The organism is Streptomyces flavotricini, assembly GCF_020639365.1.
In the GTDB taxonomy this organism is placed as follows: Bacteria; Actinomycetota; Actinomycetes; order Streptomycetales; family Streptomycetaceae; genus Streptomyces; species Streptomyces flavotricini.
In genome coordinates, this window is sequence record NZ_JAINUL010000001.1 from 5,749,215 (window position 1) to 5,832,303 (window position 83,089).

At 71.6% G+C, this 83,089-nt stretch carries 68 protein-coding genes, 2 tRNA genes and 1 pseudogene; 45 read left to right on the top strand and 26 right to left on the bottom strand.

All coding sequences use genetic code 11. From position 1 onward, the window contains the following. Positions 1-141 precede the first annotated feature (141 nt). The 8 genes from K7B10_RS26170 to K7B10_RS26205 all read right to left on the bottom strand — a co-directional run bounded on the left by K7B10_RS26170 (position 142) and on the right by K7B10_RS26205 (position 9,907). A complete protein-coding gene (locus K7B10_RS26170) occupies positions 142-1,551 on the bottom strand; it encodes a GlnX family signal transduction membrane protein (protein WP_372481464.1) in 1,410 nt (469 codons plus the stop codon). A gap of 179 nt (positions 1,552-1,730) precedes the next feature. After that, positions 1,731-2,750: an N-acetylglucosamine kinase gene (locus K7B10_RS26175; RefSeq protein WP_229339639.1), complete on the bottom strand. Its 1,020-nt coding sequence runs from the start codon at positions 2,748-2,750 to the stop codon at positions 1,731-1,733. Continuing rightward, the gene (locus K7B10_RS26180; RefSeq protein WP_229339641.1) at positions 2,741-4,015 is read right to left on the bottom strand and encodes a 6-phospho-beta-glucosidase; all 1,275 of its coding nucleotides are present in this window, start codon (positions 4,013-4,015) and stop codon (positions 2,741-2,743) included. The genes K7B10_RS26175 and K7B10_RS26180 overlap by 10 nt, the downstream gene beginning before the upstream one ends. Positions 4,016-4,020: 5 nt before the next feature. Next, positions 4,021-4,941 (bottom strand): carbohydrate ABC transporter permease, encoded by a 921-nt coding sequence (locus tag K7B10_RS26185; RefSeq protein ID WP_229339644.1) that lies wholly within the window; start codon positions 4,939-4,941, stop codon positions 4,021-4,023. A gap of 1 nt (position 4,942) precedes the next feature. Continuing rightward, positions 4,943-5,824 carry a carbohydrate ABC transporter permease gene (locus K7B10_RS26190; protein WP_229345426.1) on the bottom strand — a complete coding sequence of 294 codons (882 nt, stop codon included), beginning with the start codon at positions 5,822-5,824 and terminating at the stop codon, positions 4,943-4,945. Positions 5,825-5,947: 123 nt separating this feature from the next. After that, positions 5,948-7,282 carry an ABC transporter substrate-binding protein gene (locus K7B10_RS26195; protein WP_229339646.1) on the bottom strand — a complete coding sequence of 445 codons (1,335 nt, stop codon included), beginning with the start codon at positions 7,280-7,282 and terminating at the stop codon, positions 5,948-5,950. Positions 7,283-7,425: 143 nt separating this feature from the next. Further along, positions 7,426-8,643 carry an ROK family transcriptional regulator gene (locus K7B10_RS26200; protein WP_229339649.1) on the bottom strand — a complete coding sequence of 406 codons (1,218 nt, stop codon included), beginning with the start codon at positions 8,641-8,643 and terminating at the stop codon, positions 7,426-7,428. Between the two features lie 178 nt (positions 8,644-8,821). Then, positions 8,822-9,907, bottom strand: a complete 1,086-nt coding sequence (locus K7B10_RS26205) for a mechanosensitive ion channel family protein (RefSeq protein WP_229339651.1) — start codon at positions 9,905-9,907, stop codon at positions 8,822-8,824. Positions 9,908-10,169: 262 nt separating this feature from the next. On the opposite strand from K7B10_RS26205, the gene K7B10_RS26210 reads away from it, so the two are divergent. From K7B10_RS26210 to K7B10_RS26225, 4 genes are all read left to right on the top strand, one after another. Beyond that, positions 10,170-10,706 (top strand): HNH endonuclease, encoded by a 537-nt coding sequence (locus K7B10_RS26210; protein ID WP_229339652.1) that lies wholly within the window; start codon positions 10,170-10,172, stop codon positions 10,704-10,706. Positions 10,707-11,204: 498 nt separating this feature from the next. Then, positions 11,205-11,411 carry a hypothetical protein gene (locus K7B10_RS26215; RefSeq protein WP_037836863.1) on the top strand — a complete coding sequence of 69 codons (207 nt, stop codon included), beginning with the start codon at positions 11,205-11,207 and terminating at the stop codon, positions 11,409-11,411. A 22-nt stretch (positions 11,412-11,433) separates the two neighbouring features. Further along, positions 11,434-13,416, top strand: coding sequence for a 4-alpha-glucanotransferase (locus K7B10_RS26220; protein ID WP_229339654.1), 1,983 nt, complete (start codon positions 11,434-11,436; stop codon positions 13,414-13,416). A 20-nt stretch (positions 13,417-13,436) separates the two neighbouring features. Beyond that, positions 13,437-13,676 carry a hypothetical protein gene (locus tag K7B10_RS26225; RefSeq protein WP_229339657.1) on the top strand — a complete coding sequence of 80 codons (240 nt, stop codon included), beginning with the start codon at positions 13,437-13,439 and terminating at the stop codon, positions 13,674-13,676. Between the two features lie 139 nt (positions 13,677-13,815). On the opposite strand, the gene K7B10_RS26230 is transcribed toward K7B10_RS26225, so the two are convergent. Beyond that, a complete protein-coding gene (locus tag K7B10_RS26230) occupies positions 13,816-14,340 on the bottom strand; it encodes a MarR family winged helix-turn-helix transcriptional regulator (RefSeq protein ID WP_229339658.1) in 525 nt (174 codons plus the stop codon). A gap of 111 nt (positions 14,341-14,451) precedes the next feature. On the opposite strand from K7B10_RS26230, the gene K7B10_RS26235 reads away from it, so the two are divergent. The 3 genes from K7B10_RS26235 to K7B10_RS26245 all read left to right on the top strand — a co-directional run bounded on the left by K7B10_RS26235 (position 14,452) and on the right by K7B10_RS26245 (position 17,312). Next, positions 14,452-15,414, top strand: a complete 963-nt coding sequence (locus tag K7B10_RS26235; protein WP_229339660.1) for an EamA family transporter — start codon at positions 14,452-14,454, stop codon at positions 15,412-15,414. Between the two features lie 61 nt (positions 15,415-15,475). Continuing rightward, on the top strand, positions 15,476-16,396 hold the full coding sequence (locus K7B10_RS26240) for a DMT family transporter (protein ID WP_229339662.1): 921 nt from the start codon (positions 15,476-15,478) through the stop codon (positions 16,394-16,396). A gap of 10 nt (positions 16,397-16,406) precedes the next feature. Then, positions 16,407-17,312, top strand: a complete 906-nt coding sequence (locus K7B10_RS26245; RefSeq protein ID WP_229339664.1) for a LysR family transcriptional regulator — start codon at positions 16,407-16,409, stop codon at positions 17,310-17,312. Between the two features lie 92 nt (positions 17,313-17,404). Here the strand turns inward: K7B10_RS26245 and pepN (K7B10_RS26250) are convergent, their stop codons facing one another. Next, the gene (pepN, locus tag K7B10_RS26250) at positions 17,405-19,987 is read right to left on the bottom strand and encodes an aminopeptidase N (protein ID WP_229339666.1); all 2,583 of its coding nucleotides are present in this window, start codon (positions 19,985-19,987) and stop codon (positions 17,405-17,407) included. 141 nt (positions 19,988-20,128) lie between these two features. Here pepN (K7B10_RS26250) and K7B10_RS26255 point away from each other — a divergent pair, with 141 nt between their 5' ends. Beyond that, on the top strand, positions 20,129-20,650 hold the full coding sequence (locus K7B10_RS26255) for a DUF1203 domain-containing protein (protein WP_229339668.1): 522 nt from the start codon (positions 20,129-20,131) through the stop codon (positions 20,648-20,650). A gap of 62 nt (positions 20,651-20,712) precedes the next feature. On the opposite strand, the gene K7B10_RS26260 is transcribed toward K7B10_RS26255, so the two are convergent. Beyond that, positions 20,713-21,741 (bottom strand): aspartate-semialdehyde dehydrogenase, encoded by a 1,029-nt coding sequence (locus tag K7B10_RS26260; protein ID WP_229339670.1) that lies wholly within the window; start codon positions 21,739-21,741, stop codon positions 20,713-20,715. Positions 21,742-21,906: 165 nt separating this feature from the next. On the opposite strand from K7B10_RS26260, the pseudogene K7B10_RS26265 reads away from it, so the two are divergent. After that, positions 21,907-22,875: pseudogene (locus K7B10_RS26265) on the top strand (M28 family metallopeptidase); the annotation flags it as partial. A 90-nt stretch (positions 22,876-22,965) separates the two neighbouring features. Here the strand turns inward: K7B10_RS26265 and K7B10_RS26270 are convergent. The 4 genes from K7B10_RS26270 to pepN (K7B10_RS26285) form a co-directional block, all read right to left on the bottom strand. Next, a complete protein-coding gene (locus tag K7B10_RS26270) occupies positions 22,966-26,292 on the bottom strand; it encodes a S8 family serine peptidase (RefSeq protein ID WP_229339672.1) in 3,327 nt (1,108 codons plus the stop codon). A gap of 274 nt (positions 26,293-26,566) precedes the next feature. Further along, positions 26,567-27,133: a CGNR zinc finger domain-containing protein gene (locus K7B10_RS26275; RefSeq protein WP_229339674.1), complete on the bottom strand. Its 567-nt coding sequence runs from the start codon at positions 27,131-27,133 to the stop codon at positions 26,567-26,569. Positions 27,134-27,336: 203 nt separating this feature from the next. Further along, positions 27,337-28,296, bottom strand: a complete 960-nt coding sequence (locus tag K7B10_RS26280; RefSeq protein WP_229339676.1) for a putative endonuclease domain-containing protein — start codon at positions 28,294-28,296, stop codon at positions 27,337-27,339. A 167-nt stretch (positions 28,297-28,463) separates the two neighbouring features. Continuing rightward, positions 28,464-31,034, bottom strand: coding sequence for an aminopeptidase N (gene pepN / locus K7B10_RS26285; protein WP_229339678.1), 2,571 nt, complete (start codon positions 31,032-31,034; stop codon positions 28,464-28,466). A 124-nt stretch (positions 31,035-31,158) separates the two neighbouring features. Here pepN (K7B10_RS26285) and K7B10_RS26290 point away from each other — a divergent pair, with 124 nt between their 5' ends. Further along, on the top strand, positions 31,159-31,806 hold the full coding sequence (locus K7B10_RS26290) for a mycothiol-dependent nitroreductase Rv2466c family protein (RefSeq protein ID WP_229339680.1): 648 nt from the start codon (positions 31,159-31,161) through the stop codon (positions 31,804-31,806). Positions 31,807-31,963: 157 nt separating this feature from the next. Here the strand turns inward: K7B10_RS26290 and K7B10_RS26295 are convergent, their stop codons facing one another. Beyond that, positions 31,964-32,620, bottom strand: coding sequence for a superoxide dismutase (locus K7B10_RS26295; protein WP_229339683.1), 657 nt, complete (start codon positions 32,618-32,620; stop codon positions 31,964-31,966). A 160-nt stretch (positions 32,621-32,780) separates the two neighbouring features. Further along, positions 32,781-34,190 (bottom strand): amino acid permease, encoded by a 1,410-nt coding sequence (locus tag K7B10_RS26300; protein WP_229339685.1) that lies wholly within the window; start codon positions 34,188-34,190, stop codon positions 32,781-32,783. 166 nt (positions 34,191-34,356) lie between these two features. On the opposite strand from K7B10_RS26300, the gene K7B10_RS26305 reads away from it, so the two are divergent. Then, complete coding sequence (locus tag K7B10_RS26305) at positions 34,357-35,139, top strand: SDR family NAD(P)-dependent oxidoreductase (protein ID WP_229339687.1); 783 nt, start codon at positions 34,357-34,359, stop codon at positions 35,137-35,139. Between the two features lie 72 nt (positions 35,140-35,211). Here the strand turns inward: K7B10_RS26305 and K7B10_RS26310 are convergent, their stop codons facing one another. After that, positions 35,212-36,636, bottom strand: a complete 1,425-nt coding sequence (locus K7B10_RS26310) for an amino acid permease (RefSeq protein WP_229339689.1) — start codon at positions 36,634-36,636, stop codon at positions 35,212-35,214. Positions 36,637-36,922: 286 nt separating this feature from the next. Between K7B10_RS26310 and K7B10_RS26315 the strand changes: the two genes are divergently transcribed. After that, positions 36,923-37,504, top strand: coding sequence for a biotin transporter BioY (locus tag K7B10_RS26315; protein WP_229339691.1), 582 nt, complete (start codon positions 36,923-36,925; stop codon positions 37,502-37,504). Between the two features lie 78 nt (positions 37,505-37,582). Here the strand turns inward: K7B10_RS26315 and K7B10_RS26320 are convergent, their stop codons facing one another. After that, complete coding sequence (locus tag K7B10_RS26320) at positions 37,583-39,016, bottom strand: amino acid permease (protein WP_229339693.1); 1,434 nt, start codon at positions 39,014-39,016, stop codon at positions 37,583-37,585. Between the two features lie 221 nt (positions 39,017-39,237). Between K7B10_RS26320 and K7B10_RS26325 the strand changes: the two genes are divergently transcribed. Beyond that, positions 39,238-39,723 carry a ribose-5-phosphate isomerase gene (locus K7B10_RS26325; protein ID WP_054226804.1) on the top strand — a complete coding sequence of 162 codons (486 nt, stop codon included), beginning with the start codon at positions 39,238-39,240 and terminating at the stop codon, positions 39,721-39,723. A 107-nt stretch (positions 39,724-39,830) separates the two neighbouring features. Next, entirely contained in the window at positions 39,831-40,637 is an 807-nt protein-coding gene (locus K7B10_RS26330) for an Fpg/Nei family DNA glycosylase (RefSeq protein ID WP_229339695.1), read from the top strand. 22 nt (positions 40,638-40,659) lie between these two features. Here the strand turns inward: K7B10_RS26330 and K7B10_RS26335 are convergent, their stop codons facing one another. Further along, on the bottom strand, positions 40,660-41,892 hold the full coding sequence (locus K7B10_RS26335; protein ID WP_229339697.1) for a GNAT family N-acetyltransferase: 1,233 nt from the start codon (positions 41,890-41,892) through the stop codon (positions 40,660-40,662). A 144-nt stretch (positions 41,893-42,036) separates the two neighbouring features. Here K7B10_RS26335 and K7B10_RS26340 point away from each other — a divergent pair, with 144 nt between their 5' ends. From K7B10_RS26340 to K7B10_RS26350, 3 genes are all read left to right on the top strand, one after another. Beyond that, positions 42,037-43,152, top strand: a complete 1,116-nt coding sequence (locus tag K7B10_RS26340) for a PP2C family protein-serine/threonine phosphatase (RefSeq protein ID WP_372481465.1) — start codon at positions 42,037-42,039, stop codon at positions 43,150-43,152. 117 nt (positions 43,153-43,269) lie between these two features. Beyond that, positions 43,270-44,154, top strand: coding sequence for an ABC transporter ATP-binding protein (locus K7B10_RS26345; RefSeq protein WP_267502375.1), 885 nt, complete (start codon positions 43,270-43,272; stop codon positions 44,152-44,154). Further along, a complete protein-coding gene (locus tag K7B10_RS26350; RefSeq protein ID WP_229339703.1) occupies positions 44,154-46,538 on the top strand; it encodes an FtsX-like permease family protein in 2,385 nt (794 codons plus the stop codon). Before K7B10_RS26345 ends, K7B10_RS26350 begins: the two co-directional genes overlap by 1 nt. A 43-nt stretch (positions 46,539-46,581) precedes the next feature. Here the strand turns inward: K7B10_RS26350 and K7B10_RS26355 are convergent, their stop codons facing one another. Both K7B10_RS26355 and K7B10_RS26360 read right to left on the bottom strand, forming a co-directional pair. After that, positions 46,582-47,202: an AAA family ATPase gene (locus K7B10_RS26355; protein WP_229339705.1), complete on the bottom strand. Its 621-nt coding sequence runs from the start codon at positions 47,200-47,202 to the stop codon at positions 46,582-46,584. Further along, positions 47,199-47,717, bottom strand: a complete 519-nt coding sequence (locus K7B10_RS26360; RefSeq protein WP_229339707.1) for a DUF4232 domain-containing protein — start codon at positions 47,715-47,717, stop codon at positions 47,199-47,201. Before K7B10_RS26360 ends, K7B10_RS26355 begins: the two co-directional genes overlap by 4 nt. A gap of 282 nt (positions 47,718-47,999) precedes the next feature. On the opposite strand from K7B10_RS26360, the gene K7B10_RS26365 reads away from it, so the two are divergent. The 3 genes from K7B10_RS26365 to K7B10_RS26375 all read left to right on the top strand — a co-directional run bounded on the left by K7B10_RS26365 (position 48,000) and on the right by K7B10_RS26375 (position 50,220). Further along, complete coding sequence (locus K7B10_RS26365) at positions 48,000-49,388, top strand: pyridoxal phosphate-dependent decarboxylase family protein (protein WP_229339708.1); 1,389 nt, start codon at positions 48,000-48,002, stop codon at positions 49,386-49,388. Continuing rightward, positions 49,385-49,849 carry an HD domain-containing protein gene (locus K7B10_RS26370; RefSeq protein WP_229339711.1) on the top strand — a complete coding sequence of 155 codons (465 nt, stop codon included), beginning with the start codon at positions 49,385-49,387 and terminating at the stop codon, positions 49,847-49,849. Before K7B10_RS26365 ends, K7B10_RS26370 begins: the two co-directional genes overlap by 4 nt. A gap of 176 nt (positions 49,850-50,025) precedes the next feature. Further along, positions 50,026-50,220 (top strand): hypothetical protein, encoded by a 195-nt coding sequence (locus tag K7B10_RS26375; RefSeq protein WP_030159386.1) that lies wholly within the window; start codon positions 50,026-50,028, stop codon positions 50,218-50,220. Between the two features lie 25 nt (positions 50,221-50,245). Here K7B10_RS26375 and K7B10_RS26380 read toward each other — a convergent pair whose 3' ends face one another. Next, on the bottom strand, positions 50,246-50,725 hold the full coding sequence (locus tag K7B10_RS26380) for a DUF4231 domain-containing protein (protein ID WP_229339713.1): 480 nt from the start codon (positions 50,723-50,725) through the stop codon (positions 50,246-50,248). A 180-nt stretch (positions 50,726-50,905) separates the two neighbouring features. Between K7B10_RS26380 and K7B10_RS26385 the strand changes: the two genes are divergently transcribed. After that, positions 50,906-51,196, top strand: coding sequence for a hypothetical protein (locus tag K7B10_RS26385; RefSeq protein WP_229339715.1), 291 nt, complete (start codon positions 50,906-50,908; stop codon positions 51,194-51,196). Positions 51,197-51,270: 74 nt separating this feature from the next. Here the strand turns inward: K7B10_RS26385 and K7B10_RS26390 are convergent. Beyond that, positions 51,271-51,341, bottom strand: a tRNA-Gly gene (locus tag K7B10_RS26390). A 169-nt stretch (positions 51,342-51,510) separates the two neighbouring features. Here K7B10_RS26390 and K7B10_RS26395 point away from each other — a divergent pair. The 5 genes from K7B10_RS26395 to clpX all read left to right on the top strand — a co-directional run bounded on the left by K7B10_RS26395 (position 51,511) and on the right by clpX (position 56,250). Then, positions 51,511-51,587: transfer RNA gene (locus K7B10_RS26395), tRNA-Pro, on the top strand. 163 nt (positions 51,588-51,750) lie between these two features. Continuing rightward, the gene (gene tig, locus K7B10_RS26400; RefSeq protein WP_229339717.1) at positions 51,751-53,148 is read left to right on the top strand and encodes a trigger factor; all 1,398 of its coding nucleotides are present in this window, start codon (positions 51,751-51,753) and stop codon (positions 53,146-53,148) included. Between the two features lie 286 nt (positions 53,149-53,434). After that, positions 53,435-54,052 (top strand): ATP-dependent Clp protease proteolytic subunit, encoded by a 618-nt coding sequence (locus tag K7B10_RS26405; protein WP_030862323.1) that lies wholly within the window; start codon positions 53,435-53,437, stop codon positions 54,050-54,052. An 86-nt stretch (positions 54,053-54,138) separates the two neighbouring features. Further along, on the top strand, positions 54,139-54,810 hold the full coding sequence (locus tag K7B10_RS26410) for an ATP-dependent Clp protease proteolytic subunit (RefSeq protein ID WP_030862325.1): 672 nt from the start codon (positions 54,139-54,141) through the stop codon (positions 54,808-54,810). A 153-nt stretch (positions 54,811-54,963) separates the two neighbouring features. Continuing rightward, positions 54,964-56,250, top strand: a complete 1,287-nt coding sequence (gene clpX / locus K7B10_RS26415) for an ATP-dependent Clp protease ATP-binding subunit ClpX (RefSeq protein WP_030159377.1) — start codon at positions 54,964-54,966, stop codon at positions 56,248-56,250. A 238-nt stretch (positions 56,251-56,488) separates the two neighbouring features. On the opposite strand, the gene K7B10_RS26420 is transcribed toward clpX, so the two are convergent. Beyond that, on the bottom strand, positions 56,489-57,430 hold the full coding sequence (locus K7B10_RS26420; RefSeq protein ID WP_229339719.1) for a hypothetical protein: 942 nt from the start codon (positions 57,428-57,430) through the stop codon (positions 56,489-56,491). A gap of 128 nt (positions 57,431-57,558) precedes the next feature. Between K7B10_RS26420 and K7B10_RS26425 the strand changes: the two genes are divergently transcribed. The 6 genes from K7B10_RS26425 to K7B10_RS26450 all read left to right on the top strand — a co-directional run bounded on the left by K7B10_RS26425 (position 57,559) and on the right by K7B10_RS26450 (position 66,662). Further along, on the top strand, positions 57,559-60,207 hold the full coding sequence (locus K7B10_RS26425) for a valine--tRNA ligase (protein WP_229339721.1): 2,649 nt from the start codon (positions 57,559-57,561) through the stop codon (positions 60,205-60,207). A 218-nt stretch (positions 60,208-60,425) separates the two neighbouring features. Next, positions 60,426-61,817 carry a glycosyl hydrolase gene (locus tag K7B10_RS26430; RefSeq protein WP_229339722.1) on the top strand — a complete coding sequence of 464 codons (1,392 nt, stop codon included), beginning with the start codon at positions 60,426-60,428 and terminating at the stop codon, positions 61,815-61,817. A 2-nt stretch (positions 61,818-61,819) separates the two neighbouring features. Beyond that, positions 61,820-62,596 (top strand): hypothetical protein, encoded by a 777-nt coding sequence (locus K7B10_RS26435; RefSeq protein WP_229339724.1) that lies wholly within the window; start codon positions 61,820-61,822, stop codon positions 62,594-62,596. Positions 62,597-62,608: 12 nt separating this feature from the next. Beyond that, positions 62,609-64,069 carry a glycosyltransferase family 2 protein gene (locus tag K7B10_RS26440; RefSeq protein WP_229339726.1) on the top strand — a complete coding sequence of 487 codons (1,461 nt, stop codon included), beginning with the start codon at positions 62,609-62,611 and terminating at the stop codon, positions 64,067-64,069. Positions 64,070-64,097: 28 nt separating this feature from the next. Next, positions 64,098-65,417, top strand: coding sequence for a glycoside hydrolase family 113 (locus K7B10_RS26445; protein WP_229339728.1), 1,320 nt, complete (start codon positions 64,098-64,100; stop codon positions 65,415-65,417). Positions 65,418-65,513: 96 nt separating this feature from the next. Continuing rightward, on the top strand, positions 65,514-66,662 hold the full coding sequence (locus K7B10_RS26450; protein WP_229339730.1) for a sensor histidine kinase: 1,149 nt from the start codon (positions 65,514-65,516) through the stop codon (positions 66,660-66,662). A gap of 63 nt (positions 66,663-66,725) precedes the next feature. Here the strand turns inward: K7B10_RS26450 and K7B10_RS26455 are convergent, their stop codons facing one another. Continuing rightward, the gene (locus K7B10_RS26455; RefSeq protein WP_229339731.1) at positions 66,726-67,775 is read right to left on the bottom strand and encodes a rod shape-determining protein; all 1,050 of its coding nucleotides are present in this window, start codon (positions 67,773-67,775) and stop codon (positions 66,726-66,728) included. A gap of 117 nt (positions 67,776-67,892) precedes the next feature. Here K7B10_RS26455 and folC point away from each other — a divergent pair, with 117 nt between their 5' ends. The 13 genes from folC to K7B10_RS26520 form a co-directional block, all read left to right on the top strand. Next, a complete protein-coding gene (gene folC / locus K7B10_RS26460) occupies positions 67,893-69,422 on the top strand; it encodes a bifunctional tetrahydrofolate synthase/dihydrofolate synthase (RefSeq protein ID WP_229339733.1) in 1,530 nt (509 codons plus the stop codon). Positions 69,423-69,425: 3 nt separating this feature from the next. Beyond that, positions 69,426-69,782 carry a DUF4233 domain-containing protein gene (locus K7B10_RS26465; protein ID WP_229339735.1) on the top strand — a complete coding sequence of 119 codons (357 nt, stop codon included), beginning with the start codon at positions 69,426-69,428 and terminating at the stop codon, positions 69,780-69,782. A 123-nt stretch (positions 69,783-69,905) separates the two neighbouring features. Continuing rightward, positions 69,906-70,316, top strand: a complete 411-nt coding sequence (ndk, locus tag K7B10_RS26470) for a nucleoside-diphosphate kinase (protein ID WP_229339737.1) — start codon at positions 69,906-69,908, stop codon at positions 70,314-70,316. 296 nt (positions 70,317-70,612) lie between these two features. Continuing rightward, positions 70,613-71,632 (top strand): rod shape-determining protein, encoded by a 1,020-nt coding sequence (locus K7B10_RS26475; RefSeq protein ID WP_008738981.1) that lies wholly within the window; start codon positions 70,613-70,615, stop codon positions 71,630-71,632. Between the two features lie 127 nt (positions 71,633-71,759). After that, positions 71,760-72,704 (top strand): rod shape-determining protein MreC, encoded by a 945-nt coding sequence (gene mreC, locus K7B10_RS26480; protein ID WP_229339739.1) that lies wholly within the window; start codon positions 71,760-71,762, stop codon positions 72,702-72,704. Positions 72,705-72,716: 12 nt separating this feature from the next. Then, positions 72,717-73,421: a rod shape-determining protein MreD gene (mreD, locus tag K7B10_RS26485; protein WP_229339741.1), complete on the top strand. Its 705-nt coding sequence runs from the start codon at positions 72,717-72,719 to the stop codon at positions 73,419-73,421. A 13-nt stretch (positions 73,422-73,434) separates the two neighbouring features. Next, positions 73,435-75,609, top strand: coding sequence for a penicillin-binding protein 2 (mrdA, locus tag K7B10_RS26490; protein WP_229339743.1), 2,175 nt, complete (start codon positions 73,435-73,437; stop codon positions 75,607-75,609). Positions 75,610-75,616: 7 nt separating this feature from the next. After that, on the top strand, positions 75,617-76,816 hold the full coding sequence (gene rodA, locus K7B10_RS26495) for a rod shape-determining protein RodA (protein ID WP_229339745.1): 1,200 nt from the start codon (positions 75,617-75,619) through the stop codon (positions 76,814-76,816). An 81-nt stretch (positions 76,817-76,897) separates the two neighbouring features. Further along, positions 76,898-78,421 (top strand): CYTH and CHAD domain-containing protein, encoded by a 1,524-nt coding sequence (locus K7B10_RS26500; protein ID WP_229339747.1) that lies wholly within the window; start codon positions 76,898-76,900, stop codon positions 78,419-78,421. Positions 78,422-78,501: 80 nt separating this feature from the next. Continuing rightward, positions 78,502-80,427: a TIGR03960 family B12-binding radical SAM protein gene (locus K7B10_RS26505; protein WP_229339749.1), complete on the top strand. Its 1,926-nt coding sequence runs from the start codon at positions 78,502-78,504 to the stop codon at positions 80,425-80,427. 72 nt (positions 80,428-80,499) lie between these two features. Next, positions 80,500-81,585 carry a hypothetical protein gene (locus tag K7B10_RS26510; RefSeq protein ID WP_229339751.1) on the top strand — a complete coding sequence of 362 codons (1,086 nt, stop codon included), beginning with the start codon at positions 80,500-80,502 and terminating at the stop codon, positions 81,583-81,585. 115 nt (positions 81,586-81,700) lie between these two features. Then, positions 81,701-82,480 carry a TIGR03936 family radical SAM-associated protein gene (locus tag K7B10_RS26515; protein ID WP_229345429.1) on the top strand — a complete coding sequence of 260 codons (780 nt, stop codon included), beginning with the start codon at positions 81,701-81,703 and terminating at the stop codon, positions 82,478-82,480. Positions 82,481-82,715: 235 nt separating this feature from the next. Continuing rightward, a partial coding sequence (locus K7B10_RS26520) for a hypothetical protein (RefSeq protein WP_229339753.1) occupies positions 82,716-83,089 on the top strand: 374 nt, incomplete at its 3' end.

Sequence of the window (83,089 nt, forward strand, 5' to 3'; positions counted from 1 at the left end):
AGCCGCGCAGCCGCGCCGCGACGCGCCGCGGCCCGGAGGAACGCGGCACCGGGCCGGGCACCCCGGCCGCACCGGCTGCTCCGCCGCCGTGGCCCTCGGAGCGGCCCTCGTCGCCGGACTTCACACGTATCCGCATCGCTGTCACCTGTACTCCGAAAGCCGGCGCCCGATGCCGAGCAGTGCCGCCGCCGCGCCGACGACCGCCAGTGCCGCCGAACCCGTCACCAAACCGCCCAGCGCGCCGAGCCCGCCCCGGGCCGCCCGGGTGAACTCCTTCTGCTCGTGGGCCACGGCCTGCTCCAGGGACGCGTCCACCGTGTCGAACGAGGCCCCACTGCTGTCCTTGTGGTCCTTGTCCCCGATGACCTGGGGCAGAGCGGCCTGGTAGTCCCCGCGCAAGTCGGTCTCCCGGGCCGCCGCGTGCCGCTGCTTCCACTCCTTGACGCCGTCCGCGGCGCGGACCACCGGATCCCGCCCACTGCTGTCGTCGGCCAGCTTCCGCGCCGTCGCCAGACCCGCGTCCAGCTCCTTCATCTCGGCCGTGAAGTCCACGTCGTACTTGTCGGACTTGTTGTCGGCGGCCAGTACGGCGCCCCGCGCGATCAGCGTCAGATTCTCGCTGGCGCGCGCCTGGAGGGAGGCGATCCGCGCGTCGTTGAGCACCTTCAGGGACTCCTGCCCGTCCGCTCGCGCCTCCTCCAGCCCCGACCGGGCGACCGTGTGCCCCACGGCCAGCCACAGCAGCACCACCAGCGAGGCGGCCGTCGCCGCCACGAGCCCGTGGTTGAAGACCCGGTTCGTGCGGCGGTAGTTGCGGCGCTGGGCCCACGCCAGGGCGGCCAGCGCGAGCAGGCCCGTGCCGAGCGAGGCCAGCGGCAGCGCGCGGGCGTCGTCGTAGTCCGTGTAGAGCCGGTCCGTCTCCGCCTCGTACAGCCGCTGCGCGGCGGGCAGCAGCTGGGTGCTCATCCGCTCGTTGGCGTACCGCAGATAGGCGCCGCCCAGCGGCAGGCCCTGCTTGTTCGTGGCCCGGGCCTGCTCGATCAGTCCCGTGTAGCGCGGCAGCTGTTCGCTCAGCAGCGCGATCTGCTTGCGCGAGTCCTCGTCCGCGCCGGTGTTCGCGGCCGCGTTCACCAGCAGCTTCGAAGCGTTGGAGATGTCCTTCTCGTACCGCTCGCGGACCTCGCGCGGCTCGTCGCCGCCGGCCAGGAACCCGCTGGAGGAGGCCGTGTCGGCATCCGCGAGGGAGCGGTAGATGCTCGCCGCGTCCGCGCTCAGCGGCTGGCTGCGGCCCACCACGTCGTCCGCGGCGCCCACCCGGGCGGAGATCTCCCAGACGGTCACCAGGCCGAACAGCAGCACCAGCGCGGCCAGGACGGCCCCGATGATCCGCAGCCGGCCGGGCTCGGTGGTGGCGGCGGCGCGCAGCCGCTCCACGCCCTCGGCCCAGGCCGTACCCGGCCGGGCGGGACCCTGCGGCGGCCCCCCGGGCGGACCCGGGGGCGGCACGGCGACGGCGCCCCCCGGCGCGGGCGCGCGTGATGTGATGGCCACCGTGACCTCCCCCTTGGTCCTCTGTTCCGCAGCAGTATGGCCGTAGTGACGGCCAACCACAGCACCCGGTGCCGGATCACGGCGATCCACCCCCCTGGTGCGTGCCGCCCCCACTCCTTCACCGTGAATACGTCTCCACGGCCGCCACGGTTCCAGACGAGGGGCCTCCCGGGGCGGGTTCACCCGAAATGGGCACGGAGTTTTCCATGGGCCTCGGGCAGGGCCCCGAGCGCGTCCAGCCCCAGCAGTCCCGCACCCAGTACGGGCGGTGCCGAGACCACCGACACCCGGGCCCGCGGTGCCCGCCGGGCCAGTCCCGCCGCGATCCGCTCGTCCAACTGCGCGTGACCGGCGGTCAGGACGCCGCCGCCGAGCAGCACCGGAGCCTCCTCCTCCAGCAGGTCCAGCCGGGTCAGGGCCACCGAAGCCAGCGCCACCACCTCGTCCGCCTGCCGCTCCACGAGCGCAGATGCCACCGCATCGCCCGCCGCGGCCACCGAGAACAGCACCGGCACCAGCTCGTGGGTCCGCCCCTGCGGCAGGCTCCCCAGGTGCAGGGCCTCGATGAGCTCGGCCATCGAGGTGAGCCCGAAATGCCCCGGCAGCGCCGCCGCCAGTTCCGTCGGGCCGCCGCGGCCGTCCTCCGCCCGCGCCGCCCACCACAGGGCCTCCGCGGCCAGGCCGCCCCCGCCGCCCCAGTCCCCGGAGATCTGCCCGAGGGCCGGGAAGCGGGCCGTGCGCCCGTCGGGCAGCATCCCCACGCAGTTGATCCCGGCCCCGCACACCACCGCGACCCCCCGCGGCGGCTCGCCCGCGGCCAGCCCGGCGCGCAGGATCGCGAAGGTGTCGTTGAACACCCGGGTGGCCGAGCCCCAGCCGCGGGCGCCGATCGCCTCCGCGAGCTGCCGCTCCTCCACCGGGAGGTCGGCATTGGCCAGGCACGCCGAGACCTGCTCGGCGTACGGCGCCCCGGGCGCGGACAGGGGCGGCGCGGCCGCCTCGACGGCCTCCGCGACCGCCCGCCCCAGGACGTCGACCGCCTCCTCGACGCCGGTGCGCGGCGGCTGGAAGCCGCCGGAGCGCCCGGTACCCAGGACCGTGCCGTCCGCGGCGATCAGCGCCACGTCCGTCTTGCTGTTGCCCGCGTCGATGGCCAGGACGGCCGGCCGGGCGGGAGGGGCGGGAGGGGTCACGCCCATGGCAGGTGCTCCTTGTTGTGCGCGAGGAGACGGTCGGTCAGCCCCTCCGCGAGGTCGAACTGGCCGACCAGCGGGTGCGCCAGCAGCGCCTTGAAGACCCGCTCGCGACCGCCCCGTACGGCCGCGTCCAGCGCGAGGTCCTCGTACGCCGTGACGTGCGCGACCAGTCCGGCGTACAGCGGGTCGAGCCGGGGCACGGCCAGCGGCACCGGACCGGACCGGTCCACCCGGGCCTGCACCTCGATCACCGCGTCGTCCGGGAGGAACGGCAGGGTGCCGTTGTTGAGCGCGTTGACCACCTGCACGGCGGCCGGGCCCGGACCGCCGTCGCCCAGCAGAGCCGCCGCCAGGTCCACGGCAGCCTCCGAGTAGAAGGCCCCGCCCCGCTTCGCCAGCAGCTCCGGCTTCTCGTCCAGCGCCGGATCGGCGTACAGGGCGAGCAGCTCCCGCTCCATCGCGGCGACCTCGGCGGCCCGCGAGGGCTTGCCGCCCAGCTCGCGCACCACCGCGTCGTGCGCGTAGAAGTACCGCAGGTAGTACGAGGGCACGACGCCCAGGCGGTCGAGCACCGCGCGCGGCAGCCGCAGGTCCTCGGCGACGGCCGCGCCGTGCTCGGCGAGCAGTCCGGGGAGCAGGTCCTCGCCGTCGGGGCCGCCCTTGCGCACCCCCAGTTCCCAGCTGAGGTGGTTGAGGCCCACGTGGTCCAGGTGGATGTCGGACGGGGACAGGTCCAGCAGCGCGGCGAACTTCCGCTGGAAGCCGATGGCCACGTTGCACAGCCCGACGGCCTTGTGCCCGGCCCGCAGCAGGGCGCGGGTGACGATCCCGACCGGGTTGGTGAAGTCGATGATCCAGGCGTCCGGGTTGGCCCGTCGGACCCGCTCGGCGATGTCCAGCACCACCGGAACCGTCCGCAGCGCCTTGGCGAGACCCCCGGCGCCCGTGGTCTCCTGTCCCACGCAGCCGCACTCCAGAGGCCAGGTCTCGTCCTGGAGCCGGGCCGCCTGCCCGCCGATGCGCAGCTGGAGCAGGACTGCGTCGGCCCCCTCGACGCCCGCGTCGAGATCGGCGGTGGTGGTGACCCGCCCGGGGTGCCCCTGCTTGGCGAAGATCCGCCGGGCCAGCGCGCCGATCAGCTCCAGCCGATCGGTGGCGGGGTCGATCAGCACCAGCTCGCCGATCGGCAGGGTGTCGCGCAGCCGGGCGAAGCCGTCGATCAACTCGGGCGTGTAGGTGGAACCGCCGCCCACCACTGCGAGTTTCATGGTCACTAGCCTTTCACTCCCGTCAGGGTGACGCCCTCGACGAACGCCTTCTGGGCGAAGAAGAAGAGGACGATCACCGGTGCCATGACCAGCACGGTCGCGGCCATGGTGAGGTTCCAGTTGGTGTGGTGCGCGCCCTTGAAGGACTCCAGTCCGTAACTGAGGGTCCAGGCGGCGGGGTTGTCCGAGGCGTAGATCTGCGGGCCGAAGTAGTCGTTCCAGGCGCAGAAGAACTGGAACAGCGCGACGGCGGCGATCCCCGGCTTGGCCATCGGCAGGACGACGCGCAGCAGGGTGCGGACCTCGCCGCAGCCGTCGACCTTGGCCGCGTCCAGGTACTCGTCGGGGATGGTCAGCAGGAACTGGCGGAGCAGGAAGATCGAGAACGCGTCGCCGAACGCCATCGGGATGATCAGCGGCCACAGCGTGCCGGACAGGTCCAGCTGCTTGGCCCAGAACAGGTACATCGGGATGACCACCACCTGCGGCGGCAGCATCATCATGGCGATCACCAGCAGCAGCGACAGCCGCCGCCCGCGGAAGCGGAACTTGGCGAGCGCGTACGCCACGGGCACCGAGGAGACCACGGTCAGCAGTGTGCCCAGCCCCGCGTACAGCAGGGTGTTGCGCCACCAGGTCAGGAATCCCGGGGTGTTCCACACCTTGGCGTAGTTGCCCCACTCCCAGGTGTCGGGCACCAGGTCGCGGGTCAGCGCCTGCTGGTCGCTCATCAGGGAGGTCAGGAAGAGGAAGACGAACGGGAGGACGAAGAACAGGGCGGCGGCGACGCCGAGGGCGTGCACGCCGATCCAGTGCAGGAGGGCCCTGCGGTCGGCGCCGCCGGCCCGGTCCGGTCCGGCCGTTCCCGCGGCCGCCCCGGGGTCCCGCGGGGCCGCGGCGGCCTTCGTGTGGGTCAGTTGGGCCATCTCAGTCACCTGCTCCGATCAGCCCGCCACGGCGCCGCATCAGCAGTGCGGTGCAGGCCATGGAGAGGGCGAAGAGGACCAGCGCGACGACGCAGGCGGTGCCGTAGTCGAAGCGCTGGAAGCCGACGTTGTAGACGACCTGGGGGAGGGTCAGCGTGGACTTGTCGGGGTAGCCCGGCTCGAACTGCTGGCCCGAGCCGCCGATGACGCCCGCGGCGACCTTCCCCGCCACCAGGGGCTGCGTGTAGTACTGCATGGCCTGGATGACCCCGGTGACCACCGCGAAGAGGATGATCGGCGAGATGTTCGGCAGGGTGATGTGCCGGAACCGCGCCCAGGCGCCCGCCCCGTCCAGCTCGGCCGCCTCGTACTGCTCCTTCGGTACGTCGAGCAGCGCGGCCATGAAGATGACCATCAGGTCGCCGACCCCCCACACCGCGAGGACGGTGAGGGCGGGCTTGGACCAGTCGGCGTCGGTGAACCAGCCCGGGGCGGGCAGGCCGACCGCCTCCAGCAGGGTGTTGACCGGGCCGGTGCCGGGGTTGAGCAGGAAGACGAAGGCCAGGGTCGCGGCGACCGGCGGGGCGAGGTAAGGCAGGTAGAAGAGGGTCCGGAAGACCCCCGCCGCCGTCTTGATCTTGGTGATGAGGAGGCCGACGCCGAGGCCGAAGACGACCCGGCAGGCGACCATCACCACGACCAGCCACAGGGTGTTGCGCATGGCCGGCCAGAAGAGCGGATAGTCCGTGAAGACGTAGGTCCAGTTGTCGAGGCCGTTGAAGACGGGCGGGCGGAAGCCGTCGTACTTCGTGAAGGAGAAGTACACGGTGGACAGGAGCGGGTACGCGAAGAAGACGGCGAACCCGATCAGCCAGGGCGACATGAAGGCCGCGGTGCGCAGGGCGGCCCGCCGGCGCTTCGCCCGCAGCGGGGGCGCGACGGGGCCGGGGCCGGTGGTGATGCCGGTTGCGATGCCGGAGCTGGTGCCGGTGCTGGTCATCGGGGGCTACTTCGCCTTCGCGATGTCCGTGTCGATCTGCCGGCCGGTCTTGGCGAGGCCGGCCGGGATGTCGGCGACGTCGCCCTTCTCGACCGCGTACGCGAGGTCCTGGAAGGTCAGCTGGTAGGTGCCGCCGTCGGCCTGGGCCGGGGTGGTGCTCGACTTCGGGTGCCGGGCGATGTCGAGGAAGGTCTTGAACTCCGGGGTGACCTGTAGGTCCGGGGACTCCAGGGCCGCCAGGGTGGAGGGCACGTTGTGGATGGCGTTGGCGAAGGCCACGACCGCCTCCGTGTCGGTGGTCATGTACTTCACCAGCTCCCAGGCCGCGTTCTGCTTCTTGCTGCCCGAGGCGATGCCCATGATCGTGCCGGAGAGGTAGCCCTTGCCGTAGTCGGCGGCCTGGTCGTCCGGCACCGGCAGCGGCGCGGTGCCGATCTCGAAGGTGACCCCGGCCTCCTTGGCCATCGAGGCCCGCCACTCGCCGTCGATCTGCATGACGACCTGGCCCTTGTGGAAGGGGTGTTCGGCGCTCCACTCGTCGCCGAAGGTGTTGCGGAACTTCTCCAGCTTCTCGTAGCCGCCGAGCTTGGCCACCAGGTCCTTCTGCGCCGTCAGCATGCTCGCGAACGCCGGGTCCTTGGCCAGGTTCGACTTGCCGTCGGCGTCGAAGTACTTCGGGCTCCACTGCGCGGCCAGGCGCGCGGGGGTGGTCTCGTAGCCGTGGTAGGTCGGCATGATGCCGACCTGGGTGTACGAGTCCCCGTCGGGCTTGGTGAGCTTCTGCGCGACCTCGACGAACTGGCTCCACGTCCGCGGCGGTTCGGTGATGCCCGCGGCCTTGAAGGCGTCCTTGTTGTAGACGAGGCCGTAGGCGTCGTTCAGCAGTGGCAGGGTGCACTGGTTGCCGTTGAACTGGGTGTAGTCCAGCAGGGTCTTGGGGAAGACCTTCGTCTTGTCTATGCCGGCCTTCCGGAGGAAGGGGTTCAGGTCGCTGAAGGCACCGGAGTTGCAGAACTTGCCGACGCTGTCGGTGGTGAACGAGGAGACCACGTCGGGGGCCTTGTCCCCGCCGGCGCGGAGCGCCTGGTTGATCTTGTCGTCGGTCATGTTGCCCGTGACCTTGACCTTGATGTTCGGGTGCGCCTTCTCGAACCGGGCGATGTTCTCCTCGATCGCCTTGGCCTCGCTCGGCGCGGACCAGCCGTGCCAGAAGTTGAGCGTGACCTCCTGGTTCGGGTCGTCGGAGGCCGCGGTGCCGCTCTGGCCCGTACACGCGGTGGCGAGGACGGACAGCGCGGCGACGGCGGTGGCCGCGGCGGTCAGACGGCGGGTTCTGGGCATGGCGGGGCTCGCTCTCTGCGGGAGGAACTTCCGGGACGGGTGCCAGGGGGTGCGACGAGGGGTGCGGCGGGGGTGGTGACGGGGTGCTGGTGGTGCCGGTGGTCCGGTGGTCCGGTGGTGCCGGTTCTGCGGGGGTGGGGCGGTCAGCGGCGCGAGGTGTCGAAGACCTCGTCGCGGGTGGCGGCGAGGGCGCTCTCCAGCGCGCCGCGCAGTACGGGCCGGTCGCACACGGTGCCGGAGACCAGGCGCGGGCGGGAGGGGGCGAGATCGGCGAGCTCGGCCTCGACGAGCTCGCGCAGCACGTCCCCGCCGGCGGCGGTCACCGCGCCGGACAGGACCACGATCTCCGGGTCCAGTACGGCGACCAGCGAGGCGATCCCGGTGGCCAGGGCGGTGGCGTACCGCTGGAGGAGCAGCAGGTTCGCCCCCTCGGGATGCTCGGCGGCCTCCGCCAGCAGCGCGACCGCCGCGGCGACGGGCGTGGCCGCCGGCCCGGAGGAGGGGCCGGGTGGTGCCCCGATGCCCAGCGCGGCGGCCATCCCGGGCACCACCTGGACGCCGGCCAGTTCCTGGTAGCCGCCCGAGTTGACCCGGGTGACCTGCCGGACCAGGGGGTGGCCCGGTACGGGCAGGAAGCCGACCTCCCCCGCGCCGCCGGTCCAGCCGCGGTGCAGCCGGCCGCCGAGCACCAGGGCGGCGCCGAGCCCCTCCTCGTTCCACAGCAGGACGAAGTCCCCGTGGCCGCGGGCCGCGCCGAGCCGCTGCTCGGCGACCGCGGCCAGGTTCACGTCGTTCTCGTACCCGACCGGCATCGGCAGGGCCGCCGCCAGCTCCTCCAGGAGGGTGGGGGAGTGCCAGCCGGGCAGGTGGTCGGCGTAGCGCAGGGCCCCGGTGCGCGGGTCGAAGGAGCCCGGGGTGGCGATGACGACGCGGTGGATGTCGCAGCGCCGCAGCCCGGCCCGCTCGACGGCCCCGCCGAGGGCCCGGGTGACCCGGTCGACGGCCCCGGTGCCCTCGGCGTACGGGAGCTCGTGGCTGCCGATCACCTCGCCGGTGAGGTCGGCGACGGCCGCGACGATCCCGCTCGGGGTGACGTCCAGTCCGGCGACGTGGGCGGCGCGCGGGTTGACCCCGTACAGCTGGGCGTTGGGACCGGGGCGGCCGCCCGCGGTGCCGGAGGCCACGACCAGCCCGGCGGCTTCGAGGCGGGCCAGCAGCTGGGAGGCGGTGGGCTTGGAGAGCCCGGTGAGCCGGCCGATCCGGGTCCGGGACAGGGGCCCGTGCTCCAGCAGCAGGTCCAGCGCGGCGCGGTCGTTCATGACGCGCAGCAGGCTGGGGGTACCCGGGGTGGTGCCGGTCATGGGCGCTCTCCGTCATCGGCTCAGTCGACGGCTCCGTCATCGGAGCACGTGGCCGTCAGGAACTGTTAGGTAAGTTTCCTATCGGCGTTTGAGCTGTGTCAATGCCGCTGCCCCCGCAGATGTGAACCTGCGGGGGCAGCGGAGTGGTGCGGGAGCGTCCGAGGGGAAGCAGAGGCGGTTACTTGGTGATCCGGGGGGCGCCGGCGGCCGGCGGCGGGATCGGGGCGGTGGCCAGCGACTGGGGGGAGGCCGGGTTCGCGAGCGCCGACGGCGCGGCGACGGCGGCCGAGGGGTCGGCCGCCTCCTCCTCGTCCTCCGCGGCCGGCAGACCGCCGATGATCCGGATACCGGCCTCGTCGAAGGCCTCCTTGATCCGCCAGCGCAGCTCGCGCTCCACGGCGAACTGCTGGCCCGGCATCGTCTTCGCCGAGACCTTCACCGTCATCGAGGCCAGCAGCACCTCGTCCAGGCCCAGCACCTCCACCGGACCCCACAGGCGCTCGTCCCACGGGGACTCCTTGGCCAGGCCGTCGGCGACGTTCTTGATCACCTCGCGGATGCGGCCGAGGTTCTCCGAGGGCTTGACGTGGACGTCCACGCCCGCCGTCGCCCAGCCCTGGCTGAGGTTGCCGATCCGCTTGATCTCGCCGTTGCGGACGTACCAGATCTCGCCGCCGTCACCGCGCAGCTTGGTGACGCGCAGGCCGACCTCGACGACCTCGCCGGAGGCCACCCCCGCGTCGATCTTGTCGCCGACGCCGTACTGGTCCTCAAGGATCATGAACACGCCGGACAGGAAGTCCGTCACCAGGTTCCGCGCGCCGAAACCGATCGCCACACCGGCCACACCGGCGCTCGCGAGCAGCGGGCCCAGGTTGATGCCCAGCGCGCCGAGCACCATCAGCCCGGCCGTGCCGAGGATCAGGAACGAGGCCACCGAACGCAGGACCGAGCCGATCGCCTCGGAGCGCTGCCGCCGGCGCTCGGCGTTGACGAGCAACCCGCCGAGCGCCATGCCCTCGACGGCCTCGGCGCCCCGGTTCATCCGCACTATGAGCTTGGTCAGCGACTTGCGGACCAGCGAGCGGAGCGCGGCCGCGATCACCAGGATCAGCAGGATCTTCAGGCCGAGGTACAGCCATCCGGCCCAGTTCTCCTCGATGAAACTGGCGGCGTTCGTGACGCTCTCGTGGGCCTCCTTGACCGAAGCGGCCGGGTCCGGGGTGTCGGCTGCCAGGGGCAGCAGGGCGGCAGGCCAGGGCACGACGGGAACCTCCAGGTATAGCGGTCCGCCCGCGGAAAGGGGTGTGCGGGGCAGGCCATCCACACTAACGGGGCATTCGGGTGACCCCGTTGCCGTGTTCGAGGGAGAGACCGGGCTCACCTGGGGATGAACCGGGTGTGGTTGAAAACACCTCGGACCCGTTACGGGCGCGTGGTGGCGCTTCGACCAGCCGTAAGGGGAGACTGGAGAGCAGATCGTCCCGGCGCGAGCCACGCGCCGCCGACGTACAAGGAGGCAGTCCGTGCCGCACGTCCTGGTCCTCAATGCGTCGTACGAGCCGCTCGGCGTCGTACCGCTCCGCCGCGCGCTCGTCCTCGTCCTGGAGAACAAAGCCGTCTCCCTGGAAGAATCCGGCGCCTTTCTGCACAGCGCGACGAAAGCCGTCCCCGCGCCCAGCGTGGTCCGGCTCAAGCGCTTCGTGCGGGTCCCCTACCGGGGGCCCGTTCCACTCACCCGCCGCGCACTGTTCGCCCGCGACGGAGGGCGCTGCATGTACTGCGGCGGGGTCGCGACCAGTGTCGACCACGTGATCCCGCGCAGCCGGGGCGGGCAGCACGTGTGGGACAACGTGGTCGCCGCGTGCCGGCGGTGCAACCACGTCAAGGCGGACCGGCACCTGCTGGAGCTGGGCTGGCGCCTGCGTCACCAGCCGGCTCCGCCGTCGGGTCTGGCCTGGCGCATCATCGGCACGGGCCACCGCGACCCGCGCTGGATGCCGTACCTGGAGCCGTACGGTGCGGAGGCGGCCCTGGACCGCATCGGCGCGGCGGCGTCTTAGGGGGCGGGGACCCCGGGCCCGGGCCCGCCCCGGGGCCCCGCCCGTCCGCCCGTCCGTTCCGCCCCGGTCCAGGGACCCGGGGCCGCCCTCTGACGCCCCGGGGCCCCGCGGCGGGTCGAGCTCCCGGGGGGTCGCAGTACGGACGCCTGGACCCGGTTCCCGGCCCGGGAGCCGCCGGGCCCCGACGCGGGTCCCGGGTCCTGACCCGGCCGCCGCTGCGCGGACCGCGGTCCCCGGCCGCCGGGTCATGGCCTGAGCCCCGGCATCGTGGGCTGCCCTCCCGTCCTACCGCCCCGCCCTTCGCCCGTTCCCCGGACCCCGCGCCCCGAACGCCGCGGGCGGTTCGAGGCGCGGCGTCCTGAGGCGTCCGTGGGGGTTCTGACCTGGATACGCCAGGAATGCGGCGCTGCCCACGGGGTATGGCTGCGATGTTCCCGTGCGGTGTTCCATGGTCCCTGACCCACCCTCACACCCCGTACGGACAAAGGAGCAACGCCCGTGAACACCGCACCCGGTACCCGTCACACCCCCCTGCTCGCCCACCTGCCCGCGCAGGCCGGGCCCGCCGAGGGGCCCCTCACCAGCGAGCCCCCGCTCGCCGGTTCCGCGCACGCGCCGCTGACCAGCGAGCCCCCGCTCGCCGACGAGGCCCCGCTGACGAGCGAACCGACCACGCCCGCCGCGGCCGCTGCCGCAGGCGACTAGACACAGGGACACAGGTATTCACATGGACGACCTCGCCCGGCTCGCGGCCCTGCACGGCGTCGCCACCACCTACCAGCCCGCCGAGGACGTCACCGTCCGGGTCCCGGAGGCCACCGTCGTCGCCGTGCTGCGGCAGCTGGGCGTCGACTGCGACACCCCGGAAGCCGTACGGGGGCACCTGGCCGCGGCCGAGCGCGAGGCCGCCCACCGGCTGCTGCCGCCCGTGCTGGTGTGGTGGGCCGGGTCGGAGCCGCCCCGGGAGCTGGCCGCGCTCCCTCCCGGAACGCGGCTCCGCCTGGAGGGCGACGAGGCCGGGGGCTGGGAGCCCGGCGGGCGGGGGGCGCCGCCCCTCGGGGTGCACCGGGTGGGCGTCGAGACCCCCGACGGGCGCATCGGGGACGCCACGCTGATCGTGGCCCCGGAACGGGCACCCGGTGGGGACGGGCGGGTGCACGGGGTGCTCGTACAGCTGTACTCCCTGCTCTCCGAGCAGTCCTGGGGCATGGGGGACCTCGGTGATCTCGCCGCGCTCGCACGCTGGGCCGGGCGGACCCACGGGGTCGGGTTCATCCAGGTCAACCCGTTGCACGCCGCCGTGCCCGGGGCGCCGACCGACCCCTCCCCGTACCGGCCCTCCTCGCGCCGTTTCCCCGACCCTGTGCACCTGCGGATCGAGGACGTCCCCGAGTTCGCCGGCTGTCCGGACCGCGAGGCCCTCGCCGAACTCGCGGAGCAGGGGGCCGAGCTGCGGCGCGAGGTGCTAGACAAGGGGGCGCTGATCGACCGCGACGCGGTGTGGGAGCTGAAGCGCCGGGCACTGGAGCTGCTGTACGCCGTCCCCCGGACCCGCGCACGCGAGGCCGGGTACCGCCGGTTCCGCGCCGAGCAGGGCGAAGCCCTCGACCGGCACGCCGACTGGTGCGCCAGGGACGGCCGGCCGGCCGACTTCCACCGCTGGCTGGTCTGGCTGACCGACGCCCAGCTCGGCGCCGCCCAGCAGGCCGCCCGCGAGGCCGGGATGGCGGTCGGCATCGTGCACGACCTCGCCGTCGGAGTGCACCCCCAGGGCTCGGACACCCTCGGCCCGCCCCTCTACGCGAAGGACGTCTGCGTCGGCGCCCCGCCGGACGCCTTCAACGCGCGCGGCCAGGACTGGGGCCTGCCGCCGTGGCGGCCCGACCGGCTGGCGGCCACCGGCTACGCGCCCTTCCGGGCCCTGCTGCGCGGGGTGTTCCGCTACGCGGGCGCCCTGCGCATCGACCACGTCATGGGCCTGTTCCGGCTCTGGTGGATCCCGGAGGGCGCCCCGCCCGCCGACGGCACGTACGTCGCGTACGACGGCGAGGCGATGCTCGCGGTCCTGGTGCTGGAGGCCCACCTGGCCGGGGCCCCGGTCATCGGCGAGGACCTCGGGACGGTGGAGCCGCGCGTCCGCGCGGCGCTGGCCCGGCGCGGGGTGCTCGGCACTTCGGTCCTCTGGTTCGAACGCGACTGGGCGGGCGACGGGCAGCCGCTCGCCCCCGGTGCCTGGCGCGCCGACTGCCTGGCCACCGCCACCACCCACGACCTCCCGCCCACCGCCGCCAAGCTGGCCGGCGCCCATGTGGAACTGCGCGACCGGCTCGGCCTGCTGACCCGCCCGGTGGAGGAGGAGCGCGCCCGGGACGCCGCCGACACCGCCCAGTGGCTGGAGGTACTGGAGGGGCTCGGACTGGACGCCAAGGGCGAGGAGGCCGCCGTGCGGGCCCTGTACGGGTTCCTGCTGCGCACCCCCGCCCGGATGGTCGGCGTATGGCTGCCCGACGCGGTGGGGGACCGGCGGCCGCAGAACCTGCCCGGGACCTGGGACCAGTACCCCAATTGGCGGCTGCCGCTCGCGGACTCGGCGGGACGGCCGCTGACCCTGGAGGCACTGGCCGCCTCGCCCCGGGCGAACGCCCTGCTGAGCGCGGTGCGGGAGGGGGCGGGTGCCCGTACGGCACCCCCGGGCGCGCGCCGCGTTTAGGTGTTCGCTACGTTTGCACCGTGGACAAGAAGAACGCTCTGCGCGCCGGCGCCGTCACGGCCGGATCGACGCTGATGATGCTGCTGATGACGTCTCCCGCCCTCGCGGTCACCCGCGACGACGGCGACGACCCGGGCCCGGGTCTGAGCATCGCCCAGACCCTCGGCCTGTACGTGGCCACGCCGATCGTGCTGTTCCTGGTCATCGCCGGCCTGGTGATGGTCTTCGACAAGTCGGACAAGCCGCAGCCCACCAACTGAACAGGCTGAACGGCTGACCCGACCGGGTCGGTCCCCACATGGCTTCCGGGGCGCCGGGGGTCCGCAGGCCGAAGCCTCCTCGGCTCCGGCGCGGACCCCCGGCGCCCCGTCGTGCTTTCCCGGGCCTCCGGGGCCCGCGCTACAACCCGGCCATCAGCTTGCGGAGCAGGCCCGCCAGGAGGGCGGCCTCCTCCTCTCCGAGCCCCTTGAGCGCGGCGCGCTGCACCTCCAGCCCGGCGGCGACGGCCTCGTCGATGAGGGCCAGCCCGCGGTCGGTGATCGTCACCTGGAGTCCGCGCCGGTCGTGCGGATCGGGCCTGCGGCCGAGCAGCCCGGCCTTCTCCAGCTTGTCCAGGCGCCCCGTCATACCGCCCGTCGTGAGCATGAGCGTGGCCGACAGCTGGCGCGGCGAGAGCGTGTACGGGGCGCCGGAGCGGCGCAGCGTCGCGACGACGTCGAACTCGCCGCGCGAGATCCCGTACGGGGCGTAGGCCCGCTCCACGGCGTCCCCCATGGCCCGGGCGATCCGGTAGATGCGGCCGAAGACGGCCATGGGCGCGACGTCCAGGTCCGGTCGCACGGCGTGCCACTGGTCGATGATCGCGTCGACGGCGTCGGCGGGGACAGCTCGGCTGTCGGCGGCGTCCTTGTGGGCCTCGGTCATGAACCGCAGTATCCGGCCTTCCTCCGATCGTTCGCAAGAAAGTAGCTTGCCAGAAAGTAGCTTAGAGGTAAGCTACTTTCTTGTAAGCAGCCTACTGGGGGAGTCACTGCCGTGAAGCGTTTCGCCACCGTCGCCCTGACCGCTCTCGCCCCGATCTCCTGGGGCTCCACCTACGCCGTCGCCACCGAACTGCTCCCGCCCGACCGGCCCCTGTTCACCGGGGTGATGCGGGCCCTGCCCGCCGGGCTGCTGCTCACCGCGCTGGCCCGCAGGATCCCGAGCGGCGCGTGGTGGTGGAAGTCCGCCGTCCTCGGCACGCTCAACATCGGCGCCTTCTTCCCCCTGCTGTTCCTCTCCGCGTACCGGCTGCCCGGCGGGGTGGCGGCCGTCCTCGGCTCCGCCGGGCCGTTGTTCGTCGTCGGACTCGCCGCCCTGGTCCTCGGGGAGCGGGCGCGGCTGCGGACCGTACTCGCCGCCGTCGCGGGGGCGTTCGGCGTGAGCATGGTCGTCCTGACCGCCGAGGCCCGGCTGGACCTCGTAGGCGTCGTCGCCGGCGTGGTCTCCTCCGCCTCCATGGCCGCGGGCACGGTCATGACCAAGCGCTGGGGGCGCCCGGAGGGCGTCGGCCCACTGGCCCTGACCGGCTGGCAGCTCACCGCGGGCGGGCTGGTCATCATCCCCGTCGCGGCGCTGGTCGAGGGGGCGCCGCCCGCGCTCGACGGCAAGGCCCTGCTCGGCTACGGCTACATGATGCTGATCAACACCGGTATCGCGTACTGGCTCTGGTTCCGCGGGATCGGCCGGCTCACCGCCACCTCGGTCACCCTGCTCGGCCCGCTCTCGCCGCTCACCGCGGCCGTCATCGGCTGGGCGGCGCTCGGCCAGGCCCTGTCGCCCGTACAGCTGCTGGGCATGGCGCTCGCCTTCGGGGCCACGGTCGCGGGCCAGCTGTTCGCCGCCGGGACGAAGTCCGAACCGTCCGAACCCTCCGAACCGGCCGGACCGTTCAGTTCTTCTGAAGAGAATGATCGAAACATTTCGATGGACCTGACGGATGGGCCGGTGCGACGGTAGAGCCACATCAGACGAGAGCAGATCAGACCAGCACCCCAGGGGGAGACACACCGTGGCCGTCATGGACAGGGTCCGTACCGTTGCGCAGCACACGCCGGACACCCGGACGAAGCAGGGGTCCGCCGGCCTCGGCCTCCTCCTCGCCCTGGTCGCGACGGTCGTCTGGTCCGGCAGCTTCGTCGCCACCCGGGGGATGGCCGACGCCGTCCCGCCCGTCCAGGCCGTGTTCTGGCGCTGGATCATCGCCGCCCTCGCCGTCGCCCCCTTCGCGGCCCGCCAGGCCTGGCGGCAGCGGGAGCTGATCCGCCGCCACCTCGGGTTCACCGCCCTCGCCTCGCTGTTCGGCGTCGCCCTCTACAACACGCTCGTGCACCAGGCCGGCCTGACCACCTCCGCCTCCAACATGGGCATGATCATGGCCGCCTCGCCGGTCGTCATGGCCGTGTACGCCCGCCTCGGCGGCGAACGGCTCGGCGTCCGGCGGACCTTCGGGCTGCTGCTCGCCGCGTTCGGGGTGCTGCTGCTCGTCGGGGACGGCTCGCTGGGCTTCGACTTCGGCGCCGGCGACCTGTGGATGCTCGCCGCCGCCCTGTCCTTCGCCACGTACAGCGCGCTGCTCAAGCGCAAGCCCGCCGAGCTCGGCGGACCGGCCTTCCTGATCACCACCTTCGTGCTCGGCGCGCTGATGCTGGCCCCCGCGTACGCCGTGTCCGTCACCGTCCAGGGCGGCTTCGAGGTCACCGCGGGCACCGGCGGCATGCTCCTGTACGTCGGCGTCATGTCCTCCGCGGTCGCCTTCTTCGCCTGGAACAAGGCCGTCTCGCTCATCGGCGCCGCCCGGGCCGGGGTCGTCTACTACCTCCAGCCGGTGTGCGTCGCGGGCCTCGGCCTCCTGCTCCTGGGCGAGCGGACGAGCCCGGCGGAGCTGCTCTGCATGGCCCTGATCCTCGGCGGCGTCGGCCTGGGGAGTGCCCGCCGGTAGGTTCGGTCCCATGACCGAGTGGGACATCAAGAAGCTGCGGATCCTGCGGACCCTGGCCGACCGGGGGACCGTGACCGCGACGGCCGAGGCGCTGCACATGACGCCCTCGGCCGTTTCGCAGCAGCTGACCAATCTCGCCCGGCAGCTGGGGGTACCGCTGCTGGAGGCCCAGGGGCGCCGGGTCCGGCTCACGGACGCGGCGCACCTCGTACTGCGGCACGCGGAAGCGGTCTTCGCGCAGCTGGAGCGGGCGGACGCCGAACTGGCCGGGTACCTGGCCGGGGAGGCGGGCGAGGTCCGCATCGGGGCGTTCTCCACGGCCGTGCCGGTGCTGGTGGTCCCGGCGGTGGCGGCGCTGCGGCACAGCCACCCGGGCGTGGAGGTGCGCGTACGGGAGACCGAGGCGGCGCAGGTGTACGAGCTGCTGGCGGCCGGGGCCGTGGACCTGGCCCTCTCGCTGGCGGCGCACGCCCCGACGGCCCGTGACCCGCGGTTCACCCGCATCACGCTGATGGAGGACCCCCTCGACGTGGCCCTTCCGCCGGGCCACCCCCTCGCCGCGGCCCCGGCCCTGCGGCTGGCGGACCTGTCCGGCGATCCGTGGATCTACGGGGGCAGCGGCCCCTGGCAGGAGATCGCCCGCAACGCCTGCGAGGCGGCCGGCTTCGTCCCGGAACAGGCACACTCGGCCTCCGGCTGGACCGCGATCCTCGCCATGGTCGAGGCCGGGATGGGCGTGGCCCTGGTCCCCCGCATGGTGTCGAGCCGCGCCTCGGGGGTGGCGGTGCGGGTCCTGGCCCACGACCGGCCCACCCGCCACGTCCTGGCGGCCACCCGCAGCGGCGGCGAAGCCGCCCCGGCGGTGTCCCGGGTCCTGGCCGCCCTGCGCGAGGTGGCCGCGCGGCGCACCCCGTGAGCGCGCACCGCGCCCGCTGACCGAAAAAGCCGGTGCCCCGGCCCCGCGCGAGCGGGAGCCGGGGCACCGGACGGATCAGGCCGCGGGCCGGGTCAGGAAGCCGACGCCGCGTCCGCGGACTGGGCCTTCAGGGCGCGCTCCACGCCCGAGCGGGACTCCGAGATCAGGCGGCGCAGGGCTGCGTTCGGCTCCGCCGAGGCCAGCCAGGCGTCCGTCGCGGCCAGGGTCTCCGGGGAGACCTGGAGCGAGGGGTACAGGCCCACCGCGATCTGCTGGGCGATCTCGTGGCTGCGGTTCTCCCAGATCCCCTTGACCACCGCGAAGAACTTCTCGGTGTACGGGGCCAGCAGCTCGCGCTGGTCGGTCTGGACGAAGCCGCCGATCACCGCGTCCTGCACCGCGTTGGGCAGGTCCGCGGACTCCACCAGCGAGGCCCACGCCTCGGCCTTGGCCTCGGCCGTCGGACGCGCGGCCCGCGCCGTGGCCGCGTGGCGCTCGCCCGCCGCCGTACGGTCGCGCTCCAGCTCCGCGTCGATGGCCGCGTCGCCCAGGACGCCCGTCGCGACGAGGCGCTCCAGGAACGCCCACCGCAGCTCGGTGTCCACGACCAGGCCCTCGATCTCCGCCGCACCGTCCAGCAGCGCGGACAGGTACGTCAGCTGGCCCTCGGTGCGGGCGGTCGCCGCGAACGCGCGGGCCCACGCCAGCTGGTGGTCGCTGCCCGGCTCGGCGCCCCGCAGGTGCTCCAGGGAGGCCTCGGTCCAGGTCGCCAGGCCCTGCTCCCGCCACGCCGGGTCGGCGTACAGGTCGACGGCCAGCTTCACCTGCCGGTGCAGCGACTGGACGACGCCGATGTCCGACTCCTTGCCGATGCCCGACAGGACCAGGGCGAGGTAGTCGCGCGTCGCCAGCTCGCCGTCGCGGGTCATGTCCCACGCCGAGGCCCAGCACAGCGCCCGCGGCAGCGACTCGGTGAAGTCGCCCAGGTGCGCGGTGACGTTCTCCAGCGAGACCTCGTCCAGGCGGACCTTGGCGTACGACAGGTCGTCGTCGTTCAGCAGCACGACGGCGGGACGGGTCCGGCCGAGGAGCTCCGGCACCTCGGTCAGCTCACCGTCGATGTCCAGCTCGATCCGGTCCGTACGGACGAGCTTGCCGCCGTCCAGGTCGTACAGGCCGATCGCGATCCGGTGCGGCCGCAGCGTCGGCTCGCCCTTCGCTCCCGCGGGCAGCGCCGGGGCCTCCTGGCTGACCGTGAACGCGGTGATCGTGCCGTCCGCGGCCGTCTCGATGCGGGGGCGCAGCACGTTGATGCCGGCGGTCTCCAGCCACGCCTTCGACCAGGTGGTCAGGTCGCGGCCCGAGGTCTCCTCCAGGGCGCCCAGCAGGTCCGACAGGCGGGTGTTCCCGAACGCGTGCGCCTTGAAGTACGCCTGCACGCCCTTGAAGAAGGCGTCCGTGCCCACGTAGGCGACGAGCTGCTTGAGCACCGAGGCGCCCTTGGCGTACGTGATGCCGTCGAAGTTGACCAGGACGTCGTCCAGGTCACGGATGTCGGCCATGATCGGGTGCGTGGACGGCAGCTGGTCCTGCCGGTACGCCCAGGTCTTCATCGAGTTGGCGAAGGTCGTCCACGCCTGCGGCCACTTCGTGCCCTCGGCCGAGGCCTGGCAGGCGACCGAGGTGTAGGTCGCGAACGACTCGTTCAGCCACAGGTCGTTCCACCACTCCATGGTGACCAGGTCGCCGAACCACATGTGCGCGAGCTCGTGCAGGATCGTCTCGGCGCGGCCCTCGTACGCCGCGTCCGTCACCTTCGAGCGGAAGACGTACTGGTCACGGATGGTGACCGCGCCCGCGTTCTCCATCGCGCCCGCGTTGAACTCGGGGACGAAGAGCTGGTCGTACTTGGCGAACGGGTAGTCGTACGCGAACTTCTCCTGGAACCAGTCGAAGCCCTGGCGCGTGACGTCGAAGATCGCGTCGGCGTCCAGGAACTCGGCCAGCGACGGGCGGCAGTAGATGCCGAGCGGCACCGACTGGCCGTTCGCGCCCTCGTAGGAACTGTGCACCGAGTGGTACGGGCCGGCGATCAGGGCCGTGATGTACGTGGAGATGCGCGGCGTCGGCTCGAAGCGCCAGACGTTGTCCTTGACGTCCGCGGCCTCCGGCGTCGGGGAGTTCGAGATGACCGTCCAGCCCTCGGGAGCCGTCACGGTGAACTGGAACGTCGCCTTCAGGTCGGGCTGCTCGAAGCTGGCGAACACGCGGCGCGCGTCCGGAACCTCGAACTGGGTGTACAGGTAGGCCTGCTCGTCGACCGGGTCGACGAAGCGGTGCAGGCCCTCGCCCGTGTTGGTGTAGGCGCAGTCCGCGACGACGCGGAGCTCGTTGGCGCCGGCCGCGAGGTGGTTCAGCGCGATGCGGGAGTCCCGGAAGACCTCGGCCACGTCCAGCGACTTGCCGTTCAGGACGACCTCGTGCACGGCCGGCGCGACCAGGTCGATGAAGGTCCCGGCGCCGGCTTCGGCCGACTGGAACCGCACGGTGGTCACGGACGGGTACGTGCCGCCCTCCTGCGCACCGCTGAGATCGAGTTCGATCTCGTACGAGTCGACGGTGAGCAGCTTCGCCCGCTGCTGAGCCTCTTCACGGGTGAGATTCGTGCCAGGCACGCGGTCATCTCCTTTGATGGTGACGTTGCCCCGCCATCCTTCCATGCGGGGCCGACCGGGCGCCCTTGAGTAATCCACGGGCGAAACGCGACGTCCGATTTCCGCCAGCTTCACCGGATCCGGACGCGCACGCTGGACGCCATGACCCCACGTTCCGCGCCCCGACCGGCGCTCCACGCCGCACGTCCCGTCGCCCCCGCGACCCTCGCCGGGCTGCGCGCCCGTGACGACGCAGGCCGGCCCTGCCGGCCGTACGAGGACCCCGAGGGCGGCGCCCCGCTCCGCTGCTGCCTGCGCCGAAGCCGCCCCGGGGAGCGGATCGCCCTCGTCACGTACGCGCCGCTGCGCCGCTGGGCGGCCGAGCGGGGCGTCGACCCGGGTGCGTACGACGAGCAGGGCCCGGTGTTCATCCACGCCGCCGACTGCGGCGGCCCGGCCGGAGGCTCCGGCCACCCCTTCGCCCACCCCGGGGCACTGCGCACGGCCCGCCGCTACGACGCGCGGGGCCACATCCTTGGCGGTCGCGCCCTGTCCCTCGGCGAGGACCCGGACACGGTGCTGGAGCAGGCGCTGGCGGAGGCCTTCGCCGACCCGGAGGTCGCCCTCGTGCACGTCCGCGCGACCGAGTTCGGCTGCTTCCTCTTCGAGGTCCGCAGGCCCTGACGGCCGGGGGAACGCGAAGAGGGGCGGCACCTACCGGGTGCCGCCCCTCTTCGTGTGCGGGATCAGCCGCGGAGCTCTTCGGCGACCAGCTCGGCGATCTGGACCGCGTTCAGGGCGGCGCCCTTGCGGAGGTTGTCGTTCGAGAGGAACAGCGCGAGGCCGTTCTCGGCCGTCTCGTCGACGCGGATGCGGCCCACGTACGAGGCGTCCTTGCCCGCGGCCTGCAGCGGGGTCGGGATCTCCGAGAGCTCGACGCCCGGGGCGTCCGCCAAGAGCTCGTACGCGCGCTCCACGCTGATCGGGTTCGCGAAGCGGGCGTTGACCTGGAGGGAGTGGCCGGAGAAGACCGGCACGCGCACGCAGGTGCCGGAGACCTTGAGCTCCGGGATCTCCAGGATCTTGCGGGACTCGTTGCGGAGCTTCTGCTCCTCGTCGGTCTCGAAGGAGCCGTCGTCGACGATCGAGCCCGCGAGCGGGAGCACGTTGAAGGCGATCGGGCGCTTGTAGACGCCGGGCTCGGGGAAGGCGACGGCCTCGCCGTCGTGCACGAGCGCGGTCGCCTCGCCGGCGACGGCCTTGACCTGGCCGTCGAGCTCGGCGACGCCCGCCACGCCGGAGCCGGAGACGGCCTGGTAGGTGGTGGCGATCAGCGCGGTCAGGCCGGCCTCGTCGTGCAGCGGACGCAGTACCGGCATCGCGGCCATGGTGGTGCAGTTCGGGTTCGCGATGATGCCCTTGGGGCGGTTCTTGACCGCGTGCGGGTTGACCTCGGAGACGACGAGCGGCACGTCGGGGTCGCGGCGCCAGGCGGAGGAGTTGTCGATCACGACGGCGCCCTGGGAGGCGACCTTCTCGGCGAGGGCCTTGGAGGTCGCGCCGCCCGCGGAGAACAGGACGATGTCCAGGCCGGAGTAGTCGGCCGTGGAGGCGTCCTCGACGGTGATCTCCTTGCCCTCCCACTCGAGGATCGAGCCCGCGGAACGGGCCGAGGCGAACAGCCGCAGCTCGTCCACCGGGAACTTGCGCTCGGCGAGGATGCCGCGCATGACTCCGCCGACCTGTCCGGTGGCTCCGACGATTCCGACCCTCACGGTGACTCCTAATTGGTGCGTACGACGCGGGCGCGTGTAGCCATCATGCGTTCGACCCCACGAGGCTTGTCCAATCCATTGTCCGAGGAACGGACGGTGTCCCGAATGTGAACCCCCGTGACACGTTCGTGGCGGCTGTGTTGCACCCCCGCCGAGCACCCGTTTTGCCTGGTCAAGCGCGGCTCCTGCACCTTCGCGGAGAAGCAGAAGGCGGCGGCGGCCGGCGCCCTCGGCGTGATCGTCTACAACCACAGCGGCACCACCCCGGTCCGGGGCGGGTTCTCCTCGCCCGCCGAGGGGATCATCCCTAGCGCCGGGCTCAGCCTCGCCGACGGTGAGGCGCTGGCCGCGGCCGCCGCCGAGGGCGAGGTGAAGGTGCGCCTGGACCTGGACCTGGAGCACGTGAAGAAGACCACCCGCAACGTGGTCGCCGAGACCAGGGGCGGCCGCTCCGACCGCGTCGTCACGGTCGGCGCCCACCTGGACTCGGTGCCCGAGGGCCCGGGCGTCAACGACAACGGCTCCGGCTCGGCCGGCCTGCTGGAGGTCGCCCTCAAGCTCGCCGACGAGGGCGCCAACAAGAAGGGCAAGGGCCCCGCGAACAAGGTCCGCCTCGCCTGGTGGTCGGCCGAGGAGCTCAGCCTGCTGGGCTCCGAGCACTACGTGGCGCAGCTGTCCGACCGGCAGAAGAAGGACATCGCGCTCTACCTGAACTTCGACATGATCGCCTCGCCCAACCCGGTCCAGTTCGTCTACGACGGCGATGACTCGGACGAGGTGGGCGAGGGCGCAGGACCGGCCGGCTCGGCGCAGATCGAGGCGCTCATCAACGGCTTCCTCGACAAGAAGGGCAAGCCGCACGAGGGCAGTGACTTCGACGGCCGCTCGGACTACGGCCCGTTCATCGCGAACGGCATCCCGGCCGGCGGTACGTTCACCGGCGCCGAGGGCGTCAAGACCGACGAGCAGGCCAAGCGCTACGGCGGCACGGCCGGCGCCCCGTACGACCCGAACTACCACGGGGCGGGCGACACCCTGAGGAACCTGGACCTGAAGGCCTTCGACACCAACCTGGACGTCATCGCCCACGCGGTGGGCACGTACGCCCAGGACCTGAGCTCGCTGGGCAAGTAGCCGGCGGGCGGCCGGGAGGGGGGAACGGCGAAGGGGCGGGCGCCCGATCCGGGCGCCCGCCCCTCCGTCATGCGATCAGCCGGTCATCCGTTACGGGATGACCTTCTCGATCTGGACGCTGCCGGTGCCGGCGGCGGTGCCGCGGGCGTTGAGCAGCTTGACCTCGCCGAAGAACTGACGGCCCTCGGGGGCCGGAGCGGCGGCGAGCACGTTCGCCGTGACGGACGCCGAGGCGCCGTTGGCGAGGTTCACCGCGGCGCCCTCGTCGACCTGGACGGAGCCCAGGGCGGACGAGAAGTACACGTCGCGGTAGTTGAAGGTGGTGGAGCCGGACGGAACGGCGTAACCGTCCACCTGGATGGTGTAGGTGCCGGCGGCCGGGTTGAGCAGGGTCACGGCCTCCTCGGAGTCGCCGTCGGCGGAGGAGCCGACCTTCACGCCGTCCTTGAGGACGGTGAGGTCGAGGTCGGCACCGGTGTCGGAGACACCGCCGATGGCCACGTCCAGGCGGGAGACGCCCTCACCGATGGTGACGGTGCTGGTCTGGGTCTCGCCGTTCGCGATGGTCGGCTTGGCGACCTTCGCGGAGCCGAGCGGGCCGCCCTGGAGCTTGCCGCCGGAGATGGCCGCGGCCTCGTTCTTGATGGTCCACTGGACCGGGGCGGGGGTGCCCTGCTTCACCTCGGGCAGGACCTTGACCGCCGGGTCGAAGGCCGCGCCGAGGACGGAGACGTCCAGCTTGAACGGGTTGTCGAGCAGCGGCGACGTACGGCGCGACTCGACCTCGATCTCCCAGACGCCCGGCTGCGGGTTCGCGTACGAACGCAGGTCGGGGCGGCACTGGTTGGCCGGGTTGTCGTAGTTCGGGTAGCACTGCGTCGTCGCGCTGTCCTCGACGCCCACGCCGTACGGGTGGATCGAGATGAAGCGCGTCTGGCTGCCCGCCTTGAGACCGCCGAGGGCGACCTCGAGGGACTTCGCGCCCTGCGGAACGGTCACGAAGTACGACTTGTGGCTGTTGCGCTGGACCGAGGAGGTGTTCGACATCGTGAACGACGGCTTCGCCAGCGGCGTGGAGGCGACGACCGTGGTCAGGATCTGCTTGTCGATGCCCTCGGTGGTCTCGTCGTCCAGCTGCAGGATGCCGCTGTGGACGCCGGCCGACTTCGGGTTGGCCTCGACCTTGATGGTGACCGGCTTGTTCAGCGGCAGCGTGACGTAGCCGTAGCCGCCGACGACCTTGAACGTGCCGTCGTTGTTGCGCCAGGTCAGGTCGTGCCGGGTGCCGTACTTGACGCCCGTGGTGCGGGTGACGACGACGTCGTAGACCTTCTTCTGGCCGACCTTGAGGCCGCCCTCGCGGTCGTAGAGGCCGGTGCCGAAGCCCGGGGTCTTCAGGAACTGGTCGATCGCGGTGTCGACCGGGGCCTTGACGGTGAACTCGTTCGCCTTGGCGCCGCGCTGGAGGGACTCCCACGCGTCGACGATGTTGATCAGGCCCGCGCCCTGGGCGTGCGCCGGGACGTCGGCGATCTTCTTCGCGGTGCTGGTGAGCGCCACGCGCAGGCTCGCCGGGGTGACCGTCACGTGCTGCTGCTTGGCGGCCGAGAGCAGCAGGGCGCTGGCGCCCGTCGCCTGCGGCGAGGACATCGAGGTGCCCTGCAGCATCGAGTAGCCGGCCGGGAGATTGTAGCCGGCCTCCTTCACCGGGGAGCCGGGCAGCCAGGTCTGCGTGGTGTTGATGGCCGCGCCGGGGGCGGTGATGGTCGGCGTGAAGCCGCCGTCCTCACGCGGACCGCGCGAGGAGAACGGGAACATGTCGTACTTCTTGGTCACGCCGGAGCCGTAGTTCGCGGCCCAGGTCTCCTTGGAGACCGCGGCACCCACGGAGATGACCTTGTCCGCGAGACCGGGGTCGCCGATGGTGTTGACACCGGGGCCCTCGTTGCCCGCCGAGATGACGAGCTGGACACCGTAGGTGTCGATGAGGTTCTTGTAGAGCTCGGCGCGGGCGTTGTTGCCGTCGTTCAGCGCCGGCAGACCGCCGATGGACATGTTGACGATGTCCACACCGCGGTTGACGACGAGGTCGATCATGCCCTCGGTCAGCGCGACGTTGGTGCAGCCGCCGGACCAGGAGCAGGCGCGCGAGGAGACGATCTTCGCGCCGGGCGCCTCGCCGTTCATCTTGCCGCCGAAGAGGCTGTTGGCGGCGGTGATGCCGGCGACGTGCGTGCCGTGCTCGGACTCGATGATGCCGATGTTGACGAAGTCGGCCTTCTTGCCGACCCAGTCCCCGCCGAGCGGGTCCATCGGGACGTCCTTGCGGATCTGGATCACGAACGGGATCCGCTCGGCGACGTCGGTCGCCGGGTTGTCCGTGCCGAAGTAGCCGATCTGGAAACCGTCCTTGTACGGCTTCATCGGCTCGTTGTTCGTGAAGTCGCCGTCCTGGTCGGTGTCGACGCGGACGGTGCCGGCGGCGGCGTCGTAGAGCATGCCGAACCGGTCGGTGGTGTCCCCGTCCCGGTTGACGTCGCCCTTCGCGTCACCGGTGGCGGTGATCGACTCGCTGAACCGGCTCCACTGGTAGGAGCCCTCGGGCGCCTTCCAGCTCTGGCCGCCGGCGCTGAAGGTGCCGCCCGCGGCCGTGACCGGGGTGATCTGCGCGCGCCAGGTGGCGTCGTTGTCCGTGATCGGGTCGGTCGCGGTGACCCAGTCGACGATCTTGCGCTCGCCGGTGGTGGTCTTCTGGAGCGCCGGGTGGCCGAGGTCGACGCCCGAGTCCAGGATGCCGATGGTCACGCCGCGGCCGTCGGCCTGCGGGTTCTTGGCGACGAAGTCCACCGCGCCCGTCTCGAAGGACGGGTTGTACGGGTTCTTCGCGGGGGTGTTCTTGTCCGGCCCCGGGTAGGTCTCGGAGGCGGTCTTCCCCACCGACCCCGAGTCCTTGCCCGCGTCGGGACGCGGGTCCGAGAGCTGGATTTCGTGCTTGAGGTCCAGGGCGTGCACCGAGGACAGCTTCGCGGCCGCCTTCAGCGCGGCTTCGGCCTTGGCGGTCGGCAGCGTGGCGCGCACGTAGCCGAGCTTGTCGTTCGTCTGACCGACCGAGGCGCCCTGGACCGCGCCGAGCTGGTCGGCAACCTGCTTGGTCTGGCCGGGGGCGGTGGCCACCATGACGGTGACGGTCGCGTCACCCTTGGCCTTGGCCTGCTGCAGCAGTTCGGCGTCCGCCGAGCCGATCTTCTCGTCGGCGGACTTGACGGCCGGGCTCGTGCCCGGGGTCCCGGCGGGGCCGGTCGCCGCGAACACGGGCATCGCGCCGGCGGTCGCCAGCGCGGCGACCAGGCCGGCCGCGGCCGCGACGCGCGCGACGCGTCTGGCCCCGGGTATGGAGCTGGGGGATTCGAGGGTCATCAGCATCCCTGGATAAGTGACAGATACGGTCCGGATTTCGGTGCCGGATGACCGGTCAGCTTTGCGCAACCGACCGCTCTTTGGGGAGGCTTGTCATTGACCGAGACCTGACATGGCGGACTCTCGCCAGGTGGGATCATGCGCCATCGAGGCCGTACCGGGGCGTACTCGTGCGAATCGCAGGGGTTGAAGTGTTGCTTTATCGACTTCCCGACCTCATTGCGAGGATGGTCCGAAGCCCGGTCTCAGATCGGGTGTGACAACTTCCGGGCCGTCAGCGCACGCGCGTGCGCGCGTAGTGCCGCGAGGCCTTCGCCCGGTTTCCGCACGCGGACATGGAGCACCATCGCCGGGTGCCGTTGCGCGAGGTGTCGTGGAAGTGCAGCCCGCACGACTCGGAGGCGCACGTGCGGATCCGCTCGGGTGCCGTGCCCAGCAGCTCCAGGTAGTCACGGGCGGCCGTCCAGGCCGGACCCCAGGTCGGGTCCTCGAACTCGGTGCGCTCGCCCGGTCCTTCAGGGGTCAGGGTCGCCCGGATCCGGCCGTGCTCCAGGACGGCGTCGACCAGGGCGCGCGCGCTCTCGTCGGCCGGGTCCGCGACCGCGCGGGCGAGTGCCTCGCGGGCGGTCAGCAGGTGGACGAGGGTGGCGGCGTCGGCGCGGAAGCGGTCGGCCAGCCCGGTGCTGCCCAGCCAGACCGCGAGCCCCTCGACCCGGGTCAGTCCGAAGGCGCCCGCGAAGAGGTCGGCGACCTCGCCGTCCTGCGTCCAGCGCGTGTTCAGCAGGTCCAGCGGGACCGGCTCGCCCGTCAGAGGGCGGGGATCCGCCGCCGCTGCCGCCATCTCGCCGCTCCTCCACAGGTGCCCACTAACCCCTCAAGGGTACGTGACCGGTTGAGGCTCGGCGGCGGTGCCCGGACCGAGTACGGGCCCGGCGGCAGTCGCGGCAACCGCTTCCGGGTCGACCCGGTGGTGGAGGGCCTGCACCCCGGGCGGCTGAGCCGGAGCGCCCCGGAGCGCTCGCCGGCCAACCCGGCGCTGCCGCCTCACCGGGGGAGTACGACCAGGTAGGCGGCGGGCTCGCGGTCGGCGGACGCCGTCAGGGCGGTGCGGACCACCGCGGCCTGCTGCTCGGGCCAGTCGCGCAGCTTGCGCGGGGTGATGTGCAGGACGGTCACGCCGAGCCGCTCCAGGGTTTCCCGCTTGTGGACGGCCTCCGAGAACTGCTCGTCCTCGCCCTGCCGGGGCGCGCGGGTGTCGATCTCGACGGCGACCGCCTGCTCGGGCCAGTACGCGTCGACCCCGCCCAGGTGCGGGCCGCCGGGCAGGCGCAGGTCCACGTTCCAGACCGGCTCGGGGAGCTCGTGGCCCCGTACGAGCCGGTACAGCCGGTCCTCGGCGATGGCCCGGCCCTCCGCGAGCAGGGACTCGACGGCGTCCACGACGTGGGGGCGGTTCAGCAGGCGGGCCACCGTCAACTCCCGTACGACGGCGGAGGGTTCGCAGTGGCCGCCGCGGACCGCCTCGCTGAGCAGGCGGCGTACGGTACCGGCGTCGGAGAGCTGGGCGACCGCGTCGGCCAGCGCCCGCGCCACGGGGGCGACGGGCAGCCCGGTCACCTGCTGCGGGCGCGGCGCGGTGTGCGCCCGTACGATCCGCACGGCGTCGACGGAGCGGAGCCGGCGGGTGTGGGGCACCAGTACGTCGATCTGCGGGAGCGCGAGCAGCGCGGGTGCGGAGGAGAACCGGTACAGCGCGAGGGCCGCGAGTCCGGTGATCATGGCCTCGCCGCCGCGGCGGCCCGCGTACAGCAGGGCGGCGTGCAGGCGCTCCTCGCTGGTCGCGGTGCCGGGGTGCAGGAGGAACACCCCGGGGAGGACCTCCTGCCAGGGCCGCTCGGCGGCTTCGGAGGCGCTGATGCCGTGCTCGCGGAGCTGGGCGAGGCTCATGACGCGGGGGCGGCTGCCGGTGAGGTGGGCCAGGGGGAGGGGCGCGTTGTGGTTCATGCGGCGGAGATTCCCGCCCGGGCGGGCCCCCCTAACCCCTGTTACACGCCCGTCGGCAAATCGGGACAAGCCCGCACTAAAGTACGGCCGTTCGAAAGCCGATACCGCCGTTCCCATCCGTCGGTGGGGCCGGCCGCCCAGGACGGCCGGCCCCACCGCGGATCCCGCTAGACCGCGGCCGGACCGGCCGCGGCGGCCGCGTCGCAGGCCTGCGCGCGCAGCGCCCGGGCCAGGTCGTCACGGGCCTCCAGGACCAGGCGGCGCAGCGCCGGAGCGGCATCGGCGTGCGCGGCGAGCCACGCGTCCGTGGCGGCCAGCGTCGTCTCCGAGTCCTCCAGCGAGGGGTACATCCCCTTCACCACGTGCATGCCGATCTGGATCGACCGGTCCGCCCAGATCCGCTCGATCACCTCGAAGTAGCGCCCCGCGTAGGGCGCCAGCAGCGCCCGCTGCGAAGGCTGGTGCATGCCCGAGATCGTCGCCTCCACCAGCGCGTTCGACAGCGCGTCCGACTCGACGACCGCCGCCCACGCCTGGTCCTTGACCGCCTCGGACGGCCGCGCGGCGAGGCAGCGCACCTGGTGCCGCTTGCCCGACGCCGTGTCGTCGCGCGCCAGTTCCGCCGCCAGCACGGCCTCGTCCACCGCGCCGTGGGCCGCCAGCGGCAGCAGGAAGTCCCACCGCAGCTCCTGGTCCACGTCCAGCCCGTCGATCCGCGCCGAACCGTCCAACAGCCCCAGCAGCAGCTGGAAGTCGCCCTCGGTCGCCGCGCCCGCCGCGAAGAAGCGCGCCCAGGTCAGCTGGTGCTCCGAGCCCGGCTCCGACATCCGCAGCTCCTGCAGCGCGACCGCCGACAGCGCCCGGCCGCCCTGCTCGCGCCAGTCGGCCGCCGCGTAGTGCGTGACCGCGGCCAGCGCCTGCGAGTGCAGCATCTGCAGCACGCCTACGTCGCTCTCGCGGCCGGCGTGGGCCAGCACCATCGAGATGAAGTCGCGCGCGGGCATCAGCCCGTCGCGCGTCAGGTTCCACAGCGCGGACCAGCACAGCGCCCGCGCCAGCGGGTCCGCCACGCTCCCGAGCCGCTCGCGCAGCGTCGCCAGCGAGCCCTCGTCGAAGCGCATCTTGCAGTACGTCAGGTCGTCGTCGTTGACCAGCACCAGGTCGGGACGCTCCTGCCCGGCCAGCTTCGCCACGACCGTCGAGGCGCCGGCGACGTCCGCCTCGGCCTGCGCGTAGCGCACCAGCGAGCCGTCCTCCAGCCGGTACAGGCCGACCGCGACGCGGTGCGGGCGCAGCTCCTCGCCCTCCTGGACCACGGCCAGCTCGGTCACCCGGCCGCCCACGTCGTACGTCAGCACCGGCGTCAGCACGTTCACGCCGGCCGTCTGGAGCCACGCCCGCGACCACTCGGCCATGTCCCGCCCGGAGACCTCCGCGAGGACCGACAGCAGGTCGTCCAGGGTGGTGTTCCCGTACGCGTTGGCCTTGAAGTAGCGCCGCGCGCCCTCCAGGAAGGCGTCCCGCCCCACGTACGCGACGAGCTGCTTGAGCACCGCGGCGCCCTTGGCGTACGTGATGCCGTCGAAGTTGAGCTTCGCGTCCTCCAGGTCACGGATGTCGGCCGTGATCGGGTGCGTGGAGGGCAGCTGGTCGGCCCGGTACGCCCACGCCTTGCGGTTGTTGGCGAAGGTCACCCACGCCTGGTCGAAGCGGGTCGCCTCCACCTGGGAGAAGGAGCCCATGAAGTCCGCGAAGGACTCCTTCAGCCACAGGTCGTCCCACCACTTCATGGTGACGAGGTCGCCGAACCACATGTGGGCCATCTCGTGAAGGATCGTGTTGCAGCGCCGCTCGTAGGCGGCCCGCGTCACCTTGCCGCGGAAGATGTACTCCTCGCGGAAGGTCACCATCCCCGGGTTCTCCATCGCGCCCAGGTTGTACTCGGGCACGAAGGCCTGGTCGTACTTCCCGAAGGGGTACGGGTGGTCGAAGTGCTCGTGGAAGAAGTCGAAGCCCTGCTTGGTGACCAGGAAGACGTCGTCCGCGTCGAAGTGCTTCGCCAGCCCCTTGCGGCACATCGCGCCCAGCGGGATCGTCAGGTCCCCGCGCGTGTAGGTGTCCGTCACGTAGTGGTACGGGCCCGCCACCACGCAGGTGATGTACGTGGAGATCGGCGCGGTCTCGGCGAAGCGCCGGGTCAGGCCCTCGCGGGACTCCTCGGCGCCGTTGCTCCAGACGTGCCAGCCCTCGGGCGCGGTCACCTCGAAGCGGTACGGGGCCTTCAGGTCGGGCTGCTCGAAGTTCGCGTACACGCGGCGGGCGTCGGCCGGCTCGTACTGCGTGTAGAGGTAGACCTCGCCGTCCTCCGGGTCGACGAAGCGGTGCATGCCCTCGCCCGTCCGGCTGTACGCGCAGTTCGCGTCCACCACCAGGACGTTCTCGGCGGCCAGATCGGCCAGCGCGATCCGCGCCCCGTCGAAGACGGCGGCCGGGTCCAGCTCCCGCCCGTTGAGGGTGACGGAGTTCACCGACGGGGCGATGAGGTCCGCGAAGGTGGCCGAGCCGGGGGCCGCGGCCCGGAAACGGATGGTGGTCACCGAGCGGAAGGTCCGCGGACCCTCGGCCGGTTCGGCCCCGTCCACCGCCGACCTCAGGTCGAGGACCACCTCGTACCCGTCGACGGACAGCAGCTCGGCCCGCTCGCGGGCCTCGTCACGGGACAGATTCTCTCCGGGCACGTGCACTCCTTCGTGCGTGATCGCGATACCTGACGGAATCCTCGCACGGGGGAATGTGCGAGGTGCCGGCCTGGTTGCCGAGGGGGAACACGACCAGTGATGACACAGCGATACGAGGAGAGACATGGCCGACACCCAGGTGCGCGAGAAGACTCCGGTCGACTTCTGGTTCGACCCGCTCTGCCCCTGGGCCTGGATGACCTCCCGCTGGATGCTGGAGGTCGAGAAGGTCCGTGACGTCGAGGTGCGCTGGCACGTGATGAGCCTCGCCGTCCTGAACGAGAACAAGCTCGACGAGCTGCCCGAGCGCTACCGCGAGCTGCTCGGCCCCAAGGGCTGGGCTCCGGTCCGCGTCGTCATCGCGGCCCAGCAGAAGCACGGTGAGGAGATCACCGGCAAGCTCTACACCGCGCTGGGCACCCGGATCCACAACGAGGACAAGGGCGCGACCCGCGAGGTCATCGCCGAGGCGCTGGAGGAGGTCGGCCTGCCGGCCGAGCTGCTCGCCTACGCCGACTCCGACGAGTACGACCAGGTGCTGCGCGACTCCCACAACGACGGCATCGAGCGCGTCGGCCAGGAGGTCGGCACCCCGGTGATCTCCGTGCCCGGCGCCGAGGGCGACGAGGTGGCCTTCTTCGGCCCGGTCGTCACCCCGACCCCGCGCGGCGAGGCCGCGGCCCGGCTGTGGGACGGCACCCTGCTGGTCGCCGCCACCCCCGGCTTCTACGAGATCAAGCGCACCCGCACCAAGGGCCCGTCCTTCGAGTAGGCCCGCAGGTCCGCCGCCGCACACAGAAGACCCCCGCAAGTCACGTCCTTGCGGGGGTCTTCCGTTGGACGCCCCCTACGCGAAGGTTGAGAAGACGATCACGAGGCTGGGGGCACCTCCCGGCCGGAGGCTGGGGGAGGGCTCGGTGGGGCTGCGATCAGCCCTTGGCGGGGATCAGCAGCGGGGTGTTCGCCTTGGCGTCGGTGTAGCGCTTGGCCACGTCCTGCCAGTTGACGACGTTCCACATGGCCTCGATGAAGTCCACCTTCTGGTTCTTGTACTGCAGGTAGAAGGCGTGCTCCCAGGCGTCGAAGACCAGGATCGGGGTGCTGGCCACGCCCACGTTGCCCTGGTGGTCGTAGACCTGCTCGACGACCAGACGGCCGCTGACGGGCTCGTACGCGAGCACGCCCCAGCCGGAGCCCTGCGTCGCGGAGGACGCGAAGGTCAGCTGCTTCTTGAACTTCGCGAAGGAGCCGAAGGACTCGGTGATCGCGTCGGCCAGGTCGCCCAGGCCGTCGGCCGCGGTGGGCTCGCCGCCGCCTTCGCCGGTCTTCGGGCTGGCCATGTTGTGCCAGTAGATGCTGTGCAGGATGTGGCCGGAGAGGTGGAACGCGAGGTTCTTCTCCAGGCCGTTGAGCGCGCCCCAGTTCTCCTTGTCGCGCGCCTCCGCCAGCTGCTCCAGCGTGGTGTTGGCGCCGGTGACGTAAGCCGCGTGGTGCTTGTCGTGGTGCAGCTCGATGATCTGCGGGTTGATCACCGGCTCCAGCGCCGCGTAGTCGTACGGAAGCTCAGGAAGCGTGTAGATGGCCATGCGTGTTATCCGGTCCCCTCAGCGTGCCAACTGCTTATTGCAATCAATGCGCAACTGCACGCTAGCAGTATCTATTCCGGTGATCACGTAAGGGTGGCCTCTGTGAAACGCGGGTGGGCCCCGTGCGGACGCACGGGGCCCACCTGGGTCCGGGGGTGTGTCAGCGGGCGGCCGCGGCCCGGCGCTGCATCACGTAGCCGGTCGCCGCGAGGGCGGCGGTGAGGCCGCCGGTGAAGACCACCTGGACCCGGGTGTCCTGGTCGAGGACCATCAGGGCCAGGACCCCGGCCACCCCGGCCAGCGCCACCCAGGTCAGGTACGGGAAGCCCCACATCTTCACCACCAGCTTCTGCGGATCCTCCCGCTCCAGCCGGCGCCGCAGCACGAACTGCGAGACGGCGATGAAGCCCCAGACGACGAGGATGACCCCGCCGACCATGTTCAGCAGCCAGGCGAACAGGGTGTCCGGGTACCAGTACGACAGCAGCACGGTGACGAAGCCGAACCCGCAGGAGGCCAGCACCGCTCGACGCGGGACCCGGCCGCTGACCTTGCCCAGCGCCTTCGGGCCCTGGCCCCGGGAGACGAGCGAGTAGGCCATGCGCGAGGAGCCGTAGATGTTGGCGTTCATCGCCGACAGCAGGGCGATCAGGATGACCACGTTCATGATCTCGCCGGCGGCCGGGATGCCCAGGTGGTCCAGGGCCGCCGCGTACGGGCCGTCCTCGCTCACCGCCGGGTCGTTCCACGGCAGCAGCGTGACGATGACCAGCATGGAGCCGACGTAGACGATCGCGATCCGCCACATGGTGGTCTTCACCGCCCGGGCCACGCCCTTGACCGGGTTCTCCGACTCGGCGGCCGCGATGGTCACCGTCTCCAGGCCGCCGTACGCGACCACCGAGGCGAGCAGTCCGACCAGCAGGCCGTCCATGCCGTTGGGCAGGAACCCGCCGTCGTGCAGCAGGTTGGCGGTGCCGGGGGCGGTGCTGCCGGGCAGCAGCCCCAGGACGGCCAGCACGCCCAGGCCCAGGAAGAGCGCGATCGCGCCGATCTTGAGGGCCGCGAACCAGAACTCGAACTCGCCGAAGTTGGAGACGGCGGCCAGGTTCGTGCCGCAGAACAGCGCCATGAAGACCAGCACCCACATCCAGGACGGGGTGCCGGGGAACCAGCCGGTCATGATGTGCGCCGCGCCGATCGCCTCGATGGCCACGCCCACGCAGAGCAGGGTCCAGAACATCCAGCCGGCCGTGAAGCCGGCCCAGGGGCCGATCGCCCGGTCCGCGTGCACGGAGAAGGAGCCGGAGGCCGGATTCGCGGCGGACATCTCGCCGAGCATCCGCATCACGAACATCACGAGCAGACCGGATACGGCGTACGCGATCACGATCGAGGGACCCGCGGCGGCGATGCCGGCGCCGGAGCCCACGAAGAGGCCGGCGCCGATGACCCCGCCGAGGGCGATCATCGAAAGGTGGCGCTGCTTGAGGCCGTTGCCGAGGGGGGATCCGGCGCCGCCCGAGGAGGGTGCCTCCTGGGTGCGGGGTGCGGTGGATGTCTGGCTCATGAAGGTGTTGCCTGTCCGGTGTGCGGGTGGACGGGAGGAAGTGCCCCAGTCTCACCTTTGTCCGATCATCGGACGCCTGGCGTCCGTTATTCGGACAATGGGATGACCATCGGTGATCACCCCCGTACGCTCGCGACAAGACACCGGAGACGCGGCAGGGGGCCGAATGGACCACGGCATACGGGAATTGGCGGCGACGGGCCGGGGCGTACTGGTCACCGGAGCCTCCCGCGGCATCGGGCGGGCCGTCGCCACCGCCTTCGCCCGTCAGGGCGACCGGGTCGCCGTGCACTGCACCGCACGCCGGGCCGACGCCGAGCGGACCCTCGCCGAGCTGCCCGGGGAGGGTCACGTCCTGCTCACCGGCGACCTCGCCGACCCCGCGCAGGTGGCGGACCTGGCCGCCGCGGCCGAAGATGCGCTCGACGGCGTGGACGTGCTGGTCAACAACGCCGCCGTCATGGTCGCGCACCCGCTGCCCACCACCTCGTACGCCGACTGGCAGGCGGCCTGGCAGCACACCGTCGCGGTCAACCTCTTCGGCGCCGCCAACCTCGTGCACTGCGTCGCCCGCCGCATGATCGACGGCGGCCGCGCGGGCCGCGTCGTCAACATCGGCTCGCGCGGAGCCTTCCGCGGCGAGCCCGACCACCCGGCGTACGGCGCCACCAAGGCGGCCCTGCACGCCCTCGGCCAGTCCCTCGCCGTCTCCCTGGCCCCGCACGGCATCGCGGTCGCGGCCGTCGCACCCGGCTTCGTGGCCACCGAACGGGTCGCCGGCCGGCTCGACGGGGAGGAGGGGATGCGCATCCGCGCCCAGAGCCCCTTCGGCCGGGTCGGCACCCCCGAGGAGGTCGCCGCCGCGGTCCTCCACCTCGCCTCGCCCGCGGCGGCCTGGAGCTCGGGCACCGTCCTCGACGTCAACGGCGCCTCCTACCTGCGGACCTGACGGCCCCGAACGCCGAGCGGGCCCCCGCCGCCTTCCGGCGCGGGGGCCCGCTCCTTCACCACCGCCGCGGGATCAGACCCGGCGGGCCCGGACCTCGCGCACCCACGCCACCACCAGTACGGCCGCCGCCGCACCCGTGGACCACAGCAGCTGCGGCCGCGCCGAGTCGTCGAACAGCATCAGCACCAGCACCGCCGCCATGCCGAGCAGCGCCACCCACGTCAGGTACGGGAAGCACCACATCCGCAGCGTCAGGCGCTCCGGCATGTCCCGCTCCAGCATGCGGCGCAGCTTCAGCTCCGAGACCGCGATCAGTGCCCACACGAACAGCAGCACCGCGCCGACCGCGTTGAGCATGTAGAGGAAGACCGTGTCCGGCCACAGCAGGTTCAGCACCACGGACACGAAGCCGAAGGCCACCGAGGCGAAGACGGCCCGGCGCGGCACCCCGCCGCCCGACACCTTCAGCAGCGCTTTGGGCGCCTCGCCGCGCTCGGCCAGCGAGAACACCATGCGCGAGGAGCCGTACAGATTGGCGTTGAGGGCGGAGAGCAGCGCCACGAACACCACGATGTTCATGATCTGGCCGGCCCCCGGGATCCCGATGGAGTCCAGGACGGCGACGTACGGGCTCTGCCCCGGCTCCAGCGAGTGCCACGGCAGCAAGGCCACGATGACGACCATCGAGCCGACGTAGAAGAAGAGGATGCGCCACACGGCGCTGCGCACCGCGCGGGCCACGGACTTGGCCGGGTTGTCGGACTCGGCGGCCGCGATGGTGACGACCTCCAGGCCGCCGAACGCGAAGATGACCGCGAGCATGCCCGCGACCACCCCGCCGAAGCCCTCGGGGAAGAACCCTCCCTGGCCGGTCAGGTTGGCCATGCCGATGGGGTCCGTGTCGGGCAGCAGGCCGAAGATCGCGAGCGTCCCGAGGAGCAGGAAGAGGACGATCGCCCCGACCTTGAGGGCCGCGAACCAGAACTCGAACTCACCGAAGTTCTTCACGGCGGCCAGATTGCTCACGGTGAAGACCACCATGAAGACCAGCACCCAGACCCACTGGTCGACCGAGGGCAGCCAGCCGTTCGCGATCTTCGCCGCGCCGGTGGCCTCCACCGCCAGCACCACGACCAGCAGGAACCAGTAGAGCCAGCCCGCCGAGAAACCGGCCCACCGCCCCAGCGCCCGCTCCGCGTACACGGAGAACGAGCCGGAGGCGGGCATCGCCGCCGACATCTCGCCGAGCGCCCGCATCACCAGCATGGCGAGGGCGCCCGCGAGCAGGTACGAGCAGATGATCGCGGGGCCCGCGATGCCGATGCCGGCGCCGGAGCCGACGAACAGCCCGGCGCCGATCACGCCGCCGAGGCCCAGCATGGTCAGGTGGCGCTGCTTGAGGCTGTGGCTGAGGGGCTCCACCGGGAGCTCGGGCCCGGTGGGAGGGTTGGATCCGGGCCGGCCTGCTGGGGGGCTGGTGGGCAAGCGGTCGCGCATGAGTGGATGCTCGTACTCTCGTGCTCGGCAGCGGCGGTGGGGGCTCCGCATTCGGATTGGCGGGACCCTACAGTCTCACCGGACGGCGCCCATCCGCGCAAAACGGACGTGTTGTCTAAATCTGGCTCGTGACGCGGATCACTCCACCTGGGGCGTGATCCGGCCTCTTTGTGCACTCCCCACCAAAGCGGTGAGCAGGGCTTTGTCCCGGCCGGAGGTGGGGCGGTGCCCGGCCGCGCACTAGCGTCGGTGATCGTCCCGTCACCCTCACTCCGCGGAGCCTTTGATGAGCACTGCTTCCGTCTCCTTCCGCCCCGGCGCCGTCCTCGCCGACCTGCTGCCCGCGAGCCGCGTCCGCGACATCGCGCTCGTCGCCGGCGGAGCCGCGCTCACCGGCCTCGCCGCGCAGATCGCCGTGCCCGTCCCCGGCTCGCCGGTCCCGGTCACCGGCCAGACCTTCGCGGCCCTGCTGGTCGGCACCGCGTTCGGTGCCCGGCGCGGCTTCCTGTCCCTCGCCCTGTACGCACTCGTCGGCATGGCGGGCGTGCCGTGGTTCGCGGGCGGCACCTCCGGCGCGGGCGGCGCGTCCTTCGGCTACGTGCTCGGCATGCTCCTCGCCGCGACCGTCGCGGGTGCGCTGGCCCGCCGCGGCGCCGACCGCTCGGTCCTCCGTACGGCGGGCACGATGGTGCTGGGTTCCGCCCTCATCTACGCCGTGGGCGTGCCGTACCTGGCGCTGTCCACCGGGATGTCCTTCGGCGCGGCCGTCGCGGCGGGGCTGACCCCGTTCCTGCTCGGCGACGCGCTCAAGGCGGCGCTGGCGATGGGCCTGCTGCCCGCCACCTGGAAGCTGGTCGGCGGCAAGTAGCCGGCCGGCCGCGACGCAAGCACGACAGCCCCGGACCACACCTGGTGGTCCGGGGCTGTCGTGTCACCGCATGCGTGCCTAGGCGCGCTCGGCGGCCTTGCGGCGCATGTCGCGCACCACGCCGATGACCAGCACGACGGCGGCGACCAGCAGCGACAGCATGACCGTCTCGCGGTTGTCCTTGTCGTAGACCATGTAGCCCAGGACGAAGGTGATCATCGCGGCGGTGGCCCACGTCAGGTACGGGAAGAGCCACATCTTGACCGTGAGCTTCTCCGGCGCCTCGCGCACCAGGATCTTGCGCATCCGCAGCTGGGTCAGGCAGATGACCAGCCACACGAAGAGCGCGATCGCACCCGAGGAGTTCAGCAGGAAGCTGAAGACCGTGTCCGGGGAGCTGTAGTTGAAGTAGACGGCGGCGAAGCCGAAGACCACGGAGCCCAGGATCGCGGCCATGGGCACGCCCCGCTTGTTGACCTTGGCGAAGACCTTGGGCGCGTCACCGCGCTCGCCCAGCGAGAACGCCATGCGGGAGGCCGTGTACATGCCCGAGTTCAGGCAGGACAGCACGGCGGTCAGGACGATCACGTTCATGATCTGGCCGGCGTGCGCGATGCCGATGGAGTCCAGGGCGGCGACGTACGAGCCCTTGTCGACGATCGACTTGTCGTTCCACGGCAGCAGGGTGAGGACGATGAAGATCGAGCCCAGGTAGAAGACGCCGATGCGCCAGATCACCGAGTTGGTGGCCTTGGTGACCGCGCGGCGCGGGTCCTCGGACTCGCCGGCCGCCAGGGTGACGATCTCGCTGCCCATGAAGGAGAAGACGACCATCAGCACGCCGGTGAGGATGGAGCCCCAGCCGTTGGGCATGAAGCCGCCCGCGTCGGTGAGGTGCGCGAAGCCCGCACCCGGGTTGTCCGAACCGGGCAGTACGCCGAAGACGGCGAGCATGCCGACGATCACGAAGGCGCCGATGGCGACGACCTTGATGCCGGCGAACCAGAACTCGAACTCGCCGTAGGAGGCGACCGAGCCGAGGTTGGTGACCGTCAGGACCACCATCACGATCAGGGCCCAGCCCCACTGCGGGACGGCCGGGACCCAGCCCTCGAGGATCTTGGCGCCGGCGGTCGCCTCCACGGCGAGCACGACGACCCAGAAGAACCAGTACAGCCAGCCGATGGAGAAGCCGGCCCAGCGGCCGAGCGCGCGGTCGGCGTACGCGGAGAAGGAGCCCGAGTTCGGGCTGGCGGCGGCCATCTCGCCGAGCATCCGCATCACGAAGACGACCATCGCTCCGACGAGCAGGTACGAGATCAGGATGGCGGGACCGGCCTTGGCGATACCGCCACCAGAGCCGACGAAGAGACCGGCGCCGATGACGCCGCCAATGGCGATCATGGAAAGGTGGCGGTTCTTGAGACCGGCCTTCAGACCGTCGGAGGGCTGGCCTTCACCGGAGTTACCGGTGGGGTCGCCTGCCTTCTGAAGGGTCGTCGTGGAGCTCATGGACGGATCCTTAGGTTCTCGGGTTTCGAGGCCCCGGCATTCAAACCTGAGATGAACGCAGGACGGAAGACCTCAATCCGGATCGTTGCGTTGGGGCGAACGTCCAAGACCTGGGTCCCCCCGTGTCTCATCTGCGTTCTTTGGCTTTATTTGAGCTTTAGAAGTGACTTACGCGACACCCCTGCGAAGATCGCGTAGCCCGCTCGTGCCACACTCGTCCCATGCGCGTGTACCTCGGATCCGACCATGCCGGCTTTGAGCTCAAGAACCACCTGGTGGACTGGCTCAAGAACAACGGCCACGAGCCCGTCGACTGCGGGCCCCACATCTACGACGCGGTGGACGACTACCCGCCGTTCTGCCTGCGCGCCGCGGAGAAGACCGCCGCCGACGCCGACAGCCTCGGCATCGTCATCGGCGGCTCCGGCAACGGCGAGCAGATCGCCGCGAACAAGGTCAAGGGCGTCCGCGCCATCCTGGCCTGGAGCGTCGAGACCGCGAAGCTCGGCCGTGAGCACAACAACGCCAACGTGATCTCCGTCGGTGGCCGCATGCACACGCAGGACGAGGCCGTCTCCTTCATCGAGGCCTTCCTGGCGACCCCGTACTCCGGCGAGGAGCGCCACACCCGCCGCATCGAGATGCTCTCCGCGTACGAGCAGACCGGCGAGCTCCCCCCGATCCCGGCCCACCACCCGCAGGGCTGATCTTCCGCTTCACCGTGCCGCCGTGGCTCCCGGCCCGGCGGCACGGCCATTTCCGGATCCGGATCCGGAACCAAGCCAGAGCCAGAGCCAGAGGCAGGAGCAGAGCAGTGCCCGAGGGGCATACGATCCACCGCCTCGCCCAGGACCACACCCGGCGCTTCGCCGGGCGCCCGGTCAGGGTGAGCAGCCCGCAGGGCCGCTTCGCCGAGAGCGCCGCCCTGCTCGACGGGCGGGAGCTGGAGAGCGCCGAGGCGCACGGCAAGCACCTGTTCCTCGAACTCGGCGACGCCTGGATCCACATCCACCTCGGCCTGTTCGGCAAGCTCGGCTTCGGCCCCGCCCCGGCGCCCCCGGCCACCGACACGGTCCGGCTGCGGCTGCGGAACGCCGAGCACTGGGCCGACCTGCGCGGCCCCACCGCCTGCGCACTGATCGGCGAGGCCGAGAAGAAGGCGATACACGAGCGGCTCGGCCCCGACCCGCTGCGCCCGGCCGACGATCCGGACCGCGCCTGGCAGCGGATCTCCCGCTCCCGCACCACCGTCGCCGCCCTCCTCATGGACCAGAAGGTGATCGCGGGCGTCGGCAACGTCTACCGCGCCGAGGTCCTCTTCCGGCACGGCATCGACCCGTACCGGCTGGGCAAGGACCTCACGCGCGGTGAGTGGGACGCCATGTGGGCGGATCTGGCGGGGCTGATGCGCGAGGGCGTACGGAACAACCGGATCGACACCGTCCGCGACGAGCACCTGCCCGAGGCCATGGGCCGCCCGCCGCGCGTGGACGACCACGGCGGCGAGGTGTACGTCTACCGCCGGGCGAACATGCCCTGCCACATCTGCGGGGCCGAGGTCCGCACCGCCGATCTGGCGGCGCGCAACCTCTTCTGGTGCCCGTCCTGCCAGACCAGGTGAGTCCGACGGGCCCGACGGCTCCCTAGAAGCCGTGCGGGAGCCAGGGCGCCACATCGGCGGTGAAGGCCCGCGAGGCCTCCGCCAAGGCGCCCGGGCGCAGCTCGCGCACCCGGCCGGCCGCCGCCAGCGAGGTCAGGGTGATCCCGCCGAGGTACGCCGAGCCCAGCTCCCGTACCGACAGCTCCAGGTCCGCCGGGTCCGCGGTCCGCGCACAGGACACGGCGCCCTCCGCATCGCGGACCAGCCGCCACCGCCCCTCGTTCCACGGGCAGAACGCGTCCTCGACCTCCATCACCACGTCCAGCGGAGCCGCGTACGCCCGCGCCTCCAGGGCCGCCGGCAGGTCCACCAGCCGCAGGTGCAGCGAATCGCGGACGACCGGGCGCGCGCGCCGGACGTCACTGACCAGGTGGAGCAGCGGATCGTCCGCCGGCCGCCGGCCCGCCCGTACGGTCGCGGTCAGGTCGATCTCGAACAGGTAGCGCCAGAGCGCCGCCGTCGCCGCCGGGTCCAGCGCGTCGAGGTCGGCCACCTCGACCCTGCCCTCCCAGCCGTGGTCGTACACGGGCTTGACCCGGTAGCGGGCGTACCCGGCGATCTCGCCGTCCGCCCGCTCCGCCACCACGCACGTGAGCGGCGAGGCGCCCTCGCGCATCGACTCCGGGTCCAGCAGGGACAACCGCTCCCAGCCCGGCTGCCGCGCGGGCATGCCGGGCCGCCGGGAGACCAGCTCCGCGTACACCTGCTCGCACTCCGGCAGGGCCTTCTCCGGATCGACGAGCCGCAGCCGCACCTCGTCCGTTCCCGGCGGCACCGTGAGCCGCACGCGGGTGGTGTCGACGGTCAGGGAAAGGGCGTACGTCGCGATGCCGTAGCCGAAACGCCCGTAGATCGCCGACTCCGAGGCCGTCAGCACGGCGATCGGCTCGCCACCCGCCCGGACGTCGTCGAGCTGGCGGCGCATCATCGAGGTGAGCACCCCGCGGCGGCGGTGCGTGGGCGCCACGCCCACCATCGTGACCCCGGCCGCCGGCACCAGCACCCCGCCCGGCACCGACAGGCGGAAGGAGAAGGCGCCGGCCGAGCCGACGCAGGTCCCGCCGTCCCAGACCCCCAGCGAGCGCCCGAGCTCCGTCAGGGACTTGTAGAGTTCCCGCTCCTGGGGCGACTCCGGCACTCCGCCGAACGCCAGTTCCAGGTGGTCGTACCAGACATCCCACTCATCAGCCTGCAATACGCGCATCTCAAGAGCCATGCGCCCATCCTTACCAGGGCATTCCGTCACAGTCGAAGGGTTTTCGACCGGCCGGAGCCCCCGGGTCCGGGGGTCCCCCTGCGCACGCACAGCCAGGATGGATAGGGTCCCCAAGCAATGGCCGGAGCACGCGTGGAGACGCTCATGGCCCGGACGCGCATGCTGTCGCACCGGGCCCGCACCGCCCTGCGCAAATCCGCCGTCGACTACTTCCGCGGCGACGCCTCCGACTGGGTCGCCTTCGCCGGTCTGCTCCTGACCGTTCCCGCGATCGCCTGCGGCACGCTCATGCTGCCCGTCTGGTTCTCGCCCTCCGCCCTCGTCCTGCCGATCGTCGCGGGCGGCCTGCTGCTGCGCCCCGCGAGCCTGCTCGCGCTGTACGCGGCCTCCGCGGCCGCGCTCATCGTCGAGGCCCTGGTCCTCGGTCCGTACACCCTGGGCCCGGCCCGGGTCACCCCCGGCACGGTCCTGGTCGTGGCCGCCTGCGGATTCTTCGGACTGGTCATCGCGCAGTTCCGCAGCCGCGTCGGCGTGCCCTGGCGGCGCGGCGGCACCATGCTCTTCGACCTGCGCGAACGCATCCGGGTCCAGAGCAAGCTGCCGGCCCTGCCGCGCGGCTGGCACCGCGAGATGGCCCTGCGCCCGGCCGGCGGCCAGTCCTTCTCCGGCGACTTCGTCGTCGCCGCCCGTACGAACGGCGGCCGGACCCTGGAGATCGTCCTGACCGACGTCTCCGGCAAGGGCATGGAGGCGGGCTCGCGCGCCCTGCTGCTGTCCGGCGCGTTCGGAGGCCTGCTCGGCGCCCTGCCCCCGCACGGCTTCCTGCCCGCCGCCAACGGCTACCTGCTGCGCCAGGACTGGGACGAGGGCTTCGCCACCTCCATCCACCTCGTCCTGGACCTGGAGACCGGCGACTACGAGCTCCTCTCCGCCGGCCACCTGCCCGCCCTCCAGCTCTCCGCGGGCACCGGGCGCTGGCAGGAGAAGTCCGGCGAGGGCCCGCTGCTCGGCGTGTACGACGGCGCGGAGTTCGAGCCCGCCCGCGGCAACCTCCGCCGCGGCGACGTCCTCATGCTCTTCACGGACGGGCTGGTCGAGACCGCCGACCGCGACATCAGCGAGGGCATCGACCGCCTCACCGGCGAGGCCGACCGGTACGTCGCCGCCGGGTGGGAGGGCGCGGCCTGGCACCTGATCGAGAAGGTGGCCAAGGACGTCAACGACGACCGCGCGCTGCTGCTCATCCGCCGCTCGCCCTGACCTCCGTACGGGGGTTTTCCCCACCACCGATCCGCCTGGCTCCGCCATGTCCCCACCCCCGCCCCCGTCCGTAGCGTCGTGACCACGATCACCGACGGGTACGGAAGGCGGCACACCATGGGGCTCCGGCGGAGCAGGCGGCGGCGCGAGAGCGCGCAGGCGGCGTACGAGGGCGCCGGGCGGGCGGCGTACGACGACACGGGGCGGACCGCGTACGACGACACGGGCCGGACCGCGTACGAGGGCACGGCCGCCGTCGAGCTGCGCGGCGTACGGCGCGAGTACGGCCGGGGCGCCGCCACCGTGCACGCGCTGCGCGGGATCGACCTCAGCCTGCCGCGCGGCAGCTTCACCGCCGTCATGGGCCCCTCCGGCTCCGGCAAGTCCACCTTCCTCCAGTGCGCGGCCGGACTGGACGTCCCCACCGCGGGCTCCGTCCGCCTCGGCGGCACCGAGATCACCGGCATGAACGAGAACGCGCTCACCGAGCTGCGCCGCAGCCGCCTCGGCTTCGTCTTCCAGGCCTTCAACCTGCTGCCCTCGCTCACCGTGGAGCAGAACGTGCTGCTCCCGATGCGGCTCGCCGGCGGCGGATCCGCGCGGCAGGGCCGGGACCGGGCCGCCGACCTTCTCGCCCGCGTCGGACTCGAAGGCAAGGGCCGGCGCCGACCCGCCGAACTCTCCGGCGGCCAGCAGCAGCGCGTCGCCATCGCACGGGCCCTGGTCACCCGGCCCGATGTCGTCTTCGCCGACGAACCGACCGGCGCCCTCGACACCACCACCGCCGCGGAGGTCCTCGGACTGCTGCGGTCCGCCGTGGACACCCTCGGCGCCACCATCGTCATGGTCACCCACGACCCGGCCGCCGCGGCCTCCGCCGACCAGGTGCTCTTCCTCGCCGACGGGCTGATCGCAGACCGGCTGCCGCGGAGCTCCGCCGCGACCGTCGCCGCCCGGATGACCGCCCTCACCGCCCCCGCGTACGCAGGAGCGGCCGCCTGATGCCGTTCCACCCCAACGGCCTGGCCCGGGCGGCGCTGCGACTGCGCCCCGCCGCCTTCGCCGGCACCTTCGTCGCCCTGCTCATGACCGTCGCCATCGTCTCCGCCTGCGGGATCCTGCTGGAGAGCGGAGCCCGGGCGAGCCTCCCGCCGACCCGGTACGCCAAGGCGCCCGTGGTCGTCGCCGCCGACCAGCGGATCCACTGGCAGGCGGGCAGCGGCGAAGGCGCCTACGAGGAAGCGGTACGGGTCCCGGAGCGGGCCAGGGTCGACGCCGCCCTGCTGGAGCGCCTCGCCCCGCTCGGCCGGGCCGTCCCCGACGTGGTGTTCCCCGTACGGGGCGACGCGGGCTCCGTGGAGGCCTCGGGCTGGGGCGCTTCGGCCTTCACGGGTGAGACGCTCACGGCCGGCCGGGCCCCGGAGGCTCCGGGGGAGGTCGTCCTGGGCACGGGTACGGGCACGGGTACGGGTACGGGGTTCGCGGGGGACCGCGTCCCGCTCGACACCCCGGTCGGGAAGCGGGAATTCCGGGTCGTGGGACACACCGACGGCACCGGGGTCCGGTTCTCCGACGCCGAGGCACGCGCCCTGTCCGGCCACCCCGGCGCGCTCGACGCCGTCGTCCTGTTCGACGCCGGCCCGCAGGCGGTGCGCGCCGCCGTCGACGGCCGCGCCCAGGTGCTGACCGGCGCCGACCGCGCCGTGGACCCGGGACTCGCGGGCGCCAAGGAGCTGCTGATGGGCATCGGCGGCTCCTTCGGGGGCACCGCCACCCTCGTCGCCGTCTTCACCGCCGCCGGTACGGTCGCGCTCTCCGTCGGGCAGCGCTCCCGCGAGTTCGCCCTGCTGCGCGCCGTCGGAGCCACCCCGCGGCAGATCCGCCGCACCATCGCCACCGAAGCCCTGCTCGTCGCGCCCGCCGCGGGTGTGCTGGGCTGCGTACCCGGCATCGGCCTCGCCGCCTGGTGGTTCGGGCAGCTCCAGGCCAAGGGCGCGATCCCGGGCGGCATCGAGCTCACCGTCTCCTGGATCCCGCTCGTCTCGGCCGCCGGCACCGGGCTCGTCACCGCGCTGCTCGCGGGCTGGGCCGCCGCCCGCCGGCCCGCCCGGATCCGGCCCGGCCAGGCGCTGGCGGCGGCCGCCGTGGAACGCCTCGGGCCGGGGTGGATCCGTACGCCCCTGGGCCTCGCCGCCCTGGCGGGCGGGGCCGCCTGCGCGGGCCTGGCCGCCACCTCCGGCGGGGAGGACGCCGCCAACGCCGCGCTCGGCGTGGTCATGCTCTTCATGCTGGCCGTGGCCCTGCTCGGACCACTGATCGCCCGCGCCTGCGCCGCCGTACTCGGCTTCCCGCTGCGCGCCGGCGGGGCGTCCGGCTCGCTCGCCGCCGCCAACTCCCGGGCCCACGCCCGCCGGCTCGCCTCCGCGATCACCCCGATCGTGCTCGCCATGGCCTTCTCCTCGACCCTGGTCTTCCTGCACACCAGCGAGGAACAGGCCACCCGGCAGCAGCAGGAGGCCGGGCTGCTCGCCGACCACGTGATCACCGACCCGCCGAGCGACGCGCGCGGGGGAGTCGCGCTCACCCGCACCTCCGTCCTCGCGCTGCTCGGCAAGGGCGCCGAGCAGCGGCTCCAGTCCGTCTCGGCGCAGGGCGTCGCGGGCGACGTCACCACCGTCCAGGACCTGGGCGTACGCGAGGGAAGCCTGGCGGCGCTGCGCCCGGGCACGGCCGCCGTGGACCGCGGCCTCGCCGAGAACGCCCGCCTCGGGGTCGGCGACCGCGTCGAACTGCGCCTCCCCGACGGGACCCCCGCGAACCCCGAGATCGTGGCCGTCTACACCCGGGGCCTCGGCTTCGGTGAGGTCACCCTCCCGGCCGCCGACCTCACCGGCCACACCACGGCGGGGCGGGCCACCGAGCTGCTGGTCCGCGGACCGGTCCCGGCGGGCCTGGGCGCCGCGGTGTCCGCCTCGGAGTGGACCACCGGCCGGGACACGGAACGCGAGGTCAACGCCTGGGCCAACACCGTCATGGCGGCCGTCCTCGGCGGCTTCGCGGCCGTGGCCGCCGCCAACACCCTGGTGATGACCGTCCTCGACCGGCGCGGCGAGCTGCGGATGCTGCGGCTGGTCGGCTCGACCCGGCGCCAGGTGCTGCGGATGCTCCGCTGGGAGGCGCTCCTGATCGCCGGCGCGGGCGTCGCGCTGGGCAGCGCGATCGCCCTGGCCACGCTGTTCCCGCTGGCCAAGGCCCTGACCGGCGAGCCCCCGCACATCCCGCCGGTGCTGTACGCCTCCTTCGCGGCGGCGGCCCTGGCCCTGGGACTGGCGGCCACGACCCTCCCGGCCCGCTGGACCCTGCGCCGGGGGACGGACACCCCATAGGGGGGTGTCCGCAAAGTCCGCCTGCCCCTGCGGGCGGCCGGCGCTACTTTGCGGACACCCCCTGGTCGAACCGGATGTGCCGGACTCCGACGAGCGTGCGCCGCAGCCTCGCGCGGAGCGGGCCGTCGGTGTCCGGGGCGGCCCGCAGCCCGGTCATGGCCGCGATCCGGCTCGCCACCTGGGACACCGTGAGGTGGTCGGTGACCAGGTGGTCGGCGAACTCCGGCCCGCGCAGCGCCTCCAGACATCCGTCGAGCCGGGCCACCGCGAAGCTCTCCCGCTTCAGCCCGCGCCCGAGCCCGCGCTCACGGAGCCTGCGCAGTACGGTCGCCCGCTCGGCCATCAGCGCGAAGTGCCGTACGTCGTGGCCCGCTGCGCGCAGCCGCCCCACCGTCTCGGCGAAGTACCGCGGCTCGGTCACCGTCATCGGCACCAGGACGGGCCCCGCGTGCCGCTCGGCGGCCAGCTCCAGCACCTCGAACACGCCCTGCCGCCACGCCGGCAGGTCCTGGAAATCCCCGCGCAGCGCCGGCGGCATCATGCGGTGCAGCCCGAACCCGACGTGCTCCGGATCGCACACGACGCTGCCCGGCAGCCGCCGGTGCAACGCGTACGCGGTCTGCGTCTTCCCGCCCCCGAAGGGGCCGTTGATCCAGACGATCACCGGGACGCCGCCTTCCAGGGGCCGATCCCGAGCTTCCCGGTGTTCCCGAGGTCGACGGAGTGGCGGAGCTCCAGCTCCACCCGGGGCGCGCCGGGCCGCGCGGTCACGTCCAGCACCCACCCCTCGGCGGCGGGCACGGTGGAGTCGGTCACCAGGTTCCGCCACACCATGCCGAGGGAGGCCGCCTGGCCGGGCCGGAGCTCCACCTTCTGCGGGACACCCTCCACGCCGCTCGGCGCGCTGGTGATCCCGTCCGCTCCGTGGACGACGGTCACCTCGACCGGTGCCCGCTTGCGGTCCAGCAGCCGGATCTCCGGATAGCCCTCGAGCACGTACGGCTGCGTACCGCAGTTGACCAGCTGGACGTCGGCGACGCGCAGCCCCATGGCGGCGTCCCCGGGCCCTTCGAGCAGCCGCACCCCGCCCTCGGGGCACGCGGACGCCCCGGCCGCGGGAGGGGAGGCCGCGACGGTGGGAGGGGAGACCGTGACGGTGGGCGCGGGGGGCCGCAGCACACTGGGTCCGGGCGCGGGGGCAGGCGCGGGCGGCACGTCACACCCCGCCACCGCTCCCGCCACGAACACCGCTCCGGCAACCCCCGCCACCCACCGAGTCATCCCCCGACCCTACGCCGCCAACTCCCCCGCCGCGGTGCCCTGCACCGCCCCGTTCCGGCCCCGGCGGCGTCCGAGGCGCGGGGTGCCGGGTGCGGGCGGAGCCCCGTGCAGCCGCGCAGCCGGGCCAATCACCTCCGATTGGCCGGTCCGCCGGGCCCGGCGGGTCCCTACCGTGCCCCCATGGACCGCACGCTCGCCACCGACCTCGCCCGCCTCCCCGAGCTCCTGGAGGCCACCCGCCGCGCCGCGGCCGACGCCCTCGAAGCCCTGGACGCCCGTCCCGTCGTACCGCCCGCCGGACCCCCGCGCGCCCCCGAACCCCTGCCGGAGCACGCCTGCGGCACGGAATCGGCCCTCACCGCCTTCGCGGAGCGCTGGGCGCCCCGGCTGTCCGCCTCCGCCGGCCCCCGATACCTCGGTTTCGTCACCGGCGGCGCCACCCCCGCCGCCCTCGCGGGCGACTGGCTGACCGCCGTCCACGACCAGAACTCCAACTCCGCCCTGGACGGCGCCGGCCAGGACCTCGAACGCGAGACCATCGGCTGGCTCCGTGATCTCTTCGGCCTCACCGACGCCCACACCGGAACCTTCGTCAGCGGCGCCACCATGTCCAACACCACCGGCCTCGCCATCGCCCGCGAGTGGCTCGGCGAACGCCTCGGCGTCTGCCCCTCCGAGGACGGCGCGGCGGCGCTCGGCCCCGTCCGCGTCCTGTCCGGAGCCCCGCACTCCTCCATCGCCAAGGCCCTCTCCGTACTCGGCCTCGGCCGCGGCTCGCTCGTCGCCGTCCCCACCCTCCCCGGCCGGGAGGCCGTCGACCCCGCCGCCCTCGACCGAGCCCTCGCCGACACCCCCGGCCCCGCCGTGGTCGTCGCCAACGCCGGCACCGTCAACACCGTGGACTTCGACGACCTCCGCGCCATCGCGGCCCTCCGCGAACGCCACGCGTTCTGGCTCCACACCGACGCCGCCTTCGGCGCCTTCGCCGCGCTCTCCCCGGAACACGCCCACCTCGCCGACGGCCTCGACGCCTCCGACTCCGTCTGCGTCGACCTGCACAAGTGGCTGAACGTCCCCTACGACAGCGCCGTCCAGTTCACCCGCCGCCAAGACCTCCAGGCCCGCGTCTTCCAGAACGCCGCCGCCTACCTCGGCCCCCTGGGCGAGCATCCCGACCTCGTCCACCTCACCCCCGAGAACTCGCACCGGCTGCGCGCCCTCGCCGCCTGGTTCACCCTGCGCGCGTACGGCCGCCAGGGCCACCGGGAGATCGTCGAGCGCGACATCGCCTGCGCCCGGGCCTTCGGCGCCGCGCTGGAGCGGGACCCGGCCTTCCGCCTCCTGGCCCCGGTCCGCCTCAACGTCGTCTGCTTCACCCTCGCCGAGGACCCCACCGCGGCCCGCCTGGCGGCCCTGCGCGAGGCGGCGCAGGGCGAGGTCTTCGTCACCCCGACCGTCTACGCGGGAACCCCCGCCCTGCGCGCGGCGTTCTCCAACTGGCGTACGACGCGGGCGGATGTGCGCCGGGCCGCGCAGGCCCTGCGTACGGCGGCGAAGGGGACGGCATGACACAAAGGCAGCAGCGACCGCTGACCCTGATGGAGGTCGAGGCACTGGCGCGCTCCGCGCACGAGGGCCAGACCGACAAGGCCGGCCGGCCGTACGCCGAGCACCTCGCGGCGGTCGCCGAGGGAGTCCGCGTCCGCGGCGGCAGCCCGGAGCAGCAGGCGGCGGCCTGGCTGCACGACGCCGTCGAGGACGACGCGCTGAGCCGGGAGTGGCTGGATTCCGCCGCTCTGCCCCAGCCGGTCAAGGACATGGTGCTGGCGGTCACCAAGCGCTCCGGTGAGCCGGTGGAGGAGTACGCGGCGCGGATCCTCGCCACCCCGGGCGCGCTCCTGGTCAAGGAGGCCGATCTGGCGCACAACGCGGACCCCGTGAGGCTCTCCGTACTGGACGGCCCCACCCGGGACCGGCTGTCCGCGAAGTACGCGTATGTCCGCTCCCTCCTCGGCCTCACCACGCCCTGACCCCGGCCCCACGTCCGAAATATGCCCGGCGCATGGCCGGTTGGCGGGAATGCGCCGACGCCGATTGGCCACGGGACGGATAGCCGGGGCCCGTTGGTGGGAGGATGGTCCCTGTGGGGGTGCGCGTGGCCGTGTGCCCCAGGCCGACCAGGGGACGACCGAAGGTGTGATCAGTAGTGGCCATTTCGCTGTCAGTGGTGGTTCTGTTGGCGGTCATCCTGGTGGTGCTGATCCGCGGCAACCACATCAAGGCCGGCCCCGCCATCGTCGCGGTCCTCTTCGGTTTCTTCCTGGCGTCCAGCTCCATCGCGCCGGACGTCAACCGCTTCCTCAACTCCCTCGCGGACACCATCGCGGGAATCAAGCTCTAACCGGGGCCCGTGTCCGTGCCGGTGCTCAGGGAGCGCCGGCCACCCGCCGGCACTCCAGGTCCGCGTTCACCTGGCCGCCCAGCGTCATGACGTTGAGGGTGGCCGAATTCTCGTTGGCGATCACCCTCTCCACCCGTGACACGAGCAGCGTGAACGCATCGGCCTCGGACAGCCCGGCGTACGGGCCGACCCCGGTCTCGAAGTAGATCCGCTCGTGCCCGAGCAACTGCTCGGTCGACCGGTAGTTCTTCCACTGCTCCCGGAACCGGTACACGCTCTCGAGGGACACGGAGACGACGACGAGCAGGCTGAGCGCGGTGGCGGTGATCCGGGCGAACGGCACGTCGAGGTTGACCAGCACGGGCACGAGCGCCCCGCCGACGACCGACAGGGTCCGCATCCGCAAATAGACGCCCTTGCTCCGCACGGCCTTGCGGTCGTACCAGGCCTGGTACTGCCCCAGCCGCGTCTCGACGTACTCCCGAGCCCCGCCCGCCCCCGACATGCCGGGAGTACACAGCCCGCCCCCGACGCCGTCAAGACCATCTGCGAGATGCCGCGAGACAAACCGGACGATACGATATAAGGCGCGTATCGGAGCCGTGACGCCTCACCGGCCGCACCGTCATCTTCCAAGGCAGGTCGAATGATGAACCGGACACGTCGTCTTGCAGCACTCACGCTCGTGGTCGCCCCTGCTCTCGCGCTGGGCCCCGCCGTTGCCGCACACGCCTCGACCACCGCCGTCCCGGCGGCCGCGAAGTGCAACGTCGAGGTGGATTCGGCCGGCAAGTACCACGTGTGGGGCGAGGGATTCCCCGCCGGCACGACGGTGACGTACTCCGGCTCCAGCTCGGGCTCGGTCCCCATCGACAAGTCGGGCAGGTTCGACCTCGGCGGCCTGACCGGAGCCAAGTACGTGGTCAAGACGGCCGACGGCAAGACCACGGTGACCTGCGCCTCGGTCCACTACTGAGCCCCGCGCCGCTCCCGCAACGACGAAGGGCCAGGTCGAGGAAACATCCTCTGACCTGGCCCTTCGTGCTTCAGAGCGGGCGACGGGAATCGAACCCGCGTAGCTAGTTTGGAAGACTAGGGCTCTACCATTGAGCTACGCCCGCAACGCGTGCGCCGCAGGTCCTGGGGACCGCGGCACGGACAGCATCCTAGCGGGTCGGGCCGGGGGAGTGCACACCCCATTGCCGCGGCGCGGACGGGCGTCCGGAATCGTTCGCTCAAAACCCCGCGCATCAGAGGGTCTCCGGCCATGTACCCTACGTGTCGCACCGACGGGGTGTGGCGCAGCTTGGTAGCGCGTCCGCTTTGGGAGCGGAAGGTCGTCGGTTCGAATCCGGCCACCCCGACCACCATCACCGCCATCACAAGATCGCGTTGTGGGCTGATTGCCGCTTGCGGTTACTATGCAAGCTGCGTGCCCGTGTGTCTGATGTACCGGGCCGAATCCGCCGAACCGCTGAATCGCAGCGTGGACGCAGAACCCCAAGCAGTCAGCCACAAGGAGACCGAACCGTGAAGAGCGCCGTGGAGACCCTGAACCCGACTCGGGTTCGGCTCACTGTTGAGGTGCCCTTCGAGGAGCTCAAGGACAGCCTCGACGCGGCGTACAAGAAGATCAACCAGCAGGTCACGGTGAAGGGCTTCCGCAAGGGCAAGATCCCCGCCCGGGTCATCGACCAGCGCTTCGGTCGCGGTGCGGTGCTGGAGGAGGCCGTCAACGACGCCCTCCCGAAGTTCTACACCGAGGCGGTCAACGAGGCCGACCTGAACCCGCTGGGCCAGCCCGAGGTCGACATCACGGAGCTGAAGGACGGCGAGCTGCTGGCCTTCACCGCCGAGGTGGACGTCCGCCCCGAGATCGAGATCCCGGACTACTCCGGCATCGAGGTCGAGGTCGACGCGGTCGAGGTTTCCGACGAGGACGTCGAGAAGTCGGTCGAGCAGCTGCGCGGCCGCTTCGCGTCCACGAACGACGTCGAGCGCGCCGCCGCCGAGGGTGACGTCGTCACCATCGACCTGGAGGCCAAGGTCGACGGCGAGGTGCTGCCCGACGGCGTCGCCTCCGACGTCTCGTACACCATCGGCTCGGGCGAGCTCCTCGAGGGCATCGACGAGGCCGTCAAGGGCCTGGAGGCCGGTGGCGAGGCCACCTTCACCTCCCAGCTGAAGGGCGGCTCCGCCGAGGGCAAGGACGCCGAGGTCACCGTCAAGGTCACCAAGGTCTCCGCCAAGGAGCTCCCGGAGCTGGACGACGAGTTCGCGCAGATGGCGAGCGAGTTCGACACCCTCGAGGACCTCAAGGCGGACAGCCGCAAGCGCCTCGAGAACATGAAGCAGTACGACCAGGCCACGCAGGCCCAGGAGCGCGTCCTGGAGAAGCTGCTGGAGCTCGTCGAGGTGCCGATCCCCGAGAAGCTCCTCGAGGACGAGGTCAACACCCGCAAGCACAACCTGGAGCACCACCAGCTCGGCCAGATGGGCCTCACCATCGAGAAGTACCTGGAGTTCCAGGGCAAGACGGTCGAGGAGTTCGACGCCGAGACCAAGGACCAGGCGATCAAGGGCATCAAGACCCAGTTCGTCCTGGACGCGCTCGTCAACAAGGAGAAGCTGGGCGTCGACCAGGAGGAGCTCACCGAGCACCTCATGCGCCGCGCTGCCTCCTCCGGCATGTCCCCCGACCAGTTCGCCCAGGCCGTCGTCGAGGGTGGCCAGGTGCCGATGCTCGTCGGCGAGGTCGCCCGCGGCAAGGCCCTCGCGGTCGTCGTCGAGGCCGCCAAGGTCGTCGACACCAACGGTGAGGTCGTGGACCTGTCCGACGAGGACGAGGAGACGGCCGCCGAGACCGTCGAGGCCGTCGTCGACGGTGACGCCGACGCCGCCGAGGCGCAGGCCGACGAGGCCAAGTAACACCCTGGGCGCCGCCCTGCGCGGCGCCCGCTGAGCAGCATCGGGAAGGCCCGTACACAGCCGTGTGTACGGGCCTTCCCGCCTTCTCGGAGCCCCCGCGGACCTTGCGCTCCGAGCGAACAGTTCGGGAAGCGGGATGGCGTTGTCCGACCTGCGCGTTAGGGTCCATGAATACGAGGGCACGGGAGTACTCGGACGCCGGCGGCCACCGCCGCCCCGGCCGGTCCGCGCCCCAGAACGAGACGCTGAGACGGCAAGTGGCCGTCGGAGACGAGCAGGTGGATACGTGACGAATCTGAAGCCTTACGCCGCGGGTGAGCCGTCCATCGGTGGCGGCCTCGGCGACCATGTCTACAACCGGCTGCTCGGCGAGCGCATCATCTTCCTCGGCCAGCAGGTCGACGACGACATCGCGAACAAGATCACGGCGCAGCTCCTCCTCCTGGCCGCGGAGCCGGAGAAGGACATCTACCTGTACATCAACAGCCCCGGCGGCTCGGTGACGGCTGGCATGGCGGTCTACGACACCATGCAGTACATCCCGAACGACGTCGTCACCATCGGCATGGGCATGGCGGCCTCCATGGGCCAGTTCCTGCTCACCGGCGGCGCCCAGGGCAAGCGCTTCGCGCTCCCGAACACGGACATCCTGATGCACCAGGGCTCCGCCGGCATCGGCGGCACCGCCTCGGACATCAAGATCCAGGCCGAGTACCTGCTGCGCACGAAGCAGCGCATGGCCGAGATCACCGCCCACCACTCCGGCCAGACCGTGGAGGCGATCATCCGCGACGGCGACCGCGACCGCTGGTTCACCGCGGAGGAGGCCAAGGAGTACGGCCTCATCGACGAGATCATCTCCGCCGCGTCGCTGGTCCCGGGCGGCGGCGGCACCGGGGCCTGATCCCGGCCCCGGCGCGCGGGGCCTCGTACGAGGCCCCGTACGCCCGCCCGCACCCGGCAAGCCCCAGCCCGCAGAACGCCACCAGGATGGTGAACACCCAGATGCACATGAACAACCTCTCTCCCGCGAGCGGCCTCCACACCGGCATGCCGGTGGACAACCGCTACGTCGTCCCGCGCTTCGTCGAGCGCACCTCGCAGGGCGTGCGCGAGTACGACCCGTACGCGAAGCTCTTCGAGGAGCGCGTGATCTTCCTCGGCGTGCAGATCGACGACGCCTCCGCCAACGACGTCATGGCGCAGCTGCTGTGCCTGGAGTCGATGGACCCGGACCGCGACATCTCGATCTACATCAACAGCCCCGGCGGCTCCTTCACCGCGCTGACGGCCATCTACGACACGATGCAGTTCGTGAAGCCGGACATCCAGACGGTCTGCATGGGCCAGGCGGCCTCCGCCGCGGCCGTCCTGCTGGCCGCCGGCACGCCCGGCAAGCGCATGGCGCTGCCGAACGCCCGCGTGCTGATCCACCAGCCGTCCGGCGGCACCGGTCGCGAGCAGCTCTCCGACCTGGAGATCGCGGCCAGGGAGATCCTGCGCATGCGTGACCAGCTGGAGACCATGCTGGCCAAGCACTCGACCACGCCGATCGAGAAGATCCGCGAGGACATCGAGCGCGACAAGATCCTGACGGCCGAGGACGCGCTCGCGTACGGCCTGATCGACCAGATCGTCTCGACCCGCAAGAACTCCCACTGATCCTTGCCGCCAGTTGGCGTGGGCACGTCGTCACATTCGGCGATGTGAACCACGTCAAGGGGGCCCCGAACGGGGCCCCCGGCAAGGTACCGTCGGATATGAGGCACCAGGAGCGCTGAACCAAGCGTCTCCCAGGCGAAGGGGAAGCACCTCGTGGCACGCATCGGTGACGGCGGCGACCTGCTCAAGTGCTCGTTCTGCGGAAAGAGCCAGAAGCAGGTGAAGAAGCTCATCGCAGGACCCGGTGTGTACATCTGCGACGAGTGCATCGACCTCTGCAACGAGATCATCGAGGAGGAGCTCGCGGAGACCTCCGAGGTCCGGTGGGAGGAACTCCCCAAGCCTCGTGAGATCTACGAGTTCCTGGAGAGCTACGTCGTCGGCCAGGAGCCGGCGAAGAAGGCCCTCTCGGTGGCGGTGTACAACCACTACAAGCGCGTCCAGGCCGGCGAGAACGGCGGTGCGCAGGGCCGGGACGACGCGATCGAGCTCGCGAAGTCCAACATCCTGCTGCTGGGCCCGACGGGCTCCGGCAAGACGCTGCTGGCCCAGACGCTCGCGCGCATGCTCAACGTCCCGTTCGCCATCGCCGACGCGACGGCGCTGACGGAGGCCGGGTACGTGGGCGAGGACGTCGAGAACATCCTGCTCAAGCTGATCCAGGCGGCCGACTACGACGTCAAGAAGGCCGAGACCGGGATCATCTACATCGACGAGATCGACAAGGTCGCCCGCAAGAGCGAGAACCCGTCGATCACGCGCGACGTGAGCGGCGAGGGCGTGCAGCAGGCCCTGCTGAAGATCCTGGAGGGCACGACGGCGTCGGTCCCGCCGCAGGGCGGTCGCAAGCACCCGCACCAGGAGTTCATCCAGATCGACACGACGAACGTGCTGTTCATCGTGGGCGGTGCCTTCGCGGGCCTGGAGAAGATCATCGAGTCGCGGGCCGGCGCCAAGGGCATCGGCTTCGGGGCGACGATCCGCTCGAAGCGCGAGATCGAGGCGAGCGACCAGTTCCAGGAGGTCATGCCGGAGGACCTGGTGAAGTTCGGGATGATCCCCGAGTTCATCGGCCGTCTGCCCGTCATCACCTCGGTGCACAACCTGGACCGCGAGGCACTGCTGCAGATCCTGGTGGAGCCGCGGAACGCGCTGGTGAAGCAGTACCAGCGCCTCTTCGAACTCGACGGCGTCGAGCTGGACTTCGAGCGCGAGGCGCTGGAGGCCATCGCGGACCAGGCGATCCTGCGCCAGACGGGCGCGCGAGGGCTGCGCGCCATCATGGAAGAGGTCCTCATGTCGGTGATGTACGAGGTCCCGTCCCGCAAGGACGTGGCCCGCGTGGTCATCACCTCGGACGTCGTCCGCTCGAACGTGAACCCGACGCTGGTCCCCCGCATCGTCCCGAAGGACCAGGGCCCGCAGGAGAAGTCGGCCTGACGGCCGCCTGACGACAAGCGCGAGGAGGGGCGCCCCGGTCACCCGGGGCGCCCCTCCTCGTATGCGGACCACCTCTGCCGATGATTCGGACAAGCGGGCCGTGGCGCCTGGTGCGGCGTTTGATGGGCCTGCTCAGCATCGGGGTACGTGTCGGCCACGCGCAGTCAGCGTGCGGCGTGGCAGGGGCGGGAAAGGGGGGCCGGCGCGGGTCACGTGCCCGAGCCGGACACCGTCCCGATCAGACCTTGGTCCGCGAGGTGTTGTAGAGCTTCGCGGCCAGCTTGGAGACGTCCTCCAGGGTGCCCTGGGTGCCACCGGTCAGGATGGTGGTCTGGTCCATGTGGTTCACCGCGGCCAGGGTGGAGTGGTCGCTCCAGGCGCAGGTGGGGACCACGAGGGAGCTGGGCTCCCCGGGCTTGGTGGTCTTCGTGGTGGACATCTTGATCTCGACGCACTTCATGACGGCGCCCTTGAACCCGTCCGGCGTGAACGCCTTGGGGGTGCCGACCTTTTCGTACTTCAGGCCGAGCTTGTCGGTCTCCGGGTTGGGCGCGCCGATCGTGGCGAAGTAGGCGTCGAGGGCCCGCTCCGGGTCATCGATCTGGCCCCAGAAGCCGCTCGCGGTCATCTGCTTGGCCTTGCCCTTGACGCCGTTCAGGTACTGCTGGCTCGCCTGGTGCGGGTCCTTGATGCCGATGGCCTCGGCCTTCGTCTTCTGTTCACCCGTCAGCGGGGTGTCAGCCTTCGCGGTGCCGACCGCGTCGGGGTTCTTCGCGTAGGCGTCGACCGACTCCGGGAAGGCCAGCTTGTAGCCCTTGGTGTCCGCGGCCACCGTGCCGGAGGCGCCGGAGCCCTTCGTGAAGTACCAGCCGCCGCCCGCTATGACCGCGACCGCGACGATCACGGCGATCACCACGCCGGCCTTGGACTTCTTCGGCGGCTGCGGCTGCATGCCGTACGGAGGCTGCTGCGGGTAGCCGTAGCCCGGCTGGGGCTGCTGGGGGTGCTGGGGCTGCTGGGGGTAGCCCTGCGGGGGGATGCCCGGCGGCGGGGGCTGCTGCGGGTAGCCGTAGCCGGGCTGCGGCGCGGGCTGCCCGTACGGTCCCGGCTGCTGGCCCCCGTACGGTCCCGGCTGCTGCGGCGGCTGGCCTCCGTACGGTCCCGGCTGGTTGTAGCTCATGCCCGCGTCCCCCTTCAGGAATTCTTATGCGTTTCAGACATCCTGTCGGAAGCCCGTCCCGCACAGGCCGCCGGGCCCCCGGATTACCGGTTTCATAGCTGGACTGTTACGGCTCTAAACTGTGCCTCGTGACCGAGAACACGCAGACACCCAGCAGCCCCGACTCCGAACTGCCGACCGCGTACGCTCCGGCCGAGGTAGAGGGGAAGCTCTACGAGCGCTGGGTAGAGCGTGGCTACTTCACGGCCGATCCCGCGAGCGAGAAGCCCGCGTACACCATCGTCATCCCGCCGCCGAACGTCACCGGCTCCCTGCACCTGGGCCACGCCTTCCAGCACACGCTCATGGACGCCCTGACCCGCCGCAAGCGCATGCAGGGTTACGAGTCGCTGTGGCTGCCCGGCATGGACCACGCCGGCATCGCCACCCAGAACAAGGTCGAGCAGCAGCTCGCCGAGGAGGGCAAGTCCCGCCACGACCTGGGCCGCGAGGAGTTCGTCGAGCGCGTCTGGCAGTGGAAGGAAGAGTACGGCGGCAAGATCCTCGGCCAGATGCGCCGCCTCGGCGACGGCGTCGACTGGTCCCGTGAGCGCTTCACCATGGACGAGGGCCTCTCCAAGGCCGTCCAGACGATCTTCAAGAAGCTCTACGACGACGAGCTGATCTACCGCGCCGAGCGCATCATCAACTGGTGTCCCCGCTGCCTCACGGCCATCTCCGACATCGAGGTGGAGTACCAGGAGGACGCGGGCGAGCTCGTCTCCATCAAGTACGGGGAGGGCGAGGACACCCTCGTCGTCGCCACCACCCGCGCCGAGACGATGCTCGGTGACACGGCCGTCGCCGTCCACCCGGACGACGAGCGCTACAAGCACCTGGTCGGCAAGCTCATCAAGCTGCCGCTCACCGACCGCTCGATCCCGGTCGTCGCGGACACCCACGTCGACCCCGAGTTCGGCACGGGCTGCGTCAAGGTGACGCCCGCCCACGACCCGAACGACTTCGCCATCGGGCAGCGCCACGGCCTGCCCAACATGACGATCATGGACGAGCACGGCGTCATCACCGTCCACGGCCCCTTCCTCGGCCTGGACCGGTTCGAGGCCCGGTCGGCGGTCGTCGGCGCCCTGCGCGAGCAGGGCCGCATCGTCGCCGAGAAGCGCCCGTACCTGCACTCCGTCGGGCACTGCTCCCGCTGCAGCACCACCGTCGAGCCGCGCCTGTCCCTCCAGTGGTGGGTCAAGGTCGAGACCCTCGCCAAGGCCGCCGGTGACGCGGTCCGCGACGACCGGGTCAAGATCCACCCGAAGGAGATGGAGAAGCGCTACTTCGACTGGGTCGACAACCTCAACGACTGGTGCATCTCGCGCCAGCTGTGGTGGGGCCACCGCATCCCGGTCTGGTACGGCCCGGACGGCGAGGTCGTCTGCGTCGGACCGGACGACCAGGCGCCGACGGGCGAGGGCTGGACCCAGGACACCGACGTCCTCGACACCTGGTTCTCCTCCGGCCTGTGGCCGTTCTCCACGCTCGGCTGGCCGGAGAAGACCCCGGACCTGGAGAAGTTCTACTCCACCGACGTCCTGGTCACCGGCCACGACATCATCTTCTTCTGGGTCGCCCGGATGATGATGTTCGGCCTGTACGCCATGGACGGCGAGGTCCCGTTCAAGACCATCGCCCTGACCGGCCTGGTCCGCGACGAGCGCGGCAAGAAGATGTCGAAGTCCTTCGGCAACGTCGTCGACCCGCTGGACTGGATGGACAAGTACGGCTCCGACGCCGTCCGCTTCACCCTGGCCAAGGGCGCCAACCCGGGCACCGACGTGCCGATCGGCGAGGACTGGGTCCAGGCCTCCAGCAAGTTCGCCAACAAGATCTGGAACGCCACGCGCTTCGCGCTGATGAACGGCGCCACGATCGAGGGCGAGCTGCCGCCGGTCGAGCGGCTGTCCGCCACCGATCGCTGGATCCTGTCCCGCCTGAACAAGACGGTCGCTCAGGTCGACGCGTACTACGAGGACTTCCAGTTCTCCAAGCTCAGCGAGGCGCTCTACCACTTCGCGTGGGACGAGGTCTTCGACTGGTACGTCGAGCTGTCGAAGACGACGTTCTTCGCGGGCGGCGAGCAGGCCGAGGTCTCCGGCCGGGTGCTGGGCGAGGTCATCGACGTCATGCTGCGACTGCTGCACCCGGTGGTCCCGTTCGTCACCGAGACGCTGTGGACCACGCTGACCGGGCGCGAGTCGCTGGTCATCGCCGAGTGGCCCAAGGCCGTGTCCGTCCCCGGGGCTGACGCCCCGGGCGGCTTCCGTGACGATGCCGCCGAGGCGGAGATCGAGAGCGTCCAGGCCGTCGTCACCGAGGTCCGCCGGTTCCGCAAGGAGCAGGGCCTCCAGGACGGCCAGAAGGTCCCGGCCCGCCTGGACCTGACCGGTACGGCGCTCGCCGCGCACGAGGCGGCGATGCGTCAGCTGCTGCGCCTCCAGCCGGAGGGCGAGGGCTTCACGGCCACCGCCACCCTGCCGGTCGCCGGTGCCACGGTCGCGCTCGACCTGTCGGGCACGATCGACGTGGCCGCCGAGCGCAAGCGGCTCTCCAAAGACCTCGCGGCCGCGGAGAAGGAGAAGCAGCAGGCCGAGGCGAAGCTCGGGAACGAGGCCTTCCTGGCCAAGGCCCCCGACAACGTCGTGGACAAGATCAAGGGCCGACTGGCCAAGGCCGAGGCGGACATCGCGCGGATCCAGACCCAACTGGACACGCTGCCCGCCGCGTAACACGCACCACGCGACAAGCACCATGTAACAAACGGTGAACCATCGGCCCCCGAGCACATGGCCCGGGGGCCGACGCGTAGGGTGAATCCGGCCCCGGAGGTTCGGCACGACCCTCAGGGACCGATGCCTGCCGGCTGTCGACCGAGGGGGGTCTCGGAGTGCGGGGTCGTGACGTGCAGACTCGCGGGGTCTTAGATCCCTTAGATCCCTTAGATCCGTTGAACCCCTCAAAACGCGAGCTGAAGCGCCGCAACCTCCTCCTGGGGGCGGCTGCCACCGCGGCCGCGGGGGGCGCCCTCGCCGGAGTGGCAGCGTTCAGCACCTCGCGCGCACCGGCCGCCGGCCTCCAGAAGGACCTGCTGTCACGAGACCCCAAGGCCTCCAAGACGGCCCAGGCCGTGTACCGGCTCCTGGTCGGCCTGGAGGCGGACGCCCGGGCCGGCCGTCGCCGCGGGACCCTCATGGGCCAGCACGCCGAAGTGCACAACGAGCGGTACAACCCCGAGTACGGCGACCACAGCGGCCCGAAACCTCCGGGTTACTACTACCGCAAACCCCGGGACATCACCGGAAAACTGCCGGCCTTCCTCGAACTCGACCTGGGACCCGGATACCAGCAGCAGGGCTGGGGCGTGGGGGAGCCGCGGGACTACTCGCGCGCCGCCTGGCCCGCCCGCCGCGAGTTCTGGACCTACACGAACGACGTGGTGGACCTGGCCCTCGGCGTCTGGCACGGACTGCCCCGCGCGGACGACGGCTCGTACAACCCGACCGGCACGGAACGCCTCTGGAACGGCACCAAGACCGTGCTCCCGGAGAACGGGGGAGCACCCGCAGGCCTGGTCGGCATGTCGTTCCACCAGCCGTGGCCGGGCAGCCCCGTCAAGAGCTACGAGCAGACGCTGCGCCGCAACGCGCCCTCCGCCAAGGACCCCGGCTGGATCGACCGGGTGCTCACTCCCGGTACCGCCGAGCACGCGGCGCTCCTGCTCGACCTGTCCTTCCTCGCGGACCACCTCGGCCATCTGGCCGCGCACGACGTCCCCGTACTGCTGCGCCCGTACCACGAGATGAACTCGCTCGGCGCAGAGCAGAGCTTCTGGTGGGCAGGGCTCGAACCCCGGCAGTACACGGCCCTCTGGGAGCTGCTCCACCACTACCTGGTGGGCTCCCGCGGACTGCACAACCTGATTTTCGTATGGGCCCCCACAGCCTGGGACGGGGTCCACGGCGGCGAACCCTGGGACTTCTACCCGGGCGGCGAATACGTGGACGTGGTGGGGGTCGACGACTACAGCGGAACGCCTGACCGTCCCTTCGACCCGGGCGGCTGGACATCGACCTGGCACCGCGGGCTCGCGGACTACGGAAAGCCGCGCATCCTCGCGGAGTCCTTCCACGTGCCGCTGGGCGCGGCGCAGCGTACGACCCTCGACCAGGCCCCGTGGGTGCTGTGGACGGTGTGGGGCGACGGGCTCACGGCGAAGAACTCGGACGCCGATGTGCGCCGGACGTACGACGACCCCAAGACGATCACCGGTGGCCGGGAATCCGGCCCCGCGGGCGTGCAATGGCCGACCTTGCACGACGGAACATTCGAAGAGGAGTGAAGTTGAGCGCGTCAACGCCACGCGCCCACCGTGTGGCCGCCTTCGTGGCCATGGGCTGGGCGGGCATCCTGCTCCTGTGGGCCCTGTACAACTGCTTCTGGCAGGTCGGCGCCGCCGACTTCCTCCAGGGCATCGTGTACTACGGCACGGGCGACGGCTCCGGAACCGCAGAGACGTTCAACCTCAACTGGGGTGTCGTCTACGTGGCGGGCGGACTGCTGGTCCTGCGCGGGAACTCCCTCGGGCGGGGCATCATCATCGGCGGCGCCGCCATCGAGGGCTACAACCGGGTGCGCAGCCTGTCGGGTGCGCTCTTCGACGACAGGCAGGCCGAGTACTTCACCACGACCGTCCAGGGCGGGCTGAAGCTGGCGACCTTCGCCGTCGGTGTCTTGGTGACCTGCACCCTCATCGTCCTGCTGCTGCGGGACTTCGCGGTGTACGAAGCGTGGCAGCCGCCGGTGAACCCCTGGACCCAGCAGGCCAACGAGGCCCGGCTGGCGCAGCAGGTGCCGCAGCAGCAAGCGCCGCAGCCGGCCCACGGGTTCGGGGCACCGCAGGCCTACCCGCCGCTGCCCGGGCCGCAGTTGCCGCAGACGGGCTACGGGCAGCCGCAGCCCCAGCCCTACCCGCCCCAGCAGCCGCAACCCGGTTACGGGCCGGGCCCGTACGGCAGCCAGCCCACCTGGCCGCCGCAGCCCCCCGCACAACAGCCCCCCGCCCAGCAGCCCCCTGACCAGCAGCCCCAGCAGTCGCCGCCGCAGCAGCGACAGCAGTAGTAGGAAACCCGAATGACCTCTTCCATGACCTCCGCTCCCGTACAAGAGGTCGCGCCCGCCACCCGGCGCGATGCGAAACTGGTGCAGCGCCACGCCGAGTGGAAGCCCGGCGTGCTCCCCTTCCTGCTGCCCTTCCTGCTCCTCGCCGGCTTCGGCCTGTGGTCGTTCAAGCCGAATCCGACCCCGCTGGGCTGGACCCTGTCCGTCGTCTGGTCGCTGCCCGGCATAGGAGTCATGGTCGGCCTGCAGGGCGCCCTGCTGATCCGTCGCCGGCTGCGAAAATCGCACGAGATGGTCCCCCCGACACCGGTGGACGAGGACTTCCTCATCGTGCTCGTGCCGACCATCGGCCGCCACGACACGTACCCGGCGCTGGAGCGCTCGGTCCTCAGCTACGTGGAGCACCTGCCTCCGTACTTCCCGCTCATGCGGGTCGACGTCCTCACGGAGGAGGGCTGTGAGGCGGCCGAGCAGATCGACGACCTGGCCGCGATGAACCCGCTGATCCGCGTGGTCACCGTGCCCAAGGCCTACGAGACGGCGAACGGGACCCGGTTCAAGGCCCGCGCCAACCACTACGCGCACGAACTGCGGATCGACGAGGGCGAAGCCCTGGACGACATCTGGGTGCTGCACATGGACGACGACACCGGGGTCGGCCCCGACACCGCCGCGTCGATGGCCCAGTTCGTCAACCGCCAGCGGCGGGCGGGCGCCGAGGGCAAGCACATGGCGCAGGGCATCCTCGCCTACCCGCGTGAGAACGCCGTGAACCGCTTCACCTGGCTCGCCGACGCGGTCCGCCCCGCCGACGACATAGCCCGGTTCCGAGCCCTCACCGGTCTCGGCACCCCGGTCGCCGGTGTGCACGGGGAGCTGCTGCTGCTCCGCGCCTCCATCGAGGCCACCATCGGCTGGGACTTCGGCCCGAAGGCCATCGTCGAGGACGCGCAGCTGGCGCTGACGTTCTGCCGTACGTACCCCGGCCGCAGCGACTGGTTCAACGGTCGCTGCTACGGCGCCTCCCCGGCCACCACGAGGGACTTCGTCAAGCAGCGCGAGCGCTGGGCGTGGGGGCTGGTGGCCCTCTGCTTCAACCGCACGGTGCCGTTCCGCTACCGCTGGTTCCTGCTGCTCTGCGTGGCGACCTGGGTCTTCGGCCCGCTCCAGCACGTCGCGACCGTGCTGTTCGTGGCCTGGCTCATCGGCGACTTCAACACCTCGCCGGTGGCCCAGACCGTCGTGATCATGTGGGCGATCAACTTCGCGTACGTCATCTGGACGTACTGGGAGGGGCTGCGGCTCAACGCCCTGGTCTCGGCGAACGGCCGGCGGCGTTGGTGGGAGCCGGTCGTCGTACTCGCCCTCATACCGGTGTTCTCCGTGATGGAGGGGCTCGGCGGCCTGCGCGGCCTGATCAAGTTCATCAAGCGCGAAGAGAACAAGTTCGTCGTCATCGCCAAGCCCGCCTGAGAGACCGAGAGCCCTCGTGAATGACGAGATGAACGACGAGATGAACGACGAGATGAACGACGAGACGGAGCGAGTGAACAAGAGCGGGAAGGCGGCGGGGCGTTCCAAGGTCCCCCTGCTCGCGATCCTGCCGGTGACCGTGACCTCCCTTGTCATAGGCCTGCCGTTCGTGGTCGGAGACCACCCCCTGCGCTGGAGACCGGGATCCCTCGAGCCGGCCCTGGTCCTGCGCGACTCCCCTTCCGGCCCCACCCGCGCCACGGCCCACGGCGCCACCGGTGCCCCCTCTGACGGTGCGAGCGCGGCCGAGGAGACCGAGGACGTCCTGCCCCCGGGGCCCACGCCGAAGGTGGACAGGCCCTGGAAGGCCGGCATGCCCGAATGGGGTGTCCAGATCTTCTGGGAGGACAAGAAGGAGCACGACGACGCGTACATCGAGAGGCAGGCACGCAAGCAGGCCGCCTACCTCGTCGGGCTGAAGGCCAACGCCGTCTCCGTCTCCTTCCCCTTCTACACGGAGGGCCGCACCTCGACGAAGCTCGCGGCCGGCCGCAGCACCCCGACGCCCGGGCACCTGGAGACGGTGCTGCGCGTCTTCCACGAGGCCGGACTGCGCACCACCGTCCGCCCGACGCTGGACGAGGTCGTGCTCGTTCCCCCGGAGGGGTGGCGCGGCAACATCAAGCCGACCGACAAGGAGGCCTGGTTCGATTCGTACGAGGCCCTGCTCGGCCCTTACCTCGACGTGGCCCAGCGGCAGAAGGCGGCCACGTTCGTGATCGGCACCGAGCTGAATTCGATGGAGGGCGACCCGGGCTGGAAGGGTCTCATCGCGACGGCCGAGAAGCGGTTCAAGGGTGAGGTGTCCTACGACGCCAACTGGGACAACTACGTGGGCGGCCACATCGACGTGCCCGTCGAGCGGCTCGGCGTCGACGCGTACTTCCCCGTCAAGGTTGCCGACGACGCCCCCGTGGATCAGCTCGTAGACGGCTGGAACGCATGGCTGGACAAGAAGACCAAGGGCCCGCTGCCGCGGATCGTGCTCGCCGAGGCGGGCATCAGTGCCATGGACGGGGCGTACCACGCGCCCGGCGACTTCTATGCGCGGCGCAGGCTGAACCCGGTCGTGCAGGCCAACTGGTACAAGGCGGTCTGCCAGGTCGTCCGGGAGCGGAAGATGACCGGCGTGTACTGGTGGTCGGTCTCCTTCAACGCCGATCCCAGGGCCGCGCCGAAGGAGGAGGACTCCCGGCTCAATTTCGCGGGGCGCCCGGACACCGAGCGCGAGATCCGCTCCTGCTTCGGATCGGACTACGCGGGCCCGGGGGTCGATTCGGCACCCTGACGGGTTGTGTCACGAGTTGTCCGGAGTGTCGCATATCACGATTTCGGCCGGGTTGGCTGATCCGATACCCCTCGCCGAACACGGATGATGGAAGGCATGTACGTCCCGCCCGTCGCCTCGGCGCTCCACCGGGCCGCGGCCGCCGGCCGCCGGCTCGCCGCGAGCTGGGCCGGGTCACCCCGGGCGCTTGACGTGCTCACCGCACTCAGCTGCCTGGGGCTGATGGCGCTGGACCTGCCGGGGCTGGCCGCCGCCGACAACTCGCTCAGCGGTCCGACGGCCGCCGTCGTGCTCGCCGCCGGGTGCTCCGGCCTGGTGGTGCGCCGCCGGGCGCCCTGGGTCCCGTACCTCACCGCGCTGCTCTTCATCGGCTGGCTGCACGAGCTGACGCTGATCCAGTTCGCGCTCTACTCGGTCGGCCGCTTCCGGGGGCGGCGGCCGGCCGTCCTGGCCACCCTCGGGTACGTGGCCTTCGCGCTGATCGTCTTCTGCGTCCCGGGCTGGCCCGAACCGCGGGCTGAGACGCTCAGCGCGTTCCTGGGCCTCGTCGTGCCGATCGGGGTGCTCGCCTCGGCCGTCGGCATCGCCGCCTACCGGCACGACCTGGTGGGCGAGCTGACCGCCCGGCGCGCCGAGTCGGCGGTGTTCCAGGCGGTCCAGCACGAGCGCACCTCGGTGGCCCGCGACGTCCACGACTTCGTCGGCCGCGAGCTGACCCTGCTGACGGTGCGCTCCGAGGTGCTGTCGACGCGGGCGCGCGAGACGGCGTACGCGAAGGACTTCGAGGAGCTGGCCGACACCGCGCGCCGGGCCCACCTGGTGCTCAACGAGATCATCGTGCAGCGCGGGGAGCGGGCCTCGACCCCGGGGGTGGACGGGCTGCCGGCCCTCGCGGAGGAGAGCGGGCGGGCCGGTTCGCCCGTACGGCTGGTCCTGGATCCGCAAGTGCACGGGCTGTCGCCGCTGCGCCAGGCCGCGGTCTACCGGGTGGTGCAGGAATGCCTCACCAACGCGGCCAAGCACGCCTGCGGGGAGACCATCGACGTGTCGATCGAGGCGGACGGCCCGCAGCTGCGGATCGCGGTCAGCAACGGCCTGCCCGTCCGGACGCCGGCGCGCGCGCCCGTCTCGGCGGGCTCGGGCACGGCGAGCATGTCCGAGCGCGTGCGCAGCCTGGGCGGATCCCTGACGGCGACGCGCACGGAGGACTCCTACACGGTCGTGGCCACCCTCCCCCGGGCGTAGGGGGTGCCTTGCCGATCGGACCGGATCGGCAAGCCCCCGGCCGCGCCGCCACCGCCCGCCCCGTCAGGCCTTCGCCGGCACCAGCAGGCTGTTCAGCGTGTCCAGGTCCTCCACGCACCTGCCCGAGCCCAGCGCCACGCAGTCCAGCGGGGCGTCGGCGACGAAGACCGGGATGCCCGTCGCGGAGGCCATCCGCAGGTCCAGACCCGGCAGCAGCGCCCCGCCGCCGGTCAGTACGATGCCGTGCTCCATCACATCGCCCGACAGCTCGGGCGGGCAATCCTCCAGGGTGGTGCGCACCGCGGCGATGATCGCCTCGACCGGCTCGTCGAGGGCGGCCCGTACGTCCGCGGCCCCCAGCGAGAGCGTCTTCGGCATGCCGCCGACCCGCTCCCGGCCGCGCACCGTGAAGGTCCGCGTTTCCAGTTCCGGCCGGTCGGGGACCGGCCAGGCCGATCCGATGCCGACCTTGACGTCCTCGGCGGTGCGCTCCCCGATGAGCAGCCCGTGCTCCTTGCGCACGTAGTCCATGATCGCGCCGTCCAGCCGGTCCCCGCCGACCCGCAGCGACTGGGAGGTGACGATCCCGCCGAGCGAGATGACGGCGACCTCGGTGGTGCCGCCGCCGATGTCCACCACCATCGAGCCGCGCGGCTCGGCCACGGGCAGGCCCGCGCCGATCGCCGCCGCCATCGGTTCCTCGATCAGGTGGACGGCCTTGGCCCCGGCCCGCGTCGAGGCGTGGACGATGGCCCGCCGCTCGACGGGGGTGACCCCGGAGGGCACGCAGATCACCATCCGGGTGCGCGGCCGCCGCCCGGGCACGGCCTTGCGGACGAAGTGCCGGATCATCTCCTCGGCGGCCTCGTAGTCGCAGATCACCCCGTCCTTCAGGGGGCGGATCGCGGTGATGGAGCCGGGGGTGCGGCCGATGGTCTCCTTGGCCTCGGTCCCCACGGCCAGGGCCGTGGTGGTGCCCGCCTTCACCGCCACCACGGACGGCTCATTGAGGACGATTCCGTGCCCCCGGGCGTAGACGAGGGTGTTCGCGGTCCCCAGGTCGATCCCTATGTCGCGGCTTGAAGCGGACTTGTCGGTGCTGGCCTGCGGCATTTGTTCCCCTATCTCCTGTCCGCAAGGCTTGCATAACGATCCGGTCGCAATGGCCGCCGAAGGTCCTGAAACGGCCGGGTCGAAAGTCCCCGGGCCCCCCGTCCGTAGACTGGCCCCGTGAGTGAGCAGCAGCCCGAGAGCAACGGACCCGACGACCGCGACGAGACCTCCGATCTCTTCGAACGGATCGTGGCCGAAGAGTCCGACCGCGACCCCGACCTGGCGGTGATCGAGGCCGGCAGTCGCACCCTGCGCGCCCAGGCCGGACCGCCCCAGGGCGACCCGGCATCGTCGCAGCCCCTCGACCCGGAGGTGGCGCGGTTGCTCCAGGAGGTGGAGCAGGAGCTCTCCACCCGCTGGGGCGAGACCAAGCTGGAGCCGTCCGTCACGCGCATCGCCGCGCTGATGGACGTCCTGGGCGAACCGCAGCGCGCGTACCCCTCCATCCACGTGACCGGCACCAACGGCAAGACCAGCACGGCCCGCATGATCGAGGCCCTGCTGAACGCCTTCGAGCTGCGCACCGGCCGCTACACCAGCCCGCACGTGCAGTCGGTCACCGAGCGGATCAGCCTCGACGGGGCCCCGATCAGCGCCGAGCGTTTCGTCGAGACGTACTACGACATCAAGCCGTACGTGGAGATGGTCGACTCCTCCGAGGAGTTCCGGCTGTCCTTCTTCGAGGTGCTCACCGGCATGGCGTACGCGGCCTTCGCGGACGCACCGGTCGACGCGGCCGTCGTCGAGGTGGGCATGGGCGGCACCTGGGACGCGACCAACGTGATCGACGGCGCGGTCGCGGTGGTCACCCCGATCAGCCTGGACCACACGGACCGGCTCGGCTCCACGCCAGGCGAGATCGCCCAGGAGAAGGGCGGCATCATCAAGCAGGACGCCACCGTGATCCTGGCGCAGCAGCCGGTGGACGCGGCGCAGGTGCTGCTGAAGAAGGCCGTCGAGGTCGACGCGACGGTGGCCCGCGAGGGCATGGAGTTCGGCGTCGTCTCGCGCGAGGTGGCGGTCGGCGGGCAGATGCTGACGCTGCGCGGTGTGGGCGGCGAGTACGACGGCATCTTCCTGCCGCTGTACGGGGCCCACATGGCCCACAACGCGGCGGTGGCCCTGGCTGCCGTCGAGGCCTTCTTCGGGGTCGGCGCCGAGCAGTCGCGGGAGCTGGACCTGGAGACCGTGCGCCGGGCCTTCGCCTCGGTGACCTCGCCGGGCCGGATGGAGGTCGTACGGCGCAGCCCGACGGTGGTCCTGGACGCGGCGCACAACCCGGCGGGCGCACAGGTCACGGCCGAGGCGGTGACCGAGGCCTTCGGCTTCAGCCGGCTGATCGGGGTCATGGCGGCGAGCGAGGGCAAGGACGTCAAGGGGGTCCTGGAGGCCTTCGAGCCGCTCTTCGCGGAGATCGTGGTCACGGAGAACTCCAGCCACCGGGCGATGTCCGCGGACGCGCTGGCGGCCGTGGCGGTCGAGGTCTTCGGGCCGGACCGGGTGCAGGTGGAGCCGCGGCTGGACGACGCCCTGGAGGCGGCGATCACCCTCGCGGAGGAAGAGGCCGAGTACGGAGGGGCCGGGGTCCTGGTGACCGGTTCCGTGATCACGGTGGGCGAGGCCCGCCTGCTGCTGAAGAGGGGCTGAGGGATGCGCACGCTGTGTGCTTCGACGCTGATCGGCGAGTTCTTCGTGATCGGTTTCGCCGGGCTGGTCGCCATGAAGAACCCGGACCTGACGCAGGCCACGGTATGGACGGTCTGCGGGATCGCCATGCTGCTGTCGGTGCTGCTGTGCGGGATGCTGTCGCGCCCGGGCGCGGTCCAGATCGGCTGGGCACTGCAGATCGGGCTGATCCTGAGCGGGTTCGTCGTCCCGATGATGTTCTTCCTCGGCGCGGCGTTCGCGGGCCTGTGGTGGTGCTCGGTGCACTACGGCACCAAGATCGACGAGATCAAGGCCCGCTGGGCGGCCCAGAACGAGGCCCGGGGCGAGGCCCAGGCCTGAGGCGGCGCGGCCCCGGCCGGAGCGGCGGCCCCGGCCGTGCGGGGCCCGGGGCTCCGCGCAGGGGCCCCGTTGACTCCCTGTAGCCTCGTCGGACCGCACCCGTATGCCGCAAGGAGCCGCAACATGACCCAGCGCACGCTCGTCATCCTCAAGCCCGACGCCGTCCGTCGAGGCCTGATCGGCGAGATCATCGGCCGCATCGAGCGGAAGGCCGGCTGGACCGTTCCCGCTCTGGAGCTGCGCACGCTGGACCAGGAGACCCTGGAGACCCACTACGGCGAGCACAAGGGCAAGCCCTTCTACGAGCCCCTCATGGGCTTCATGGCGAGCGGCCCGGTCGTGGTCCTCGTGGTGGAAGGGGAACGCGTGATCGAGGGTGTCCGCCAGCTGGCCGGACCCACTGACCCGATCGCCGCGGCGCCCGGCTCCATCCGGGGGGACTTCGGCACCATCACCCGGGAGAACCTGATCCACGCCTCGGACTCCGAGGAGTCCGCGGAGCGCGAGCTGAAGCTGTTCTTCCCCTCCCTCTGATGAGTCCTTCCTGACGTAACATCAGCCGAATAGCGCTCATGACCTGGGGCGACCGAAGTAATTTCGGTCGCCCTTCGGTATTACCGGGCGCGAGCGGGAACGCATGAGCAGGACACGTCGTCACCACTAAGGGGGCGGGTTTCCGTTCCGGCGGGATTGCCGGAGTCCCGTCGCGCGGTGTTCACACTTGCGGCACTACGATGGGGCCTCCACCCACACACCCACCTCGCCGACCTGACAGCAGCCGCTATCAACTGGAAGGCCAGACGCTCCTCATGGGGAACAAGGGGAACAACATGTCGTTCATCGGCCGTGACATGGCGATCGACCTCGGGACCGCCAACACGCTGGTGTACGTGAGGGGCCGGGGGATCGTCCTGAACGAGCCGTCCGTGGTCGCCATCAACACGAACACCGGCGGCATTCTGGCGGTCGGCTCCGAGGCGAAGAAGATGATCGGCCGGACGCCCGGCAACATCGTCGCCGTACGGCCCCTCAAGGACGGCGTGATCGCCGACTTCGAGATCACCGAGCGTATGCTCCGGTACTTCATCCTCAAGATCCACAAGCGCCGCTACCTGGCTCGTCCGCGCGTCGTGGTCTGCGTCCCCTCCGGCATCACCGGAGTGGAGCGCCGCGCCGTCATCGAGGCGTCCACGCAGGCCGGCGCCCGCCAGGTGCACATCATCGAGGAGCCCATGGCCGCCGCCATCGGCTCGGGCCTGCCCGTCCACGAGGCCACCGGCAACATGGTCGTGGACATCGGCGGCGGCACCACCGAGGTCGCCGTCATCTCCCTCGGCGGAATCGTCACGGCACAGTCCATCCGGGTCGCCGGCGACGAGCTCGACAACGCGATCATCCAGCACATCAAGAAGGAGTACTCGCTCCTCCTCGGCGAGCGCACCGCCGAGCAGATCAAGATCACCATCGGGTCGGCGTACGACCTCGACAAGGACGAGCACACCGAGATCCGCGGCCGGGACCTGGTCTCCGGCCTCCCGAAGACGGTCGTGATCTCCGCCGCCGAGGTCCGCAAGGCCATCGAGGAGCCGGTCAACGCCATCGTCGACGCGGTCAAGACGACCCTCGACAAGTGCCCGCCCGAGCTCTCCGGCGACATCATGGACCGCGGCATCGTGCTGACCGGCGGCGGCGCCCTGCTGCGCGGCCTCGACGAGCGGCTGCGCCGCGAGACGGGCATGCCGATCCACATCGCCGAGGACCCGCTCGACTCCGTCGCCCTCGGCTCCGGCAAGTGCGTGGAGGAGTTCGAAGCACTCCAGCAGGTTCTGGACGCCCAGCCCCGGCGGTGACACAGACCCCCGTCCGGGGGCCATGCGGAACACAAGGATCCGCCGTACGGGTGCTGCCGCGCCCGTGCGGCGGATCGTTGATATACAGACCAAAGAATTTCCGATGAGGAAGGCACGGCCGCCGCACGTGAGGGACACACGAGAGAGCCGGCTGCTCCTGGTGCTTCTGATCGCCATCGCGTTCGCATTGATCACGGTGGACATCAGGGCAGGCGAGGAGTCTCCGGTCGACGGCGCCCGGCAGGCCGCCGCAGCGGCCTTCGGCCCCGTCGAGAAGGGCGTCGCGACCGCGGTCGACCCCGTCGCCAACGCGATAGGAGCCGTACGGGACTCCGGCGAGCGGCACAACCGCATCGCCACGCTGGAGCGCGAGAACGCCGCCCTGAAGGCCAAGCTGGGCAGCGACGACCAGACCCGCAGCCGCATCCACGAGCTCGACGAGATGCTCAAGCGGGCCGGCGCCGGACAGTACGGCATCAAGGGCGCCGAGGTCATCGCCATAGGAGCGGCCCAGGGCTTCTCCTGGACCGTCACCATCGACGCCGGCACCAAGGACGGCATCGAGCGCGACATGACCGTGCTCAACGGGGAGGGACTCGTCGGCCGGGTCGCCACCGTGGGCCCCGACACCGCCACGGTCGTCCTCGCCAACGACCCCGACTTCACCGTGGGCACCCGCCTGGAGAAGACCGGCGAGCTCGGCTTCGCCACCGGCCAGGGCGACCGCGCGCTGTCCGTCCAGATGCTCAACGGCAAGGCCAAGGTCAACCCCGGCGACCGGCTCGTGACCTTCGGCTCCCGCGGCAACAAGCCGTTCGTGCCCGGCGTTCCGATCGGCGAGGTCGTCAAGGTCGACCCCTCGCGCGGCGATCTGACCCGAACCATCTGGGTCCGCCCGTTCGTCGGCTTCTCGCGCCTGGACATCGTCGGCGTCGTCGTCATGCCGCCGCGCGAGGACCCGCGCGACGCCGTGCTGCCCCCCAAGCCGGAGGTGAAGCCCACCCCGACGGTCACCGTCACGGTCACCCCGTCGCCGTCCGCCACCGGGCCCGCCAAGCCGGCCGACGAGTAGGAGCTGACCCCCATGCGCTTCAACCGGATCCTGCTCTCGGCCACGCTCGTCGTGGTCGCCCTCGTCGTCCAGGTCTCCGTCCTGGGCCGGCTGCAACTGCCCGGCGCCGTACCCGACCTGGTCCTGCTCACCGTCGTCGCCCTCGCCCTCGTGTACGGGCACCTCAGCGGCGCGCTCATCGGCTTCGCCGCCGGACTCCTCGCCGACCTGGCCCCGCCCGCCGACCACGCCGCCGGGCGGTACGCGCTCGTGCTCTGCGTCATCGGGTACGCCGCCGGGCTGGCCCGCCCCGACTCCGGGCGGTTCCGCTCCGCCTGGGGCCCCATGCTGACCGTCGTCGCCACCGCGATCGGCTCCACCCTGCTCTACGCCGGGGTGGGCGCCCTGGTCGGCGACACGGCCGCCCGCCACGTCGGGCTCACCGGGCTGCTGTTCACCGCGACCCTCTACGACCTGCTGCTCGCCCCGTTCACCGTGCCGTTCATCATGGCGCTGGCCCGGCGCGCCGAGAACGACCCGATGGCCGTGGAGGCCAACGGCGGCCCGGCCAAGACCGCCGACGTGTCCTCCGGCTGGCTCGCCGGCGGCACCGGGCTGCGCATCGGCAGCCAGCGCGGCGGCCTGCGGCGGGGGCTCGCGCGCGGCCGCGCCAACAAGGCCGGCCGGATAAAGGGCGTCAAGGCGATCAAGAGTGTGAAGAGCGTCAAGAAGCTGTGAGGGAGGAGCTCCCGTGACCAATGCCCCCGAGACCGGCCGCACGTCCCGCGTGCGGATCAGACTCGTGATCATGCAGGTGCTCGTCGTCTCCTTCCTCCTCACCCTCGGCGGGCGCCTGTGGTACCTCCAGGTCCGCAACGGCGACGAGTACTACCACGAGGCGAAGAGCAACCACGTCCAGCAGGTCGTCCAGCCGGCCGTCCGCGGCTCGATCCTGGACGCCCGCGGCGTCCCGCTCGCCGACAACGAGACCCGCCTGGTCGTCTCCGCCAGCCGCACCGCGCTGATGAAGATGAAGGACAAGGGCAAGGGCGTCCTGACCCGGCTCGCGGGAGTCCTGGACATGAAGCCCCAGGACGTCATGAACAAGGTCCGGGTCTGCGACTCCCAGACCCCCAAGCCCTGCTGGAACGGTTCGCCCTACCAGCCGATCCCCGTCACCACGGAAGCCACCACCCAGCAGGCCCTGCAGATCCGCGAGCGCCCCGAGGAGTACCCCGGCATCACGGCCGAGCCCACCGCCGTACGCCGCTACCCCGCGCCCGGCGGCGCCAACACCGGCCAGGTGCTCGGCTACCTCTCCCCGGTCACCGACGAGGAGATCCAGAAGGCCAAGAACACCAACTCGCCGCTGCTGCGCTCCGACCAGGTCGGCCGCTTCGGCCTGGAGCGGACGTACGACCGGACCCTGCGGGGCAAGTCCGGCGTCACCCGCTACGAGGTCGACAACCTCGGCCGGGTCATGGGCCAGGCCAAGAACGACCCGACGGTCGCCGGCGCCCACCTCGTGACCAGCATCGACGCCCGCGTCCAGGGCGTCGCCGAGTTCGAGCTGAACGCGGCCATGCTGGAGGCCCGCAAGCAGATCGACCGCAACACCGGCGTCCCCTACAAGGCCGACGCCGGGGCCGTGGTCGTCCTGGAGTCCAAGACGGGCCGGGTCGTGGCCATGGCCTCCATGCCCACGTACGACCCGAACGTCTGGGTCGGCGGGATCTCCGGCAAGGACTACGCCAAGCTCACCGCCAAGGAGTCCAACGTCCCGCTGATGAACCGGGCGATCCAGGGCCAGGCCGCCCCGGGCTCCATCTTCAAGGTCATCCCGACCGCGGCCGCGGTCAACGCCGGGTACGACTTCGACGGGGACTACCCCTGCCCGAGCTCCTACTCCATCGGCGGCCAGGTCTTCAAGAACTTCGAGTCCCAGGGCCACGGCAACATCACCCTCGGCCGGGCCCTCGAAGTCTCCTGCGACACCGTGTTCTACGCCCTCGGCCACCAGCAGTGGATCAAGGACGGCGGACTCCACCCGAAGAAGCCCCCGGCCGAGATCTTCTACAAGACCGCCCACCAGTTCGGCCTGGGCGCCGAGACCCACGTGGACCTGCCGGGCGAGGAGAAGGGCCGGGTCCCCGACCGGGAGTGGAAGCAGAAGTTCTGGCAGGCCAACAAGGACATGTGGTGCAAGACCGGCAAGAAGGGCGGCACCTACGTCGAGCTGCTCTCGTACGAGAACTGCCTCGAAGGCAACCTCATGCGCGCCGGTGACGCCATCAACTACTCCATCGGACAGGGCGACACCCTGGTCACCCCGATCCAGATGGCCACCATCTACGCGGCCATCTCCAACGGCGGCACCCTGTGGAACCCGACCATCGGAAAGGCCGTCATCAGCGCCGACGGCAAGCACACCGAGCCGATCCCGCCGCAGGCCCACGGCAAGCTGCCCATGACGGAGGCCACCCGCCGTAAGATCAACGAGGCCCTGGAGGGCGTCGCCACCCGCGGCACCGCCGCCTGGCGCTTCGGCGGCTGGCCGCAGAAGCAGATCCCCATGCACGCCAAGACCGGTACCGCCGAGGTCTACGGCAAGCAGACCACCTCGTGGTTCGCCACGTACACCGAGGACTTCACGATCGTGATGACGATCTCCCAGGGCGGCACCGGTTCGGGTGCCTCCGGACCCGCCGTCCGCAACATCTACAACGCCATCTACGGTCTGAGCATGGCCGGCAAGCAGGACACCGAAAAGGCCTTCCTGCTCAAGCCGGAGGCGAAGCTCCCCACCATCGGGCCCGACGGCACCATCGACGCCCCCGACATCAAGCCGTACGTGCCCCCGTCCCCGGAGGAACCGGCGCCCGCGCTCGCCGGTCCCCCCGCCCCGCCCGCCGCGCGGCAGGACTGAGACCCCGATGCAGACCGCGAACAAGTTCTCCGTATCCCGGTACGCGCCCGAGCGCGGCGCGATGGCCAAGCTGACCTCGCGCGACTCGGTGCTGCGCCGGCTCGACTGGCCGATACTGCTCTCCGCGCTCGCCCTGTCCTTCATCGGCGCCCTGCTGGTGTGGTCGGCGACCCGCAACCGCACCCAGCTCAACCAGGGCGACCCGTACTACTTCCTGGTCCGGCACGCCCTGAACACCGGCATCGGCCTCGTGCTGATGATCGGCACGGTCTGGCTCGGCCACCGCACCCTGCGCGGCGCCGTGCCGATCCTGTACGGGCTCTCCCTGGTGCTGATCCTCGCCGTGCTCACCCCGCTCGGCGCCACCATCAACGGCGCCCATGCGTGGATCGTGATCGGCGGCGGGTTCTCGCTCCAGCCCTCCGAGTTCGTGAAGATCACGATCATTCTGGTCATGGCCATGCTGCTGGCCACCCGGGTGGACGCGGGCGACCTCACCCACCCCGACCACCGCACCGTGGTCAAGGCGCTGTGCCTGGCCGCCGCGCCGATGGGCATCGTCATGCTGATGCCCGACCTCGGCTCCGTCATGGTCATGGTCGTCATCGTGCTCGGCGTCCTGCTCGCCTCGGGCGCCTCGAACCGCTGGGTGGTCGGGCTGATGGGCTCCGGCGCGGCCGGGGCCATCCTGATCTGGCAGCTCGGCGTGCTCGACGAGTACCAGATCAACCGCTTCGCGGCCTTCGCCAACCCGGACCTCGACCCCGCGGGCGTCGGTTACAACACGAACCAGGCGCGGATCGCGATCGGCTCCGGCGGACTGACCGGCTCCGGGCTCTTCAAGGGCTCGCAGACCACCGGCCAGTTCGTGCCCGAGCAGCAGACCGACTTCGTCTTCACGGTGGCGGGGGAGGAGCTCGGCTTCCTCGGCGCCGGGCTGATCCTGGTCCTGCTCGGCATCATCCTCTGGCGGGCCTGCATGATCGCCCGTGAGACCACCGAGCTGTACGGGACCATCGTGTGCGCCGGGATCATCGCCTGGTTCGCCTTCCAGGCCTTCGAGAACATCGGGATGACCCTCGGGATCATGCCGGTGGCGGGGCTGCCGCTGCCTTTCGTCTCCTACGGAGGCTCGTCCATGTTCGCGGTGTGGGTGGCGGTCGGACTGCTGCAGTCGATCAGGGTGCAACGGCCGATGTCGGCCTAGCGGGGCCGATCTTCGGCCGGTTCCGCCGTCGATTTCCCGTTCACCCTGCCGTGGTGATCCGTTCAGGACTAAGTTCGTTGCATGGCGGACACGAAACGCGAGATCGAGCGCAAATTCGAGTTCACGACGAGCAAGGCCGCGCGCCGCGGAGTCCCGGACCTGACCGGCACGGCCGCGATCGCGGCCGTCGCCGACCAGGGCACCATCGACCTCGACGCGGTCTACTACGACACCCCCGACCAGCGCCTCGCCGCGGACGGCCTCACCCTGCGGCGGCGCACCGGCGGCGCGGACGCCGGCTGGCACCTCAAACTGCCCGTCTCCCCGGGCGTCCGCGACGAGGTCACCGCCCCCCTCAGCGACACCCTCCCGCGCGCCCTCGCCGCCCTCGTCCGCTCCCGGGTCCGCGACGGCGCACTGGAGCCGCAGGTCCGGCTCCTGTCCTCCCGCCGCGTGACGCACCTCCTCGACGCCGAAGGCGCCCTCCTCGCGGAGCTCTCGACCGACGCCGTCCGCGTCGAGCGGGACCAGGCCGCCGCGGCGTGGACCGAGGTCGAGGTCGAACTCGCCGACGGCGTCGATCCCGCACTCCTCGACGCCGTCGAGAAGAAGTTCCGCAAGGCCGGGCTCAAGGTCTCCGACGCCCCCTCCAAACTCGCCCGGGCCCTCACCGAGACGGGCACCGAGCCGCCGCCGAGGCCCGGCCCCGGCGGCGCCGAGGGCACCGCGGGCGCGCTGGTCCTCGCGTACCTGCGCGAACAGCGCGACGCGCTCGTCGCGCAGGACCCCGCGGTCCGCCGCAACCTGCCGGACGCCGTCCACCAGATGCGGATCGCCTGCCGCCGGACGCGCAGCGCCTTCAAGACGTACCGCAAGGTCCTCGACCGCGCCGCCACCGATCCGATCGGCGAGGAGCTCCGCTGGCTGGCCGCCGAGCTCGGCCTCGACCGCGACCAGGAAGTCCTCTTCGAGCGCATCCAGACCCACGTCACCGGGCTTCCCCGCACCCTCGTGGTCGGACCCGTCCGCGGCCGCCTGCGGACGTGGAACAACGCCCGCCGCTCGGCGACCCGGCGCCGCGCGCTGGCCGCCCTCGACGCCAAGAGGTACGCGGCCCTGCTCGACGCCCTGGACGCACTGCTGGCCGAGCCGCCCCTGCTCCCCGGCGCGGCCAAGCCGGCCGTCCGGGTCCTGCCCAAGGCCGTCCTCAAGGACTACGAACGCCTCGCCACCCGCGTCGCCGGGGCCCTCGACCTGGACCCGGGCGAGGGGCGTGACCTGGCCCTCCACGGGGCCCGCAAGGCCGCCAAGCGCGCCCGCTACGCGGCGGAGGCGGCCACCCCCGTGCTAGGCGACGCGGCGAAACAGCTGGCCAAGGCCATCAAATCGGTCCAGAGCCTGCTCGGCGACCACCAGGACAGCGTCGTCGCCCGCGAGGCCCTGCGCGGACTCGGCGCCCAGGCAGCCGGAGCGGGAGAGTCCGCTTTTACCTGGGGCGTGCTCTACGCCCGCGAGGAGGCCCTGGCCGCACAGGGTGAGCGGGAGCTTCCGGACGTATGGGGGCAAGCCTGCGACCCCGCGCTCCGGGCCGAGCTGGGCGCCTAGGAGGCGATCACGGCGGCAGGAGGCGGCTGCGCCTCGGGTTACGCTTGAGAGTCGCCCCCTGCCAGCTTCACGAAAGTCGCGTGATGTCCGAGTCGGTCTTCCCACAGCTCGAAGCTCTGCTCCCGCATGTGCAGAAGCCCATCCAGTACGTCGGCGGTGAACTCAACTCCACCGTCAAGCCGTGGGATTCGTGTGACGTCCGCTGGGCGCTCATGTACCCGGACGCGTACGAGGTCGGGCTGCCCAACCAGGGCGTCATGATCCTCTACGAGGTGCTGAACGAACGCGAGGGCGTGCTCGCGGAGCGCACGTACAGCGTGTGGCCGGACCTCGAAGAACTGATGCGCGAGCACAAGGTGCCGCAGTTCACCGTGGACAGCCACCGCCCCGTGGGCGCCTTCGACGTGTTCGGCCTGTCCTTCTCCACGGAGCTGGGCTACACGAACATGCTCACGGCGCTGGACCTGGCGGGCATCCCGCTGGAGGCCAGGAACCGCACGGTCGACCACCCCATCGTCCTCGCGGGCGGCCACGCGGCCTTCAACCCCGAGCCGATCGCGGAGTTCATCGACTGCGCGGTCATCGGCGACGGCGAGCAGGCCGTCCTCGACATGACCGAGATCATCCGCACGTGGAAGGCCGAGGGCCGTCCGGGCGGGCGCGAAGAGGTCCTCTTCCGCCTCGCCAAGACCGGCCAGGTCTACGTGCCGGGCTTCTACGACGTCGACTACCTGCCCGACGGCCGCATCGCGCGCGTCGCGCCGAACAAGTCGGGCGTCCCGTACCGCGTGTCCAAGCACACGGTCATGGACCTCGACGAGTGGCCGTACCCGAAGCAGCCGCTGGTCCCGCTCGCCGAGACCGTCCACGAGCGGATGTCCGTCGAGATCTTCCGCGGCTGCACCCGCGGCTGCCGTTTCTGCCAGGCCGGCATGATCACGCGCCCCGTGCGGGAGCGAAGCATCACCGGCATCGGCGAGATGGTGGAGAAGGGCCTCAAGGCGACGGGCTTCGAGGAGGTCGGCCTCCTCTCGCTGTCCTCCGCGGACCACACCGAGATCGCCGAGATCGCCAAGGGCCTCGCGGACCGCTACACGGACGACAAGGTGGGCCTGTCCCTGCCGTCGACCCGCGTGGACGCGTTCAACGTGGACCTGGCGAACGAGCTGACCCGCAACGGTCGCCGCTCCGGTCTGACCTTCGCCCCCGAGGGCGGCTCCGAGCGCATGCGCAAGGTCATCAACAAGATGGTCTCGGAAGAGGACCTGATCCGGACGGTCGCCACCGCGTACGGCAACGGCTGGCGCCAGGTGAAGCTGTACTTCATGTGCGGCCTGCCCACCGAGACCGACGAGGACGTGCTCCAGATCGGCGACATGGCGGTCAACGTCATCGCCAAGGGCCGCGAGGTCTCCGGCCAGAACGACATCCGCTGCACGGTGTCGATCGGCGGATTCGTGCCCAAGCCGCACACCCCGTTCCAGTGGGCGCCGCAGCTGTCGGCCGAGGAGACGGACGCGCGCCTGACGAAGCTGCGCGACAAGATCCGCGGCGACAAGAAGTACGGCCGCTCCATCGGCTTCCGCTACCACGACGGCAAGCCGGGCATCGTCGAGGGGCTGCTCTCGCGCGGTGACCGCCGCATCGGCGACGTCATCCGCGCCGTGTACGAGTCGGGCGGCCGCTTCGACGGCTGGCGCGAGCACTTCTCGTACGACCGCTGGATGGAGGCCGCGGAGAAGACGCTGCCGGCCTACGGCGTGGACGTGGCCTGGTACACCACGCGTGAGCGCACGTACGAGGAGGTCCTGCCCTGGGACCACCTGGACTCCGGTCTCGACAAGGACTGGCTCTGGGAGGACTGGCAGGACGCCCTCGACGAGACCGAGGTCGAGGACTGCCGCTGGACCCCCTGCTTCGACTGCGGCGTCTGCCCCCAGATGGACACCCACATCCAGATCGGCCCCACGGGCAAGAAGCTCCTTCCCCTGACGGTCGTGAAGTGAAGAGAAGTAACCCTTGAGTCACGAGAGGCCCCCACCCGCAACGGGTGGGGGCCTCGCCCGTGTCCTACGGGTATGGAACTCGACAAGCGACCTCCCGGTGACGGCGGCGAAGGATGCCTGGTGGGCGTCGTCCGGGTGCCCGTCAAGATCGTGGCGTTGATCGTCGTACTGCCCGTACGGGTGGTTTGGGATCTGCTCGTCGCACTCGCGCAGGCCGTGCGGCGGCACGTGCTGGGGCCCTTCTCCGTGTACGTGCTGCAGCCCGTTCTGCGCGGGATGGGCCTGGTGCTGACGGTGCTGCTCAAGCTGGTGTTCGTCTGGCCCTGGGTCGGCTTGTGGCGGTACGTGCTCGTTCCGGTCGGGCAGGGGCTGGCGTGGGTGTGGCGGGGCCTGTACGACCAGGCGCTGGCGCCGGCCGGACGGTTCGTGACCGCCTACGTGCTGCTTCCGTTCGGGGAGGCGCTGGCATGGCTCGGCCGCGGCGGCGTGCGCCATCTGCTCGCGCCCCTCGCCAAGGGCGTCACCTGGATCGGGTGGGCCCTCGGCATGACCCTGTTCGTCTGGCCGTGGGTCGCGCTGTGGCGCCATGTGCTCACGCCCGTCGGCCGCGGCACCGTTCGGCTCGCCGCGACGGTCTACCGGTACGTGCTGACCCCCGTCGGGCACGGCCTCGTACGGCTGGCGGCCGCGGCGCTCCGGTACCTGGTGCGGCCCGTCGGGCTGGGTCTCGCTTGGCTCGTGGGCGCCCTGTACCGGTACCTGCTGCGGCCCGTCGGGCTCGGCATCGCATGGCTGGCCGCCGCCCTCCACCGGTACCTGCTCGCGCCGCTCGGGCAGGTGCTCGTCTGGGCCTGGCACGTCGCCGGGCGGATCGTCCGGGCCGTGTGGCGCGGGATCCGGCTGGTCGGGTGGGTGCTCGTCGGCTGGCCAGCGGCGCAGGTGTACCGGCACGTACTGACACCGGTCGGACATGTCGTACGGGATGTGTGGCGCACCGTCCGCAACACCGTCCGCGAAGTCCGGGCCGAGGTGCGAAAGGCCCTGTTCGGGGGCCCCGCCCGGGAACCGGCGAGGTCACGGGCGCGTACTCTGGGTAGTACGACAGCCGTGGGCGAGACGCCCTCCGCTCCCGAGATCTCCTGGCGCAAGCGAGGGTGAGCCGGAGAGCGCCGGCTCACCAGACCTCAGGGCGACGCGCGAGCCGCGGAGCCCCGCACAAGGAGAAGAACCACTGGGCAAGCGACAGCCCGAAGGCCCGCCCCCCGCACCGGTGGTGCAGCGCATCCGACTGCGCTACACCAAGCGCGGCCGCCTCCGGTTCACCAGCCACCGAGACTTCCAGCGCGCGTTCGAGCGTGCCCTGCGCCGTGCCGAGGTGCCCATGGCGTACTCGGCGGGCTTCACCCCGCACCCCCGCGTGTCGTACGCGAACGCCGCGCCGACCGGCACCGGCAGCGAGGCCGAGTACCTGGAGATCGCGCTCGCCGAGTCCCGCGACCCCGAGAAGCTCCGCGAGCTGCTCGACGAGTCGATGCCGGTCGGGCTCGACATCACCGAGGCCGTCGAGGCCCGTACCAGCGGGCTCGCCGACCGGCTGACCGCCTCCGTGTGGGAGCTGCGGCTCGAAGGCGTGGAGGGCGCCGACGCCGAGCGGGCGGTCGAGGCCTTCCTCGCCGCCGAGGCGGTGGAGGTGCAGCGCCGCACCAAGAACGGCATGCGCACCTTCGACACCCGGGGCGCCGTGGTCAGCCTCGTCACGGTTCCCGCGCCGGCTGATAGGACGCCGGACAATGCCTGTGCGATACTGCGGCTGGTTGTTCGGCATCTGACACCTGCCGTTCGACCCGACGACGTCCTGTCCGGTCTCCAAGCTGTGGCCGACCTGGCGCCGCCGGTCCCCGCAGCGGTGACCAGGCTGGCGCAGGGGCTCTTCGACGAGGAGTCCGGCACGGTGACCGACCCGCTCGCGCCCGACCGCGAGGCTGTCACGGCCGCCCCACCCACGGCCGCCGTAGCAGCCGACGCGAAGGCGCCGGAAGGTCCCGCCGCGTAGGGATCGTCGTCGTCGCGCAGCCCTGGCACTCGGGAGCCACCTGGGTCGGGCCGCGCACAGACCTGAAGACTTCCGCCAGGCCGTACGGACAAGACGTACGGAACCGGCGGCCATGGACTACAGCTCCCGTGTGGCGAACGCGCCCCGGAGGCCGGATCCGCGCTGATCGGCGCGGAACCGTGCCGGACCGGAAGTCAGCCGCGGCGCCCGGGAGCGTGACGGGAGAACCGCCCGCATGCTCAACAACGAAACCAACAACACCACCGGTGGCGCCGACAGCGGCAGCCCGAGCGACAACCTGCCTCCACGCAGGCGTCGCCGGGCCGCGTCGCGGCCCGCGGGACCGCCCGGCGGGACGCCCGTCGCCCCCGCCGCGGTGACCGAGGCCGAGGCCGCTCCGGCCGCCCCCGCCGTCGAGGAGGCCGCTCCGGCCGCCGCCCCGGCCCGTACCCGCCGCCGCGCGACCCGCGCCGTGGCCGCCCCCGAGACGCCTGCCGCCGCGGAGGCCGTCGCCGAGCCCGCCGCTCCGGCCGCTCCGGTGGTCGAGGAGCCCGCCGCTCCGGCGCCGCGTGCCCGCCGCCGTGCCACCCGCGCCGTCACCGCCCCCGA

Excerpts from the sequence above, each read along its gene's own strand:
- ndk (WP_229339737.1), top strand. The coding sequence starts at position 69,906 with ATGACCCAGCGCACGCTCGTCATCCTCAAGCCCGACGCCGTCCGTCGA.
- K7B10_RS26340 (WP_372481465.1), top strand. The coding sequence starts at position 42,037 with ATGGCCCGGACGCGCATGCTGTCGCACCGGGCCCGCACCGCCCTGCGC.
- K7B10_RS26345 (WP_267502375.1), top strand. The coding sequence starts at position 43,270 with ATGGGGCTCCGGCGGAGCAGGCGGCGGCGCGAGAGCGCGCAGGCGGCG.
- mreD (WP_229339741.1), top strand. The coding sequence starts at position 72,717 with ATGCGCTTCAACCGGATCCTGCTCTCGGCCACGCTCGTCGTGGTCGCC.
- K7B10_RS26195 (WP_229339646.1), bottom strand. The coding sequence starts at position 7,282 with ATGCCCAGAACCCGCCGTCTGACCGCCGCGGCCACCGCCGTCGCCGCG.
- K7B10_RS26290 (WP_229339680.1), top strand. The coding sequence starts at position 31,159 with ATGGCCGACACCCAGGTGCGCGAGAAGACTCCGGTCGACTTCTGGTTC.
- K7B10_RS26410 (WP_030862325.1), top strand. The coding sequence starts at position 54,139 with ATGGTGAACACCCAGATGCACATGAACAACCTCTCTCCCGCGAGCGGC.
- K7B10_RS26240 (WP_229339662.1), top strand. The coding sequence starts at position 15,476 with ATGGACAGGGTCCGTACCGTTGCGCAGCACACGCCGGACACCCGGACG.
- K7B10_RS26420 (WP_229339719.1), bottom strand. The coding sequence starts at position 57,430 with ATGAGCTACAACCAGCCGGGACCGTACGGAGGCCAGCCGCCGCAGCAG.
- K7B10_RS26185 (WP_229339644.1), bottom strand. The coding sequence starts at position 4,941 with ATGGCCCAACTGACCCACACGAAGGCCGCCGCGGCCCCGCGGGACCCC.
- K7B10_RS26325 (WP_054226804.1), top strand. The coding sequence starts at position 39,238 with ATGCGCGTGTACCTCGGATCCGACCATGCCGGCTTTGAGCTCAAGAAC.
- K7B10_RS26280 (WP_229339676.1), bottom strand. The coding sequence starts at position 28,296 with ATGAACCACAACGCGCCCCTCCCCCTGGCCCACCTCACCGGCAGCCGC.
- K7B10_RS26300 (WP_229339685.1), bottom strand. The coding sequence starts at position 34,190 with ATGAGCCAGACATCCACCGCACCCCGCACCCAGGAGGCACCCTCCTCG.
- K7B10_RS26445 (WP_229339728.1), top strand. The coding sequence starts at position 64,098 with ATGAACGACGAGATGAACGACGAGATGAACGACGAGACGGAGCGAGTG.
- K7B10_RS26295 (WP_229339683.1), bottom strand. The coding sequence starts at position 32,620 with ATGGCCATCTACACGCTTCCTGAGCTTCCGTACGACTACGCGGCGCTG.
- K7B10_RS26305 (WP_229339687.1), top strand. The coding sequence starts at position 34,357 with ATGGACCACGGCATACGGGAATTGGCGGCGACGGGCCGGGGCGTACTG.
- K7B10_RS26200 (WP_229339649.1), bottom strand. The coding sequence starts at position 8,643 with ATGACCGGCACCACCCCGGGTACCCCCAGCCTGCTGCGCGTCATGAAC.
- K7B10_RS26275 (WP_229339674.1), bottom strand. The coding sequence starts at position 27,133 with ATGGCGGCAGCGGCGGCGGATCCCCGCCCTCTGACGGGCGAGCCGGTC.
- K7B10_RS26500 (WP_229339747.1), top strand. The coding sequence starts at position 76,898 with ATGGCGGACACGAAACGCGAGATCGAGCGCAAATTCGAGTTCACGACG.
- K7B10_RS26465 (WP_229339735.1), top strand. The coding sequence starts at position 69,426 with ATGCGCACGCTGTGTGCTTCGACGCTGATCGGCGAGTTCTTCGTGATC.
- K7B10_RS26190 (WP_229345426.1), bottom strand. The coding sequence starts at position 5,824 with ATGTCGCCCTGGCTGATCGGGTTCGCCGTCTTCTTCGCGTACCCGCTC.
- K7B10_RS26320 (WP_229339693.1), bottom strand. The coding sequence starts at position 39,016 with ATGAGCTCCACGACGACCCTTCAGAAGGCAGGCGACCCCACCGGTAAC.
- K7B10_RS26510 (WP_229339751.1), top strand. The coding sequence starts at position 80,500 with ATGGAACTCGACAAGCGACCTCCCGGTGACGGCGGCGAAGGATGCCTG.
- rodA (WP_229339745.1), top strand. The coding sequence starts at position 75,617 with ATGCAGACCGCGAACAAGTTCTCCGTATCCCGGTACGCGCCCGAGCGC.
- K7B10_RS26440 (WP_229339726.1), top strand. The coding sequence starts at position 62,609 with ATGACCTCTTCCATGACCTCCGCTCCCGTACAAGAGGTCGCGCCCGCC.
- K7B10_RS26370 (WP_229339711.1), top strand. The coding sequence starts at position 49,385 with ATGACACAAAGGCAGCAGCGACCGCTGACCCTGATGGAGGTCGAGGCA.
- K7B10_RS26245 (WP_229339664.1), top strand. The coding sequence starts at position 16,407 with ATGACCGAGTGGGACATCAAGAAGCTGCGGATCCTGCGGACCCTGGCC.
- K7B10_RS26175 (WP_229339639.1), bottom strand. The coding sequence starts at position 2,750 with ATGGGCGTGACCCCTCCCGCCCCTCCCGCCCGGCCGGCCGTCCTGGCC.
- K7B10_RS26180 (WP_229339641.1), bottom strand. The coding sequence starts at position 4,015 with ATGAAACTCGCAGTGGTGGGCGGCGGTTCCACCTACACGCCCGAGTTG.
- K7B10_RS26350 (WP_229339703.1), top strand. The coding sequence starts at position 44,154 with ATGCCGTTCCACCCCAACGGCCTGGCCCGGGCGGCGCTGCGACTGCGC.
- K7B10_RS26270 (WP_229339672.1), bottom strand. The coding sequence starts at position 26,292 with ATGACCCTCGAATCCCCCAGCTCCATACCCGGGGCCAGACGCGTCGCG.
- K7B10_RS26315 (WP_229339691.1), top strand. The coding sequence starts at position 36,923 with ATGAGCACTGCTTCCGTCTCCTTCCGCCCCGGCGCCGTCCTCGCCGAC.
- K7B10_RS26335 (WP_229339697.1), bottom strand. The coding sequence starts at position 41,892 with ATGGCTCTTGAGATGCGCGTATTGCAGGCTGATGAGTGGGATGTCTGG.
- K7B10_RS26450 (WP_229339730.1), top strand. The coding sequence starts at position 65,514 with ATGTACGTCCCGCCCGTCGCCTCGGCGCTCCACCGGGCCGCGGCCGCC.
- K7B10_RS26220 (WP_229339654.1), top strand. The coding sequence starts at position 11,434 with ATGGACGACCTCGCCCGGCTCGCGGCCCTGCACGGCGTCGCCACCACC.
- K7B10_RS26380 (WP_229339713.1), bottom strand. The coding sequence starts at position 50,725 with ATGTCGGGGGCGGGCGGGGCTCGGGAGTACGTCGAGACGCGGCTGGGG.
- K7B10_RS26475 (WP_008738981.1), top strand. The coding sequence starts at position 70,613 with ATGTCGTTCATCGGCCGTGACATGGCGATCGACCTCGGGACCGCCAAC.
- K7B10_RS26365 (WP_229339708.1), top strand. The coding sequence starts at position 48,000 with ATGGACCGCACGCTCGCCACCGACCTCGCCCGCCTCCCCGAGCTCCTG.
- K7B10_RS26310 (WP_229339689.1), bottom strand. The coding sequence starts at position 36,636 with ATGCGCGACCGCTTGCCCACCAGCCCCCCAGCAGGCCGGCCCGGATCC.
- K7B10_RS26255 (WP_229339668.1), top strand. The coding sequence starts at position 20,129 with ATGACCCCACGTTCCGCGCCCCGACCGGCGCTCCACGCCGCACGTCCC.
- K7B10_RS26455 (WP_229339731.1), bottom strand. The coding sequence starts at position 67,775 with ATGCCGCAGGCCAGCACCGACAAGTCCGCTTCAAGCCGCGACATAGGG.
- K7B10_RS26230 (WP_229339658.1), bottom strand. The coding sequence starts at position 14,340 with ATGACCGAGGCCCACAAGGACGCCGCCGACAGCCGAGCTGTCCCCGCC.